This window comes from Sulfitobacter sp. 1A15258, from assembly GCF_043557045.1.
In the GTDB taxonomy this organism is placed as follows: domain Bacteria; phylum Pseudomonadota; class Alphaproteobacteria; order Rhodobacterales; family Rhodobacteraceae; genus Sulfitobacter; species Sulfitobacter faviae.
Map to the genome: position 1 here is coordinate 223748 of NZ_JBIFFK010000003.1, position 109990 is coordinate 333737.

112 protein-coding genes and 2 tRNA genes (2 of these 114 cut by a window edge) are annotated in these 109990 nt (G+C 62.9%); 63 read left to right on the forward strand and 51 right to left on the reverse strand.

Translation table 11 applies throughout. The annotated features are described in order from the left end of the window. The 5 genes in view from ACGYK9_RS08385 to ACGYK9_RS08405 are tightly spaced (at most 58 nt apart) and all read left to right on the forward strand, a layout consistent with a single transcriptional unit that may run on beyond the window. A protein-coding gene (locus ACGYK9_RS08385) for an SGNH/GDSL hydrolase family protein (protein ID WP_394409462.1) crosses the window boundary here: on the forward strand, positions 1 to 499 show its 3' portion. Its footprint begins 206 nt before the window's first position; the window shows 499 of its 705 coding nt (coding positions 207-705); the start codon falls outside the window, past its left edge; it ends in the stop codon at positions 497 to 499. 7 nt (positions 500 to 506) lie between these two features. Continuing rightward, positions 507 to 1235 carry a monofunctional biosynthetic peptidoglycan transglycosylase gene (mtgA, locus tag ACGYK9_RS08390; RefSeq protein ID WP_168612441.1) on the forward strand — a complete coding sequence of 243 codons (729 nt, stop codon included), beginning with the start codon at positions 507 to 509 and terminating at the stop codon, positions 1233 to 1235. 58 nt (positions 1236 to 1293) lie between these two features. After that, positions 1294 to 1962 (forward strand): glutathione S-transferase family protein, encoded by a 669-nt coding sequence (locus ACGYK9_RS08395; protein ID WP_067263858.1) that lies wholly within the window; start codon positions 1294 to 1296, stop codon positions 1960 to 1962. Continuing rightward, entirely contained in the window at positions 1962 to 3026 is a 1065-nt protein-coding gene (gene queG, locus ACGYK9_RS08400; RefSeq protein WP_394409465.1) for a tRNA epoxyqueuosine(34) reductase QueG, read from the forward strand. The genes ACGYK9_RS08395 and queG overlap by 1 nt, the downstream gene beginning before the upstream one ends. Before the next feature lie 11 nt (positions 3027 to 3037). Then, on the forward strand, positions 3038 to 5044 hold the full coding sequence (locus tag ACGYK9_RS08405; RefSeq protein ID WP_394409468.1) for a hydantoinase/oxoprolinase N-terminal domain-containing protein: 2007 nt from the start codon (positions 3038 to 3040) through the stop codon (positions 5042 to 5044). A gap of 28 nt (positions 5045 to 5072) precedes the next feature. Here ACGYK9_RS08405 and msrA read toward each other — a convergent pair whose 3' ends face one another. The 6 genes from msrA to ade form a co-directional block, all read right to left on the reverse strand. After that, positions 5073 to 5582 (reverse strand): peptide-methionine (S)-S-oxide reductase MsrA, encoded by a 510-nt coding sequence (gene msrA / locus ACGYK9_RS08410; protein WP_168612444.1) that lies wholly within the window; start codon positions 5580 to 5582, stop codon positions 5073 to 5075. Then, positions 5579 to 6028, reverse strand: a complete 450-nt coding sequence (gene msrB, locus ACGYK9_RS08415; protein ID WP_067263849.1) for a peptide-methionine (R)-S-oxide reductase MsrB — start codon at positions 6026 to 6028, stop codon at positions 5579 to 5581. The genes msrA and msrB overlap by 4 nt, the downstream gene beginning before the upstream one ends. 79 nt (positions 6029 to 6107) lie before the next feature. Then, positions 6108 to 6977 carry a DMT family transporter gene (locus ACGYK9_RS08420; RefSeq protein WP_394409471.1) on the reverse strand — a complete coding sequence of 290 codons (870 nt, stop codon included), beginning with the start codon at positions 6975 to 6977 and terminating at the stop codon, positions 6108 to 6110. 180 nt (positions 6978 to 7157) lie between these two features. Continuing rightward, positions 7158 to 7445, reverse strand: a complete 288-nt coding sequence (locus tag ACGYK9_RS08425) for an HU family DNA-binding protein (RefSeq protein ID WP_007118569.1) — start codon at positions 7443 to 7445, stop codon at positions 7158 to 7160. Positions 7446 to 7572: 127 nt separating this feature from the next. Then, entirely contained in the window at positions 7573 to 9036 is a 1464-nt protein-coding gene (locus tag ACGYK9_RS08430; RefSeq protein WP_394409474.1) for an AMP nucleosidase, read from the reverse strand. Continuing rightward, positions 9033 to 10835: an adenine deaminase gene (gene ade, locus ACGYK9_RS08435; protein WP_394409477.1), complete on the reverse strand. Its 1803-nt coding sequence runs from the start codon at positions 10833 to 10835 to the stop codon at positions 9033 to 9035. The genes ACGYK9_RS08430 and ade overlap by 4 nt, the downstream gene beginning before the upstream one ends. A gap of 123 nt (positions 10836 to 10958) precedes the next feature. Here ade and ACGYK9_RS08440 point away from each other — a divergent pair, with 123 nt between their 5' ends. Beyond that, the gene (locus ACGYK9_RS08440) at positions 10959 to 12203 is read left to right on the forward strand and encodes a glycosyltransferase family 4 protein (protein ID WP_394409480.1); all 1245 of its coding nucleotides are present in this window, start codon (positions 10959 to 10961) and stop codon (positions 12201 to 12203) included. 2 nt (positions 12204 to 12205) lie between these two features. On the opposite strand, the gene ACGYK9_RS08445 is transcribed toward ACGYK9_RS08440, so the two are convergent. Continuing rightward, entirely contained in the window at positions 12206 to 13324 is a 1119-nt protein-coding gene (locus ACGYK9_RS08445; protein WP_394409483.1) for a polysaccharide biosynthesis/export family protein, read from the reverse strand. Between the two features lie 141 nt (positions 13325 to 13465). On the opposite strand from ACGYK9_RS08445, the gene ACGYK9_RS08450 reads away from it, so the two are divergent. The 5 genes from ACGYK9_RS08450 to ACGYK9_RS08470 all read left to right on the forward strand — a co-directional run bounded on the left by ACGYK9_RS08450 (position 13466) and on the right by ACGYK9_RS08470 (position 18688). Then, complete coding sequence (locus ACGYK9_RS08450) at positions 13466 to 14359, forward strand: NAD-dependent epimerase/dehydratase family protein (RefSeq protein ID WP_394409486.1); 894 nt, start codon at positions 13466 to 13468, stop codon at positions 14357 to 14359. Positions 14360 to 14369: 10 nt separating this feature from the next. Next, positions 14370 to 14981, forward strand: coding sequence for a sugar transferase (locus ACGYK9_RS08455; protein ID WP_394409489.1), 612 nt, complete (start codon positions 14370 to 14372; stop codon positions 14979 to 14981). 242 nt (positions 14982 to 15223) lie between these two features. Further along, positions 15224 to 17107 (forward strand): polysaccharide biosynthesis protein, encoded by a 1884-nt coding sequence (locus tag ACGYK9_RS08460; RefSeq protein WP_394409492.1) that lies wholly within the window; start codon positions 15224 to 15226, stop codon positions 17105 to 17107. Between the two features lie 106 nt (positions 17108 to 17213). Continuing rightward, positions 17214 to 18068: an SDR family oxidoreductase gene (locus tag ACGYK9_RS08465; RefSeq protein WP_394409495.1), complete on the forward strand. Its 855-nt coding sequence runs from the start codon at positions 17214 to 17216 to the stop codon at positions 18066 to 18068. A gap of 26 nt (positions 18069 to 18094) precedes the next feature. Beyond that, positions 18095 to 18688, forward strand: a complete 594-nt coding sequence (locus ACGYK9_RS08470; RefSeq protein ID WP_067264997.1) for an exopolysaccharide biosynthesis protein — start codon at positions 18095 to 18097, stop codon at positions 18686 to 18688. On the opposite strand, the gene dxs is transcribed toward ACGYK9_RS08470, so the two are convergent. The 5 genes from dxs to ACGYK9_RS08495 all read right to left on the reverse strand — a co-directional run bounded on the left by dxs (position 18685) and on the right by ACGYK9_RS08495 (position 23107). Continuing rightward, entirely contained in the window at positions 18685 to 20613 is a 1929-nt protein-coding gene (dxs, locus tag ACGYK9_RS08475) for a 1-deoxy-D-xylulose-5-phosphate synthase (protein WP_394409498.1), read from the reverse strand. The two genes, ACGYK9_RS08470 and dxs, sit on opposite strands and share 4 nt — an antisense overlap. Positions 20614 to 20654: 41 nt before the next feature. Continuing rightward, complete coding sequence (locus ACGYK9_RS08480) at positions 20655 to 21536, reverse strand: polyprenyl synthetase family protein (protein WP_394409501.1); 882 nt, start codon at positions 21534 to 21536, stop codon at positions 20655 to 20657. Between the two features lie 8 nt (positions 21537 to 21544). Beyond that, positions 21545 to 21787 (reverse strand): exodeoxyribonuclease VII small subunit, encoded by a 243-nt coding sequence (locus ACGYK9_RS08485; RefSeq protein WP_067264990.1) that lies wholly within the window; start codon positions 21785 to 21787, stop codon positions 21545 to 21547. Positions 21788 to 21896: 109 nt separating this feature from the next. Then, the gene (locus ACGYK9_RS08490) at positions 21897 to 22598 is read right to left on the reverse strand and encodes a response regulator (RefSeq protein ID WP_394409504.1); all 702 of its coding nucleotides are present in this window, start codon (positions 22596 to 22598) and stop codon (positions 21897 to 21899) included. Beyond that, positions 22595 to 23107, reverse strand: coding sequence for a MarR family winged helix-turn-helix transcriptional regulator (locus tag ACGYK9_RS08495; protein WP_067264985.1), 513 nt, complete (start codon positions 23105 to 23107; stop codon positions 22595 to 22597). Before ACGYK9_RS08495 ends, ACGYK9_RS08490 begins: the two co-directional genes overlap by 4 nt. Before the next feature lie 171 nt (positions 23108 to 23278). Between ACGYK9_RS08495 and ACGYK9_RS08500 the strand changes: the two genes are divergently transcribed. Continuing rightward, positions 23279 to 24148, forward strand: a complete 870-nt coding sequence (locus tag ACGYK9_RS08500) for a branched-chain amino acid aminotransferase (RefSeq protein ID WP_271688753.1) — start codon at positions 23279 to 23281, stop codon at positions 24146 to 24148. Here ACGYK9_RS08500 and ACGYK9_RS08505 read toward each other — a convergent pair. The 8 genes from ACGYK9_RS08505 to ACGYK9_RS08540 all read right to left on the reverse strand — a co-directional run bounded on the left by ACGYK9_RS08505 (position 24145) and on the right by ACGYK9_RS08540 (position 31893). Next, positions 24145 to 24912 carry a LamB/YcsF family protein gene (locus ACGYK9_RS08505; RefSeq protein WP_394409507.1) on the reverse strand — a complete coding sequence of 256 codons (768 nt, stop codon included), beginning with the start codon at positions 24910 to 24912 and terminating at the stop codon, positions 24145 to 24147. The two genes, ACGYK9_RS08500 and ACGYK9_RS08505, sit on opposite strands and share 4 nt — an antisense overlap. Then, the gene (locus tag ACGYK9_RS08510; RefSeq protein WP_394409510.1) at positions 24909 to 25940 is read right to left on the reverse strand and encodes a biotin-dependent carboxyltransferase family protein; all 1032 of its coding nucleotides are present in this window, start codon (positions 25938 to 25940) and stop codon (positions 24909 to 24911) included. The genes ACGYK9_RS08505 and ACGYK9_RS08510 overlap by 4 nt, the downstream gene beginning before the upstream one ends. Next, on the reverse strand, positions 25937 to 26665 hold the full coding sequence (locus ACGYK9_RS08515; protein WP_394409513.1) for an allophanate hydrolase subunit 1: 729 nt from the start codon (positions 26663 to 26665) through the stop codon (positions 25937 to 25939). The genes ACGYK9_RS08510 and ACGYK9_RS08515 overlap by 4 nt, the downstream gene beginning before the upstream one ends. Then, positions 26658 to 27593 carry a hypothetical protein gene (locus ACGYK9_RS08520; protein ID WP_394409516.1) on the reverse strand — a complete coding sequence of 312 codons (936 nt, stop codon included), beginning with the start codon at positions 27591 to 27593 and terminating at the stop codon, positions 26658 to 26660. The genes ACGYK9_RS08515 and ACGYK9_RS08520 overlap by 8 nt, the downstream gene beginning before the upstream one ends. A 12-nt stretch (positions 27594 to 27605) precedes the next feature. After that, entirely contained in the window at positions 27606 to 28916 is a 1311-nt protein-coding gene (locus ACGYK9_RS08525) for a TRAP transporter large permease (protein WP_271688758.1), read from the reverse strand. Between the two features lie 4 nt (positions 28917 to 28920). Then, positions 28921 to 29445 carry a TRAP transporter small permease gene (locus tag ACGYK9_RS08530; RefSeq protein WP_394409519.1) on the reverse strand — a complete coding sequence of 175 codons (525 nt, stop codon included), beginning with the start codon at positions 29443 to 29445 and terminating at the stop codon, positions 28921 to 28923. Positions 29446 to 29521: 76 nt separating this feature from the next. Next, complete coding sequence (locus ACGYK9_RS08535) at positions 29522 to 30511, reverse strand: TRAP transporter substrate-binding protein (protein ID WP_394409522.1); 990 nt, start codon at positions 30509 to 30511, stop codon at positions 29522 to 29524. A 38-nt stretch (positions 30512 to 30549) separates the two neighbouring features. Further along, on the reverse strand, positions 30550 to 31893 hold the full coding sequence (locus tag ACGYK9_RS08540) for an NAD(P)/FAD-dependent oxidoreductase (RefSeq protein ID WP_394409525.1): 1344 nt from the start codon (positions 31891 to 31893) through the stop codon (positions 30550 to 30552). A gap of 62 nt (positions 31894 to 31955) precedes the next feature. On the opposite strand from ACGYK9_RS08540, the gene ACGYK9_RS08545 reads away from it, so the two are divergent. After that, entirely contained in the window at positions 31956 to 32651 is a 696-nt protein-coding gene (locus ACGYK9_RS08545) for an aspartate/glutamate racemase family protein (RefSeq protein ID WP_394409528.1), read from the forward strand. Here the strand turns inward: ACGYK9_RS08545 and ACGYK9_RS08550 are convergent. Both ACGYK9_RS08550 and ACGYK9_RS08555 read right to left on the reverse strand, forming a co-directional pair. Next, positions 32648 to 33862, reverse strand: coding sequence for a winged helix-turn-helix domain-containing protein (locus ACGYK9_RS08550; RefSeq protein WP_394409530.1), 1215 nt, complete (start codon positions 33860 to 33862; stop codon positions 32648 to 32650). The genes ACGYK9_RS08545 and ACGYK9_RS08550 overlap by 4 nt on opposite strands. Further along, complete coding sequence (locus ACGYK9_RS08555; RefSeq protein ID WP_120349930.1) at positions 33859 to 34896, reverse strand: LacI family DNA-binding transcriptional regulator; 1038 nt, start codon at positions 34894 to 34896, stop codon at positions 33859 to 33861. The genes ACGYK9_RS08550 and ACGYK9_RS08555 overlap by 4 nt, the downstream gene beginning before the upstream one ends. 147 nt (positions 34897 to 35043) lie before the next feature. Here ACGYK9_RS08555 and ACGYK9_RS08560 point away from each other — a divergent pair. The 4 genes from ACGYK9_RS08560 (at position 35044) to ACGYK9_RS08575 (ending at position 38159) form a co-directional block, all read left to right on the forward strand. Continuing rightward, positions 35044 to 35120, forward strand: a tRNA-Arg gene (locus tag ACGYK9_RS08560). A 155-nt stretch (positions 35121 to 35275) separates the two neighbouring features. Continuing rightward, complete coding sequence (locus tag ACGYK9_RS08565; RefSeq protein ID WP_394409533.1) at positions 35276 to 36133, forward strand: hypothetical protein; 858 nt, start codon at positions 35276 to 35278, stop codon at positions 36131 to 36133. Next, the gene (locus ACGYK9_RS08570; RefSeq protein ID WP_394409536.1) at positions 36130 to 36600 is read left to right on the forward strand and encodes a plasmid mobilization protein; all 471 of its coding nucleotides are present in this window, start codon (positions 36130 to 36132) and stop codon (positions 36598 to 36600) included. Before ACGYK9_RS08565 ends, ACGYK9_RS08570 begins: the two co-directional genes overlap by 4 nt. Continuing rightward, on the forward strand, positions 36597 to 38159 hold the full coding sequence (locus ACGYK9_RS08575; RefSeq protein WP_394409539.1) for a mobilization relaxase: 1563 nt from the start codon (positions 36597 to 36599) through the stop codon (positions 38157 to 38159). The genes ACGYK9_RS08570 and ACGYK9_RS08575 overlap by 4 nt, the downstream gene beginning before the upstream one ends. Positions 38160 to 38227: 68 nt before the next feature. On the opposite strand, the gene ACGYK9_RS08580 is transcribed toward ACGYK9_RS08575, so the two are convergent. The 4 genes from ACGYK9_RS08580 to ACGYK9_RS08595 all read right to left on the reverse strand — a co-directional run bounded on the left by ACGYK9_RS08580 (position 38228) and on the right by ACGYK9_RS08595 (position 43014). Then, positions 38228 to 39349, reverse strand: coding sequence for a DNA adenine methylase (locus tag ACGYK9_RS08580; RefSeq protein WP_394409996.1), 1122 nt, complete (start codon positions 39347 to 39349; stop codon positions 38228 to 38230). Positions 39350 to 39354: 5 nt separating this feature from the next. Continuing rightward, positions 39355 to 40359, reverse strand: a complete 1005-nt coding sequence (locus ACGYK9_RS08585; protein WP_394409542.1) for a hypothetical protein — start codon at positions 40357 to 40359, stop codon at positions 39355 to 39357. Between the two features lie 350 nt (positions 40360 to 40709). Beyond that, complete coding sequence (locus ACGYK9_RS08590) at positions 40710 to 42200, reverse strand: DGQHR domain-containing protein (protein ID WP_394409545.1); 1491 nt, start codon at positions 42198 to 42200, stop codon at positions 40710 to 40712. Positions 42201 to 42591: 391 nt separating this feature from the next. Continuing rightward, entirely contained in the window at positions 42592 to 43014 is a 423-nt protein-coding gene (locus ACGYK9_RS08595; RefSeq protein ID WP_394409548.1) for a helix-turn-helix domain-containing protein, read from the reverse strand. A 365-nt stretch (positions 43015 to 43379) separates the two neighbouring features. On the opposite strand from ACGYK9_RS08595, the gene ACGYK9_RS08600 reads away from it, so the two are divergent. Both ACGYK9_RS08600 and ACGYK9_RS08605 read left to right on the forward strand, forming a co-directional pair. Further along, positions 43380 to 44474 (forward strand): tyrosine-type recombinase/integrase, encoded by a 1095-nt coding sequence (locus tag ACGYK9_RS08600; RefSeq protein WP_394409551.1) that lies wholly within the window; start codon positions 43380 to 43382, stop codon positions 44472 to 44474. 167 nt (positions 44475 to 44641) lie between these two features. Next, on the forward strand, positions 44642 to 44914 hold the full coding sequence (locus tag ACGYK9_RS08605) for a hypothetical protein (RefSeq protein ID WP_067268532.1): 273 nt from the start codon (positions 44642 to 44644) through the stop codon (positions 44912 to 44914). Between the two features lie 45 nt (positions 44915 to 44959). On the opposite strand, the gene ACGYK9_RS08610 is transcribed toward ACGYK9_RS08605, so the two are convergent. From ACGYK9_RS08610 to queC, 5 genes are all read right to left on the reverse strand, one after another. Beyond that, positions 44960 to 45625 carry a L,D-transpeptidase gene (locus ACGYK9_RS08610; RefSeq protein ID WP_394409554.1) on the reverse strand — a complete coding sequence of 222 codons (666 nt, stop codon included), beginning with the start codon at positions 45623 to 45625 and terminating at the stop codon, positions 44960 to 44962. A gap of 209 nt (positions 45626 to 45834) precedes the next feature. Next, the gene (gene queF / locus ACGYK9_RS08615) at positions 45835 to 46299 is read right to left on the reverse strand and encodes a preQ(1) synthase (RefSeq protein ID WP_394409557.1); all 465 of its coding nucleotides are present in this window, start codon (positions 46297 to 46299) and stop codon (positions 45835 to 45837) included. Between the two features lie 15 nt (positions 46300 to 46314). Then, positions 46315 to 47022 carry a 7-carboxy-7-deazaguanine synthase QueE gene (gene queE / locus ACGYK9_RS08620; protein ID WP_209218547.1) on the reverse strand — a complete coding sequence of 236 codons (708 nt, stop codon included), beginning with the start codon at positions 47020 to 47022 and terminating at the stop codon, positions 46315 to 46317. Then, positions 47019 to 47372, reverse strand: a complete 354-nt coding sequence (gene queD, locus ACGYK9_RS08625; RefSeq protein ID WP_394409560.1) for a 6-carboxytetrahydropterin synthase QueD — start codon at positions 47370 to 47372, stop codon at positions 47019 to 47021. The genes queE and queD overlap by 4 nt, the downstream gene beginning before the upstream one ends. Beyond that, a complete protein-coding gene (gene queC, locus ACGYK9_RS08630; protein WP_394409563.1) occupies positions 47372 to 48073 on the reverse strand; it encodes a 7-cyano-7-deazaguanine synthase QueC in 702 nt (233 codons plus the stop codon). The genes queD and queC overlap by 1 nt, the downstream gene beginning before the upstream one ends. Before the next feature lie 217 nt (positions 48074 to 48290). On the opposite strand from queC, the gene ACGYK9_RS08635 reads away from it, so the two are divergent. Then, a complete protein-coding gene (locus ACGYK9_RS08635; protein WP_394409566.1) occupies positions 48291 to 49688 on the forward strand; it encodes a sensor histidine kinase in 1398 nt (465 codons plus the stop codon). Positions 49689 to 49816: 128 nt separating this feature from the next. Then, positions 49817 to 50575, forward strand: coding sequence for a MauE/DoxX family redox-associated membrane protein (locus ACGYK9_RS08640; protein ID WP_394409569.1), 759 nt, complete (start codon positions 49817 to 49819; stop codon positions 50573 to 50575). Between the two features lie 52 nt (positions 50576 to 50627). Here the strand turns inward: ACGYK9_RS08640 and ACGYK9_RS08645 are convergent. The 5 genes from ACGYK9_RS08645 to leuD form a co-directional block, all read right to left on the reverse strand. After that, positions 50628 to 50704, reverse strand: a tRNA-Pro gene (locus ACGYK9_RS08645). Positions 50705 to 50893: 189 nt separating this feature from the next. Further along, positions 50894 to 52000, reverse strand: coding sequence for a 3-isopropylmalate dehydrogenase (leuB, locus tag ACGYK9_RS08650; protein ID WP_394409572.1), 1107 nt, complete (start codon positions 51998 to 52000; stop codon positions 50894 to 50896). A 69-nt stretch (positions 52001 to 52069) separates the two neighbouring features. Further along, a complete protein-coding gene (locus ACGYK9_RS08655; RefSeq protein WP_394409575.1) occupies positions 52070 to 53176 on the reverse strand; it encodes an endonuclease/exonuclease/phosphatase family protein in 1107 nt (368 codons plus the stop codon). Then, positions 53059 to 53889, reverse strand: a complete 831-nt coding sequence (locus ACGYK9_RS08660; RefSeq protein WP_394409578.1) for a hypothetical protein — start codon at positions 53887 to 53889, stop codon at positions 53059 to 53061. Before ACGYK9_RS08660 ends, ACGYK9_RS08655 begins: the two co-directional genes overlap by 118 nt. 277 nt (positions 53890 to 54166) lie before the next feature. Further along, the gene (gene leuD / locus ACGYK9_RS08665; RefSeq protein ID WP_394409581.1) at positions 54167 to 54772 is read right to left on the reverse strand and encodes a 3-isopropylmalate dehydratase small subunit; all 606 of its coding nucleotides are present in this window, start codon (positions 54770 to 54772) and stop codon (positions 54167 to 54169) included. Positions 54773 to 54852: 80 nt separating this feature from the next. Here leuD and ACGYK9_RS08670 point away from each other — a divergent pair, with 80 nt between their 5' ends. Then, positions 54853 to 55068, forward strand: a complete 216-nt coding sequence (locus ACGYK9_RS08670; protein ID WP_394408426.1) for a DUF2945 domain-containing protein — start codon at positions 54853 to 54855, stop codon at positions 55066 to 55068. A 38-nt stretch (positions 55069 to 55106) separates the two neighbouring features. On the opposite strand, the gene leuC is transcribed toward ACGYK9_RS08670, so the two are convergent. Next, positions 55107 to 56513 (reverse strand): 3-isopropylmalate dehydratase large subunit, encoded by a 1407-nt coding sequence (leuC, locus tag ACGYK9_RS08675; RefSeq protein WP_067268511.1) that lies wholly within the window; start codon positions 56511 to 56513, stop codon positions 55107 to 55109. Positions 56514 to 56769: 256 nt separating this feature from the next. Between leuC and ACGYK9_RS08680 the strand changes: the two genes are divergently transcribed. The 3 genes from ACGYK9_RS08680 (at position 56770) to rlmH (ending at position 59175) form a co-directional block, all read left to right on the forward strand. After that, positions 56770 to 58125: a mechanosensitive ion channel family protein gene (locus ACGYK9_RS08680; RefSeq protein WP_394409585.1), complete on the forward strand. Its 1356-nt coding sequence runs from the start codon at positions 56770 to 56772 to the stop codon at positions 58123 to 58125. Positions 58126 to 58310: 185 nt separating this feature from the next. Beyond that, positions 58311 to 58682, forward strand: coding sequence for a ribosome silencing factor (rsfS, locus tag ACGYK9_RS08685; RefSeq protein WP_067268516.1), 372 nt, complete (start codon positions 58311 to 58313; stop codon positions 58680 to 58682). Between the two features lie 22 nt (positions 58683 to 58704). Further along, positions 58705 to 59175 (forward strand): 23S rRNA (pseudouridine(1915)-N(3))-methyltransferase RlmH, encoded by a 471-nt coding sequence (gene rlmH, locus ACGYK9_RS08690; RefSeq protein ID WP_394409588.1) that lies wholly within the window; start codon positions 58705 to 58707, stop codon positions 59173 to 59175. 11 nt (positions 59176 to 59186) lie between these two features. Here the strand turns inward: rlmH and ACGYK9_RS08695 are convergent, their stop codons facing one another. Continuing rightward, positions 59187 to 59543: a hypothetical protein gene (locus ACGYK9_RS08695; protein ID WP_394409591.1), complete on the reverse strand. Its 357-nt coding sequence runs from the start codon at positions 59541 to 59543 to the stop codon at positions 59187 to 59189. Between the two features lie 185 nt (positions 59544 to 59728). Between ACGYK9_RS08695 and ACGYK9_RS08700 the strand changes: the two genes are divergently transcribed. The 9 genes from ACGYK9_RS08700 to ACGYK9_RS08740 all read left to right on the forward strand — a co-directional run bounded on the left by ACGYK9_RS08700 (position 59729) and on the right by ACGYK9_RS08740 (position 67377). Continuing rightward, positions 59729 to 61180, forward strand: coding sequence for an FAD-linked oxidase C-terminal domain-containing protein (locus ACGYK9_RS08700; RefSeq protein ID WP_394409594.1), 1452 nt, complete (start codon positions 59729 to 59731; stop codon positions 61178 to 61180). Continuing rightward, positions 61177 to 62289 (forward strand): FAD-binding protein, encoded by a 1113-nt coding sequence (locus tag ACGYK9_RS08705; RefSeq protein ID WP_394409999.1) that lies wholly within the window; start codon positions 61177 to 61179, stop codon positions 62287 to 62289. Before ACGYK9_RS08700 ends, ACGYK9_RS08705 begins: the two co-directional genes overlap by 4 nt. Further along, positions 62286 to 62654, forward strand: coding sequence for a hypothetical protein (locus tag ACGYK9_RS08710; protein WP_394409597.1), 369 nt, complete (start codon positions 62286 to 62288; stop codon positions 62652 to 62654). Before ACGYK9_RS08705 ends, ACGYK9_RS08710 begins: the two co-directional genes overlap by 4 nt. Positions 62655 to 62667: 13 nt before the next feature. Next, the gene (gene glcF / locus ACGYK9_RS08715; RefSeq protein WP_394409600.1) at positions 62668 to 63996 is read left to right on the forward strand and encodes a glycolate oxidase subunit GlcF; all 1329 of its coding nucleotides are present in this window, start codon (positions 62668 to 62670) and stop codon (positions 63994 to 63996) included. 48 nt (positions 63997 to 64044) lie between these two features. Next, positions 64045 to 64875: a serine protease gene (locus ACGYK9_RS08720; protein WP_271692831.1), complete on the forward strand. Its 831-nt coding sequence runs from the start codon at positions 64045 to 64047 to the stop codon at positions 64873 to 64875. 149 nt (positions 64876 to 65024) lie between these two features. Then, the gene (locus ACGYK9_RS08725) at positions 65025 to 65495 is read left to right on the forward strand and encodes an Hsp20 family protein (protein WP_067268529.1); all 471 of its coding nucleotides are present in this window, start codon (positions 65025 to 65027) and stop codon (positions 65493 to 65495) included. Between the two features lie 246 nt (positions 65496 to 65741). Then, positions 65742 to 66248 (forward strand): hypothetical protein, encoded by a 507-nt coding sequence (locus ACGYK9_RS08730; protein WP_394409603.1) that lies wholly within the window; start codon positions 65742 to 65744, stop codon positions 66246 to 66248. A 182-nt stretch (positions 66249 to 66430) separates the two neighbouring features. Beyond that, positions 66431 to 67105 (forward strand): ZinT family metal-binding protein, encoded by a 675-nt coding sequence (locus ACGYK9_RS08735; RefSeq protein ID WP_394409605.1) that lies wholly within the window; start codon positions 66431 to 66433, stop codon positions 67103 to 67105. A gap of 14 nt (positions 67106 to 67119) precedes the next feature. Then, the gene (locus ACGYK9_RS08740) at positions 67120 to 67377 is read left to right on the forward strand and encodes a DUF6525 family protein (RefSeq protein ID WP_271688782.1); all 258 of its coding nucleotides are present in this window, start codon (positions 67120 to 67122) and stop codon (positions 67375 to 67377) included. Positions 67378 to 67435: 58 nt separating this feature from the next. On the opposite strand, the gene ACGYK9_RS08745 is transcribed toward ACGYK9_RS08740, so the two are convergent. Next, positions 67436 to 68911, reverse strand: a complete 1476-nt coding sequence (locus ACGYK9_RS08745) for an NAD-dependent succinate-semialdehyde dehydrogenase (RefSeq protein ID WP_067266799.1) — start codon at positions 68909 to 68911, stop codon at positions 67436 to 67438. Positions 68912 to 69002: 91 nt separating this feature from the next. On the opposite strand from ACGYK9_RS08745, the gene ACGYK9_RS08750 reads away from it, so the two are divergent. The 3 genes from ACGYK9_RS08750 to ACGYK9_RS08760 all read left to right on the forward strand — a co-directional run bounded on the left by ACGYK9_RS08750 (position 69003) and on the right by ACGYK9_RS08760 (position 73133). Next, positions 69003 to 69791: an alpha/beta hydrolase gene (locus ACGYK9_RS08750; RefSeq protein ID WP_394409608.1), complete on the forward strand. Its 789-nt coding sequence runs from the start codon at positions 69003 to 69005 to the stop codon at positions 69789 to 69791. Positions 69792 to 69919: 128 nt separating this feature from the next. Continuing rightward, positions 69920 to 70549, forward strand: coding sequence for a DUF1523 family protein (locus ACGYK9_RS08755; protein WP_394409611.1), 630 nt, complete (start codon positions 69920 to 69922; stop codon positions 70547 to 70549). A gap of 76 nt (positions 70550 to 70625) precedes the next feature. Further along, a complete protein-coding gene (locus ACGYK9_RS08760) occupies positions 70626 to 73133 on the forward strand; it encodes a cation:proton antiporter (RefSeq protein WP_394409614.1) in 2508 nt (835 codons plus the stop codon). A gap of 114 nt (positions 73134 to 73247) precedes the next feature. Here ACGYK9_RS08760 and ACGYK9_RS08765 read toward each other — a convergent pair whose 3' ends face one another. Together ACGYK9_RS08765 and ACGYK9_RS08770 are read right to left on the reverse strand one after the other, a co-directional pair. Next, positions 73248 to 73760, reverse strand: a complete 513-nt coding sequence (locus ACGYK9_RS08765) for a PepSY domain-containing protein (RefSeq protein ID WP_394409617.1) — start codon at positions 73758 to 73760, stop codon at positions 73248 to 73250. A gap of 99 nt (positions 73761 to 73859) precedes the next feature. Beyond that, positions 73860 to 75437 carry a DUF5928 domain-containing protein gene (locus ACGYK9_RS08770; RefSeq protein WP_394409620.1) on the reverse strand — a complete coding sequence of 526 codons (1578 nt, stop codon included), beginning with the start codon at positions 75435 to 75437 and terminating at the stop codon, positions 73860 to 73862. A gap of 170 nt (positions 75438 to 75607) precedes the next feature. On the opposite strand from ACGYK9_RS08770, the gene ACGYK9_RS08775 reads away from it, so the two are divergent. The 5 genes from ACGYK9_RS08775 to ACGYK9_RS08795 all read left to right on the forward strand — a co-directional run bounded on the left by ACGYK9_RS08775 (position 75608) and on the right by ACGYK9_RS08795 (position 81169). Next, complete coding sequence (locus ACGYK9_RS08775) at positions 75608 to 76426, forward strand: sulfotransferase family protein (RefSeq protein ID WP_394409623.1); 819 nt, start codon at positions 75608 to 75610, stop codon at positions 76424 to 76426. Positions 76427 to 76473: 47 nt separating this feature from the next. Beyond that, positions 76474 to 76962, forward strand: a complete 489-nt coding sequence (smpB, locus tag ACGYK9_RS08780; protein WP_067266812.1) for an SsrA-binding protein SmpB — start codon at positions 76474 to 76476, stop codon at positions 76960 to 76962. Between the two features lie 221 nt (positions 76963 to 77183). Beyond that, positions 77184 to 78038 carry a 3-mercaptopyruvate sulfurtransferase gene (sseA, locus tag ACGYK9_RS08785; RefSeq protein ID WP_394409626.1) on the forward strand — a complete coding sequence of 285 codons (855 nt, stop codon included), beginning with the start codon at positions 77184 to 77186 and terminating at the stop codon, positions 78036 to 78038. 33 nt (positions 78039 to 78071) lie between these two features. After that, positions 78072 to 79253: an aromatic amino acid transaminase gene (locus ACGYK9_RS08790; RefSeq protein ID WP_394409628.1), complete on the forward strand. Its 1182-nt coding sequence runs from the start codon at positions 78072 to 78074 to the stop codon at positions 79251 to 79253. Positions 79254 to 79468: 215 nt separating this feature from the next. Next, complete coding sequence (locus tag ACGYK9_RS08795) at positions 79469 to 81169, forward strand: histidine kinase N-terminal 7TM domain-containing protein (RefSeq protein ID WP_394422486.1); 1701 nt, start codon at positions 79469 to 79471, stop codon at positions 81167 to 81169. 59 nt (positions 81170 to 81228) lie between these two features. On the opposite strand, the gene ACGYK9_RS08800 is transcribed toward ACGYK9_RS08795, so the two are convergent. Beyond that, positions 81229 to 82536, reverse strand: coding sequence for an ammonium transporter (locus ACGYK9_RS08800; RefSeq protein ID WP_394409632.1), 1308 nt, complete (start codon positions 82534 to 82536; stop codon positions 81229 to 81231). A gap of 271 nt (positions 82537 to 82807) precedes the next feature. On the opposite strand from ACGYK9_RS08800, the gene ACGYK9_RS08805 reads away from it, so the two are divergent. The 8 genes from ACGYK9_RS08805 to ACGYK9_RS08840 all read left to right on the forward strand — a co-directional run bounded on the left by ACGYK9_RS08805 (position 82808) and on the right by ACGYK9_RS08840 (position 91914). After that, positions 82808 to 85057 (forward strand): transglycosylase domain-containing protein, encoded by a 2250-nt coding sequence (locus tag ACGYK9_RS08805; protein ID WP_394409634.1) that lies wholly within the window; start codon positions 82808 to 82810, stop codon positions 85055 to 85057. 112 nt (positions 85058 to 85169) lie between these two features. Then, a complete protein-coding gene (locus ACGYK9_RS08810) occupies positions 85170 to 86906 on the forward strand; it encodes a type I secretion system permease/ATPase (protein WP_394409637.1) in 1737 nt (578 codons plus the stop codon). Further along, positions 86903 to 88213 carry an HlyD family type I secretion periplasmic adaptor subunit gene (locus ACGYK9_RS08815; protein WP_394409640.1) on the forward strand — a complete coding sequence of 437 codons (1311 nt, stop codon included), beginning with the start codon at positions 86903 to 86905 and terminating at the stop codon, positions 88211 to 88213. Before ACGYK9_RS08810 ends, ACGYK9_RS08815 begins: the two co-directional genes overlap by 4 nt. 85 nt (positions 88214 to 88298) lie before the next feature. Continuing rightward, complete coding sequence (locus ACGYK9_RS08820; protein WP_209218518.1) at positions 88299 to 88757, forward strand: RidA family protein; 459 nt, start codon at positions 88299 to 88301, stop codon at positions 88755 to 88757. Continuing rightward, on the forward strand, positions 88754 to 89515 hold the full coding sequence (locus ACGYK9_RS08825; RefSeq protein ID WP_394409643.1) for a glycerophosphodiester phosphodiesterase family protein: 762 nt from the start codon (positions 88754 to 88756) through the stop codon (positions 89513 to 89515). The genes ACGYK9_RS08820 and ACGYK9_RS08825 overlap by 4 nt, the downstream gene beginning before the upstream one ends. A 48-nt stretch (positions 89516 to 89563) precedes the next feature. Beyond that, entirely contained in the window at positions 89564 to 90751 is a 1188-nt protein-coding gene (locus tag ACGYK9_RS08830) for a GNAT family N-acetyltransferase (RefSeq protein WP_394409646.1), read from the forward strand. Further along, on the forward strand, positions 90748 to 91056 hold the full coding sequence (locus ACGYK9_RS08835) for a 4a-hydroxytetrahydrobiopterin dehydratase (protein ID WP_271692850.1): 309 nt from the start codon (positions 90748 to 90750) through the stop codon (positions 91054 to 91056). The genes ACGYK9_RS08830 and ACGYK9_RS08835 overlap by 4 nt, the downstream gene beginning before the upstream one ends. Before the next feature lie 12 nt (positions 91057 to 91068). Continuing rightward, positions 91069 to 91914, forward strand: a complete 846-nt coding sequence (locus ACGYK9_RS08840; RefSeq protein ID WP_394409649.1) for a mechanosensitive ion channel family protein — start codon at positions 91069 to 91071, stop codon at positions 91912 to 91914. Between the two features lie 76 nt (positions 91915 to 91990). Here ACGYK9_RS08840 and ACGYK9_RS08845 read toward each other — a convergent pair whose 3' ends face one another. Beyond that, positions 91991 to 92479 (reverse strand): peroxiredoxin, encoded by a 489-nt coding sequence (locus ACGYK9_RS08845; RefSeq protein WP_209218513.1) that lies wholly within the window; start codon positions 92477 to 92479, stop codon positions 91991 to 91993. An 88-nt stretch (positions 92480 to 92567) separates the two neighbouring features. On the opposite strand from ACGYK9_RS08845, the gene ACGYK9_RS08850 reads away from it, so the two are divergent. The 8 genes from ACGYK9_RS08850 (at position 92568) to ACGYK9_RS08885 (ending at position 100169) form a co-directional block, all read left to right on the forward strand. Next, positions 92568 to 93773 (forward strand): NAD(P)/FAD-dependent oxidoreductase, encoded by a 1206-nt coding sequence (locus ACGYK9_RS08850; protein WP_394409652.1) that lies wholly within the window; start codon positions 92568 to 92570, stop codon positions 93771 to 93773. Next, a complete protein-coding gene (gene rsmD / locus ACGYK9_RS08855) occupies positions 93770 to 94327 on the forward strand; it encodes a 16S rRNA (guanine(966)-N(2))-methyltransferase RsmD (protein ID WP_394409655.1) in 558 nt (185 codons plus the stop codon). Before ACGYK9_RS08850 ends, rsmD begins: the two co-directional genes overlap by 4 nt. A 128-nt stretch (positions 94328 to 94455) precedes the next feature. Continuing rightward, complete coding sequence (locus tag ACGYK9_RS08860) at positions 94456 to 95718, forward strand: imelysin family protein (RefSeq protein WP_394409658.1); 1263 nt, start codon at positions 94456 to 94458, stop codon at positions 95716 to 95718. Positions 95719 to 95781: 63 nt separating this feature from the next. Then, positions 95782 to 96030: a bacterioferritin-associated ferredoxin gene (locus ACGYK9_RS08865; protein ID WP_271692854.1), complete on the forward strand. Its 249-nt coding sequence runs from the start codon at positions 95782 to 95784 to the stop codon at positions 96028 to 96030. Next, positions 96027 to 96512 (forward strand): bacterioferritin, encoded by a 486-nt coding sequence (bfr, locus tag ACGYK9_RS08870; protein ID WP_136720255.1) that lies wholly within the window; start codon positions 96027 to 96029, stop codon positions 96510 to 96512. Before ACGYK9_RS08865 ends, bfr begins: the two co-directional genes overlap by 4 nt. 70 nt (positions 96513 to 96582) lie before the next feature. Continuing rightward, on the forward strand, positions 96583 to 98106 hold the full coding sequence (locus tag ACGYK9_RS08875; RefSeq protein WP_394410002.1) for a di-heme oxidoredictase family protein: 1524 nt from the start codon (positions 96583 to 96585) through the stop codon (positions 98104 to 98106). A gap of 66 nt (positions 98107 to 98172) precedes the next feature. After that, positions 98173 to 99093 (forward strand): imelysin family protein, encoded by a 921-nt coding sequence (locus ACGYK9_RS08880; protein ID WP_394409662.1) that lies wholly within the window; start codon positions 98173 to 98175, stop codon positions 99091 to 99093. Continuing rightward, on the forward strand, positions 99093 to 100169 hold the full coding sequence (locus ACGYK9_RS08885; protein ID WP_394409665.1) for a DUF1513 domain-containing protein: 1077 nt from the start codon (positions 99093 to 99095) through the stop codon (positions 100167 to 100169). Before ACGYK9_RS08880 ends, ACGYK9_RS08885 begins: the two co-directional genes overlap by 1 nt. A 28-nt stretch (positions 100170 to 100197) precedes the next feature. On the opposite strand, the gene map is transcribed toward ACGYK9_RS08885, so the two are convergent. Both map and sfsA read right to left on the reverse strand, forming a co-directional pair. Beyond that, the gene (gene map, locus ACGYK9_RS08890) at positions 100198 to 101028 is read right to left on the reverse strand and encodes a type I methionyl aminopeptidase (RefSeq protein ID WP_271688803.1); all 831 of its coding nucleotides are present in this window, start codon (positions 101026 to 101028) and stop codon (positions 100198 to 100200) included. Between the two features lie 51 nt (positions 101029 to 101079). Then, positions 101080 to 101787 carry a DNA/RNA nuclease SfsA gene (sfsA, locus tag ACGYK9_RS08895; protein ID WP_394409668.1) on the reverse strand — a complete coding sequence of 236 codons (708 nt, stop codon included), beginning with the start codon at positions 101785 to 101787 and terminating at the stop codon, positions 101080 to 101082. 47 nt (positions 101788 to 101834) lie between these two features. Here sfsA and ACGYK9_RS08900 point away from each other — a divergent pair, with 47 nt between their 5' ends. Genes ACGYK9_RS08900 through ACGYK9_RS08915 form a run of 4 tightly spaced genes read left to right on the forward strand, consistent with a single transcriptional unit; the run spans position 101835 to position 104798 of the window. Next, positions 101835 to 102554, forward strand: a complete 720-nt coding sequence (locus ACGYK9_RS08900) for a competence/damage-inducible protein A (protein ID WP_394409671.1) — start codon at positions 101835 to 101837, stop codon at positions 102552 to 102554. Then, positions 102551 to 103267 carry a GNAT family N-acetyltransferase gene (locus tag ACGYK9_RS08905; protein ID WP_394409674.1) on the forward strand — a complete coding sequence of 239 codons (717 nt, stop codon included), beginning with the start codon at positions 102551 to 102553 and terminating at the stop codon, positions 103265 to 103267. The genes ACGYK9_RS08900 and ACGYK9_RS08905 overlap by 4 nt, the downstream gene beginning before the upstream one ends. 11 nt (positions 103268 to 103278) lie before the next feature. Continuing rightward, entirely contained in the window at positions 103279 to 103848 is a 570-nt protein-coding gene (locus ACGYK9_RS08910) for a peroxidase-related enzyme (protein ID WP_394409677.1), read from the forward strand. Then, positions 103845 to 104798, forward strand: a complete 954-nt coding sequence (locus ACGYK9_RS08915; RefSeq protein ID WP_394409680.1) for an OmpA family protein — start codon at positions 103845 to 103847, stop codon at positions 104796 to 104798. The genes ACGYK9_RS08910 and ACGYK9_RS08915 overlap by 4 nt, the downstream gene beginning before the upstream one ends. A gap of 1 nt (position 104799) precedes the next feature. Here ACGYK9_RS08915 and ACGYK9_RS08920 read toward each other — a convergent pair whose 3' ends face one another. Next, a complete protein-coding gene (locus tag ACGYK9_RS08920) occupies positions 104800 to 105231 on the reverse strand; it encodes an Lrp/AsnC family transcriptional regulator (RefSeq protein WP_067262523.1) in 432 nt (143 codons plus the stop codon). Between the two features lie 123 nt (positions 105232 to 105354). Here ACGYK9_RS08920 and ACGYK9_RS08925 point away from each other — a divergent pair, with 123 nt between their 5' ends. Then, positions 105355 to 106596 (forward strand): MFS transporter, encoded by a 1242-nt coding sequence (locus ACGYK9_RS08925; protein ID WP_394409683.1) that lies wholly within the window; start codon positions 105355 to 105357, stop codon positions 106594 to 106596. On the opposite strand, the gene ACGYK9_RS08930 is transcribed toward ACGYK9_RS08925, so the two are convergent. The 5 genes in view from ACGYK9_RS08930 to ACGYK9_RS08950 are tightly spaced (at most 32 nt apart) and all read right to left on the reverse strand, a layout consistent with a single transcriptional unit that may run on beyond the window. After that, positions 106593 to 107507, reverse strand: coding sequence for an ornithine cyclodeaminase family protein (locus ACGYK9_RS08930; protein ID WP_394409686.1), 915 nt, complete (start codon positions 107505 to 107507; stop codon positions 106593 to 106595). The genes ACGYK9_RS08925 and ACGYK9_RS08930 overlap by 4 nt on opposite strands. Continuing rightward, positions 107504 to 108124, reverse strand: coding sequence for an HAD family hydrolase (locus ACGYK9_RS08935; RefSeq protein ID WP_394409689.1), 621 nt, complete (start codon positions 108122 to 108124; stop codon positions 107504 to 107506). The genes ACGYK9_RS08930 and ACGYK9_RS08935 overlap by 4 nt, the downstream gene beginning before the upstream one ends. Positions 108125 to 108156: 32 nt before the next feature. Then, positions 108157 to 108609, reverse strand: a complete 453-nt coding sequence (locus ACGYK9_RS08940) for a YaiI/YqxD family protein (RefSeq protein WP_394409692.1) — start codon at positions 108607 to 108609, stop codon at positions 108157 to 108159. Between the two features lie 3 nt (positions 108610 to 108612). Next, positions 108613 to 109446 (reverse strand): S-formylglutathione hydrolase, encoded by an 834-nt coding sequence (gene fghA / locus ACGYK9_RS08945; RefSeq protein ID WP_394409695.1) that lies wholly within the window; start codon positions 109444 to 109446, stop codon positions 108613 to 108615. Between the two features lie 28 nt (positions 109447 to 109474). After that, on the reverse strand, positions 109475 to 109990 hold the 3' portion of the coding sequence (locus ACGYK9_RS08950) for an AEC family transporter (protein WP_243266482.1). Its footprint extends 414 nt past the window's final position; 516 of the gene's 930 nt are visible here — the last part of the coding sequence; its start codon lies off the right edge, out of view — the gene reads right to left on this strand; the stop codon is at positions 109475 to 109477.

Genomic DNA, 109990 nt, shown 5'->3' on the forward strand with positions numbered 1-109990 from the left:
CTCGACCGTAGCCTCTGCCGTCGGCTTTGACATCCAGCAACAGTTCCCCGGCGGGCGCTGGAACTGGGTGGTGGTCAATGGCGGCGCGAATGACCTGAACGCCGATTGCGGCTGTGGCGCCTGCGGAGCCGCTGTCGATGGGCTGATCGCGCCGGATGGTCAAAGCGGCAGCATCCCTGCCTTTCTGCAACGCCTGCGCGCCCAGACCGGCGCGCAGGTCATGTGGATGGGCTATTACGCAGGCTCCGGTTCGGGCGCCTTCGCGGGCTGCCGTGATGATCTGGTCGAAATCGAATCCCGCATCGCGCGCTTCGCCGCGAACCGCCCCGGGGTCCATTTCGTCGATTCCGAAGATGTGATCGACCGGGGGGATCGCGACCTCTTCGCTCGCGACAACGTGCACCCCTCGGCCCGAGGCTCTGCCCGGATCGGGGCCTACCTCGCCCAAGAGATCACCGCGCGTGAGAGCCGTTCACAAAATCCCGCAGACGGCCTATAGCTGATCCATGGCGACACGGAAAAAGACCGCCCCCAAGGGTAAAAAATCGAGCAAGAGCAGCCCCTCGCTCAAGAAACGCGCGCGCCGTTGGGCCTTGCGCGCCTTGGCGCTGGCCTTTCTCTTGGCGGTGCTGTTGGTGCTGCTGTTTCGCTTCGTCAATCCGCCCACGGGTTTCTACATGTTCTCGGAATCGCGCCGTTTGGGCGGGGTGCAGCGGGACTGGGTGCCGTTGGAACAGATCGCCCCCGTGATGGCCCGCGCCGCCGTGGCGGCGGAGGATGCGAATTTCTGCAATCATTGGGGCTTTGACATGCAGGCGATCCGGACCGCCATCGAAAACGGGTCGGCCCGCGGGGCGTCGACGATCAGCCAGCAGACGGTCAAGAACGTCTACCTCTGGCATGGCCGGTCGTGGCTGCGCAAAGCGCTTGAAGCCGGGATGACCCCGCTGGTCGAAACCCTCTGGCCCAAGCGGCGGATCATCGAGGTCTATCTGAATGTGGCCGAGTTTGACGAAGGTGTCTTTGGCGTTGGTGCGGCGGCGCCGCATTACTTTGGCGTCGCGGCGGCAGACCTAAGCGCCACCCAAGCCGCCCGCCTTGCCGCGATCCTGCCCGACCCAAAAGAGCGTTCCGCCTCGCGCCCCGGTGACTTTACCCGCAAGCGCACGGCGCAGATCATGGACGGGGCGGCGACCATCCGCGCGGACGGTCGCGCCGCCTGTTTCGAGAGTTGAAAATCCCTCCGCCAGCAGGCATGGAAGAGTGCAATCCTTTTAACCACACGGACTTTATATGACGGCTCGCTTGTTTCACGTTCCCTTGTCCCCCTTCTGCCGCAAGGTGCGGCTTAGCCTTGGGGAGAAGAAGATCGAGGTGGAACTGGTCGAGGAGCGCTATTGGGAACAAGACCCCGATTTCCTGCGCCGCAACCCGGCGGGGAAGGTGCCGGTGCTGCGGCTCGACGGGATCATGATGGCGGAAAGCGCCGCGATCTGTGAATATATCGAAGAGACCCGCCCCGAGGCGTCCTTGCTGCCCAGCGACCCGGTGCAGCGTTTGGAAGTGCGGCGTTTGGTCAGTTGGTTCGACGACAAGTTCCACGACGAGGTGACCTCGAAACTGCTGTATGAGCGGGTCAACAAGAAGGTCACCAAACAGGGCTACCCCGACAGCAAGAACGTCAAGGCCGGGGCCAAGGCGATCAAATATCACCTCGACTACATGGCGTGGCTGCTGGATCACCGCCGCTGGCTGGCGGGCGACGTGATGACGCTGGCCGATTTCGCCGCCGCCGCGCATCTGTCCTCGCTCGACTATATCTCGGACGTGGATTGGAACCGGTCGGACGTGGTCAAGGATTGGTACGCCAAGATCAAATCGCGCCCGGCCTTCCGGTCTATCCTCGCCGATCAACTGCCGGGCTTCCCGCCTCCGCTGCATTACAACAACCTCGACTTCTGATGCCTGCCGCCCCCCGCGCCGAGATCGGGCCGGAGGCTCTGAAGGCGCGGGTGGTGGCCCGGGCGCTTGAGGAAGGCTTTGTCGCCTGCCGCATTTGCCGCCCCCAAGACGTGCCCGAAGTGCCCGAACGGCTCGCCCGTTTTGTCGAGGCCGGGTTTCACGGGCAGATGGGCTGGATGGAAGAGCGGATGCATTGGCGCGGCAACCCTGCCGCCCTCTGGCCCGAGGCGCGGTCCGTCATCATGCTGGCCGAAAGCTACACCCCCGAACATGACCCCCGCGCGGTGTTGGCGCATCCCGACAAGGGCGGGATTTCGGTCTACGCACAGGGGCGCGATTACCACGATATCGTCAAGAAACGGCTGAAGCGGCTGGCGCGGTGGCTGATGGAGGAGGCGCGCGCGCTGGACCCAGAGGTGAAGGTCTTCGTCGATACCGCCCCGGTGCCCGAAAAGGCGCTCGCGCAGGCCGCGGGGCTCGGTTGGCAGGGCAAACACACCAACCTGCTTAGCCGGAAGTTCGGCAATTGGGCCTTTTTAGGCTCTGTTTTCACCACGCTCGATCTGCCGCCCGACGCCCGGGAGGTGGACCACTGCGGCTCTTGCCGCGCCTGTCTTGAGGCTTGCCCCACGGATGCTTTCCCCGCGCCCTATCAACTCGACGCACGGCGCTGCATCTCCTATCTGACGATCGAACATAAAGGGCCGGTCGATCTGGACCTGCGCGAGAAGATGGGCAATCGGATTTATGGCTGTGACGACTGCCTTGCCGCTTGCCCGTGGAACAAGTTCGCCGTGGCGGCCAGCGATATGCGCTATCACGGTCCGGCGGTGCAGCCCGCCGATCTGGCCGAGCTTGCGGGCCTTGACGATAGCGCTTTCCGCACACGCTATTCCGGATCTCCGATCAAACGGATCGGGCGGGATCGTTTCGTGCGCAACGTGCTTTATGCCATCGGCAATTCCGGGCTGGCGCGGCTGCGCCCCGTGGCGCAATCTCTGACCGAAGACGCTGACCCGACCGTGGCCGAGGCCGCGCGTTGGGCGGCAGCGCGTTTGGCATAGGAGGCACGCCCATGGCGGTGTTATTGGGCGTCGACACGGGCGGCACCTATACGGATGCGGTGCTGATCCGCGATGAGACCGAGGTGATCGCCACCGCCAAGGCGCTGACGACCCGTGCCGATCTGGCCGTGGGCGTGGGCAAGGCGGTCAGCGCGGTTTTGGCCCAATCCGGCGTGGCGGCGGAAGAGATCGCCATGGCCTCCCTCTCTACCACGCTGGCGACCAATGCGCTGGTCGAGGGGCAGGGCGGGCGCGTCGCCTTGATCTATGTCGGGTTTCGGGCGGCGGATCTTGAAGCGCATGGGCTATCGGAGGCGTTGCGGGGCGACCCTTGTCTGCTGCTCTCCGGCGGGCATGATCACGCGGGGGCAGAGGCGGCGCCGCTGGACGAACCGGCCCTGATCGCTTTTTTAGAGACGCAGAAGGCCGAGGTCAGCGGCTTTGCAGTGGCCAGCCAATTTGCCACGCGCAACCCCGCGCATGAGCAGCGGGTCGCAGAACTGGTGGCAGAGGTCACGGGGCGCCCCGTCTCGGCCTCTAACGGTCTCTCGGCCAAGCTGAACGGGCCGAAACGGGCGCTTACGGCGCTGTTGAACGCGCGACTGATCGGCATGATCGACCGGCTGATTGGCCGCGCAGAGGATCAATTGCGCCATCTGGGCATCCACGCGCCGTTGATGGTGGTGCGCGGCGATGGCGCCCTGATGTCGAGCGCACAGGCCCGCGAACGGCCGATCGAGACCATCCTCAGCGGCCCTGCGGCGTCGCTGGTGGGCGCGCGGTGGTTGACCGGGGCAGAGACGGCGCTGGTGTCGGATATCGGCGGCACGACGACCGATGTGGCCCTATTGCGCGACGGTCGCCCGGCGATTGACCTGGCAGGCGCGCAGGTCGGTCCCTATCGAACCATGGTCGAGGCGGTCGCGATGCGTACCCACGGGCTGGGCGGTGACAGCGAGGTGCATTTCACGTCTCAGGGTCTAACCGCGGGCGTGACTCTTGGGCCGAAGCGGCTGCTGCCGATCTCTCTCATCGCGGTCGACGCGCCGGAGGTGGTGCATAACGCCTTAGACGCGCAGCTGCGCCGCAGCGTGGTGGCAGAGCATGACGGCCGCTTTGTCCGTGCCGTAGAGGGGCAGGGGGCCGAAGGTCTGGCCCCGCGCGACAGGGCGCTGTTGGAGCGGATCGGCGGCGATGTCTGGCCGTTGGGGGATGTGCTGCGCAATCGGGTCGATCAAAGCGCTTTGGCGCGGTTGGTCGCACGCGGGTTGGTGCAACTGGCAGGGGTGACGCCCACGGATGCGAGCCATGTGGCGGGGCATCTTTGTGCATGGGATGCCGATGCCGCGCGCAAGGCGCTGACCCTGTTCGGGCGCAAGCGCGGCGGTTCGGGGCTGCGGTTCTGCCCCGATCCTGATGACCTCGCCCAGATCATCCTCGACCGTTTGACCGAACAGACGACTTTGGCCCTGTTAGAGACTGCATTCGCCGAGGAAACCCCCGGTTTCGACCTGCCGCCAGAGGTCTTGGCGCGCCATGTGCTGATGCAGCGCGGCCTGTCGGGACATCGTGGCGTGCTGCGGATCGATGCGGGGCTGAACTTACCTGTCGTGGGATTGGGCGCCTCGGCGGCGACCTACTACCCGCCAGTGGGCAAAAGGCTGGGCAGTGAGATGATCTTGCCCAAATACGCCCATGTCGCCAACGCCATCGGCGCGGTGGTGGGCCGGGTCACCATGCGCGAAAGCGCGACCATCACCGTTCCGCAAGAGGGGGTGTTTCGCCTCCACCTCGCTAATGGCCCGCAGGATTTCCCGACCGCTAAATGCGCTTTGTCCCAAGCGGAGCGCGCTTTGACCGAAGCCGCCCGCGCCCGCGCGCGAGCAGCTGGGGCGGCGGAGATTGAATGCCATGTCACGCGGGATATCCGGCTGGCGGATGTCGAGGGGCGGGAGGTTTTCGTCGAGGCCGCGCTGACCGTTGAAGCCTCGGGTCGCCCGCGGGTGGCGGTGGGCTAACCCCCGGCGCGGGGCCGGGGGCTGCGATTTATTCTGCGGCGTCGCGTTTGGGCAGGACCCAATCGGCGCGCGGGAAGTGGCAGGTGTAGCCGTTGGGCAGCCGCTCAAGATAGTCCTGATGCTCGGGCTCGGCCTCCCAGAAATCGCCCACCGGCTCAACCTCGGTCACAACTTTGCCGGGCCAGAGGCCCGAGGCTTCGACATCGGCGATGGTGTCTTCGGCCACGGCTTTCTGTTCGTCGTTCACATAGTAGATCGCCGAACGGTAGCTCATCCCGATGTCGTTACCCTGACGGTTCACCGTGGTCGGGTCGTGGATCTGAAAGAAGAATTCCAGCAGCTCGCGGTAAGAGGTCTTGGCGGGGTCGAATATGATCTCGATCCCTTCGGCATGGGTGCCGTGGTTGCGGTAGGTCGCGTTGGGCACGTCGCCGCCGGTATAGCCGACGCGGGTCGAGACCACGCCGGGGCGGCGGCGGATCAGGTCCTGCATGCCCCAGAAACAGCCCCCGGCCAATACTGCGCGTTCGGTTGTCATGTCACATTCTCCACTTGGTTGAGATATTCGCCATAGCCTTCGGCTTCCATGTCGTCACGGTGGATGAAGCGCAGGGAGGCGGAATTGATGCAATAGCGCAGCCCGCCCCGGTCGGGCGGGCCATCGGGGAAGACGTGGCCGAGGTGGCTGTCGCCGTGTTTGCTGCGCACTTCCGTGCGGACCATGCCGAGCGAGGCGTCTTCCAACTCTTCGACGTAGGCAGGCTCGATCGGTTTGGTGAAGCTCGGCCAGCCGCAGCCGCTTTCGTATTTGTCCGAAGAGGCAAAGAGCGGCTCGCCCGAAACGATGTCGACGTAGATGCCCGGTTCCTTATTGTCGAGGTATTTGCCGGTGCCGGGGCGTTCGGTGCCGCTGCGTTGGGTGACGTGGAATTCTTCGGGGCTCAGCGCGTCAATCGCGGCATTGGTTTTTTCGTATTGCGGCATGGCGTCCTCCATTCATGGGCTTGGCCTATTAGATGGGGTGTGGCGGTGAAATTCAAAGGGGGTGCGCCTCACACTGGCGTTATGCCCTGCGCTGGCGCGAGACTTGGACGGCGAGGATGCCGCCCGCGATGATCGCGACGCCAAGGATGTCGCGCGGCCCCAGCGTTTCGCCCAGCAGCAGCGCTGCGATGGCCACGCCGAAGAAGGGGTTGAGGAAGTGAAAGGTCGCCGCCCTTGTGGCGCCGATGCGGTTGACCAGCCAGAACCAGACCACAGTGGCGGCCAAGCCGGGCACGAGGCAGGTATAGGCGAAGGCAAGCGTCAGGCGCAGGCTGGGGTCGATCCGGGGCGTTTCGAACAGCGCGGTGGCGATGGAGAGGGCGACGCAGCCGACGAGCATTTGCAGGCCCACGACCATCAGGAAGTTGCCGCCCGAGGTCGCGCCGCGCACCAGCAAAGTGGCGGCGGTGAGGGCCACAACGCCGATGGCGCAAAGGATGAGGCCGTAGAGGTCTACTTGCCCGCCAAGGCGCGCGCCCATGATGATGGCGACGCCGATGACACCGGCGAACAGCCCCGCGATGCCCAGAGGGCGCAGTTTTTCACCCAAGAAGGCCCAAGCGGCGAAGCCGACGAGCAGCGGCATGGTCGAGGCGATGATCGCGGCGAGGGACGCCTCGATGGTCTGCATGGCGATGAAGTTAAGGCCGAGGTAGACCGCGTTTTGCAGCACGCCGAAGATGATCGTGGCCCGCCATTGCGCGGGGGTGAGGCGCCAGCTTTGCCCCAAGGCCAGCGCGGCGCCGACGCCGATCAGGCCCGAGATCAGGTAGCGCAGGGAAAGGGCCAGCAGGGGAGAGGCGTCCATCACGATGATGCGGGCTGAGGTGAAGGCCGAGGACCACATCACGGCAAAGGCCAGGCCCATGAGAATTGCGCGGATGTCCATGAAATGCCCCCTGTGCTGAACTTGCTAAGGAATGGCGGGTTTGTAGGGGGAGGGCAAGGTGGGTTTGGTGGGATATGCCACCCGGTCCGGAAACAGGCCGTAGGCGGTGGCCCTCCATCAATCCTACAACTAAAAAGGGCCGTCCGAAGACGACCCTTTCGTAAACGCTCAGCCCAAGGCTTACTCGTTCACGCTGTCCTTCAGCGCCTTCGCGATGGTCATCTTGACCACTTTGTCGGCGTCTTTCTTGAACTGTTCGCCAGTGGCGGGGTTGCGGACCATCCGCTCGGGGCGCTCACGGCAATAGATTTTGCCCACGCCCGGCAGGGTCACGGCACCGCCGGCGGACACTTCACGGGTGATCAGGTTGCAAACGGCGTCGAGCGCTGCGCCTGCGGATTTCTTGTCGGTGTCCATCTCTTCTGCCAGAGCAGCAACGAGCTGGGTCTTGGTCATCGGTTTTGCCATTTTATTCTCCTTAGACTGCCCGCTTTTTAGGGCCTCATGGCCGGAATGTAACGGTATGTTGTGGGATAACACAACGAATTGTGGCGCTATAAACGCGAAAACATGCGATTTTCCGCTGTTTCCAGCCCTATAGGAACGCTGTTTCGTCGAAGGATCGAAGTTTCCGGCTGTGGATCCGCTCCAGCGGCATGCGGCGCAGCAACTCCATGGCGCGGATGCCGATCATCAGATGGCGGGCGACTTGGGTTTTGTAGAAGTCTGACGCCATGCCGGGCAGTTTCAACTCCCCATGCAGCGGTTTGTCCGACACGCATAGCAGCGTGCCATAGGGCACCCGGAAGCGATAGCCATTGGCCGCGATGGTGGCGCTTTCCATATCCAACGCCACGGCGCGCGATTGGCTCAGCCGTTGCACCGGGCCGGATTGGTCGCGCAGCTCCCAGTTGCGGTTGTCGATGGTGGCGACGGTGCCGGTGCGCATGATGCGTTTCAGCTCATAGCCCTCAAGTTGGGTGACCTGCGCCACCGATTGCTCCAGCGCGATCTGGATCTCGGCCAGCGCCGGGATCGGCACCCAGACCGGCAGGTCGTCGTCGAGAACGTGATCCTCGCGCAGGTAGCCATGCGCCAGCACGAAATCACCCAAAGCCTGCGTGTTGCGCAGACCGGCGCAGTGGCCCACCATCAGCCATGCATGGGGGCGCAGCACGGCGATGTGGTCCGTCGCGGTCTTGGCGTTGGACGGCCCGACGCCGATGTTGACCAGCGTGATGCCCGAGCCGTCCGCCCGCTTGAGGTGATAGGTCGGCATCTGCGGCGTCTTCAGCGTGTCGGCCAAGGGCGCATCGGGGTCGGTGATCTCGGCATTGCCGGTCGAGACGAAGGCGGTATAGCCGCTTTCCGGGTCGCGCAGCATCTCGCGGGCGTATTGCTCAAACTCCGTCACATAGAACTGGTAGTTGGTGAACAGCACATGGGTTTGGAAATGCTCAGGATCCGTGGCCGTGTAATGCGCCAGCCGCGCGAGGGAGTAATCGACCCGCTGTGCGGTGAAGGGCGCCAGCGGGCGCACGTCATCCTCGGGCACATAGGTGCCGTTGACGATATCGTCATTGGTCGTCGACAGATCCGGCACGTCAAAGACATCGCGCAGGGTGAAGTCCGCCGCCCCCTCCTGCGGCACGTTCAGCGCGTTGTCGCCGGACATGGCGAAATGCACCGGGATCGGCGTGGTCGAAGGGCCGACAATCACCGGCTGGTCGTGGTTTTCGATCAACAGGCCGATTTGCTGGATCAGGTAGTTCCGAAACAGATCGGGCCGGGTGATCGTCGCGGCAAAGGTGCCGGGAGAGGAGACATGCCCGAAAGACAGCCGCGTATCCACATGCGCATAGGAGGAGGTGCGAAACCGCAGCTCAGGGTAAAAGGCGCGGACGCGGGCATCGGGCGCCGAGCTCTCCATCGCCTTGGCAAAAGACTCCCGCAGGAAGGTGGTGGCTTGCTGATAGAGTTCGGTCAGACGGTCCACGGCAGCGGTCGCATCGCGGAAGCTTTCCGGGTTCGGGGTGTCCGGGGTCAGGATCGTTGTCATGTTTGCGGCTCTAACAAAGGTATGATTTCAAATTTCTGCACATCGACCAGCCCAAGGTCCGAGATCCGCAGTTCGGGGATCACCACAAGGGCCAAGAGCGAATGCTGCATATAGGCGTTGTTCAGCTTGCAGCCACAGTCGATCATCGCTTGAACGAGGGCTTCGGCATCGGCGGCGACCTCAGCGGCGGGACGGTCGGACATCAGCCCGGCGATCGGCAGGGCGACCAGCGCCAGTTCTTCGCCTTCGCGGAAGATGGTGATGCCACCGCCCACCTCACGCAGGCGGTTGGCGGCGCGGGCCATCTCCTCGGCATCGGTGCCGACGACGATCATATGGTGGCTGTCATGCGCGACGGTCGAGGCCATCGCCATGCGCCCCTCGTAGCCGAAGCCCGAGACGAAGGCATTGGTCACCGTGCCGGTGGCGCGGTGGCGCTCAACCAGCGCGATCTGGCAGACCTCGCCGGTGCCCTGCACGCGGCCTTCGGTCACCGGCAGTTCGAACTTCAGCGCCCGGGTCGGGGCTTGGTTCTCGACCACGCCGATGACATTGGCGGTGACGGCATTGGCGCCTTCGGGGGCGGGGATGTCGAAATCATTGGCCTCAAGATCGCGGGCCATGTTCACCGTGTTGCGCGCGGTGTCTGGCCAATCGAAATGCGGGCAGTCGACAAGGCATTTGCCGTCTTCGGCCACCACTTCGCCGCGCGCGATCACTGTCTCGACCGGGAAACTCGCAAGGTCCGAGGTCAGGATCACATCCGCCCGACGGCCCGGCGTCAGCGAGCCGATTTCGCGCTCCAGCCCGAAATGCGTCGCGGTGTTGATCGTCGCCATTTGCAGAGCAATCAACGGGTCGCAGCCACAGTCGATGGCATGGCGTAGAACGCGGTTCATATGCCCTTCGTTGGTGATCGTGCCCGAGTGGCTGTCATCGGTGCAAAGGATCATATTGCGCGGATCGAGGCCTTTTTCGGTGATCGCGGTGATCTGCGTCTTCACGTCGTACCAGGCCGACCCCAGCCGGATCATCGACCGCATCCCCTGCCGCATCCGCGCCACGGCGTCGGCCTCGCAGGTGCCCTCGTGATCGTCCGCCGGACCGCCCGCCACATAGGCGGCAAAGGCGGGGCCAAGGTCGGGGGAGGCGTAATGCCCGCCCACCGTCTTGTTCGCGCGTTGCGTGGCGGCGATCTCGGCCAGCATCTGCGGATCGGCGTTGCTGACGCCCGGAAAGTTCATCATCTCGCCCAGACCCACGATGCCGGGCCATGTCATTGCCTCGGCCACGTCCTCGGCGGTGATCTCGTAGCCCGTGGTCTCCAGCCCGGGGGCGGAAGGCGCACAAGAGGGCATCTGCGTAAAGATGTTGATGGGCTGCATCAGCGCTTCGTCGTGCATCATCCGCACGCCGTCGAGACCCAGCACATTGGCGATCTCATGCGGGTCGGTGAAGGCCGAGGTGGTGCCATGCGGGATCACCGCGCGGGCGAACTCGGCGGGGGTGAGCATGGTGCTCTCGATATGCATATGCCCGTCGCAAAGGCCGGGCGCCATGTAGCGGCCCTTGGCTTCGATGATGCGGGTGCTCTCGCCCCGGCAATGGCCGGCGTCGGGGCCGACAAAGGCGATGCGCCCGGCGGCGATGGCGATGTCATGGTCGGGCAGGCATTCGCGGGTGTGCACATTGACCCAAATGCCGCCGGTGATGATCGTATCGGCCGCGCGCCGTCCGGCGGCGACCTCGACCAATTGCGCGGCCACATCGGGCCAAGAGGGGAACGTTTTATCTGTCATGTCCAAAGGTGACATAGGGCCGGGGGAGGTTCAAGCGATCACGCCATCGGAAAGGGCGCGCGATGTTGCCAGAGCGCGCCGCTTGCGGCTAACTGGCGCGCAAGGAATTTACGGAACGATTATATGAATTTTCTCTTTGTGCACCAGAACATGCCCGGCCAATACCGGGAATTGATACAATGGCTGGCGCAGACGGGCGGGCATCGCATTTATTTTTTGACCCAACGTCAAAATGCGCCGCAGCTGCCGGGGGTCGAAACCCGTGTCTACCGCCCCCATCACCGCCCCGACGAGAAGGCCTATGGTCTCTCGCGCATTTGGGAGGAAGCCTCAGGCAATGGGTTCGGCGCCGTCAACGCCGCCCAGCAGATCGAAACGAAGGAGGGCTTTCGCCCTGACATCATCATCGGCCACGTCGGTTGGGGGGAGTTGAGTTTCTTCAAGCAACTTTGGCCTGACGTGCCGATCATTGGTTATTTCGAGTATTACTATAACATGACCGGCGGGATGGTGGGCTTTGACCCTGCCGAGAAAATCTCGGCCCATGCGCCCTATCTCAACCACGCGCGCAACATCGTGCCGCTTGCCAATATCGAAACCGTCGATCTGGGCCATTGCCCGACCTATTGGCAACGCGACCGTTTCCCCGAGAGCTTTCACCGCAAGCTCTATGTCTGTCACGACGGCATCCGCACCGATCAGCTTTTGCCCGACCCGGATGTGAGCCTGCGTCTGGGGCGTTTGGCGCGGCCCGTCACGCGCGAGGATGAGATCATCACCTATGTCGCGCGCAATCTGGAAAAGACCCGCGGTTTTCACACGATGATGCGCGCCCTGCCGCGTATCTTGGCCGAGCGGCCCCATGCGCGGGTGGTAATCGTCGGCGGCAATGAGGTCTCCTACGGCAAGCAGAGCGATCACCCCGGCGGTCTGCGCGGAGAGATGGCGGCGGAGTTGCAGGATCGGGTCGATTGGGATCGCGTGCATTTCGTGGGCAAAGTGCCCTATCCCGACTTCAAGAAGCTGGTGCAGATCAGCCGCTGTCACATCTATCTCACGATGCCCTTCGTGCTGTCTTGGTCCCTGCTCGAAGCCATGTCGATGCAGGCCACGATCGTCGCCTCTGATGTAGCCCCGGTGCGCGAGGCCGTGACCCATGGTGAAACCGGCCTGCTGGTGGATTTCTTCGATCCCGATGCGCTGGCAGCGCAGGTGGTAGAGGTGCTCGCCCGTCCGCAGGATCACGCCCATCTCGGCCCGGCGGCGCGGGCCCATGTGGTCGAGAATTATGATTTCCTGACCCGCTGCTTGCCCGAACACCTTGCGCAGATCAACGCATTGGTGCCCGAGGGCAAGCGGATCGGTTAGGGTCAGTTGCTGAGGTTTCCGGCGGTATTCACCAGCCCGAAGACCGAACCGACAAGGCCCAGAATGGTGCGGGTGTCCGACAGCGGGCTTTCCGTCGCGAGCACCAGATCGCCGGATTGAATGTGGAAATTCCGCGCCGAGAACAGCCCGTCGGATGTGGTCAGATCCAGCGTGAACACCACCCGCGTGCGGCGCGGGCCGCGCACGCCCGCACTCACCGCGCTGGCGGGGTATTCGCGCAGGATCAGGATGCCTTCGGGATCGGCGCGGGATTCGTTCACCCCGCCGATGATTGCCAATGCATCCAGCGCCGAGACTTCGTCGCGGTTAAAGGGAAACTGTGCCTCCCGCCCGGCGGCACCCAGCGACAGGAAGTAGCGGCGGTCATCTTCGATGATCAGCTTATCGCCCCCGATCAGCCGGGTGTCGAGGCTTGGGTTCTCATAAAGCCGGTCGATCGAGGTGGTATAGATATTGGCGCCGCGCAGCAGTTTAACCTGCGGGTTTTCGATACTGGAGAGCACGCCGCCGCCAGCTGAGATTGCAGCGAGAACGGTGAAGTTGTTGTCTGGCATCAGGATGTTGCCGGGCTTGTTGACCCCTCCCACGAGGTCCACCGAATTGCCGCGCCCTTCGGTCATTGCCAGTTGTACCTGTGCGGAGGGCACGATCCCCTCAAGCTGCCGTTGAAGCAATTGACGGGCCGAATCCGGTGTGCGGCCAGAGACTTTGACCTTGCCGATATAGGGCATGAAAATGGTCCCGCTTTCCGAGACGCGAATGCCGGGCAGGGTGGCGACTTGTTGAGCCGGCGAGGTCAGCAAGGAGTTATCGCCGCTGTCCCAGACCAAAAGGTCCAGCCGATCGCCGGGGCGGATGACTTGGGCATTTGACCCCCGGCTGGCGCCGATCCAACTATGGCGCTTACTATCGGTACGGGGCCATTGGGCGACATGGGGCAGAAAGGCATGGGTCACCGGATAGACAGCGATATCCGCATCCGGCGTCTCCGCCGCCCGTGTCACCTCTTTCTGAATGGCGGCACCGCGCGGAAGGTTTGCGCAGGCGGCGAGAGAGGATGCCAGCAGGATCGAGAGGAACAGCTTGCTGAGGTGCTTCATAAGATGCGCATCGCTTCCGAATGTTTTACCGGCAAACCGGGGTATTTGATCAATGTCTAATGTAAAATAACGGGTCTCGCAGGATACTGCCTGCACGGCCTATGATTACAATTCTAATTCGGCAGGATAATGACTGAACCTATGGCGTCAATGATTTCAATGGGCAATGCGGCTTCGGGCAGGGGGTTGGCATCTGGCGATGTGCTTTTGCTTGGCGCGACGGGGCGGCTGGGCGGCATGCTGCGCCGTCATTGGCCAGAGCCGGAGGCGCTGCGCAGCCAGTCGAGAGAGCCGCGGCCCGGTTTTTATGATTTCGATTTGCCAGATGCAGAAGAGAGCCCAAGCGACGCGGCCCTCGCAGCCGCGCGTGGGGCAAGAGCGATCATCTCTTTGGCGGGTGTGACGCCAGCCCGGGCGGGGGCTGGGGGTGCCACCTTAAAAGATAACGCCACCCTGGCCATAGCTGCGCTGAAACTGGCAGAAACGGCGGGGGCCCCGCGGCTTCTCGTCGCCTCATCGGCGGCGGTCTACGGTGCAGAGGACGGCCCGCTGCAAGAGGACCTGTCCTGCGCTCCGCTGTCGGATTACGGCAGGCAGAAGCTTGCGATGGAAAAGGCGGTGCAAGAGGCGAGCGGAGAGACCGCAGTCACTGCGCTACGGATCGGCAACGTAGCGGGGGCGGATGCGATCCTCGGGGGCTGGCGGCCGGGTATGCAGATTGATCGCTTTCCCGATGGTCGCACACCAAGCCGCAGTTACATCGGGCCGGTGACCTTGGCGCGGGTGCTTCACGCGCTTTGCCAAGCAGATAATTTGCCGCCCATTCTGAACATCGCGGCCCCCGGCGCGGTGGAAATGGGCGCGTTGCTGGATGCGGCGGGGCTGGCGTGGGAGCCCAAACCCGCCCCTGCCGCTGCCATTCCCGAGGTGCGGCTGGATACGAATGAACTTGAACGCCACGTCGATTTCACGCCAGAAACTCAAACGCCCGCCGGTTTGGTGCAGGAATGGCAGCTGGATATGAATAAACGATGAAGACCCATCAATGACTTGGCGCAAGCGCATTTTCGATCTGTTCTTCGCCAGTCTGCTCGTCGTCATTGTGGGGCCGATCCTGCTGGGGTTGCTGGTCTGGCTGCTGGTCAAAGAGGGGCGGCCACTTTTCCATGTGGCCGAACGGATGAAAACGCCGGAAGAGAGTTTTAAGCTCTGGAAACTGCGCACGATGACCGTGGCAGAAGAGGATCAGGGCGTGTCGGGCGGCAACAAGGCCGCGCGGATCACCCCCACGGGCGCATGGCTCAGGGCGCGGCGCTTGGATGAGTTTCCTCAGCTGTGGAACATCCTGCGCGGTGATCTGAGCTTTGTCGGCCCCCGCCCGCCGCTGCGCGAATATGTTGAGCGTTTCCCCGAGGTCTATGCCGACGTCCTAAAATCCCGGCCCGGCGTGACCGGATTGGCCACGATCCGCTACCACAAACATGAAGAACGGCTGCTGTCGCACTGCGAGACCGCAGCAGAGACCGATCGTGTCTATTGTCGCACCTGCGTCCCGCGCAAGGCCCAGCTTGATCTGATCTATCAGCGCCATCAAAGCATCTGTTTTGACTTTGCCCTGATGCAGCAAACCGTCCAGAACTTCTTCAGCCGAGGTTGAGGTTTTCAGTAGTCGGGCGAGACGCCGCTGAGCACATGTGTTAAGAATTGGTTTTGTTAACCAAAGCGTGACATTGTTTGCCGCATATTTAAGCAATTGTAGATTCGGATGGCGATGTATTATGCGCGTTTGGCCGTTTTCCCCCTTAGTGTGGTGCATCGGCGCCAAGGACAGAAGATGGTAGTGCGCAGGTGGGGAACGCAGTGCATTCTCGAATACAGCCGTAAACAGGGGAGCGGCGCATGTTGAGCATTATCAAGTCGCTGACCAAGCGGCAAAAGCGCGTAATCATGCTGACGCTCGATTCCTGTTTGATCTTGCTGGCTGCCATCCTCGCGCTGGCGGTGCGCGGATTGCCTGAACCCTTCCTCGATGCCTTTTTCAGCTACGCCCTCACGCTACCCATTACCCTGATCGTCGGCGTAATCGTGTCGATCCGCTTGGGGGTTTGCACAACACAACTCAACGCCTACGAGACCGCAGCGGTCGGAAGCACCGCAATACTCGGGACTATCCTTGCGGCCGTATCTCTGCTGGGCGCGACCCTTCTGGGACTGGATTTCCCAATCGGCGTTCATGTGATGTTCGGGGCGATCTTTTTCTCTCTGGTGGTGCTGTCGCGGGTCATCTTGTTGCATATCGTGTTGCAAATCTACCGGACGGGCGACGCGCGGTGCCGCGTTTTGATCTACGGCGCAGGCACCACGGGGACGCAACTGGTTTCGGCCCTGCGCGGCCATGAAACGATCGAACCGATTGCTTTTGTTGATGACAATATCGCGCTTCAGGGGCTCAACGTCTCGAAGCTGCCGGTCTATTCTCCACGGGGCATCGCTGAACTTACCGTCGAAAAGCAGATCGACCGCGTGTTGCTTGCCGTGCCTTCGCTCAGCACCCCCAAACAGGCCCAGATCGCTCGGCGGTTGGAAAAGCTAGGTCTTGAGGTGCAGACCCTCCCCTCCTTCGCGCAGCTGATCGGCGAAGAGGCCTTGGTCGACAAGCTCTCCCCCGTCTCTCCGAGCCGCTTTTTGAACCGGGATGAGGTCACCCCTTTGATCAACGAAGGGGGCGAGAGCTATGCGGGTAAAGTGGTTTTCGTCTCGGGCGCAGGGGGCTCCATCGGGTCGGAACTGTGCCGCCAAGTGTTGCTTTGTCGGCCCACCAAACTGGTGCTTTTCGAGTTGAGCGAACTGGCCCTCTATAACGCCGACATGGAGATCCGCCAGTTGGCCGAGGGCAGCGATATCGAAATCGTTTCGGTCTTGGGGACGGTGACGGATACCCGGCAGCTGCGCAAAGTGCTGTCGCAACACGGGGTCAATGTGGTCCTTCATGCCGCGGCCTATAAACATGTGCCCTTGGTCGAGGCGAACCCGTTGTCGGGGCTGGTGAACAATGTCCTCGGGACCCATGCTCTGGCCGAACAGGCTGCCCGGGCGGGGGTGGAGCGTTTCATCCTCGTATCCACTGACAAGGCCGTGCGCCCGACCAATATCATGGGCGGGTCCAAGCGCCTTGCCGAACTCGTCATTCAGGATATGGCGCGCAAATATGGCGGCCCGGGCGGTGTCATCTTCTCCATGGTCCGCTTCGGCAATGTTCTGGGGTCCTCCGGGTCGGTCGTGCCACTGTTCCAAGAGCAGGTCAGCCGCGGAGGCCCGTTGACGGTGACGGACCGCGGGGTGGCGCGCTACTTCATGACGGTCGAAGAGGCCGTGCGCTTGGTCCTACAGGCCGGATCGCTGGCCCAAGGGGGCGAGGTCTTTGTTCTGGACATGGGCAAACCTGTGCCGATCCTCAAACTGGCCCGGCAGGTGATCGAGACCGCCGGATACACCGTGCGGGACGAAGACAACCCCGATGGCGATATCGAGATTGAGATCACCGGTCTGCGCCCCGGCGAAAAGATGACCGAAGAGCTCACGTTGAGCGGTCTGCTGATCAATACGGCCCATCCCAAAATCTATTCCGCGCGGGAAAACGGGCTGCACGAACTCGAAATCGCCTCTGCCCTGCGAGATCTGCGTGAAGCACTAGTGGCGAATGACGAAGCGCTGGCGCGTCAAGTGGTCTACCGTTGGGTTGAGGGGTTCGCCCCGCCTGAGGCGTTGCGAAAGTCCTCATAGCGAAGTGCATGGTAGGTTCTAATGATCGCAGCGGATCGACCTCCTGAAAGAGTAAATCCACCGCTTGCCGCTTGTGATTGCGGCCCATGCGGGCCACTTTGGCGGTATGGATAAAACGCTTCTTTCCCTCGGCCATGGCTATAGCGCGCGGGCCTTGGCGGCCCGGTTGCTCCCGCAAGGCTGGCGCATCATCGGCACGACCCGCAGCCGTGAAAAACTGGATGAGATCGCAGCGACGGGGGTGGAGCCGATGCTCTGGCCCGGCAGCGATCTGTCTTCGCTTTTGCAAGAGGTGCCCAACCTATTGGTCTCTGCCGGGCCGGGGCCGGAGGGGGATCCGGTTCTGCTGGATTTGCAGGATGAAATCACCGCAGCGGCCCCCCATTTGCGGTGGGTCGGCTATCTGTCGACCACCGGCGTCTACGGCGACCATGGGGGCGATTGGGTGGATGAGACGGCACCGCTCACCCCCTCCACCCGGCGTGGCGCGGCGCGGGTGCAGGCCGAGGCGGCATGGGGCGCGATCCCCGGCCTGCCGTTGCATATCTTCCGGCTCGCGGGCATCTACGGCCCCGGGCGGGGGCCATTCGCCAAGGTGCGCAAAGGCACGGCGCGGCGCATCATCAAGGCCGGGCAGGTCTTTTCGCGTATTCATGTGGAGGATATCGCCCAAGCCTTGGACCTGTCGCTGGCCAAGCCGCAGCCGGGGGCGATCTATAACCTTTGTGACGATGATCCGGCCCCGCCGCAGGATGTGATCGGCCATGCCGCTGCGCTTTTGGGCCTGCCCTTGCCCCCGGCGGTGGACTTCGACAAGGCCGAGATGACCCCCATGGCCCGCAGCTTTTACGCGGAGAGCAAGAAGGTCCGGAACGATCACGCCAAGGCGGCGTTGGGCTGGCAACCGATCTATCCCGATTACCGCTCTGGTCTGGCCGCGCTGCTGGAGGCGGAAGACTGAATCCGAGGCACCGCCAGAGGCACTGAATGCGTCAAGACGAACACACGTTGGCCCATTTGCTGGATAGCATGGAGCGCGCGGCAGAGAAGGAGGCGGTGTCGATCAACGACGTGCTGCATGAGATCGGGGACCGTTCGATCACCCCTCTGATCCTGATCGTCGCCTTGCTGCTGGTCTCACCCCTGTCGGGCATTCCCGGCGTCTCGACCCTTGCGGCGGTGACAATCATCCTGCTGGCCGTGCAGGCGGTGACCGGGCGGCGCAGGCTATGGATGCCGCAATTTCTGCTGCGCCGCGAGGTCGCAGGCCATCGGTTGAGCGGCTGCGTGCGCTTTCTGCGCCGTCCTTGCGCTTTCGTCGACGGGCGTTGCAAGCCGCGCCTTCAGTTTCTCACCACCGGGCCGATGCGGTTCATCACACTGGTGGTGGTCACGATCATCCCGCTCGGCTGGCCCTTTATGGAGGTGCTGCCAATGATGTCATCGCTGGGGGCGGGAACCGTTGCCCTCTTGGTGTTTGGGCTGTTCACCCGCGACGGGCTTTTCGTGCTTTTGGGCTATGTCTGTGTCGTGATCACCTTGGTCGCGGGCGGCCTGCTGGTGCTGACCGCCGCCAGTTAGGCGCGCTGCGCGTCCAAGTCACCGATCCCCAGCACTTCGAGCACCTTGGCAGCGATCTGTTCGGCGTTCATCCCCGCCACGGCATACATATCCGCCGGGCTGGCCTGATCGATGAAGGTATCGGGCAGCACCATGGAGCGGAACTTGAGCCCCTTGTCGAACACCGCCTCATCCGCCAGCAGCTGTGCGACATGGCTGCCGAAGCCGCCGACTGCCCCCTCTTCGATGGTGATCAGCGCCTCGTGGTCATGGGCGAGCTTGAGGATCATCTCGCGGTCCAGCGGCTTGGCGAAGCGGGCATCGGCGATGGTGGGGGTGATGCCCTTGGCTCGAAGCTGTTCGGCGGCCTTCTCGACCTCTTCCAAACGCGTGCCGAAGGATAAAAGCGCGACCTTGCTGCCCTCTTGGATCATCCGGCCCTTGCCGATTTCCAGCGGGGTGCCGCGCTCTGGCATCTCGACCCCGCGCCCTTCGCCGCGCGGATAGCGGAAGGCGATGGGGCCGTCGTCATGAGCGGCGGCTGTGGCGACCATATGGCGCAACTCGGCCTCATCGGCGGCGGCCATGACCACGAAACCGGGCAGGTTGGCAAGGAAGGCCACGTCGAAGGCGCCCGCATGGGTCGGCCCGTCGGCGCCCACGAGCCCCGCGCGGTCGATGGCGAAACGCACCGGCAGGCGCTGGATTGCCACATCATGCACGACTTGGTCGTAGCCGCGTTGCAAAAAGGTGGAATACATCGCGCAGAAGGGTTTCATTCCCGCCGCGGCGAGGCCCGCGCAGAAGGTCACGCCATGCTGCTCGGCGATGCCCACGTCGAAGCAGCGGCTGGGATAGCGTTCGGCGAAAAGGTCGAGGCCGGTGCCATCGGGCATGGCGGCGGTCACGGCGCAGATCTTGTCGTCCTCGGCGGCCTCGGCCAGCAGGCTGTCAGCGAAAACGCGGGTGTAGCTCGGCGCGTTGGAGGGGGCTTTCTTTTGCTCGCCCGTCACCACGTTGAACTTGGCCGTGGCATGGCCGCGATCCCGCGCGGCTTCGGCGGGGCCGTAGCCCTTGCCCTTTTGCGTCTGAATGTGGATCAGGATCGGCCCGGTTGCGCGTTGATGGACGGTGCGCAGCACGGGCAGAAGCTGGTCCATGTCATGCCCGTTGATCGGCCCGAGGTAGGAAAACCCGAGGTTCTCGAACAGGGTGCCGCCAACGGCCATGCCTTTAAGCATGTCCTTGGCGCGTTTCGCGCCTTCGCGGAAGGGTTCGGGCAGCAGGCTCACCGCGCCCTTGGCGGCGGCTTTGAAATCCTGAAACGGCGCTTCGGCGTAAAGGCGGCTGAGGTAGCTCGACATCGCGCCCACCGGCGGGGCGATGGACATCTCGTTGTCGTTGAGGATGACGATCAGGCGTTTCTTCAGATCGCCCGCGTTGTTCAGCGCCTCATAGGCCATGCCCGCGCTCATCGCGCCGTCGCCGATCACGGCAATCGCGTCGCCCAGCCCTTCGGGGATCACACCGCCCAGATCGCGGCCCACGGCAAAGCCGAGTGCTGCCGAGATCGAGGTCGAGCTATGCGCCGCGCCAAAGGGATCGTAGGGGGATTCGCTGCGTTTGGTGAAACCCGATAGCCCGTCCTTCATGCGCAGGCTGCGGATGCGGTCGCGGCGTTCGGTTAGGATCTTGTGCGGGTAGCACTGGTGGCTGACGTCCCAAATGATCTTGTCGCGCGGCGTGTCGAAAACCGCGTGCAGCGCTACGGTCAGTTCCACCACGCCAAGCCCCGCGCCGAGATGCCCGCCGGTTTCCGACACGGCCGAGATCGTCTCGGCCCGCAGTTCGCGCGCGACTTGGGTCAGTTCGGCATCGGACAGGTGTTTCAGGTCCGCAGGGCGGGTGACCTGATCAAGCAGGGGTGTGGCGGGTTTGTCACTCATCGGGGCCTCTCTGGTGCCGCATTGGCGCATGTGCCGCCCGGCTAGCTGTCGCGGGCAATAACGAAGGCGGCAGCGGCTCGCAAGCTCTGCGCCTCTGGTCCATATTCAGATAGGGCGTCGCAGGCCATGTCCACCAATTCGGCGGCGCGGATCTTGGCCCCGGCCAGCCCGAGGTGGGACACGAAAGTGGCCTTGCCCGCCGCGTCGTCCTTGCCGACCGCCTTGCCGACCGTTTCGGCGTCGCCTTCGACATCAAGAATGTCATCCGCGATCTGAAAGGCGAGGCCGAGGTGTTTGGCGTAGGCCCCAAGGGCGGTGGCATCGGCCCCGGCCATGCGTGGGCCAGCCATGGCGGACCATTCGATCAACGCACCGGTCTTGCCTGCCTGAAGCGCCGTGATCTCGGCCAGCGACAGCGGCGCGGGGGCGGTTTCGGCGGCGATGTCCAGCGCTTGCCCCCCGACCATGCCGCCGACGCCTGCCGCTTGGGCGAGGCTGGTCATCAATGTCAGCCGCGCCTCCGCCGGGCAGGGCGCTTGGCCGAGCAGTTCAAAGGCCAGCGTTTGCAGCGCGTCACCGGCCAGAACGGCGGTGGCCTCATCCCATTTGCGGTGCACCGTGGGCTGGCCCCGGCGCAGATCGTCGTCATCCATGCAGGGCAGGTCGTCATGCACCAGCGAATAGGCATGCAGCGCCTCGATAGCTGCCGCCGCAGGGGCGGCCATGCCGGGGGCGATGCCATGCAGCCGGGCGGATTCGATCACCAGAAAGCCGCGCAGCCCCTTGCCGCCGCCGCAGGCATAGCGCATCGCCTCGGTCACGGGGCCGTCATGCGCGCCGAGTGCTGCGTCGATCTGCGCTTGCGCCAGATCGCGGGCATGGGCAAGCGCCTCTGCCAAGGGACGGGGGGTGGTCTCTTGCATGTGGGCGGTCAAAGCCCTTCGACGGGTTTCAGCCCATTCGGGTTGCCATCGCCGTCAAGCGTGATCGCGGCGACCTTCTCTTCAGCTTCTTTCAGCTTGGTCTCGCAGCGCGCCTTAAGCTTGGCCCCGCGTTCGTAAAGCGCGATGCTTTCGTCCAATGCGACATTGCCGTTTTCAAGCTGGCCCAAGACTTTCTCAAGCTCGGCCATGGCGGTCTCAAAGTTCATCTCTTCTACGGGTGTGTCGGACATTGCGCGCCTCGTTTTCGGAATTTCGCGCGACAATAGAACTTCGCGCCGCGCATTGCCAGCGGGCTTGCGTGATGAATTTTACCGGCCCGTTTCGGCAGGCGGGGCGGGGTCAGTCCGGGGCCAGCATATAGCCCGCGCCGCGCACGGTTTGCAGGTATTGCGGCTGTTTCGGGTCGCTCTCGATCTTGCGGCGCAGGCGGGTGATTTGAACATCGACCGCGCGTTCCTGCGCCTGCCCCCGGTCGCGGCCCAATTCCTCGACCAATTTGGCACGGCTCAGCGCGACACCGGGCTGGGCGGCGAAGATCTTCATCAGCTGCACTTCGGTCGCGGTGAGGCGCACCAAATCGTCGCCCTGCCACATCTCCCCCCGCTCCATGTCATAGCGGATCACGCCGAGCGACAGCACTTTTGGCGCGGCATCGGCGGCAGAGGTGTCGGGCATTCGGCGCAGGATGGCGTTGATGCGCAGCAGCAGTTCTTTCGGCTCAAAGGGTTTGGGCAGGTAGTCATCCGCCCCGGCCTCCAACCCTTCGATGCGGTTGTCGGTCTCGCCCTTGGCGGTCAGCAACAGGATCGGCGTTTGCAGGGTTTCGCGCAAAGCACGGGTCAGCGCCATGCCGTCTTCGCCGGGCATCATCACGTCGAGCACGATGAGGTCGAATTCCAACCCCGCGAGCACCCGCCGCGCATGGGCCGCATCGCGGGCCGTGCTGACCAGAAAGCCGTTCCGCATCAGGAACTTCTTTAACAGGCTGCGGATCCGCTCATCGTCGTCGACGACCAGCAGGTGCGGGTCGAGATCGTTCATGGGGCGCTTTCGCGCAGCCGGTCAAAGCTCTGGCGCATTTCGGGGTCCATCATGGCCTCCAATACCGTTCTGAAACCGGCCACGGCTTCGGGTCCGGCGGTGCGAAAGGCCAACCGCATGCGCGCGCGCTGAGCGTCTGATAGCTCCTGTTCCAGCTTGCGACCCTCGTCGGTCAGGAACAGATGCCGCTCGCGCTTGTCATTGCGGCCAACCTTGCTCTGCACCAGACCATCGGCGATCAGCGTGCGCAAGACACGGTTGAGCGATTGTTTCGTGACCCCGAGGATATTGAGCAGGTTGTTCACCGTCGTGCCAGGGGCGCGGTTGATGAAGTGAATGGCGCGGTGATGCGCGCGGCCATAGGCCATATCGGCCAGGATCCGGTCGGGATCGGCAGTGAAACCGCGATAGGCAAAGAACATCGCCTCGATCCCCTGCCGCAGTTGTTCGTCCGTCAAAAACAGCAGGCTGTCGCCGCTGCTAGGGGCCATCATGCGCCCGTCAGCCATAGTATGTCTCATTCTCTCTCGGGCCTGTTGGGGATCAGTTTACGTCAGCGTTGTTGACATTCCAATAGTGAAAGGCTATCGAATCTCGTGTTTTGCGCAATTAAATGTCTGCATCTGCCGATTGTTGCGCAATTTTTGAAAAGATAGCGCGTCATTTGGAGGGGAAACACCATGGCAGGCGGATATGACAACCGGGATGGGCACATCTGGATGGATGGCGAAATGGTGGATTGGCGCGAGGCCAATGTCCACATCCTGACCCATGCGATGCACTATGCGTCTTCGGTGTTTGAGGGCGAGCGCGCCTACAACGGCAAAATCTTCAAAAGCCGGGAGCATTCCGAACGGCTCAAGCGCTCGGCTGAGATGATCGACTTTGAGATCCCCTACACCATTGATGAGATCGAAGCTGCCAAGGCCGAAGTCCTCGCCGCTTCCGGCCTGCAGGACGCCTATGTGCGTGCGGTCGCTTGGCGCGGTGTGGGCGAAGACATGGGTGTCGCCTCGGCCCGCAACCCGGTCCGCATGGCCATCGCGGCTTGGGAATGGGGGGCCTATTACGGTGACGCCAAGATGAAGGGCGCCAAGCTCGACATCTCCAAATGGAAGCGCCCCTCGCCCGAGACGATCCCGAGCCATGCCAAAGCGGCGGGTCTCTATATGATCTGCACCATGTCCAAACATGCGGCCGAGGCGAAGGGCTGCTCGGACGCGATGATGTATGACTACCGCGGCTATGTGGCCGAGGCGACAGGCGCGAATATCTTCTTCGTCAAGGATGGCGAAGTGCACACGCCGACGCCCGATTGCTTCCTCAACGGCATCACCCGGCAGACCGTCATCGACATGCTGCGCGAGAAGAACATCAAGGTTCACGAGCGCCACATCATGCCCGAAGAGTTGGAAGGTTTCGAGCAGTGCTGGCTCACTGGCACCGCCGCCGAAGTGACCCCGGTGGGGCAGATCGGCGACTGGAACTTTGAGGTCGGCGCGCTGACCCGTGAGATCGCCTTGGACTATGAAAAGCTGGTGCGCAGCTAAACGCTGCCGCTGAACTTCGCCAAAGTTACGCCGCCGTCCTGCAAACCCTTGCGGACGGCGGTTGCGATTTGAACGGCCTCTGCGGTGTCGCCATGCAGGCAGATCGTGTCGATCCGGGTGGGAATGTGCTTGCCGCTTTCGGTGATGATCGCGCCTGCCTTGACCATCTCCACCATCCGCGCCGCTGCCGCTTCCGCATCATGGATCACCGCACCGGGCTTGCTGCGGTCGACCAGCGTCGCGTCATCGTTATAAGCGCGGTCGGCAAAGATCTCCCCGGCCCATTTGCAGCCCAGCGAGCGCACCGCCGCCTCCTGCGCCGTGGCGGCCAGCACCATGACGATGAGGTCGGGCGCCACGCTCAACGCCGCCTCATAGAGGTCGCGGGCCAGTTCCTCATCCTCAGACGCCATATTCGCCAGCGCGCCGTGCAGTTTCAGGTGGCGTACCTCAGCGCTAACGCTGCGCGCCATGCCGACGCTCGCGGCGACCTGATAGCGGATCTGGTTCTGCAAGGTGCCACGCGGCACTGAGAGGCGGTTGCGGCCAAAACCGGCAAGATCCATGAACCCCGGATGCGCGCCGATGCCGACGCCGTTTTCATGCGCCACGCGCATCGTCGCCGCCATGACATCGGCGTCGCCCGCATGCCCGCCACAGGCGATATTGGCCGAGGTCACGACGCGCAGAAGCGCCGCGTCGTCGCCCATTTTCCAAGGGCCAAAGCTTTCGCCCATGTCGGCGTTGAGATCGACGGTGGTCATGTCTGCTCCTTCTCGAAGGGGTCGGCAGTGGCTGAAACCACGCCGGAGATCAGTTGATAGCCCAAAAGGTCACGGATGCGCGCCGGATCGCGCAACAGCGGCTGGCGGCGCTTGGGCAGGGCAGCGAGGTCGGCGCGGTGGCGCGTCTCGGCGGCCAGCGCTTCGTCGAGCTCGACGAACGCGAATTGCAGCGCAGCACCCGGCTGCGCCTGCGCGACGATCGGCAGGTCGCAGGGGATCACCGTGCCGATGCGGGGGTAGCCGCCGGTGGTCTGGCATTCGCACATCAGCACGAAGGGCGCGCCGTCGCCGGTGATCTGGATGTCGCCGGGGGTGATGACTTCGGACACGATGGTCAACTGCCCGCCGGTGGCGAAACCTTCGCCCTCGTGATCCATCCGCGCGCCCATCCGGTTGGCGCGGGGATCACGACGAAAGGTGGTTTCGGTGAACCGCTGGCGGGTTGCCTCGTCGAAGGCATCGGTCTGCATGGAGGCCACGATGCGCACCCGCTCGGCCCCGAACCGGCTGTCGCGCGGGAGAGTGAGGTTCGTCTCGCCGCCCTTATCGACCCCTAGCGGCAGAGTCTCACCACTTTGCAGCAGCGCGCCGATGCCAGCGGCCAGATGGCTGGCGCGCGCGTTCATCACCGGCGCCACGTCAAACCCGCCGCCGACATGGAGGTAGCCATAGGCCCCGTCCCGCGCGCCGCCGATGGTCAGCTTCGCCCCGGCGGGCAGGAGGTGGCTGGCGTTCCAGGCGACCGGCTCGCCGTCAATGCTCACCTGCATCTGCGCCCCGGTCAGGGCGATGCGGGTGTCCTGATCGACCTCGAAACTGCCGCCGCTGCCCGCCATCTCAAGCGCGGCGCTGTTCGGATCTTGCCCCAGCAGGGCGGCCCCTTCGTGCAGGGCAGTCGGGTCCGCCGCGCCGCCGTGGGTCAGGCCAAGGGCGCGATAGCCGGGGCGACCAAGATCTTGGATGGTCATGGCCGGACCGGCTTGAAGGATGGTCAGCGTGCCGCTCATGTCAGCGCCTCCCGCTCGGCACCGCCGGTGGGGTCGTCGGCGATGCGGTCGAACTCTTGCCGGGTGATCGACGGAAAGATCAGCTCATCGCCCGGCGACAGCGGAAAGGGCATATCGCTGCCCGGGCGGAAGGTGCGAAAAGCGGTCTGGCCGATGTGCCGCCAGCCGGTGGGGGAGGCATTGGTGAAGATGATCATCTGCCGAATGGCCACCACCAGCGACCCCGGCGGCACCGATTTCGTCAGCCCCTGCTGGCGCGGAATGTCCCAATGCGGGGGCAGTTCGCCCATGTAGGGCTGGCCGGGGGCGAAGCCGATGGTCAGCACCCGGACCCGCGCCTGCGACAGTTCCGCAATGGCCGCATCGGGGTTGAGGCCCGCGGCCTCGGCGGCCTCCTCCAACTGCGGGGCGAGGTCGGTGCCATAGATCGTCGGCACATGCCACAGGCTGCGCCCGGCGGGGAGGGCTTCGGCGAACCAATCGCGGGTTTGCAGCAGATCGTGCAGGCGGTCGGTCATGGTGGCGATGGCCTCTTGAGAGACTTCGAACTGCACGAAGGTCGACACCAGCGAGGTGCTCGTCTCACTCACCTCGGGCCAGTCCTGTTCCTCTACCGCCGCGCGAAAGGCGAGGGCGGCGCGGTTGGCGGGTTCGGACATCTTCTCGGCAAAGGTGACCAATAGGCCGGAGAGGCCGACACTGCGGATGCGGGGCCAGTCATTCATTGCGAAGCATCCTTTCGTAAAGGCGCGGCAGCAGCACCGGGGTCAGATACATCGGCAGTTGCCAGCAGCCGATAAAGATCATCAGCGGCGCGATGACATCCGCAGGCAGCGCCACGAGAAACAGCGCGATATTGCGGTTGCCCGCGCCGATTGCCAGTGGTCCGGCCACGGCGCGCAGCGGGCCGCGCCGGGTCAGCAGCAATGTGCCCGCCTGCAACAGATAGCTTAGGGCGAAGGCCAGCAGCGTCCAGCCCGCCACAGCCCATGGATCGCTGCGCAGCGCGGGGTTCAGCGCCGCCATCAGCCCCACCACGATGACCGAGAAGGCCAGCACCGACGCGCCATCCAGCGCCTCGGTCTGGCGCGGGGTGGGCTGGGGCAGGAAGACATGGCGCAGGGCAAAGCCCAGCCCAGTTGCGCCAAGGATCACGGCCAAGAGCCGCAGGGCGGCGAGGGCGATTTCCGAGGCCGGGCCGAGTTGCGGCAGGGCCGCCAGCACCGGCAGGACGGTCAGCGGAAAGGCGGCGGTGCCCAGCACCATGAGCTGCATCATCCGCCCCGCGTCGAGCCGCATCAACAGGGCGAGGTTCACGCTGCCCGTCAGCGCCGGGGCCGCCGCGGCGAGGGTCACGGCCAGTGCCGCAGGGGTCTGCCCCAGCCCGGCCAGCACGAAGCCCCCCAGCAGCAGCAGGGGCAACAGCGTCTGCAAGGCCAGCACCGAGGCCAGCCCCCAGATGAGATCGCGCACTGCACCAAGGGCCGCGCGGTGCCCGATCCTGAGCGCGGTGATCGTCAGCAATGCCGCCACCATTTGCGGCAACCACCGGGCCAGCGCCGCCGCAAGGCTGGGCAGGGCCAGCCCCGCCAGCAGCCCGGCGATCAGGCAGGCCCGCGCATGGCGCGAGGCCAGTCTCAGCATATAGCGCATGACCTTTCACCGCTAAACCGGTGCGCTGCGCAGGTTTTCGGGTAGCCATGTGGCCACTTCGGGGAACCAGATCAGCACGAAGACCATGAAGACCATGATCGCGAACATCGGCAGCGCGGCCTTGGTGATATAGCCCATCTCGTGGTTGGTCATGCCTTGCAGCACGAAGAGGTTGAAGCCAATCGGGGGGGTGATCTGCGCCATTTCAACGACCACGACCACGAAGATGCCGAACCAGATCAGATCGATGCCCGCGCTGCGAACCATCGGCTCCACCACGGCCATGGTCAGCACGACCGAGGAGATGCCGTCGAGGAACATGCCCAGCACGATGTAGAAGACCAAGAGCGCCATCAGCAGCTCGAAGCGCGAAAGCTCCATCGCCGCGATCCCGTCGGCCAGCGCGCGGGGCAGACCGGTGAAGCCCATCGACAGTTTCAGGAAGGCCGCGCCCGCAAGGATCAGTGCGATCATCGCAGAGGTACGCATCGCCCCCATCAGGCTCTCGCGGAAACTGTGCCAGTTCAGCGAGCCTTGGAACAGCGCCAGCGTGAGGGAGCCGATGACGCCGATGGCCGCCGCCTCGGTCGCCGTGGCAAAGCCGAGGTACATGGACCCGATCACGACCGTGATCAGCGCAAAGACCGGCAGCAAGAAACGCGAGTTGCGCAGTTTTTCGCCAAAGCTCATCCCGGTCTCCGCATCGGGGTTCCAGTCCTTCGACAACATGCTGGTGACGGCGACATAGCCCATGAACATCAGCGCCAGCAGCAGGCCGGGCAGGACGCCCGCGAAGAAGAGTTTGGTGATGCTTTCGTTCACCGTCACGCCGTAGACGATCAGCGCCAGCGACGGCGGGATCATCAGCCCCAGCGTGGCGGCCCCCGCCAGTGTGCCGATGATCATCTTTTCAGGATAGTTGCGCGCGCGCAGCTCGGGGATCGACATCTTGCCTACGGTGGTGAGCGTCGCGGCGGAAGAGCCCGAGACGGCGGCAAAGACCGTGCAGCCGACGATATTGGTATGCACCAGCCCGCCCGGCAGTTTCGCGAGCCAAGGCGACAGCCCGCGGAACATGTCCTGCGACAGCCGCGTGCGGTAAAGGATTTCGCCCATCCAGACAAAGAGCGGCAGAGCGGTCAGCGTCCAGCTTGAGGAACTGGCCCAGATCGTGGTGATCATGGCGTCGCCCACGGGTCGGGTGGTGAAAAGCTCCATCCCGACCCAGGCGACGCCCATCAGCGCAAGGCCAACCCAGACGCCGGTGCCGAGGAGGAAGAAGAGAACGATTAGAAACAGGGTAATGGCATAGATCTCGGTCATGGCGTCATTCCCCGAAGCTTTGATCGACTAGGTCACGGGTGACGCGGTGGTCGCCCTTGAAGATGAGGTGCAAAAGATTGTCTGTCAGCGCGATGGCAAGGATGCCACCGCCGATCACCATGACAGATTGCGGTATCCAAAGAGCGGTGGCGTCTTGGTCTTGGCTGACTTCGTTGAACTTCCACGACCAGTAGACGAACCAATAGGCGTAGTAAGTGAAATACCACGCCACCGCCGCCGCCACGGCGAAACACCAGATATCCAGCAGCCGCTTCCCGCCCGCGCTCAGCGCGTTAAGCAGGATCGACACGCGGATATGCGATCCGCGGTTGAGCGCATTGGCGAAGGCAAGGAAACTGGCCCCGGCCATTGCATAGCCCGCATAGCTGGCAGCGCCCGGAAAGACATTGCCGGTCCAACGGGCGACCATCTGGGCCACGATCAAGGTAAGGATGACCACCAGACAGAGCGCGGCAAGCGCCCCCGCCCCGGTATATAGCCCGTCCAATAGTCTGCGCAGCGCCTTCATGCGGCTCTCCCTCCGTCAAGTCATGCCCGGGCATGAGAACGGCGGCCCGGGTGACGGGCCGCCGCAGGTTTCGTGATTATTGCATCGCCTTGTAGTCGTCGACGATCGCCTGACCGTCTTCGCCCGCGGCTTCGAGCCATTCTTGCGTCATGGTCTCACCCACCTCGCGCAGGCCGGACATCAGCTCTTCGCTGGCCGGTTCCACGTTCATGCCGCCTTCGCGCAGCCCGTCATAGGTGAACTGGGTGTAGTCCTTGGAGGCTTGCAGGCCCCGCTCTTCGGCCTCGGTCGCGCAGGTGGTGATCGCCTCTTTGTTGGCGTCCGAGGTTTCGGCCCAGACATCGGCGTTGATCATCACATAGTTGCGCGGCAACCATGCGTCGACTTCGTAGAAATGCGTGAGGCTTTCCCAGACCTTCTGGTCATAGCCGGTGGCACCCGAAGAAATCATCGATTCCGCGACACCGGTGGCGAAGGCTTGGCTGACTTCGGCGGCCTCGATGGTGACGGGCGACATGCCGGTCAGTTCGGCCAGACGCGCGGTGGTGTTGTTGTAAGAGCGGAATTTCACGCCCTTCATGTCCTCGACCGAGTCGACTTCTTTTTTGAAGTAGAGCCCTTGGGGCGGCCATGGCACGTTATAAAGCAGGACGAGGTTCTGCTCTTCCAACACGGATTCAACCTTGGGCTTGGCGGCTTCCCAAAGCTGGGCGCTGGCCTCGAAAGAGGGCGCGAGGAAGGGGATGGAGTCAAAGCCGAAGACCGCGTTCTCGTTCTGGTGGCCGGAGAGCAGACGCTCGCCCAGCTGCACCTGCCCGGTCTGGATCGCGCGCTTGATGTCCGCGCCGGCAAAGAGCGCGCCGCCCGGGTGCACGGTGATCTCGATCTCGCCGCCGGTCTTCTCGCCCACGCATTCGGCGAATTGCACGCCGTTCTCGGAGTGGAAGTTCGAGGCCGAATAGGCCATCGGCATGTCCCATTTCTCGGCCGCGAAGGCGGGCATGGCGGTGCCCAGCGTCAGGGCGGTCATCGCCGCGCCGGCCATCAGTCTTGCTGTCAGTGTCATGTGGTTTCTCCCTTGTTGTTGCAGTCCCACGCTTGGCGTCATCCGTCGAAGCGTTGGGGGTGATACGGGGTCAGATCCGTGTTTGGCGTCTGCCCCGTGATCAATCCGGCGATCAGTCGGCCCGTTTTCGGACCGCCCGTCAACCCGATGTGATGGTGCCCGAAGGCAGTGTAGACCCGGCTCGTCCCGATCTGCCCGATCAGGGGCAGCGAGTCGCTGGGGGCGGGTCGGTGCCCCAGCCATTCGATCTCTTCCGTGGCGGTGAGATGTGGAAAGGCGGCCTTGGCCTGACGGTGCAGCAGCGCCAGTGGGGCTTTGGACGCGCCCGCTTCCAACCCGCCGAACTCGACGATCCCGGCACAGCGCAGCCCTTCGGCCATGGGCGTGGCGACAAATTTGCCCGCCGCCATCATGGTGGGGCGCGATGGGCCGCCCTCGGCATTCTTGAAGACGATGTGGTAGCCGCGTTCGGATTCCAGCGGCACGTTGATCCCCAGTTTGCGCATGAGCGGTTTCGACCAGACACCAGTCGCCAGCAGCACGTCATCGCAGGGCAGGGAGCCTTGATCGGTGAGGACCGAAGTGACCTCCTCGTCGACGATCGCCACGTCCTGCACCTCGGCCTGCCGGATGGTGCCGCCAATCCCCTCGAAAGCCTTGGCCAAAGCCCGAACATAGCCGCCGGGGTCGGCGATGAAGCCGTGGTCGGCCAGCCGTGCGATGCAGGTGATCTGCGGACCATAGGCCGGGTCGAATTCCCTGACCGCGCCGCCTTCGATGATGTCCGGCTCGAAACACGTCTCGCGGCGCAGCGCCCAAGTGTAGGCTTCAGCCTCGAAGGCCGCGCGGTTGGTATAGGCAAAGCAATAGTCGCTGTCGCGGACCCAATCCTCCAGCCCCAGATCGGTGCAGAGGGCTTTGTGCTGCGCCACGCTGTCGCTCACGATGGGCACCAACCCGGCAGAGATGCGGCGGGTATCGCGGTCATTGGCGTGGGCCATGTAGCGGCGCAGCCATGGCAGTAGGCGGGGCAGATAGGGCCAGCGCAGGAACAGCGGAAACTCGGGGTCGCGCAGCATCCCCGGCGATTTGCGCAGCAGGCCCGGCCCGGTCACCGGCGCGACGCCCGCCGCCGCCAGCACGCCACCGTTGCCATGCGAGGTGCCGCGCCCCGGCTCGGCCCGGTCCAGCAGCGTCACCTCCGCCCCGGCGCGGCGCAGCCAGATCGCGGCAGAGACGCCGACAATCCCGGCGCCGATAACAACGACATGTTGGCTCATGGATGACGGCTTTCGATTTCGCGTTGAGTCATAGCTTGTTTCCTTTGGGGCATCTTTTACACAAAAAATCACCACGTCAACAAAATGCTGATAAAATGTCATCGTTAGGGTTTCGCTTGTCTCGCCCCGCCCGCAAAGGCACCCTGCGCCCAAACGGAGGGCATATGACAAACGAGACGGGCGCGCGGCTGGGAATACTCATGCTGGACACGCGGTTTCCGCGCATTCTGGGGGATGTCGGCCATGCGGGCAGCTGGGATTTCCCGGTGCGCTACGCCGTGGTGCCGGGGGCCACGCCCGAAGCGATCGTGTGCGACGATATCGACCCCTTCGTGCAGGCTTTCATCGCCGTGGGGCGCGACTTGATCGCCGTAGGCTGCACGGGCATCGCCACCACCTGCGGGTTCTTGGCGCTGATCCGGCCTCGCCTCGCCGAAGCGCTGGGCGTGCCCGTTGCCGCCTCGGCGTTGGAGCAGGCGGGGCAGATCGCGGCCTGCCTGCCGCCGGGGCAAAGGGTGGGCATCTTGACGATCTCCGCCGCCACGCTTTCGCCCGCCCATCTGCACGCGGCGGGCGTGCCCGAGGGCAGCCCGGTGGTGGGGATGGAGGGCAGCGGCTTCGCCCGAACGATCCTCGGCAATCTGCCCGACCTCGACGTGGCGCAGGCGCGGGCCGAGATGGTGCAGGCAGCGCAGCAGTTGGTGGAGGCCCACGCGGATGTCGGCGCGATCCTTTTGGAATGCACGAATATGGTGCCATATGCTACGGATATCGCGGCGGCGACCGGGCGGCCCGTGCACTCGATCCACAGCTATCTCAACTGGTTTCACGCAGGGCTGCTGCCGCCCCGTTTCTGCTAATGCGACACGCGCAGCCAACCGTCGGTGAAGCTGACCCGGCGCACCCCAGCCAGCGGCAGGAGGCGGTGCAGCTCTGCCTCGAAGGCCGCTTGCCGCCCCTTGCCCCAGCGAACCCCGCGTTCGGGCCAGAGCGCGGTGACGCGCAAGACGTCCAGATCGCGATGCGCCTTCATATCGACCCGTCCCACCAGCCTGTCGCCCTGTAGCAGCGGAAAGACATAATAGCCGTATTCGCGCTGCGCCTCGGGCACGAAGACCTCGATCCGGTAGTCGAAACCGAAAAGCCGGGCGGCGCGTTTGCGGTCGCGCAGCGCGGGGTCGAAGGGGCTGAGCACCCGGAGCCGTTTGGGCGGTTCGCGGGTAAGGGCGGGGTCATCGGCCCAGCCGGGGCGGGCAAAGGCGGGGCGCAGGCTGCCGTCAGCGCCCTCAATGTCGATCTCCTCCAGCCGCCGCGCGGCTTGTTCTGCCGCGCACCAGCCGCGCGCCTCGGCGGGGGAGATATGGGCCCAGAAGGCGGCCAATTCCCCTGCCGTGGCAAAACCCAAGCGCGCCAGCGCTTGATCGCAGCACCAGTCGATCGTCTGCTCTATGTCGGGGGCATGCGCCGGGTCGCGCAGCGCGGCGGGGACCACCCGCTCGGTCAGGTCATAGCGCTTGCGAAACCCCTCGCGCCCGGTCACGGCCAGCGCGCCGCTGCGCCACAGATACTCCAGCGCGGTTTTCGACGGATGCCATTGCCACCAGCCCCCGCTGCTGCGCGGCTCGTCCCGGCCCACGTCGGATGAGGTGACGCTGCCCTCGGCCCGGACCTGCGCGAGCACGTTTTGCATCTGTGTTTCGAAGTCGTGCCGCTGCCAATCCTTCCAGCGGCCCAGCAGCTTGGCCGCATCTCGGGTTCGGCGCAGATGCCATTGCGGGTAGAATTCCATCGGGATGACGGCGGCGTCATGGGTCCAATGCTCAAAGAGCGCCCGGTCTTTTTCATAAAGCCGCTTGAGCGCAGCGGGGCGATAGCGCGGACGGCGGGCGAACAGGATCAGATCATGCGCCCGCGCCACCGTGTTGATGCTATCGAGCTGCACAAAGCCCAAGTCATGGATCAGCTTGAGCAGTGCCGCGCCCTTGGCCGGGCCCTGCGGCGGGTCCGACAGCAGGTGACGCGCCAGAAACAACCGCCGCGCGGCGGCATTGCCGAGCCTTGGGCGGCTCACCCCTGACGGCGGCGGCGCAGGGTATCGCCCAGCGACAGCGTTGGCGTCAGGGTGATCTGGGTTTGCATTTCCGGGTCCGGCTCGGGCTGGGTCTGGTTGAGGATGATCCGCGCCGCCGCCTGACCGATCTCGTTCCGGCAAGCGTCCATCGTTGCCAATTGCCGCGGCAAACCTTGCAGCAGTTCGACGTTGTTGAACCCGGCAAGGCCGATCTGCCCGGGAATGTCGATGCCTTGGTCGATCAGATGCAGCAGCCCGCCCGCGCCGATCATGTCATTGGAGTAATAGAGAAAATCAAGGTCGGGCGAGCGTTCGAGCATCTCTTGCGTCATCTCGCGCCCCTTGGCCAGCGCGGAGCCGCCGGAGTAAAAGGCCCGGTCTTCGATCTCGACCCCCGCTTTGGCGAGCCCTTCGGTAAAGCCCTCGAACCGTTTGCGCGCGCGGTGGTCGAGGGGCATTTTCGTGCCCATGAAGCCAATGCGCTCATAGCCCTCGCGCAGGATCGCCTGCGCCATCTCGCGCCCGGCGCGGCGGTGGGAGATCCCCACCATCGCATCGACGGGTTTGCCATCGGTGTCCATGATCTCGACCACCGGAATGCCCGCATTGCGCAGCATGGCGCGGGTGGCGTCGGAATGCTCCAACCCCGCGATGATCACCCCCGAGGGCCGCCATGAGAGCATCTCATAAAGCACCCGCTCTTCCTTCTCGGGCAGGTAGTCCGTCACCCCCACGACCGGCTGCAGCGGTGTGTCTTCGAGCACTTGGTTGATGCCGTTCAGGACTTCGGGGAACACCATATTGCCCAGTGAAGGGATCACGACCGCCACAAGGTTCACGCGCTGGCTGGCCAGCGATCCGGCGATCTGGTTGGGCACATAGCCAAGCGCCTTGGCGGCGGCGAGAACGCGGTTGCGGGTGGCCTCCGACACGTCGCCGCGTTTGCGCAGGACGCGGCTGACCGTCATCTCGGAAACGCCGCAAGCATCGGACACATCACGCAGGGTCAACGGGCGTTTGGGGGGTGTGGTCAATTTGGTTTTCCTGTTTGCCTCACCCATAGGTAGCGCGAAGCAGGAGGCGCGATCAAGCATTGCCGCAGCCCTGCTGCGAGGCGCAGTCATTCGGTTGCCAATCTGCCAATGACATCGCCAGACGCTTGCGTTAAACCCAAGCCTGTCGGCCCCGTGGCTCAACTGGATAGAGCAGCCCCCTCCTAAGGGGCAGGTTGCAGGTTCGAATCCTGCCGGGGTCGCCAAAACTGCCTGAAAAATATGGCTTATTTACAGGACGTTGTGCGGAAGCGTGCAAAAAGTCACGTGGGCTTTCGCGGCGAAATCAGCTGAAACGGCTGATTTCTCGTACAAAACCTGTACAAAATCCGCACGTTTGTGCGTATTTCGGGGGTCAATCATGAGCCGCCATAGCTTTGATCCTGAAGTCGCCGGACGTGTCGGTCTCAATGCAGCGGTGATTTTCCAGAACATCACCTTCTGGATTGAGAAGAACCAAGCCAACCGCCGCAATCTTCGAGACGGGCGGTATTGGACCTACAATTCGATCTCGGCTTTTGGTGAACTGTTCCCCTATCTTAGCGAAAAGCAGATCCGAACAGCGCTCGAAAAGTTGGTCAGCGCAGAACTGATCATCAAGGGCAATTTCAGCGATGATCGCTATGACCGGACCTGTTGGTATGCCCTGGGCAACTCCATTTGCCCAAATGGGCAAATCGATCCGACCGAAAGGGAAAATGATGCATTTGCCCGTGAGGGCAAGCCATCTGCCCCAGAGGGCAAATCCTATAAGAACAGATATAAACCATATCAAAAACCAAATCCTTCGCACGCGAAGGCGGCGGTGAAGGATGAGATTTCAGAAAAGATTTTGTCCGCCTATCCGGAGGATCGCATTCGCGGCAAAGCGGTTTGTCTTTCGCAAATCCGCCAAGCTCTGTCCGACGGAGTGGACGCCAAAGACCTCGAGGACGCTGTGCGGGCCTATGCGGACGAGAGCGAAGGTTTCACCCGCTCCAAGGTGTGCTTCTCCGACAACTGGTTCACCTCTGACCGTTGGTTGAAGTACCTTCACGACATCGAGGAAGCGCGAGAAGCGGGCAAAGCCAAAGAGGCTGAACTGCTGAAAGGTTTGGCCGACTGGGTCACGGACAAGCACCCCCTTTGCCGCCACATAACACCCGGCCAAGTGACCGCGATGCTGGCCGCAAAGCTGGTCAGTCCTGCCGAAGTCAAAGCGGCTGGGCTCAGAGCATGAGTGCGACCGACCCCTACAAAGAGCAGAGAGCAAGGTTACCCACCGATTACATCGGCGGGACTTGTGAGGGGCGGCAAGCCTCCCCTTCAAACCCCAACCAGACGCGGGCAAGCGGCGTCAAAGAGGGCCTTTCCGAAAGCGTGATCTTTCGATGCACACCGTTAGAAAAGGCAGCGCTTGTGGCCAAGGCGCGCGCCGCTGGCTTGCCCAATGCCACGCTGATGCGCGAGGCCTTGGGGTTGACCGAGGCACGTCGACGCAAGCCCGTCCCTCGCGTTGACCCGAAGCTGACCTTTGCGATTGCCCGCGTCGGCGGCAACCTCAATCAGCTGTCACGTTGGATCAACGGCGCGGTCAAATCCGGCCGAGCGAACCAAATCGATGCGCTCCAGGTCGCGACGCAGTTGGTGATCATCGAACGGCAGTTGGCGCAGATCGTGGCGGCACACACTGGCGGTGGAGAATGATCATCTCGTTCTTCTCCACCGGCACCGGTGGCGGTGCGGCCCCCATTGACTATCTGACCGCCCGCGAAGTTCTGGCTTATGACGAGAACCGCAACCTCATCCGAGACGTCACCGGTGAACCGCAAACCAAGATTCGCGACCCGCCGCCCGAGGTGCTGCACGGCAATCCCGATCAGACCCGCGACCTGATCGATGCGAGCCCCAACAAGTGGAGCTACACCGCAGGCGTTATCAGCTTTGCCGATAGCGATGATCCCAGCCCCGATGCCCAGCAAGAGGCCATTGAGCTATTTGAGGCTCTGGCCTTTGCTGGGCTGGACAGGGATCAATACGATTGTCTCTGGGTGCGCCACTCGCATGAAGGCAACGTCGAGCTGCACTTCTGCACGCCACGCCTTGAGCTCAGTACCGGCAAAGCGCTGAACATCGCTCCGCCGGGACATGAGAATGCCTTTTCCAGCCTACGCGACCTGTTGAACAAGACGCACGGTTGGGCAGACCCTTTGGAGCCAGAACGCGCACGGGAGGTAAGGGCGACGATTGAGGCCCCAACCCGCGCGCAGGGTCGCGAAGCGCTGCACGATTGGATCCTCGATCAGATTAGCGTCGGCACCATTACTGACCGCGCCAGCATGATCGACACACTCACTGACGCGGGATTCGAGATCCCCCGTGCCAGCAAGAATTACATCACCGCCCAAGACCCCGACACCGGCGAGCGCTGGCGATTGAAAGGAGAGATTTTCCATGACGACTGGCAAGCCGAACCGCCTCGCCGAGAAATTGAACGCGGACCTAGAGACAGTACGCAGCGACCACGCCGCCTTGATGGCATCTCAACTGGAGAGCTTCAGGAGCGATTTCAGCAGCATTGCGACCAGCGCGCTGCATACAATCGAGACCGATATCAGGTTCTTTCTGAGCGACAGCAGGAGCGAGTTGGAGAGGCGGAGCGAGACGATCAGGCGCTGGTTGACGATCTCACCCTGGGTGATCGTGGCGATGGTCTCATCCTGGATCGCGACAGTGCTGATCGCGAGTTGGTTTTGGACGGCTTTGATGGCGCATTCGGAGATGACGAGGCTTGGCTTGACCCGGATCGAACAGGCTGGGCAGACATGGGTGACGCTGGACCCGAACCGGACCGAATTGAAGACCTGCACGATGGCGCAAAAGCCCATCATCTGCATCGAGATCAAGGAGCCTTAGATGACCAAAACACCGACGACACCCCTGACAGCATTGGAGCGCGAATTGCTCGCATCCGTCGAACGGTTGGTGACGGCCTGCGAGAGCTCAGCCAAGGAATTGCACGCATTGGAGAAACGCTCGACCAGCAGGATCGAAAGCAAGGTGAATGGCTTGGCGCACTGCGTGGCGCTATTGATGAAATCACATCTCACGTCCGTCACCACATTGGCCGACTTGCTGCGCGAGGAACAGAACTACGACACGCTTCAGGCGGGATTAGAGACCAGCTGGAAACTAGCGAAAGAGGCCGAGAAGCGGCTGAACGAGAGCTAGGCGTGCGGGATCACGACCGAAGGCTGACGCATTGAGTGAGGCTCTGAGCAAGAAGTTTGCCACCAATGTCTTGCTTTGTGCTCTAAAGGTTTGGGGCCGTGTTCTATTTAGGTGAAAGTCTCAAAATTAGTTCGGTCGTGTTCTGCCGTGCTTCCCGGTGCTTTTTATCGCCTCCCAAGGTTGAGAAACGGGAAGAGACTTTGACTTCTTCAATCGCAAAGTAACGCTCGGACAAATCCGCTACGTCTTCGCCACTCAATCCGTTGCTCGCGGCACCTGCCGGAAAAGTTACGATTGCAGATGCCCCTTTTTGTGAAATCACCTTGAGCAAACCATCAAGAACCGGCTTGGACCTCGTCCGTAAACTATATTGTGAACGGGGGCGCTCCTCTGGAGGAGGGTACCGGCCGTTACCTGATATCTCGCCCACTTCCCCGAGGGCGACAGTTTCCAGAACGTGATAAAACCGACTGTAATGTACGCCGGAATAAGGTGGGTCCAAGAAAACTAGGTCCCCTTCAATAACTTGGTTAGCCAGTTCGTTCGCATCAACGACAATTGCCCTACCTGCCTTTTTGGCATGTTTTTCAGACAAGGAGACGGCTGCTCGTTTGACCAAGAATTGGATATCCCTCATCCAAGCTTCTTTCAGGAAGCGCCCGGCTGTTTCATTCGGTTTGAACGGCTGTGCCGTGTGACCTGGGGCGGCGGCTGATTGGCTCGCTGCGATGATTAGGGCTGCAAGGCCAATCCTGCGCTGATTGGCATTCTTTGGAAGAGCAATGCGTAGCGTGTCAAGCCAAAGCGATTGGAGCGGCGAGTAGTAGTAGCCTCCGTAAGCAAAACAGACAGGCAAGTTAAAGTCTGCACAGAGTTCCCGTGCCTCAATCGCAGACCCCGCGATTTGCTCAACCTCCAGTTTCTCTTGAAGGTTTGTGGCCTTCTGAAAGAAGCGACTTGGCTGCATCTCTTTCGCATGGTCAAACCAGCTGTCTAGCCAACGATGATCAGCTAGAGGCTCGGTTCTTTCAATTACCCCGGCGGCTAGTGCGACTGCATAAGATTGGAGATCGGAAGCAATTACTTCACGGTCGTATTTCTGAGCGACGTGCCACGCAACGGCTCCAGACCCTGTGAACATGTCAAATACACGATTGCATTCCGCTATCGATTGGCTCAGCGCGTCCCCAAGCCCGTTGGTCAACATGGACCGTTTTGAGCCCATATACTTCACGGACAGATACCCCACATCGCAGCGCGCTCAAGCTGCGTGACGTCGGGAGTCCCGTTGAGGTTGGCGGTAAAAAAGGCGTGCGGTTCATACGAGCAGTCATTCAACGATGCTTGGAAGTCTTCGACTGCGAACTTGGTGCTATCCCACAGGTCCGCCATTCTGTCTGGCAACGCATCTGCATCGACAATGCCACGATGAACCAGCAAGGGATCAATCCATGGTCTAATCTCTGTCCCGTCTTGAGAGAATCCAGCCTCATTTAGAGTTAGAACATTCAGTGCCGTAGCAGCTCTAAGCAGCAGAACTGCTCGCGAAATCATTGCTCGAGGAGTGGATCCGTCCGTAGACGCCAATTGAAATATCTGAGGTTCGCTTGCTCCGGCCTCGTCCAAAAGAAACGATTGCGGAACAGCCTGCTGAAGTGTGGGCTCGAGCTCGCTGTATCTAGTCACCACTGAGCTATTAGCCAACGGCACTCTGTCTGCCAGGTCCAATACAGAATTGTCTTGCTGGTGGACCATCTGAAACATGCGCCGTAACATATGGTTATCGAGCTGAGTAAACCCACTTGGCGTCGAGGGTTCCAAGGCATTCCACGTCTCCGACAAGAAGTCCATTTCATCTTGGAATGAACAGGGTATCTCGTTGAGATCATGTGGTGTGTAGCTTGAGATATTCCTCTGTTCGTGATGCCGGGTGGCAATATTCAAGTCAAACGCCCAAGCATCTATCAGCGGGACGACGATCGATACAGGTTGTCTGTTCGGCCAGATCGAGTCTAAGGCGTCTTTCAAGTTCGACCCATGCAGTCTTATTGCAGACAGGAATCTGGCAGCATTGGTGTCAATTCTTAGCCAAGCGTCCAGTGCAGGCCAAACTATACTATGTGTATTCTGACCGCCCCTATTCTCACGGTGGTCCTCCAATTTGTGCACCGCACCATTTGCGTCGACGCAGATGTTTAAGCCGTTAAAAATTCCCACTCCGGAGATCGCAAGCATACTCATCGCTGCCCGTAGTTGAGCGTAGTATGCCATGTGCTTCGCGGAATGACCGTCCCTAGCAACAAGTGCGCTAACGCTTCGAGACAAGTAACCCCAGCCATCTAGGCAGTGATTGGGACCACAAGCAGCAACCAAAGAGATCATCTGATCGTCAGTTAGTTGCAGACGTGCTTGGTCGAGTCGTCTAATCCCCCTGTTGGTTGCAGGATCCACAATTTGGCAGCTGCGAGCCGGATGCCCCAAGGGTAGCCATTCTCTTACTGGCTTGCTGCCAAAGGTCGTAATTTCGGACACAATTGATATGGGGTTCGCCAGCCCAATCTGACTGTTTACAAGTGGGGCCGCCATTATTCACCGCCGGTGGAAATGGTTTGGGCCATTTTTGCGACGCTCTCTGATTGAGATGTATTTAGCTCTCGTATGATGTCATTTGTCAGGAGGGTGTAACCTCCGCTCCCGCGGTACGCACGACGTGTAAGCTCTAAATCTCGATTGTCCCGAACTCCCGGCCCATCCAAGGACCGCCAATCAAAACGCGTTAGCGCGAGCGCCAACTCTTTGAAGGGCACGTAGAAGGCCTGATCTCGTAAAGTTACCAGAGCTCTTGAGACATCTTCTTCGGTCGTATCGGTCTCGTCAAACTCCTCTGCAACCCAATCGGCAAGTTGCCATTGGTCAACGGAACGATACAGGAAGTCGTTCACGACGGCATGGGCCGCACGGACACCCATATCCTGATTCAACATGGAGCTTCGGTCGTCGAAAGGATCTCTATCGGGCTCCGCGCCCGTAAAGGCGTCCGCCCAATCTCCAGCTTCGCCGTCATCGATGGCTTCTTTGACCAACCGCCAAAACTCGAGCACAAGAGCAACCTGTTGCGACCTTGTCCACGACAAGGGCTCTTCTTGCCCGGGGGTGGCCGCTTGAAACAAGCCGTAACGGCCCGCTTTGCCACGACCGGTTCCGAAGAATGCAGCAGTCAACGATCGCACGAATGCTGCCTGGCTCACCCGACCAGCGCCACTTTCTCCAAGCATATTGATCCTGTTTTTCCATACGGAATCCGGGTGCTTATATAGCCACTCTGTGATTTCCTGCGCCCTAGCTTCACGATAGACGGTCAGATCACCTGTTTGCTCAAGCCAAGCTTGGTTCCTAAGCAAAGGATAAAGGTCGAAAGCGTGGCTAGGGTTGATCCGTTTGGGAGAGACATTGATCGACCAGAAAAGATAGGCTTGCCAAGCAATGTCGAGTCCATGAAATGCGACGACTGGCAGCTCATAATCGCCATCCAGCTGCTCTTCAAAGGCCCACAGCCGGTGCTGGCCATCTATGACTTCGAAGGGTCTCACATCATCTTGAGAGAACTGGCCTAGGTCAGGCAGTTGGATCTGATATTGCCCTGAATTTTCCTGAACTTGTGCCGTCAGACCTTGCGAGGCTTGTTTGCCCCGCCGCACGTCACCGGGTTCGAGGATGTTTACTACGATAGCGGTTGGCAGCCAGCCTGGTTTCCTAAGGGCTACCTTGTCCAAGGTACGTTGGTTCTCCTTCAAGTCGCCGTACGGATAACCGTACTGGACAAACTCTTGGATCCGTTCCGTCCGCTTCTCGTCTCTTTTTCTTTGAATGCCCTCAGCGTCAACACTGTTTCGTTCACGCTTATAAACGTCGCTATAGCTGCGCAGTGTCGAAGCGTTCATGGAGAAAATGAACATTGAAGGTTTCGGTTTCCTGTCAGGTGGGTTTGTCGAATATTCAAACCCGTCCCAGATATCGAGCCACTGGGTAAACTTCAGAGCGTTTATCGTGGGTGCCTGACCGCTATTTTTGTTCATACTCTTTCAGCCTTGTGTGAATTTGGGTAATTCGGCGAGAGATCGCCATTAAATTTTGTTCTACTACTAATTTATTTGCGTAGAGTTGCCATAATCATTCAGCAGCTTTCTCAATTTTTGATTGGCAAAATGCAAAGTGAGAACTGAAGCGGTAAGGATTGGTACCAACACCCCGGATGCAGCAACCACAAGTAGCATGGTAAGTGTAATCGTGGTTGGCTCTGGCGGAATGTCAGAGGAAAAAAGGTATGCAAAACCAATCAAATAGATCGCACACGCGCCTAGGTGCACACCGTAAAGCGGTTTCAGGGGCTCAATGGCAGCATCGCATGCTCTTTCAAGAGTGGCATGCCGAACTTTGAGCCAACTTTTGCTAGGTGGTCGCATTTGCTTAATCCCTTACCAACTCGATCCATGTGTGTACATCGTCGTTACTGACTTCACGGCCTTCGACGAGTGACTGATACCAGCGCGCAACGATTGCTCCGCGTTTCTCGCTCTTAATCTTTATGTTTTCCTCAGTGAGGTGTTGATCGAGCGAAATCTCGATCCTCTTTAGCGCCTCGAAGTCATGCGCCGCTCTGACAGACTTTGTGCCCAATAGGATCCATGCAGCGTCTACATCGAACTTGTCGGCAATCGCGACCAAGGCTTCAACGGGAAGGCCACGCTGGCCTTTTTCGTAGCTGTGATAGGCGCGGTGTGAGACGCCGATCGCATCCGCCATGGCGGTTTGCGTCAAGCCGACTTCGTTGCGTGCAATCGCAAGTCTCGCACCCATTGCCGAGAAGACAGCTTTCAAATCCCGCGCCATGCAAGGTTCCCATTGACGTGACTGTCAAATTGCGCGAAACTGCACAAAATGACATAAAATTCCAGTTAATTCCATCTGACCACGTCAGAAGGTGCAGAACAAGCGATTCCATGCGTGTCGCCGATTCAACTTAAGCGGACAAGGACGACTGAAATGGCAGAGACCAATTATTCAGACAGCTCTCAGATCCTGGGGCTTGGAAAAACGCCCGCGCAGTGGGTCGAAGTAATGGCCGGGATGGGGATCGATATTTCAGAGCGCACTTTGCGCGAGCGAGCAAATGAGACCGGCGCTTTTTATCGCCTTGGGCGGACCATGCTCATCACGCCCGCGCAGATTGATACGATTTTTGAAGGAGGCCAGACATGCCGCTCCAAATTTACAAGAGGGGTCGTGTCTACTGGGCCAAGGGGTGGATTGAATACAACGGCAGGCCAATCGCCGGCCCATACCGGCGAAGCACTAAGGCATCTTCAGAAGAGGGCGCACGGGACTGGATAAACCATGAGACCGAACGTCAGATTCGTCGCTATGTCGTTGGGGACGAGCCGAGCAAGACGTTTTCTGACGCGATTATGCTCTATAACGCTTCTCCGAAGGCAGCGAAGCAGCTGATCCCGATTGTCGAAGCAATCGGCGACCTTTCGTTAGGTGCTATTTCTGGCGCGCTGCTAAAAAGCCTTGGGCCGAAGCTGAAACCCAAAGCGTCGACCGATACATGGTGGCGTGAAATTGTGACGCCCGCGAGTGCAGTGATCAACAACGCGCACGAGTTGGAAGGCACGCCGCTGATCCGGGTAAAACCCTACGATAAGTTCGAGCGGATCGCACAGGACAAGTGGCGCGGGAAGCTGAGCCGCGTCGAGCGCACGCCAGCTGATAAGGAATGGATTGAGGCATTTTGCCGTGTGGCCGACGCATACAACGCAGCGCTGGTCCGATTCATGTTCGAAACAGCTGCACGGATTGATCAGGCCGTATCATTGGAGCCCGATGACCTACGGCCGCATGAAAACAAAGTCCGAGTAAAAGCACAGAAGGGCCATCCAGAGAGTTGGATCACCGTTTCGCCTCAGATGATGGACGAGCTTCTGGCATTGCCGCCGAAGCGACCAAAGAACCGCAAGACTGGCAAACTGATGAAGGCGCGTGTTTTTGGCTATGGTAGTTCAACCGGATACAACACGCGCTGGAAGACAATTTGCAAGCGCGCGGGCATCCCGTATCTTTCTGCCCACCCAGCAGGACGGCACGGCTTCTTCACCGAGCTTGTTGTCCGTCAGGGCGTCGATCCCGTGACAGCGGCTAAAGCTGGGCGATGGTCAGACCCCAATTTGCCCATGCGCATCTATGCCCACGCCGAAACCGATGAGGCCGACATCAGGGCCCGTTTTCGTACAAACCATGTACAGGATGACGCTGTACAAACACCCAACAGTAAGAAATCGCAAAAGGAATAGCGCTATGAACGCATCCCTCCTAAGGGGCAGGTTGCAGGTTCGAATCCTGCCGGGGTCGCCATTCGGCGCGTAGGGCGCTGCCGACCATCCTCACCCCCTTGTGCCTTGAAATCCCCATCCGGTCTGTCAGATTGCCCCGGATATAATCAGGAATGGCAGAGGCTTTGATGAAAACAGGAACTTTTGTGATCGGGGCGGCCTTGCTGGCCGTTGCCGGGTGTACGGTACCGGCGAGCGGGCCGCAGGGCGGCTCGGCCCGTGTGGGCAATCTGCCGGAGGCGGTGGTGAGCCTTGCCGCGCCGAACCAAGATCTGTCGACGGCGCGGTTGCTGCCGGAGGATGGCTGCTATTGGTATCAGCACAACGGCCCGGTCGAGACGACGCTGGTGCCGCTGCGCGCGGTGGGTGGCAATCCGATCTGCACCAAACGCCAAGCCTGACATAGAAACGGGGGCTGCCAAGCGGCCCCCGTTTTTCGTTCCAGCTTAGCTGCTGGCAACAACGCTTTCTTCCGCCGAATAGAGATAGGCCGTCGAGCCGGTCTGCACATTCGGGTAGAGCTGGTTGATATGCGCCATGATCATCCGCACACAGCCTGAGCTTGCCCGGCCCCCGATGCTCTGCGGCTGCGGGGTGCCGTGGATGCGCAGATAGGTGTCGCGGTTCCCTTCAAAGAGGTAAAGCGCGCGCGAGCCGAGGGGGTTTTCGGGGCCGGGCGGTACACCGTCTTCAAGGCCCGCGTAAAGCTCAGGATCGCGCTTGATCATGTTCTGCGTGGGGGTCCAATGCGGCCATTGTACCTTGCGTTTGATGGTATAGGTGCCCGGCTCGTAAAGATTGCCGCGCGCGATCGCCACGCCGTAGCGCATTGCGGTGCCGCCCTCTTCGATATGATAGATATAGCGCGCCACGGCATCGACGTGGATGTCGCCGACGCGCAGGTTGTCATTCGCCACGACCCGCTGGGGCAAGAAGCGCGGGTGCACGCCCCAAGGGTTGCTCGTCGCCGGGTCAAAGCCCGCTGGGGTGACCTGCGCATCCCATGCGGCCTTCTCTGCCGCGCTTGGGCGGGTGCGGGCCATCAGGGGGGTGGCAATCGCGCTGGAAAATAGCGCCGTGGTGGTCTGAATGAAATGACGTCTTGTCAGCATGTGGTCGCTCCGTGGTTGACCTCTCTGCGCGGGGCAGGGTCGTATGCGTGTATGAAAGACTAACGGCCTTTCTACGCTGGAGGTTCAAGGAAGAAGGCGGTTGCTGAAGATATTGTGATCTAAAACACACGGTTTTCACGGAAGTACGGGGCGCGGGCGGGTGGGCGCGCGCCCCGAATGCTGCGGGGTAGGAGATAGGGAGGGCCCGGTCAGCCGCGCCCGCGGTAGGGCGGCACCCCTTGATCGGGGATCCAGGCGCCCTCGGGCAGGGGGCCGGTTTGCCAGAAGACGTCGATGGGAATGCCGCCGCGCGGATACCAATAGCCGCCGATCCGCAGCCATTGCGGGGCAAGGAACTCGGCCAACCGTCGGGCGATGGAGATGGTGCAATCCTCATGAAAGGCGCCGTGATTGCGGAAGGAGGTCAGAAACAGCTTGAGCGATTTCGATTCCACCAGCCACGGGCCGGGCACATAGTCGATCACCAGATGGGCAAAGTCGGGCTGGCCGGTCATCGGGCAAAGCGAGGTGAACTCCGGCGCGGTGAAGCGCACGTTATAGGCCACATCGGCCTGCGGGTTCGGCACACGCTCAAGCTCGGCCTCTTCGGGGCTGGCGGGGATGCGGGTTTCCCCGCCGAGCTGTTTAAGATTGCTGTAGATGTCGTCGGACATGGGGGTCTCCATCGGTCAGACGCCGCGCTTGTTGCCCCAGATCAGGACATGAAGCTGCGGCAGGATACGGGGGGCGAACCAGTGATCGGTCATGGCAAGCTCGGTTAGCCAGCCCAAACGGTCGGCCAGCGCCTGCGGGTCCACCGGCGTGGCGGGGTCGACCTCGGGGTTGCCGGGTTGAAGGTAGAGCGGGATATCGAGGTGATGGGCATGCACTTCGCGCGCCCAATGGTAGTCGATCTCGTCGAAGATCACGATCTTCATCACCTGCTGCCGCGCCTGCGCGCCGAGGGTCCGGCAGGCGTCGAATGCGTCCCAGTCGACACGCTCACCGCTTGATGGCGGTTTGGGGGAGAGCACGAGCGTATCGAGATCGGCAAACCATGGCCGCGCGATAGAGCCTTGGGTCTCGCAGGCGAAACGATAGCCCGCGGCTTTGCCCATGCGGATCAGGGGGCCGAAATCTTGTATCGCCGGATTGCCGCCCGAGAGGGAGACGGTCAGCGGTTGGTCCTTGGAAAGCTTGCGGATCTGGCGCCAGATGTCCTCGGTCGACATGGGGGTCCAGCTATGGCGGTACTGGCTGTCGACGGCATGCAGGCTGTCGCACCAGCTGCACCGATAGTCACAGCCGCCCGCGCGGACGAATACCGTCGGCTCTCCGATCAGCGCGCCTTCGCCCTGAATGGTGGGGCCGAAAATCTCGGCAATGCGCAGGGTCATGGCCGGTATTCCGCCCATGTTTTCGGGGTCTCGCTGACCAGCACGGCAGAGGTCTCGGGCCAGCGGGCGGCGCACCAGTCGTGGAAATGTTTCGCCATGTTCTCGGCGGTGGAGGGGCCGTCCAGCACATCGTTCAGATGCCGGTGGTCGAAGTGATCGTCGATATAGGTCTTGAGCGGTTTCAAGTCGTGGTAATCGCGCACGAAACCATCGGTATTGAGTGTCTCGGCGGCCAGTTCGATCACGACGATGTAGTTGTGCCCATGCAGCCGCGCGCATTGATGATCGTCGGGCAGGTGGCTCAACTGGTGGCTGGCGGAGAAGTGGAATTCCTTGCGAATACGGAACATCAGCCTTCCCCCTGCGCGGCAAGGGCCGTAGTCCAATAGTCGGGATCGGCGTAGACCGTGGGGTCGGTAATCTCGGCCAGATGAAAGGCTTCGCGCCGTTCGACACAGGTGCCGCAGCGCCCGCAATGGACCGCGCCGCCCTTGTAGCAGGACCACGTCTCAGCGAAGGGCGTGCCGTGCTGCGCGCCTTGGCGGACGATCTCGGCCTTGCTGTGCTCGACAAAGGGCGTGTGCAGCCGCACATTGGCATAGCCTTCGAGCGCGGCCTGCTGCATCGCATCGAAGGCGCGGGTGAAACCGGGGCGGCAGTCGGGATAGATGAAATGATCGCCGCCATGCACGGCAGTGGCCACGGCCTCGTCCCCCTGCGCGGCCGCAATGCCAAAGCCGATCGACAGCATGATCGCATTGCGGTTCGGCACGACGGTGATCTTCATCGTGTCTTCGGCGTAATGCCCATCGGGCACGTCGATATTGTCGGTCAGGGCGGAGCCCGAAAGCGCCGCACCGATGCCGCGCATGTCGATCAGGTGAAACGGCACGCCCAATCGTTCGGCCGCCGCCCGGGCGAAATCGACCTCTTTGCGGTGACGCTGGCCATAGTCGAAGGAGACGAGCCGGGTGAGGTGGTGCACCTCGGCTGTGATATGCGCAAGCGACACGGAATCGAGTCCGCCTGAGCAGATGACAAGTGTTTTCATTTTGGGGCCCTTGTTTTGATGTCCGGGTAGGCTGCGACCGGATGGCGGGGCTTATTTCAGAATTTGCGCGGATTGCAAGCCTGACGCGTGGGCGGGCGGGCAGTCGCCGCAGAGGCAGGAGGGTTTCCGCCAAAACCCGATAAAATAAGGACTTTGGCCTTAACGATTAAACCTAAGTTAACTTTAGACAATGCTGAATTCGCGCTATGGTGGGGCTATGTTGAAAAGCACCCAAAGCGTCACGCTCGACGCCAGCCATTATGAATTGATCGAGGCGATGACCGATGAGGTGGTCATTCTTGACGCCACCGGCAAGATTGTCGCGGTCAATATGGCGTGGAAACTGTTTTGCGAAGAGAATGGCGGCGATACCGGAACGCATTACGTCGGGGCCAATTACTTTGACATCTGCGAAGCGGCGGCCATCGGTGCCGTGGTGCAGGCGGAAACGGTTCTGGAGGGGCTGCGCCAAGCGCTGAAAACCGGGACTTCCTTTGAGGGGGAATACCCCTGCGATGGGCCGGGGGTGCGGCGCTGGTTTCAACTCAACGCCAACCGCCTGACGATCCAAGGCGCGCCCTGCCTGCTGTTGCAGCACCGCAATGTCACGACGCGCCGTATGGCGCATGACGATATCGAACGGGCCCATGTGCAGGCGGAAACCTTTGCCGCCCTCGTGGCCACCACGGCCGAAGCGATCCTGACCTATGACATGGAAGGCCGCATCATCAGTTGGAACCCGGCAGCTGAGCGGCTCTACGGCTATACGGAAGAGGAAGCTTTGGGCCAGTCGGTCGAGCTGTTGTATCCGCCGGATTGGCCGACGCGGGTGCTTGAGTATCGCGATCAGATCATGGCCGGCAAGCTGCGCCAGTTCAATGCGGTGCGCGTGGCCAAGGATGGCACCGAGCGCCATGTCACCATCGCCTGCACGCCCATTCGGACACTTTCGGGGGATATCGTCTCGATCTCGAACATCCACCATGATGTGACCGCCACGCGCAAGGCCGAAGAGGTGCGCGATCTCGTCTCGCGTGAGGTCATCCACCGGGCCAAGAACATGCTTTCTCTGGTCACGGCGATGCAACGTCAAACGGCGAGTTCGGCGGCCTCTCTCGCGGAGTTCAACAAGTCCTTCGGGGCCCGTATTCAGGCGCTGGCCCGCTCCACCGATTTGCTGGTCGATGGCGGCTGGTCTTCGGTGGATTTGGCCGAGTTGGTGCGCGCACAGTTGGACCCGTTTTTGCATTTGCAGGCCAAGGCGGTGGATGTGGATGGCCCCTCTGTCGCTTTGGGACCGCAGGCGTTGCAACTGATTGGCATGGCGCTGCATGAACTGGCGACGAATTCCACGAAATACGGGGTGATGAGCGACGGCTGCGGCGATATCCAATGCCACTGGTCCCATACCGAAAAGGGCGGGCTGCGTTTCCAGTGGATCGAGACCGGCATCACCATTGACCCTTCTGCCAAGAAAGCCACCGGTTTCGGGAGCAAGGTTCTTTCCGTATTGGCCCCCGCCATGGTCAATGGCGCGGCGGAAACCGTGACCAGCGAAAACGCCCTGACTTGGACAGTCACGATCCCTGCCGCGCATCTGGGAAAACTGGCCTGAGCGGCATCGCGCCTGTGGTGCTGCGCCGGGTTGCCGGTTGACCTAAATCACCCCTTTGCGGAACTCTCCTGCGCTGGAAACTTGTTCCTCCTTTGAGACGTCGTTCGAAAAGGCAGAAGGAGGCTAGGATGGCCGAAGGACAGGGCAAGACCGCGAAACTCTACCGGATGGTGATGGAGCAACACCTCTGTCCCTTCGGGTTGAAATCGAAAGACCTGCTGGAGCGGCAGGGCTACCACGTCGAAGATCACCACATTACGACCCGCGAAGAGACCGATGCCTTCATGGCGAAAGAGGGTGTGGAGACCACGCCGCAGACTTTCATCGACGGGGAGCGGATCGGCGGCTACGACGGTCTGCGCGTGCATTTCGGTTTGGACAAGCCCAAGGAAGAGCAATCGGACACCAGCTATCAGCCCGTTATCGCTATTTTCGGTGTGGCCTTCCTGATGGCACTGGGGCTCTCTTGGTATGCATTCGGCAACATCTTCACACTTCGGGCTTTCGAGTGGTTCATCTCGATCTCCATGTGTTTCCTCGCCGTTCAGAAGTTGCAGGATATCGAAAGCTTTTCGACGATGTTTCTGAACTACGACCTGCTGGCCCAGCGGTGGGTGCCCTATGGCAAGATCTATCCATTCGGGGAGGCGCTGGCGGGCATTCTGATGACCGCCGGGGCGCTGACCTGGCTCTCGGCCCCCGTGGCGATCGGGATCGGCGCGATTGGCGCGGTTTCGGTGATCAAGGCGGTCTATGTCGACAAACGTGAGTTAAAATGCGCCTGCGTCGGCGGGTCGAGCAATGTGCCGCTTGGGGTCGTCTCGCTCACCGAGAACGTCATGATGCTGGGCATGGGGGTCTGGATGCTGCTCAAGGTCTACGGCTGAGTGGAGCAGAGCGATCCGAGTTCTTGGGCCTAGGGAGCTGTGGGGGGGTATCTGGTCGGGCTGAGAGGATTCGAACCTCCGACCCCCTGCTCCCGAAGCAGGTGCGCTACCAGGCTGCGCTACAGCCCGACCGATGTGCAGCGCAATAGCGCAGCTTGGCGGCTTTGGCAATTGGTCAGTTGCAGGGATTTTGCGTGTCGTTTGCGGAAAGCGGGGGTAATTGGGGGCGCTGCCCCCGCAGCCTGCGGCTGCTCCCCCGAGGGTATTTGAGAAAGGATGAAGGGAAGGGGGCGGGGCGTGAAACCCCGCCTTGGTTTCTTATAGGCTGGCGTCGAGGGCTTTGAGAATGGCGTCGCCCATTTCCTCGGTCGTGATGGGGGTGCCGCCTTCGGGGCCCATCAGGTCGGGGGTGCGGGCGCCATCGGCCAGCGCGCGTTCGACGGCTTTTTCCAGGCGGGCGGCTTCTTCGCCTTGGTCGAAGGAATAGCGCAGCGCCATGGCGAAACTGAGGATACAGGCGATCGGGTTGGCTTTGCCTTGGCCCGCGATGTCGGGGGCGGAGCCGTGGACGGGCTCGTAGAGGGCCTTGGGGCGGCCATCGGCATTGGGTGCGCCAAGGCTGGCGGAGGGCAGCATGCCCAGGCTGCCGGTCAGCATGGCGGCGCAGTCACTGAGGATGTCGCCAAAGAGGTTGTCGGTGACGATCACGTCGAACTGTTTCGGCGCGCGCACGAGCTGCATGGCGCCGTTGTCGGCATACATGTGCCTGAGTTCGACATCCGGGTATTCGGCGTCGCGCACCCGTTGGGTGACTTCGCGCCACAGGATGCCGCTTTCCATGACGTTGGCTTTCTCCATGGAGCAGACTTTGTTGCCGCGGCGGCGGGCGAGTTCAAAAGCGGAGCGGGCGACGCGCTCGATTTCGCTTTCGGTGTAGCGCTGCGTGTTGATGCCGACGCGTTCGTTGCCTTCCTCGAAGATGCCGCGCGGTTCGCCGAAATAGACGCCGGAGGTGAGTTCGCGCACGATCATGATGTCGAGGCCCGCGACCACGTCTTTTTTCAGCGAGGAGAAATCGGCAAGCGCGTCAAAGCATTGTGCCGGGCGCAGGTTGGAGAAGAGGTCCATTTCCTTGCGCAGGCGCAAAAGGCCACGCTCGGGTTTCACGGCGAAGTCGAGGTCGTCGTATTTCGGGCCGCCCACGGCGCCCAAGAGCACGGCGTCGACTTCGAGGGCGCGGGCCATCGTGTCATCATGCAGCGGGGTGCCGTGTTTGTCATAGGCCGCGCCGCCGACCAGATCATGCTCTACGTCGAAGGCCAGATCGCGCTTTTCGCCGAACCAGTCGATGATGCGCGTGACCTGCGCCATGACCTCGGGGCCGATGCCGTCGCCGGGGAGGATGAGCAAGGATGGGTTGGCCATGGGAAACTCCTGAAAATACGGTTGGAGATTGGGTAGCCTGCGGGTTCCGGAGGGTCAAGATAGGGGGCGTCAGCGGGTGAGGTCGACCCAGACGAGGGCATGGCGGCTGGCGCTTTCGCCCTTGGGCCAGATGAGGCCAGCGTCACTGACTTCCCAGCCGCGGGAGGGTAGGATGTAGTCGACGCGCATCGGGCCGGTTTGGGGCCAGTTGACCGTGGGGCGGTGCGGCAGGGGGTCTTGTAGCGCAGGATGGGAGAGGAGGGCGGCAATGGCTTCTCCGCGCCCGTCGCCGCGTTGCGGGTCGAGATTGGCGTCGCCCAGCAGGACGAAGGGGGGTGTCGGGGGCGTCCCGAGCTTTCCGGCGAGGTGGTGGCGCCAGAAGATGGTTTCGTCATGGTTGCGGCGGCCATTGCGGTCTTCGGGGCCGTCGAAGACCGGCGGGGTGGCGTGGTAGGTCAGCAGCGTGACGGGGCCCTCCGGGGTTTGGATTGGCAGGGACCAGTGGCCGTTGGAGGAGAGGCGCTGCGCGGCCTGGGCCTCCACCCCCGCGAAGGGGGCGCCGTCGATCATCGGGTAGAGTGTATCGGGGAGGTCGCGCCAGAGGAGGGTGCTGAAATCTTGGAACTCGGCCTCTCGGATCGGGTGGCGTGAGAGGATCGCCATGGCGCCTTGGCCGAAGAAACGGCCATAGCCTTGGGCGTCACGGGGGGTGCCGAGCTTGCCGTCACCGTCGAGGTCGACGCCGCTTTGGCGGCCTGCATTGGGCGGGGCGGCGAAGCGGTGGGGATAAGGCGCGCCCGCGGCGGTGAGCGCATCAGCGAGGGCGTTGAGGGCGGCGCGTTCGAAATCGTAGTCGATGCCTTGTAGCGCGATGATATCGGGATCGGCGCTGGTGATGGTTTCGATCACGGAGGCGACGGCGGGGTCGTCCCCGCGTAGGATGTCGCGCAGGAGCAGGCCCGGCCCTTTGCGCGACAATTCGGTGTTGAAGGTGGCGATGCGCAGCGGTTCGGCCTGCGCGGTGCCGGTCAGCAGGAGCAGCGCCAGCAGAAAGCGGATCAGGCGGCCTGCATATGCGCTTCGGCGTAGGCGCGGCGGCGTTTGTCGTGAATCATCTCGGCCACCCGCCCCATGGTGATGCCGCGCATGATCATACTGGCCGGAAGGAATGCCCATGCGCTTATTGTCCAGATCATGGTTTGATGATTGCTCAGTGAGATCGGATCTAGCAGATCGGCGGTGGCCTTGACCACTGCAGGGATGAAGAAGGGCAGAAGGAAGCCAAGCGCGATGTTGATCCGCGCGTCCCGTTGCAGCCGGTAGAGCACATCGCCCCCAGCGGTTGGATCGAAAAGTGGCAGGTTCACCCAGACGTTAAAAGCGCCTTGGCGTGCGGGCCAGCCCATGACACGCACCAGCACCACGAAGGTCGCCAATGCGATGAGCGAGACCAGATAGGCCAGTCCCGCCGCCGTGCGGATCAGGTTGACCGCCTCGAGAGGGGCGTCGGCGGGCATCATCAGCACCACGAGGCGCACCGGGGAATAGGGAAAATCAAGCGCATTGCCCAGTATCGTGCCAAGCGCGGTGAGCGCGCCGGTCAGTAGGGTCGGGGCCGTTTGACCCCGTGCGATAAGCGACAGGACGAGGATCGTGAAGAGCAGGCTGATGAAGCGCAGCCGATTGAATGGCGGCGCGTCGCGGAATTCGACGATGCCGGGCTGGCGGGCGTTGTATTCCATGAAGGTCAGGATCGCCGCGACACAGGCCAGCAGCACGGTGATCTGGCTGGATTCCGCATCGGCTCCCGGTAAAAGAAGTGCCGGGATGGCAATCAATAGCGCCACCAATAGGCCACGCGTCGCCGCGCCTGTCATTCGTCCGATCACTGCTCTGCCCTTTCAAACTGGCCAGCCGCGATACGATGCCGCGTGCTTGTTCCAACTTGATGCCCCCGGTTGATGGGGTGTGCCTCATTCTGGTCCAATTTTTGCCTTCTTTCCGCACATGCCTCAAGGCTCCGCGGAGAGAAGAGCAGGATACTGGGGTATTTTGAGGGAGCGGGTGGTGCCTTCTTGCATCAATTCCGTGGCGGTTTGATGGCAGGCGGCAACATCTTGTGGGCGCGCGGTTTGCGCCCACAAGGTTGATCATGCAGGCCGGGCGTTAGACCCAAGGGCGGCTTTGGCCCAGCGAATCCTCATAGCTGTCAATCGCGGCACCTTTTTCGAGCGTGAGGCCGATGTCGTCCAGCCCGTTGAGAAGGCAGTGCTTTTTAAAGGCGTCCACTTCGAAGGGGAATGTCTCACCATCTGAGGTGGTCACGCTCTGGCCTTCCAGATCGATGGTCATCCGCGCGTTCGATCCCTTTTCGGCGTCTTTCATCAGCACGTCGACCTGCTCTTGCGGCAGGGCGATGGGCAGGATGCCGTTCTTGAAGCAGTTGTTGTAAAAGATGTCGGCAAAGCTGGGTGCGATGACGCAGCGGATGCCGAAATCGAGGATCGCCCAAGGCGCGTGTTCGCGCGAGGAGCCGCAGCCGAAGTTGTCGCCCGCCACGAGGATCTGCGCGTCGCGATATTGCGGTTGGTTCAGCACGAAATCGGGGATTTCGTTGCCTTCGCGGTCATAGCGCATTTCGTCGAACAGGTTCACGCCAAGGCCGGAGCGTTTGATCGTCTTGAGAAAGACCTTGGGGATGATCATGTCGGTGTCGATGTTCACCAGCGGCATGGGAGCCGCGGTGCCGGTGATTTCTGTAAACTTATCCATCGGGGTATCCTTCGGAGAGTGCGGGAACCGCGCCGCCTGACGGCGCGTTCTAGGCAAATGGTGTATCAGGAGGGCATGGCATGTCGTACCAAACCGGCACGAAGGTGGAATGGGACTGGGGCAATGGCACCGGGACCGGCAAGATCGTCAAGAAATACACGCAGAAGATCACGCTGAAGCTGCAGGGCAGCGAGGTGACCCGCAAGGCGAGCGATGACGAACCGGCCTATAAGATCGAACAGAACGACGGCAGCGAAGTGCTGAAGTCCGGCAGCGAGCTGCGCAAGGCCGACTGAGCCCTGCGCAACGCGCCCGGTATCCATACCCCGGTCGCTCACGCCAGTTCGCGCAGGTCGGTCAGGTGACCGGTGAGTGCGGCGGCGGCGGCCATGCCAGGGGACACGAGATGCGTGCGGCCCTTATAGCCCTGACGCCCCTCGAAGTTGCGGTTCGACGTGGCCGCGCAGCGCTCACCGGGGGCGAGCTGGTCGGGGTTCATCGCCAGACACATGGAGCAGCCCGCGAGACGCCATTCGAAACCGGCCTCGCGGAAGATGTCCGCCAGCCCTTCCTCTTCGGCCTGCGCCCGGACGAGGCCGGAGCCCGGCACGACCATGGCACGCAGACCGTCCTTGATCTTCTTGCCCTTCAGCACTTCAGCAGCGGCGCGCAGGTCTTCGATGCGGCCGTTGGTGCAGGAGCCGATGAAGACGGTGTCGATCTCGATATCGGTGAGCTTTTGACCCGGTTTCAGGTCCATATACTCCAGCGCACGTTTCACCGCGTCGACCTTGCCGCCCTTGAAGTCTTCGGGCGAGGGGACCGTCGCGTCGATCGGCAGCACGTCTTCGGGCGAGGTGCCCCATGTGACGACCGGTGCGATGTCTTCGCCCTTGAGTGTCACGACCTTGTCCCAATGGGCGTCCTCGTCAGAGAAGAGGGTTTTCCACCAGTCCATCGCCGCTTCCCACTGTGCGCCTTTCGGAGCGTGGGGGCGGCCCTTGCAATACTCGAAGGTCTTCTCGTCCGGCGCGATGAGGCCAGCGCGTGCGCCGCCCTCAATCGCCATGTTGCAGACGGTCATACGGCCTTCCATCGACAGGTCGCGGATCGCCTCGCCACAGTATTCGATGACATAGCCGGTGCCGCCCGCGGTGCCGGTGGCGCCGATGACCGACAGGGTGATGTCCTTGGCCGTGACGCCGGGGCGCAGCTTGCCGGTGATCTCGACCTTCATGTTCTTGCCCTTGCGCTGGATCAGCGTCTGGGTGGCAAGGACATGTTCGACCTCAGACGTGCCGATGCCGTGGGCCAGCGCGCCGAAGGCACCGTGGGTCGCGGTGTGGCTGTCGCCGCAGACGACGGTCATGCCGGGCAGGGTCCAGCCCTGCTCGGGCCCGACGATATGTACGATGCCTTGGCGCACGTCCGAGACAGGGTAGTAATGCACGCCGAACTCGCGCGCGTTTTTGTCGAGGGCGGAGACCTGAATGCGGCTGTCCTCGGTCATCGCTTCGGGGTCTTCGCGGCCCTCGGTGGTTGGCACGTTGTGATCCGGCACGGCGATGGTCTTGTCCGGTGCGCGCACCGTGCGGCCCGACATGCGCAGCCCTTCAAAGGCTTGCGGGCTGGTCACTTCATGCACCAGATGGCGGTCGATATAGAGCAAGCAGGTGCCGTCATCGGCTTCGTGGACGACATGGGCGTCCCAGATTTTATCGTAAAGCGTCTTGGGGGACATGATGGTCCTCTCCCGTGGTTTGGAATGGCTAAGGGTGTGGCTGAGAGGGGCGGCTTATAGTCGCGCCAGAACGCTATGCGTCGCGCCGAAAAAGCGTTCGCGCAGACGCGCACGGTCGCAAAGATCAAACACCAGTATCATGGGGCAAGGGATATAGCGCCTTGGCGAGTCTCGCAAGGTGGCATCGCCGCGTGACAAGCTTGCCCTATACTAGTGCCTGTGCAACCGTGATCTTCCCTAGCCACAAAGGCCGTCCATGATCCCCGAATCCCACCCGTTTTCGAACTTCCTGCTGTCGCTTCAGGCTCTGTTCGACGGGGTGCTCGGCTTTGGGGAAAGCATTCTGAGCCCCGGTTGGCGGCAAAACCAAATCCTGATCCTGCTGGCCTTGGTGGCGTTGGCGTGGGTGTTGCACCGGGTCACCGGCGTGATGTTGCAAAACTGGGTCCGCTCCCGCGAAGGCTGGTCCAAGTGGCAATTGCGCGTGGTGGTGCAGGTCAAGCGACGATTGGGGTTGATCTGGTTCGCTTTGCTGGCGGGGCTGCTTTATCAGGTGATGCAAAACGTGACTTGGCCGTCACGGTCCTATCTCATCGGTTTGGCGGCGACGCTGGCGGCGATCTATGTGGGCATCGCTTTCGCCGCGCGTCTGGTGCGCAACCGTCCCTTGCGGCGCATGGTGACATGGGGGCTGTGGATCTATGCCACGCTCTACATGCTAAACGTCGCCGATGATGTGGCCCTGTTTCTGGACGGGGTCGCGCTGACTGTGGGCGAATTCCGCCTCTCGGTGCTGACCATTCTGACCGCGCTGGTGGTTGTCGGTGCGCTTTTGACCATGGCGCGGCTGGTCAGCACGACCACCGCCGCGACGATCCGCAAGAACGAAGACATCAGCCCCTCCATGCAGGTGCTGGCCGTGAAGGGGGTGCAAATCCTGCTCTACGGGCTCGCGTTCTTTATCGGGGTGCGGGCGGTGGGGATTGACTTGACCGGGCTTGCGGTACTCTCGGGCGCAATCGGTGTGGGCCTTGGTTTCGGTCTGCAAAAGGTGGTGTCAAACCTCGTCTCTGGCGTGATCATCCTGCTCGACAAGTCGATCAAACCCGGCGATGTGATCAGTCTGGGAGAGACCTTTGGCTGGATCCAAACGCTCGGCGCGCGCTATGCGTCTGTGGTGACGCGGGATGGCAAGGAATACCTGATCCCGAACGAAGATCTGATCACCGGGCAGGTGGTGAACTGGTCCCACTCCAATGACTTTGTGCGGCTCGATATCTATTTCGGCACGGCCTATTCCGACGATCCGCATATGGTGCGCAAACTGGCGGTGGAGGCGGCCAAGGGCGTCGACCGGGTGCTGAGCTACAAGGCCCCGGTTTGCCATATCGTGGGCTTTGGCGATTCGTCGGTGGATTACATCCTGCGCTTCTGGATCAAGGATCCGACCGGCGGGCTGACCAACATTCGCGGCAATGTCTATCTGGCGCTTTGGGATGCGTTCAAGGAACACGGCATCTCCATCCCCTTCCCGCAGCGCGAGGTAAAAGTCATCGAAGACAGTCAACTGGCCCTGTCGCGCGCCGCGGCATCGCGGGATATGCCTGAGTGAGCGGGATTTGCGCCGTGGTTAACGCTATGGCTACGCGATCCATTGAAAAATAAACCCCGTGTCGCTAAATTGGGGCTGCTCGGCACCGGGGCAAGCGTTCAGCATTGATGGTGCTATTTACGAAGGAGGACAATGTCCTGTCTCTTAACGTTGACGCAGCGCAGGCTGCTGACCATGGGGCTGCAATGACTGCCGCCTCGCAAATCGCAACCAGCGACGACCTGCTGGCGCTTATCCTTTCCTCGCTGAATGACGACAAGGCCGAAGATATCGTGCAGATCGATCTGCGCGGCAAGACGGCCATCGGCGACTATATGGTGATCTGCTCGGGCCGCTCCACGCGGCAGGTTTCGGCGATCTCGGAAAAGCTGGCGCAGGCCGTCAAAGACGCCACCGGACGCACGTCCAAGATGGAAGGCCGCGAAACCGGCGACTGGGTCTTGATCGACACAGGCGACGTTGTCGTGCATGTCTTCCGGCCCGAAGTGCGTGAATTCTACCAGCTTGAAAAGATGTGGCTGGGCGGCGACGACGCGGCCACAGCGGCACCGCACTGATCCCGCTTTGCGGGCCTAGGTCATGCGGGTTCACATCTGTGCCATGGGCCGGCTTCGCGCCGGTCCGGAAAAATCCCTTGTCGATGATTATCTGACCCGGTTCGACCGGACCGGGCGCGGTCTGGGCCTTGGCCCCGCGCGCGTGGTCGAGATGGAAGACAAGAAGAACGGCGGCATGGCCGCCGAAGCCGTGCTGCTACGGCGCGCGATCCCCCAAGGGGCGGTGATCTGCGTCTTGGATGAACGCGGCAAGGTCGAATCCTCCCCCGCATTCGCCGAACGGCTTGGCAATTGGCGTGACGCCGGGCGGGGGGATTTGGCTTTTGTCATCGGCGGGGCCGATGGCATCGACCCCAGCCTGCGGGCAGAGGCGGATCATGCCCTCTCTTTTGGCAAGATGGTCTGGCCGCATATGCTGGTGCGGGTCATGCTGGCCGAACAGCTTTACCGGGCCGCCGCGATCCTCTCGGGCGGGCCTTACCACCGGGTCTGAAAGGGCGCAGGTCAGGGCAGCGGGATCGTCACCAATTCCGAAGACCAGCCGCTGACACTGTCGCGCGCTTGAATGCTGACCTCCGTCATCCCTTCGGGGATGCGCACGCCAGAAAGCGAGCGGGTGAAGGGCTGCTCTTTCACATGCGGATGTGCCAGATTGCGGGTGCCCAAGGGTTTCCCATCGGGGGCCAGAATGCGCCAAGCGTCGGCATAGTGGTCCCAGCCGCTGTCGTTGTGCCGGATGGTGACGTCAAACTTCCACAAATCGCCCTGTCGATCGACCGTGACATTCAGAATGGCGGGCGGATCGGCGAAACCCGGCGCGGCAAAGGCCAAGAAGGCGAGAATGAGGCTACGTTTGAACATGGGACACCAATAAAACAACGAACTGAATATAGCGCATTTCGGAAAGGTTCCAAGGTAGGCGGAAGTTGGGCCCGGTGCAATTCACCCTGAAGCCGCAATTTAGTGGTGCAATTGCACCAAGCGCGCGGCAAACTGGTCAAACCCGCGCCATAGGCTCTATGCTGCGGGCCAGAGGAGGGACCGCAATGCAGATGCCAACACCCGATGCCGGGATCATTGCGCGCAAGGCGCGGGTCGTGGCGCGGCTGCGTGCGGCGCTGCCCCGCGATGCCGTGATCGACGATGCGCATGAGACCCGCGCCTATGAATGTGACGCGCTGACGGCCTATAAATGCCCCCCTCTGGCCGTAACCCTGCCTGCCAGCACCGAAGAAGTCTCGTCAATTCTGGCGATCTGCCACGAGGAGGGCGTGCCGGTGGTGCCGCGCGGCTCGGGCACCTCGCTTGCCGGTGGGGCCTTGCCCACCGCTGATAGCGTGGTGCTGGGGGTGGCGCGCATGGCCGACGTGCTTGAGGTCGATTACGACAACCGGCTTATGCGCGTGCAGACCGGGCGCACAAACCTCAGCGTCACCGGCGCGGTGGAGGAAGACGGCTTCTTCTACGCGCCTGACCCTTCCAGCCAGTTGGCCTGTGCCATCGCAGGCAATATCGCGATGAACTCGGGCGGGGCGCATTGTCTGAAATACGGGGTCACCACCAACAACCTCTTGGGCGTCACCATGGTGATGATGGACGGCGAAGTGGTCGAGATCGGCGGCGGCTATATGGACGCGGGCGGGCTGGACCTTTTGGGCGTGATCTGCGGCTCCGAGGGGCAGTTGGGCGTGGTGACCGAAGCCACGCTGCGCATCCTGCCCAAACCCGAAGGCGCGCGGCCCGTGCTCATGGGCTTCGACGACAACGCCGTGGCCGGGGCCTGCGTCAGCGACATCATCAAGGCCGGTGTCTTGCCCGTGGCGATCGAATTCATGGACCGCCCCTGCATCGAGGCGACGGAGGCTTTTGCCAATGCGGGCTATCCGATGTGCGAGGCGCTGCTGATTGTTGAGGTCGAAGGCTCGGATGCCGAGATTGACCACCAGCTTGCCTTGATCACCGAGATTGCCCGCCGCCATAACCCGGTTGAGCTGCGCGAAAGCACCAGTGCGGAGGAAAGCGCCGCCATCTGGCTGGGGCGCAAATCCGCCTTTGGCGCGATGGGGCAGATCAACGACTACATGTGCCTCGATGGCACCATCCCGGTGAATGAGCTGCCCATGGTGCTGCGCCGCATCGGTGAGATGTCCGATGACTATGGCCTCAAGGTCGGCAATGTTTTTCACGCGGGCGACGGCAATATGCATCCGTTGATCCTGTTTGACGCCAACAAACCCGGCGATCTGGAGAAATGCGAGGCCTTTGGCGCCGACATCCTGCGGCTCTGCGTCGAAGCGGGCGGTTGCCTGACCGGGGAGCATGGGGTTGGGATCGAGAAGCGCGATCTGATGCATGAGCAATACGGCCCCGCCGATCTAGAAGCGCAATTGGCCGTGAAGGATGTCTTCGACCCGGCATGGCTGTTGAACCCGGCCAAGGTCTTCCCCCTCGACGTGACGAAAGGGCGGCGCGGCAGCGGCGCGTCGGTGGCGGCGTGACGGTGACTTCCGAGGCGGAACTGGCCGAGGCGATCCGTGGCGCAGAGACGCCCCTTTCCCTGCGGGGCGGCGATACGCGCGGCATGGCAGGGCCGGGCGCGGCGCTGTCGCTTGCCGGTCTGCGGGGGATCACCCTTTACGAGCCGGGCGCGCTGACGCTGGTCGCGCAGGCGGGCACGCCGGTCTCCGAGATCGAGGCCGCTTTGGCCGCCGAGGGGCAGCGGCTGGCCTTTGAGCCGATGGACCACCGCGCGCTCATGGGCCGCAGCGGCACGCCGACCATCGGCGGGGTCTTTGCCGCCAATGTCAGTGGCCCGCGGCGGCTTGCTGTTGGGGCGGCGCGGGATTTTCTCTTGGGGGTGCGGTTCGTCGATGGGCAGGGGGCCATCATCAAGAATGGGGGCCGGGTGATGAAGAACGTCACCGGCTATGATCTGGTCAAGCTGATGGCCGGGTCGCAGGGCACCTTGGGCGCGCTGACCGAAGTCTCGCTGAAGGTGCTCCCGAAACCTGAAACCAGCGCGACGCTCGTGCTGTCCGGACTGGACGACGCCGCCGCCATCGCCGCGATGGCGCAGGCCATGCGCAGCCCCTTCGAAGTCACCGGCGCGGCCCATGACCCGACGCAGGGCCGAACGGTCCTGCGGTTGGAGGGGTTCGAGACCTCGGTCACCTACCGGATCGGGCGGTTGAAGGATTTGCTCGCCGCCACGGGGGGCGAGATTGAAGTGCTTGCAGAAGGTAGCTCAGAGACCCTCTGGCAGGGTTTGCGAGATGTGGCGCCCTTCCAAGGGGCGGCGGGCGATGTCTGGCGCCTGCACTGCCGCCCGACCGAGGCCCCGGCGCTTGCGGCAAAAGCCGGAGCGGAGGCGCGGCTTTATGATTGGGCCGGGGGGCTGCTATGGCTGCGCATGGCCCCCGGCACGGACCTGCGCGCCCGCTTGGGGCGGTATGACGGCCACGCGACCTTGTTGCGGGCCGAGGCGTCGGGGGCGCTGCCCCGACAGGAACCCGAAGCGCCGGGGGTGGCGCGGTTGACAGCGGGGCTCAGGGCCAAGTTCGACCCCCGTGGCCTGTTCAACGCCGAAGCCTTGGCCCGCAGCACATGACTTTGGTGCTGGTCTTCCTCTTTGTCTTTCTGATCGGCCCCTTTCTGTTCAAGGCGCTGATCGCCGTGCCGCCTTCGCTTCGGGCCATCCGCGCGTTGGCGGCGATGGTGCTGGTGACCTTTCTCATCGCGCTTGCCCTGCGCTATGGTCTGCTGCGCTATTGGGGCGACAGCGCTTGGCTGTTGGGGGCCATCGCCTTGGCGCTCTGGGCCGCTTGGATCGGGGTGATTGCGCTGGTGGTCCAAGCGCTGCGCCGGGCCGATCCGCGCCCGGCAATGCGCCGGTGGAGCGGGGTGCTGGGGGCCGTGGGCACGACGGTGCCGTGGTTCGGCCTCGTCCTCGCCAATCTGATGCGCAGCACATAGGAACGGAGCCGCCATGCAAACCACCTTCACCCCTGAGCAGTTGCAGGATCCTGACACGCAGCGCAGCAATGAGATTCTGCGCGCCTGTGTGCACTGCGGCTTCTGCACGGCGACCTGCCCGACCTATCAGGTCTTGGGCGATGAGTTGGACAGCCCGCGCGGTCGCATCTACCTGATCAAGGACATGCTGGAGAACGACCGCGACCCGGATCCAAAGACGGTTCAGCATATCGACCGCTGCCTGTCTTGCCTCGCTTGTATGACGACCTGCCCCTCGGGGGTGCATTACATGCATCTGGTCGATCACGCCCGTGCTTATATCGAGGAACGCTACAAGCGCCCCATGGGCGAACGCGCCCTGCGCTGGATGCTGGCGCGGATTCTGCCCTATCCCACACGCTTTCGGCTTGCGCTGCTCGGGGCCAAGATCGGGCGGCCTTTTGCCCGGCTGATGCCCGACGCGCGGCTGCGGGCCATGCTGGAGATGGCGCCCAAGACGGTCCCCCCGGTCAGCCGCAACGACGACCCGCAGAGCTTTCCCGCCCATGGCAAGCCAATGCGCCGGGTGGCCCTGATGACCGGCTGCGCCCAAAAGGCGCTGAACACCGATATCAACGACGCCACGATCCGGCTGCTGACCCGCGCGGGCTGCGAGGTGGTGGTGGCCCAAGGGGCGGGCTGTTGCGGCGCGCTGACCCATCACATGGGCAAGACCGATGAGAGCCACGCCCACGCCGCCCGCAACATCCGCGCTTGGCGGGCCGAGATGGACGGCGAGGGGCTGGATGCCATTGTGATCAACACCTCGGGCTGCGGCACCACGGTCAAGGATTACGGCCATATGTTCCGCAATGACCCGTTGGCAGAGGATGCGGCGCGGGTCTCGGCCCTTGCAAAGGATGTGACGGAACTGCTGGCGGAGCTCGACTTGCCCTTAGCCGAACCGGCAGAGCCGGGCATGGTCGTCGCCTATCACGCGGCCTGCTCGCTGCAGCATGGGCAACAGATAAAGGCCACGCCGAAGACCCTGCTGAAACAGGCGGGATACACGGTGGTGGAACCGGCGGACAGTCACCTCTGCTGCGGCTCAGCGGGGACCTATAATCTGATGCAGCCCGAGATTTCGGCCAAGCTGAAAGAGCGCAAGATCAAGACCTTGGAGGCCAAATCACCGGATGTGATCGCGGCGGGCAATATCGGCTGCATGATGCAGATCGGATCGGGCACCGGGGTGCCGGTGGTGCATAGCGTCGAACTGCTCGATTGGGCCTGCGGTGGGCCGAAACCACCCGCGCTCAGCCGCGATCCCGACGCGCCTGCGCAGGTGCCGCGTTTGCGTTAAGCCTGCGCCGTATTTTCGCCGCAACTCCCCTATATCCGCCAAGTAAACATGGTTTTGAGGTGCATTTTGCGACAATTGTTGGCGGCTATCTTCGGCGTCTTTACCCTTGCCACGGCGGCGCTGGCCCAAGACAGCGCGCTCAAAGCGCTCGACAACGGTGTGGATGCCGCCGCGTGGGAGGCGGTGGGCCGTCTCGACATCGGTGGGACCGGCTTTTGCACCGGCACGCTGATCGCCCCGCGTCTGGTGCTGACCGCCGCGCATTGCCTGTTTGACCGCGAAACCAAGGCCCGGATCGACCATGGTGAGGTGCAGTTCCTCGCCGGTTGGCGCAATGGCCGCGCCGGGGCCTACCGCGACATTCGCCGCGCCGTGGTGCATCCCGATTACGTCTATGACGGTGAGGTCTCCTCGGGCCGGGTGCGCAATGATCTGGCGCTTCTAGAACTCTCCCGCCCGATCCGCAACACCACCATCCGCCCCTTCGGCACCGCCGCGCGTCCGCGCCCCGGCGACCGTGTGGGCGTGGTCAGCTATGCCCGCGACCGGGCCGAGGCACCATCATTGCAAGAGGTCTGCAAGGTGCTGGCCCAGCAAGAGGGGGTCTTGGTAACCTCCTGCGCGGTCGATTTCGGCTCTAGCGGCGCGCCGATCTTTAGCTTCGTCGCAGGCGAGGCGCATATCGTCTCTGTCGTTTCGGCCAAGGCCGAGGTCGAGGGCGCGCAGGTCTCGCTCGGCACAGCGCTTGGCGCGCCTTTGGCGCTGCTGCAAGCGGAGCTGGTGGCGGGCAAGGGCGTGTTTCTGGATTCCAACCCCGCAGGCAAGCGCATCCGCGTCGGCGAAGAGCGCGGCACCGGGGCGAAATTCATCCGCCCGTAATTCTGCGCGGCAGGACTTGAAAGCGCGCAAACCCTTTCCCACATGAGCTTTGCCGAGGTGCCTCAATAGGGCTTCGGCGCTTGAAAAACCGGGTCTGTCCAATGGTGGAAGGCCCGATATGTCAATCGCTCACTGATGAGGATGAACACATGCGTAGCTTTGATTTCGCACCCCTTTACCGCTCCAGCGTTGGTTTCGACCAGATCGCCAACATGATGGACCGGGTTCTGACAAATGATGGGGCCACCCCCAGCTATCCCCCCTACAACATCGAAAAGCTCGACAACGATGCCTATCGCATCTCGATCGCCGTCGCCGGTTTCTCGGATAGCGATCTGAGCGTCGAAGTGCGTGAGAAGGCGCTGATCGTTTCGGCCCGCAAGGCGGATGAGGATGAGGCCAAGACCTATCTGCACCGTGGCATCGCCACCCGCGCCTTTGAGCGTCGCTTCCATCTGGCGGACCACGTTCAGGTCATCGGCGCGGCCCATGCCAATGGCATGCTGCATATCGAGCTTGAGCGTCAGGTGCCCGAGGCCCTCAAACCGCGTCAGATCACCATCTCCTCCGAGGTGAAGGCGATCGACAAGGACGTGGTTGACGCCAAATCCGTGAACTAAGCGTACCCGTTCCAGCGCTATGCGAAGGCCCGCTTTTGGCGGGCCTTTTTTGTGGGCGGTCGCCTCCCAAGCTCGCCCCTTTCGTGGGTGAATATCTGCCGAGGCCTAGGGGCGAAAACGGCGGCTTTCTGCTGCGCGGGGGGCGGGGTGAAACCAAGCAAAAGCTGTCGGGTTGAGTGGGGGACCGGGCAGGCGTGCCCGGACAACAGCGTGCAGAGTACCGCACGCGCGATGAAAGGAAGAACCATGACGACCTATGCAAATTCCCTACGCAAGCTTTCCCTGACCACGGCTGTCGCCGCTCTTATGGCGGCCCCAGTCGCCGCACAGACGCTGGACGCCGGTGTCGGCACCGATGCGACCGCCGATCTGGCGGGCACGGAACTGGACACCACAGCCGGGGCCGAGGCGAATGGCACCCTGACCACCGAAGAGGCGATCGACCAAACCGCGACCTCGGACATTGATACGGATGCCGATATCGCGCTGGATGGCAGCACCGTGGCCGTCGCCTCAGATGATACGGTCATCGGCACCATCTCAAACGCAGAGCCGCAAGCGGACGGTTCCATGCGCTATTCCATCGATCTGGCCGAGGAATTCGCCGCCGATAGCGACCGTGCAGTCGTGCAGATCGACCAAGATGTCGACGCCGATGGCCAGCTGCTCATCGGCATGACAGGCGACGAATTCGCCGCGGCCCTGTCCCAGCAAGTGAATGCGGACGGCGCGGCGCAGACCCGGACCAACTAAGGCGGGTCACCCCAGGGCGTATCTCTCCCCCGCCCGAAGGCCGGCAGCATGAAAGTGCTGTCGGCTTTTTCGTGTTCGGGCTGGCGGCCATCGGGTTGCAAACTCTCCGGGACAGGGCTACCCCGACGTAGTTATGATATAACATATCGAATCATGACGCAGGCCAACCTACGGAGAACGACATGCCCCAAACATCCGCATCCCCGCTATTCTTCCTGACGCTGAGCGCGGGCCTTGCCCTTTCGGCCCCGGTCGTGGCCGAAACGAAGGAGGCATCGCATGACCACGATCATTCCCATGCGCATGACCACGCCCACGACCAGAACGACATCTACAATGGCTACTTTGACGACGCGCAGATCAAGGATCGGCCCTTGTCGGATTGGGCGGGCGACTGGCAATCGGTCTACCCGCTGTTGCAGCAGGGCGCGCTGGACGCGGTGATGCAGGATAAGGCCGAACACGGCGACAAGACGGCGGCGGAGTACAAGGCCTATTACGAGGTTGGCTATGCCACCGATGTGGACCGCATCACCATCGACGGTAACGCCGTGACCTTCTTCCGGGACGGTGATCCGGTGCAAGGGCGCTATGCCAGCGATGGTTATGAGGTGCTGACCTACAAGAAGGGCAACCGCGGCGTGCGCTATGTCTTTGCCAAAGAGGGCGGCGATGCCGAAGCGCCGGAATATATCCAATTCAGTGACCATATCATCGCGCCGCAAAAGGCCGATCACTATCACCTCTACTGGGGCGACGACCGCGCCGAGGTGTTGGAAGAGTTGACCAACTGGCCGACCTATTTCCCCGCCGAGCTAAGCGCGTCTGAGATCGCGGCGGATATGCAGGCGCATTAAGGGCGGCCCGCGGCATGACTGGCAAAAAGCGAAACCTGCGCAGCGGGCTGAAACAGCGGCGCCGTCAGGGGAACCCGATGGCGGCCTTTGACCAACTGCCGCCGCCCCTGCGGGCATGGCTGGCGCAGGCGGCGCTGCCGTGGTCGCCCCGTTCGGCGCATCGGCTGTGGTGCCGGGCGTTGCAGCGTTGCGAAGGTGATGTCGCGCAAGCGGTCTCGCATCTTTCGCGGGCGGAGCGCCGGATGCTGGCACAGGACCGGCTGACGCAATAGCCCGATGCAAAACGGGGCGCGCCATGGCACGCCCCGTTTCTTTAACTTCCGCCGGTGCTTAGACCGACAGGCAGACGTATTTCATCTCAAGATAGTCTTCGATCCCGTGGTGCGATCCTTCGCGCCCAAGGCCGGATTGCTTGACCCCGCCAAAGGGCGCAAGCTCGGTCGAGATGATGCCGGTGTTGACGCCGACGATGCCATATTCCAGCGCCTCGGCCACCTTGTAGACGCGGCTGAGGTCCTTGGCGTAGAAATAGGAGGCAAGGCCGAAGATCGTGTCGTTCGCCATGGCGATCACGTCGTCCACATCCTCGAACTTGAAGAGCGGCGCGAGGGGGCCGAAGGTCTCTTCCTTGGCCACTTTCATGTCCTGCGTCACGCCGGTCACGATGGTGGGCCCGAAGAAGTTGCCGCCCATGTCGTCCTTGGCGTTGCCCAGAATGATTTCCGCGCCGTTGTCGACCGCATCCTTGATATGCTCTTGCACCTTGTCCGAGGCTTCGGGGTTGATGAGCGGGCCAAGATCGGTGCCTTCTTCCAGCCCGTCGCCGACCTTCATCTGGCTCACGCGGTCCTTCAGCTTGGCCGCGAAGGCGTCATAGACGCCCGCCTGCACATAGATCCGGTTCGCGCAGACGCAGGTCTGGCCGTTGTTGCGGAACTTGCACATGATCGCGCCCTCGACCGCCGCGTCGAGATCGGCGTCGTCGAAAACGATGAAGGGCGCATTGCCGCCCAATTCCATGGAGCATTTCATCACTTGGTCTGCGGCCTGTTTCAGCAGGATGCGTCCAACTTCGGTGGAGCCGGTGAAGGTCAGCTTGCGCACAGCAGGGTTCTCGCAGAACTCCTTGCCCACGGCGGAGGAGGAGGAGGATGGCACCACGTTGAACACGCCCGCCGGGATTCCTGCGCGTTCCGCGAGCACACCCATGACGATGGCCGAGAGCGGCGTCTCCGCCGCGGGACGCGCCACAAAGGAACAGCCCGCCGCCAGCGCCGGGGCCGCCTTGCGGGTGATCATCGCATTGGGGAAGTTCCACGGCGTGATCGAGGCCGCGACGCCGATGGGCTGCTTCATCACCATGATGCGCTTGTCGCGCTGGTGGCCGGGGATCATCTCTCCGTAGACGCGCTTGGCCTCTTCGCCGAAGAACTCGATGAAGGACGCGCCATAGGCGATCTCGCCCTTGGCTTCGGCCAGCGGCTTGCCCTGTTCGGCGGTGAGGATGGTGCCCAGATCGTCCTGGTTCTCCATCATCAGGTCGAACCATTTGCGCAACACGGCGGCGCGTTCCTTGCCGGTCCAAGCGGCCCAGTCCTTCTGCGCCTTCTCGGCTTGGGCAATCGCGCCCGCGACCTGCGCGCGGCTGAGGTCGGCGACCTGTGCGATGACATCGCCCCGCGCGGGATTGGTCACGTCAAATGTACCGTCGTCGCCTTCGACCCATTGGCCGCCGATATAGGCGCGGGTTTCAAGCAGGCTGGGGTCTTTCAGCAGTGATTTCAGATCCGTCTTAGCATCAGTCATGTCATCTCTCCGCTATTCTCTATAGCCTCCAAAGCAACAACGAGTATGATTGTCCAGTTGAGTTTGATCAAATCCGGGGTGGGAGACCCAAATGATGCTAGATGACGCCTATGCAAACGCTGCCTATATCGACGGGGCCGACGGCTTTCCGCCCCGCTGGGAAAAGGAGGCAGAGGCATTCCGCGCGTCATTGGGGGCGCGGGCGCAGCTTAACGTGCGCTATGGCTCTTCGGACCGTCAAAAGTTCGATTTCTTCCAGCCCGAGGGCGTGTCGCGCGGCACGGCGGTCTTCGTGCATGGCGGCTATTGGAAGGCTTTCGACAAGAGCTATTGGTCGCATCTGGCCGCTGGTCCTTTGGCGCGGGGCTATGCCGTGGCGGTGCCGTCCTATGACCTCTGCCCCGAGGTGCGCATTTCCGAGATTTCCACCCAGATCGCCGCGGCGCTGACCGAAGTGGCGAACCGCACGCAGGGCACCATCGTGTTGTCGGGCCATTCGGCGGGCGGGCATTTGGTGGCCCGCATGACCGACCCGCTGCTGCTGGGGGCCGAGGTGCGCGACCGGATCACGCGGATCGTGCCGATCTCGCCCGTGGCCGATCTGGCGCCCTTACTGCGAACCGAGATGAACGACACCCTGCGGCTGGATGAGGCCGAAGCCGCCGCTGAAAGCCCGATCAAGATGACCCCGCCCCATGGTGTGGATGTGACCGTTTGGGTCGGCGCGGCGGAGCGGCCCGTCTTCCTCGAACAGGCCGAGAATTTCGCCCGCAGTTGGGGCGCGAAACATGTGGTGGCCGAGGGCAAGCACCATTTCGACGTGATCGATCCGCTGTCAGAGCCGGACAGCGACCTGACCAAAGCGCTGTTGGGCAGCTAAGGTCCGCATTTTGCGGCAAATGCCTCGCCTTATTGCGCGTAAGGCATTTGCCGCAGTGCCGCGGAAACACTATGTCAGAAGGGCAAAGGCCCCTGTCCGGCCGCGCGACCTAATGGAAAGGGCCGAAGATGAGAATCGTTAAATGGGTGTTCTGGGTGACCGTCTGGGTGCTGGTGGGGGCATTCTTCCACTATACCCTGCCGCAGACCGATATCGTCCGCGTCACGGACACCTATGAAAAGCGGATCGACTTCGGCAACAATTCGATCTTCTGGTCCGGCTCATCGACTGATAGCGCGGGGCAGGCGGTCAACCGCGATGTCTTTTTCATCCAGACCCGTCGTGCCAAGGGCGATGTCATGGTTTACCGCAACGAAGACACCGGCTGGGGCTGGCCGCCCTATTTCAAGTTCGACACCGCCAACCTTCAGGCCGAGGCGGCGGATGCCCGCAGCACCACCGGCGCGCCGCAGTATTACGCGCTGAAACACTATGGCTGGCGCAGTGAGCTGTTGTCGATCTATCCCAATGCCATCTCGCTCCGCCCGGTCGAGGGGCCGGAGGCGAGCAAGGGCATCCCTTTCGTGACCATCATCGTGCTGACCTTCGCCGCGGCGCTGTTCTATGCGATATGGGTGCGCTGGCGGCGGTTCCGCCGGGCGCGGCTGGACCCCAAGATCGAGGCGATCGAGGATGACATCGCCGCGCGACGGGGCCGTTTTGCCCGTTGGCGCGCAGAGCGGCGCGCGCGCAAGTAACCTCACCACGAACTGTCAGCGCTGAGCGGGGCAAGAAGCGCCCCGCATTCAGGTAAATTCTGGTATTCCATCCTATATGGACATCATCCTCGTCACCACGGTCATCGCGTCGCTCTTTGTCGTCATCGGCTTGGCCGAGCCCTTGGCCGCGCGATTGCGACTGCCGTTCAGCGTGATCTTGGCGGTTGTTGGCATCCTCATCGGGGCTTCGGCGATCTTTTTCCTGCGCACCGATTTGACGGATGCGTTGAACCCGGTGGCGGCGGCCATTCTGGGGCTGCCGATCCGGTCGAACGTCTTTCTTTATGTCTTCCTGCCGACGCTTCTGTTTCAGGCGACATTGGGCATGAACTTGCGGCGCATGGTCGACGACTGGGTGCCCATTCTGGTGTTGGCGGTCGTGGCCGTAGTGGTGGCGACAGTCAGCATTGGCTACGCGCTGTTCTGGGTCAGTGCGATCCCGCTGGCGGCCTGTCTGTTGATCGGGGCCATCGTCTCGACCACAGACCCATCGGCGGTGGTCTCGATCTTCCGCTCGATCTCGGCCCCGCGGCGGCTTGCGCGGATCATCGAAGGCGAAAGCCTGCTGAACGATGCCGCCGCCATCGCGCTTTTCGGCCTGTTCATGGGCTATGTCATGCTGGGCATTCCCGACCCGGAACTGGGCAGTGCGCTTGCGCAATTCCCGATGCTGATCGCAGGCGGGGCGCTGGTGGGCTGGCTGGGCGCACGGATCGCGGTTTGGGTCATGGCGCTGTTTGCGCGGCATGAACTGGCGCAGCAGTCGATCTCGGTGGCGCTGCCCTATCTGGCCTATATCGTGGCCGAGCAAAGCGTCGGCGCTTCGGGGGTGATCGCTGTGGTGGCCGCGGGGCTGACGCTGAACCTCACCGCGCCGGGGCGGCTGCCGCCACAGGCGCTAACCAACCTGCGCGAGCTTTGGGACGTGCTGGCCCATTGGGCCGGGGCGCTGATCTTTATCCTCGCCGCTCTGCTGATCCCGCGGCTGCTTGAGGAAGTCCGGCTGGAGGATTTCTTTCTCATCGCCGTGGTCGTGGTGGCCGCCATTCTCGCCCGCGCGGTGATCCTTTTCGGCCTGCTGCCCCTATTGACGGCGGCGAAGCTTTCGCCCGCGGTCGAGCGGCCCTACCGGGTGGCGATCCTCTGGGGCGGCTTACGCGGAGCGGTCACATTGGCGCTGGCGCTGGCGGTGACGGAAAGCGTGCGGGTGCCAAATGACATTCAGCGGATCGTGGGTATCTTGGCCACCGGCTTCACGCTCTTCACCCTGCTGGCCCAGGGTACGACGCTGCGTTGGATCATCGGACGGTTGGGGCTCGATCAACTCTCGCCCATTGACCACGCGCTGTCGCGGCAGGTCATCGCCGTGGCCTTGCAAACCGTGCGCGAGGACGTGGCCCAAACGACCGAGAATTACGATCTGAACCGCGACATCGTGCGCTCCGAGGCGAAACGGTTTGGCGAGCGGCTTGAGACAGCGGTCAAGACCGCGGAGGAGGCGACCGATATCCTCGACCGCGACCGCATCGCGCTTGGGCTGATCGCGCTGGCGGGGCATGAGCGTGACACGATCCTTGCGCGGGTGCGCGAGCGGACGATCTCGGCGCGGATGGCCGATCTGGTGCTCTCGGATGCGGACCGGCTGATCGAAGGGGCACGAACCCAAGGGCGCAGCGGCTATCAACGCGCGGCCCGGCGCAGCGTGGCCTATGGGCGCACATTTCGCGCAGCGGCGGTGCTGCACGGGCGCTACGGCGTGTCTGGGCCGCTGGCGCGGATGACGGCGGACCGCTTTGAAATGCTGCTGTCGCAACGGCTGATCCTGCGGGATCTGGGCACTTTCATCGATGGCCGCATTCGCCGGATCCACGGGCGGCGGGTGGCGGAGTTGCTGCACGACCTGTTGGCGCGCCGCATCGAAGGGATTGAGACCGCGCTAGAGGGGCTGCGCTTACAGTATCCCGGCTATGCCGAGGAGTTGGAACGGCGTTTCATCCGCCGCACGGCACTACGTTTGGAAGAGCGTGAATATACATTGATGCGCGAAGACGGTCTTTTTGGGGCCGAGGTCTATACCGCCCTGATGCAGGAACTGGCGACCCGGCGCACCGCGGCGGAGGGGCGGCCGGGCCTTGACCTCGCCGTGCGGCGCGGCGCTTTCATCGAGCAGTTTCCGCTGTTTGCGGATCTGGAGGAGGGCGCGCTCAAACGGCTGAGCCGGGCGCTCAAGACCCGCTATGTCGATATCGGCGACGTGGTTTTGCGCAAGGAAAGCCCCGCGCGCAGCGTGTTTTTCATCGCCTCAGGTGCTGTCGAATTGGAAAGCGCGGGTCAGACTTGGCGATTGGGGCGGGGGGAGATGTTCGGCCAGATGGCCATCTTGACGAACCGCGTCCGCCGGGTGGATGTGCGCGCCATCGCGCCGACCACGCTTTTGGTTCTGGACGAGGACCGGTTCCGCCGCCTGCTGGAACGAAGCGCGGCCCTGCGCGAGGCGGTGCGTGCCAGTGCGGAGAAGCGCGGGATCGATCCGGTGGATCTGATCTCGGGCGGGCGGGGGTAGCTCGGCGCGTCAAACGCTGGTGGGGCGTTTGGGGCCGGTGTGGTGCAGGGTATTTGAGAAAGGATGAAGATGGGGGGGTGCGGCCGGTAGATGCGGCCGCACCTTTGGCTGGGGTCAGTCGTCGGGGGTGATTTCGCCGGTGGTGGCGTCGATCAGCAGTTCGCGTTCGCCGGTGGCGTCGGTCAGTTCGACTTCATAGACCATGCGGTCATCTTCATCGTCGAGCGAGACTTCCTCGATCCGTGTGCCGTCTTGGCTTTCCAGCTCGGTCAGCGCGGTCATCAGCACTTCGCGGGCCGTGCCAGCGGCGCGCAACTCGTCCTCTTGGAAGAGGCCGCTGAGGAAGCTGGTGAGTTGCTCTTCGGACTGCTTCAGCACATCGCCGGTGGCGGCATTGACGGTGACTTCATACACGGATTCACCGCGGATGAGGTCGATCTCATAGACCAGCGCGTCGCCTTCGGTTTCGATTTCGGCTTCCAGCACGCCGCCATCGATGCTGCTTTGCGCGGATTTAATGGCTTGGGACATGCTGATGCGCTCGGCCTCGGGGGCGGTCTCTTGCGCGAAGAGGGCTGCGGGGGCGAGCAGGAGCGATGTGGCGAGGGCGGTGAACTTATGTGTCATGAAGAACCTCTTGCGTTGTGGTTTGCCGGACCGCGGGGCGGCGTGCTTGGCTCAACGCTTGGCGCGGGGGGCTGTTCCAGACGGTAGGGGCGGGCGGCGCTAATCTGCGAAGAGGCCTGCCGGCTGGACGATCGCGCGGGCCTCGTCTTCGGTCACCTTGAGGAAGTGGGCGAGGGCCGCGGCGTTGGTTTCGGGGTTGGCGTATTCGGAGAGGCGGCTGTAGTTTGCGAATTGGGCGTCGCGGATTTGGTCGACCTCATGCAGCATGTTCCCGCGGATCGTAGGGAGCAGGCGGGACAGGTTTTCTTGCGATGTTTGCGCGCCGCTCAGGCCGATGCGCCGGGCGTGGCCGCTGAGATAGGCGTCGGTCAGTTTGCATTCGACTTCGAGCATGCGCACCTGCGCGCGGTCCGAGGCAAAATCGCGGAGCAGGTCGAGGTTCGACGTGTCGATGCAGACGATCAGCCGCGTGCTGTCGTAGTAGTCGTAGAGCATCCGCATCAGGGCGCGGCGGTGGCGGGTGCGTTTTTCCAGCGTGGTTTGAATGCCGCCGAGATCGGGCAGGGGGGTGTCTTCTTCGTTGAAGAGGAAATCCACCGCTGGGAGGCCGGTTTGCTGGCGTATCCGCCCCACGAGCCGTTTTGCCACATGCCATTTCTTGGCGATGATGATCAGCAGTTCACGTTCGCGGCCAAGGCTGGATTCCCTCTCCCAAAAGCGGGGGGCGAAACGGCGGCCAATGCGGCCGCGCGCGGTGAGGAATTCGAACAGGTTGCGGCCTTCGTCGCTGATCTGGAAGGGCACGCCTTGGGCGGCGTAGAGCAGGCCGAGGCGGCGTTTGAGGTCCAGTGCCTCGGGGCTGATTTTGCGGGCGAAGAGGTGGTTCTGGCCGAGCAGCAGGTCATAGTGGTCATTGTAGAAGGTGACCGGCATGCCGTAGTCGGAAAACAGCAGGAAGGTCAGGCTGCGATTGGCGATTTCACCTTCGGGGACGAGGTGGCGCACGAGGGTTTGAAAGAAGGTCTCATCCGGGATCCAAGTGCTGCGGAAAAAGCGGATGACATCGGGGCGCTCGTGGCTGAATGCCATCAGCGCCTCCACGGTGCGGCGGCGCAGGCACCACCATTGGCTGCCGATCTGCACCTGAAGGTCGGCAGGGATCTTGCGGGTCAGGCCGAGACGCTTTTGCGCCTCGAACATCGCATAAAAGCGTTTGCGCTGCGTGCGTTCGTTGAACCAATGGCGATAGATCAGCCGCTCTTCTTTCCAGCCGGTCTTGATCCAATCGCTTTCGAAGTAATCCACGCTTTCGATGAAATCCGCGTCATTTTCATCAAGGAACCGATGCGCGTATTCGGCGGATTTGATCGCCATGCAGTCGCCGGAGAGCAGGTAGAAATGCGTGGCGCGCGGGAAGGCTTCCATCGCGGCGGTGAGCGTGTCGAGCGTGGCTTGCACCAGTGACCATTCGCCCCAGCCGCAGCGGATGCGTTTGCGCGGGAAGGTGACGTTGGGGTTGTCGCGCAGGGCCGCGGTGATTTGGGCGTAGTCTTCGGCGCTGGCGGAGGCGTCGAAATGGATCGCCATGTAATCGCCCACCGCGGTCAGCCGCTCGGCTTGCCGGATGATGGCCTCCGGATCCTTGTGGCACAGCAGGATATAGGCAATTTTCGCCATGCAGGATACCGAATGTCCTTGTCGCGGCCCGCTTGCATCGGCCTTTTGTCGTGGATCATCTTCCTAGTTAATCCTGAAGACCGATTGAATAAACAGCATTTCTTTGCTTTTTTGCACCGAGGTCTGACTGTTGCTTAAAACAGCCAGCGCCAGCAGGAGGCAGGACGCGCATGGGTTTTCCCGGAACATGGATGACGGAAAGTGAGAGCATGGTGTACCGCGTGGTGCCGAAATGCGCCTGTTCGACCATCGGCCAGATCATGTATTATTCCGATCATGGAGAGTTCTTTGACGGCGACATCCATGATGCCAAATCAGGCATTCATAAATGGGCCTTGGATGGATCGCAGGGGCCGATCACCGAGAATGTGACGGCGCGCAAGTCCTATGCCTTTACCTGTGTGCGCAACCCTTACACGCGAATCCTGTCGTCTTTCTTTGACAAGATTTGCGGCATTCAGCGCAACGGGCGGCGCTATCGCGGCAATCTGGTGCCGCTGCTGGTGCAGAAATATGGGATCGACGTAGGCGGTGAGGACGGCAAGGAGGAGTTCGACCAGATCGCGAGCTTCCGGCGGTTCCTGCTGTTCGCCCGCGATACTATTCGTTGGCGGCGGCCAATGGACCCGGACATTCATTGGTCGGCGGTCTCGGGCCATGTCAGCACCTTTATCGTCAATGGCGGCACCTACGACCAGATCTTCTGGACCGAGCGGTTCAACGATGGGATGCAGCAGGTGCTTGATGCCGTGGACACGCCGCACCCTGTCGATCTGGCGGCGATCCCGCGCTTTAACGAGAGCGAGGGCCATGGGCCCAAGCGGGCGCATCCGGTCGAGGATTACTTTGACGATCTGTCGATGCATCTGATGCGCGAGATCTACAAGCGCGACTTCGATCTGTTCAAATATGACTTCGACAACCCCGGCAATAAGCAACCCTTGGGTGAGATCGATCTTGATGAGGTGCACGCCAAACTGGGTGACTGAGCGGCAGCATCTTGCACCGGGGCGGGTCGCGCTCTACATGCTTTGGCATGTCACAGGTCAAATCCAGCTCCAAATCCGATCCGAACTACAAGGTGATCGCCGAAAACCGCCGCGCGCGGTTTGATTACGCCATCGAAGAAGACATCGAATGCGGCATCATCCTTGAAGGGTCCGAGGTGAAATCTTTGCGCGAAGGCGGGGCGAACATCGCCGAGAGCTATGCCGCGGTGGAGGATGGCGAACTGTGGTTGGTGAACTCCTATGTAGCGCCCTATAAGCAGGCCAAGACCTTTCAACATGAAGAACGGCGCCGGCGCAAACTGCTGGTCAGCCGCAAGCAATTGGCCGATCTGTGGAACGCGACGCAGCGCAAGGGCATGACGCTGGTGCCCTTGGTGATGTATTTCAACCATCGCGGCATGGCGAAGATCAAGATCGGCGTGGCCAAGGGTAAGAAGCTGCACGACAAGCGCGAGACGGCGGCCAAGCGCGATTGGTCGCGGCAGAAGCAGCGGTTGTTGAAAGATCACGGGTAGGTTTCGCTTCGACCGAGATTACCACCGGCCCGGAATCAAGCCGCAGGCGCCGGGCCATCGTCTGCCCGCCCGTCACGCCAAAGGCGTGCCAGAATATACTAGGCGCACCTTTGGTGCGACCGGCTAGGCGCTGGCCCTCAGCACGACTCATCCCCCTTCCACTTGCCAGCATCTCCCGCCGGTTATAGGCATGGGCAACGCCCGCGACGAAGGAGGCCCCCATGGCCGACGATCCCAAGACATTGGTTTCAACCGATTGGTTGGCTCAGCATCTGAAAGACCCGGACCTGCGCATCCTTGATGCCTCGTGGTATCTGCCCGACGCCGGGCGCGATCCGAAGGCGGAGTATGACGCCGCCCATATCCCCGGCGCGCGTTTCTTTGACATTGATGACATCTCGGACGCGCGTTCGGACCTGCCGCATATGGCCCCGCCGATCGAGAAATTCATGTCGCGGCTGCGCGCCATGGGTGTGGGTGACGGGCATCAGGTGGTGGTCTATGACGGCGCGGGGCTGATGTCCGCCGCGCGGGTCTGGTGGCTGTTCCGCCTGATGGGGCAAGAGAATGTCGCCGTGCTGGATGGCGGGTTGCCGAAATGGCAGGCCGAGGGGCGCGAGACCGAAGATATGCCCCCCGTGCCGCGCGACCGCCATATGACCGTGCGCTTCCAGAACCAATTGGTGCGCGATGTGACACAGGTGGCCCATGCCTCCAAACTCGGCGATCCGCAGATCGTCGACGCTCGCGCCGCAGCACGTTTCCGCGGCGATGCGCCTGAACCGCGTGCGGGGCTGCGCGCAGGCCATATTCCCGGCGCGCGCAACGTGCCCTTCACCGAATTGCTCAACGACGACAAAACGATGAAAACCCCCGAAGAGACCCGCGCCATTTTCGAGGCGGCGGGCGTGGACCTGTCGAAACCCGTCATCACCTCTTGCGGGTCGGGCATCACCGCCGCCGTGCTGGCGCTGGCGCTGGAGCGGCTGGGCCACCGCAAATGGTCGCTCTACGATGGCTCATGGGCGGAATGGGGCATGTTCCCCACCGTGCCCGTGGCCACCGGCGCGGCTTAATCCTTTACCGTTACCTTCCAACCGGAGAACCCCATGTTCGAGACGCTCAAGGCGCAACCCGCCGATAAGATCCTCGCCCTTGTACAGGCCTACCGCGAAGACCCACGCGACACGAAGATCGACCTCGGCGTCGGTGTCTACAAAGACGCCAGCGGCAACACCCCGGTGATGCGCGCCGTCAAAGCCGCCGAGCAGCGCATCTGGGAAAACCAAGACACCAAGGTCTACACCGGTCTTGCGGGTGATCCGACCTATACCAATGCGATGGCCGCGCTGGTTCTGGACGATGCCGTGCCGCGCGGCGCGATTGCGGCTGCCGCCACCCCCGGTGGCACCGGTGCCGTGCGTCAGGCCTTTGAACTGGTGCGTATGGCCAACCCCGAAGCGCGCGTTTTCGTCTCTGATCCGACATGGCCAAACCACCTGTCGATCCTGTCCTATCTGGGCATGGAAGTGGTGAACTACCGCTATTTCGACAGCGCGACCGGCGGCGTGAACTTCGATGGCATGATCGAAGACCTCAAGACCGCCAAGAAAGGCGATGTGGTCCTGCTGCACGGCTGCTGCCACAACCCCACGGGCGCGAACCTCAACAGCGCGGAGTGGGACGCGGTGATCGAAGTGCTGCAAAGCACCGGTGCCGTGCCGATGATCGACATCGCCTATCAGGGCTTTGGCGACGGGTTGGAAGCGGATGCCGCTGCGACGCGCAAAGTGGCCGCCTCGGTGCCGGAATGCCTGATCGCGGCAAGCTGCTCCAAGAACTTCGGCATCTACCGCGAACGGACCGGCATTCTGATGCTGGTAGCTGCCGAGGCGGCGCAGGGGCTGAACCAAGCCACTTTGGCCTTCCTCAACCGCCAGAACTACAGCTTCCCGCCCGATCACGGCGCGCGGATCGTGTCGACCATCCTGACCGATGACGAGCTCAAGGCCGATTGGATGGCTGAGCTTGAGGATGTTCGCAACGCCATGCTGGGTCTGCGTGAGCAGCTTGCGGGTGAGTTGCAGAAACTCTCTGGCTCGGACCGCTTTGGCTTCCTTGCCCAGCACCGGGGCATGTTCTCACGCCTTGGCACCACGCCAGATAAGGTCGATGCGCTGCGCGAAAAACATGGCATCTATATGGTTGGCGACAGCCGTATGAACATTGCCGGGCTGAACCAAAACAGCGTGCCGATCCTTGCTCGTGCGATCATCGACGTCGGTATCTAATCGCGCTCCGGGCCGTGCATGTCGCGGCCCGGTCAGCCTTCGATTGTTGCGGAACAATCGCCCTATGCCTCTATTCTGGCCTCTTTTAATCAAAACTTGGTCGAAATGGCATGTTTGGATAGCTTGAGTGAAAACTCAGGGTCGGGCCAATTTTAGAATCATTATTACAGTGCATCCGCTTGGATGTGAGCTTGCCAGCGGTAGAGCTGGTGATCGTGACAGCCACGCTTGTCACTGTGTTGGGCTATTGGGTGCGTGGGCACAGCAGCCTACCCGGTAAACATTGGTTTTTGCTGGCCATTCTGGCCATGGATTTCTGGCTTTTGTCGGTCGGGGTCGAACTTTCCGCCACCTCTGCCGCCTGCGCCTTTGGGGTCAGCCGTTGGGCGTGGATCGGCTTTGTGCTGCTGCCGACCTTCTGGGCTTTCTTCCTCTATGAATATGCGCTCGGGGCCAAGGTGCCGCGATGGCTGGTGCCGCTCTGCGCGGGGCTTGCGCCTGCGCTGATCACCCTCGCCGCGGTGACGAGCGGCTGGCATGAGACATTCTATGGCCCCGAAACCAAGTGGTTGCTGAGCGCAGAGGGGGCCTATGTCCAATCCGACCACGGCCCGCTGTTCTTCATCGCGATCACCTATCTTTACATGGTCATCATGGCGGCGGCGGTCGTGGCGGGGCGGGCGGTGCGTTCGGCCAACCCGGCGGTGCGCAGCTTTTTCCTCAAGCTTTTTGCCGCGACTCTGATCCCCATGGTGGCCAATCTGGCCTATATCTTGGGCGGCATCACCCTGTTCAATACCGATCCGACGCCTTTCTCATTCGCGCTTTCGCTGACGCTGGTGGTCTGGCTGGTGGCCGATAACCGCTGGATCGACGTGAACGCAATCGCGCGCGAGCTGTTGTTCTACAACAGCACCGATCCGGTTTTCGTGGTTGACCCGAGCGGCGCTGCGATCGAGACCAATCCAGCCGCCGCCGACCTCTTGCGTCGGGAGGCCGATCCCGAGGCCCCGCTGAGCGCCTTTGGAGAGTTGGGGCCGATCATCCGCTATCTCGCGGCCCATCGCGGCCTGCCCGATGTGACCGATATCCAACTGGGCCACCGTCATTTCGCCGTGCGCGCCCATGCGATTTCTCTGGGTGCGGGGCAGAAACAGGTGGGCTGGGCCGTGGCGCTTTTGGATGTGACCGTGCAAAAGATCGCCGCCGAAAAGGCCATCGCCGCCGAGCAGATGCAGGCGCAGTTCCTCGCCACGGTCAGCCATGAGCTGCGCACCCCGCTGACGGTCATCAACGGCGCGCTTGGCCTGTTGTTGCAAGGCGGGGCCAAGGTGAGCGATGCGCAAAAGGCGCGTTTGCTGGCAAAGGCCGCGGGCAGTTCCGAGACGCTGACGACCCTGGTCAATGATCTGATCGACACCCAAAGCCTCAGCAGTGCCGAGTTCAGCATCGACCTGCACCCTGCCGCTCTCGCCCCGCTGGTGCAAAAGGCCGTGGCCCGGGCCGAGAGCCTGCAACCGGAGAAGCATATCCGCTTCCGCTGCGAGATGCCCGAGACGGTGCTGACGGTCCAAGCCGATGCAGAGCGGTTGGGGCAGGTCTTTGGAAATGTGCTGTCGAACGCAGTGAAATTCTCTGCCCCGGGCGGGCAGGTGGAGGTCAGCCTTCAGCAGTCCGAAGGCATGGCGCATGTGCAGGTCAGCGACAGCGGCTGTGGCATCCCGCCGGGCGCGGAGGAGCAGGTCTTTGCGCCTTTTTCGCAGGTCGATGGCTCCGACACCAAGGTCGCCTATGGCAGCGGTCTGGGAATGCATATCACCCGGCAGATTCTGGACCGGCACGGGGGCAGCATCCGTTATGTGAGCGCCCCGGGTGTCGGCACGACCTTTACGATTTCTTTACCTCTAGTGGCCTAACGCAAACCGCCCGGCCATTGCTGGCCGGGCGGTCGATTGTTTGGCGATGTCGCCGGGGCTTAGCCCTTGGCGAACTCGGGGTAGGCTTCCATGCCCAGTTCCGACATGTCCAGACCGGTGATCTCGGCCTCTTCGCTGACCCGGATGCCACCGGCGGCTTTCAGGATCAGCCAGACGACGAAGCTGACGATGAAGACAAAGAGGCCAACCGCGGCGAAGCCGATGATCTGTGTGACGAAGGATGTGCCTTCGGTATAGACCGGCACGACCAGCGTGCCCCAGAAACCGGCGATCAGGTGAACCGGGATCGCGCCGACCACATCGTCGATCTTGAACTTGTCGAGCATCGGCACGGTCAGCACCACGATGACACCGCCCACGGCACCGATCCAAAGCGCACCAAACAGCGTCGGGTCAAGCGGCCCTGCAGTGATCGAGACGAGACCGGCCAGCGCGCCGTTCAGCACCATGGTCAGGTCGACTTTCTTGTACATCACCTGCGTCAGGATCAGCGCGGCGACGGCACCGGCAGCAGCGGCCATGTTGGTGTTGGCAAAGATCTGCGCCACGGCGTCAACGTCTTCGATGGTGCCCATGGCAAGCTGCGACGCACCGTTAAAGCCGAACCAGCCCATCCACAGGATGAACGTGCCCAAAGTGGCGAGGGCAAGGTTGGAACCCGGCATCGGCACGACGCGGCCATCCTTGCCGTATTTACCCAAACGCGGCCCCAGAACGATGGCCCCGGCAAGGGCAGCGAAACCACCAGCGGCGTGCACGAGGGTCGAGCCGGCGAAGTCGCTGAAGCCCATGGCGGAAAGGAAACCGCCGCCCCACTGCCAGGACGCTTCGATCGGGTAGATGAAGCCGGTCAGCACGACCACGAAGATCAGGAAGGGCCAAAGCTTGATCCGCTCGGCCAGCGCACCCGACACGATGGAGGCGGTGGTGGCGCAGAACATCAACTGAAAGAAGAAGTCGGACGCGTTGGAGTAGCCGCCCGCGTCGATCTCGGATTTGATGTCCTTGGTCGCGAAGGTGCCAAAGACGCCTTCCATGATCCAATTGCCGTCGCCGGGATACATGATGTTATAGCCCACGAGCCAATACATGACCGCGGCAAGCGCAAAGAGGCCCATGTTCTTGGTCAGCTGCGTGGTGACGTTCTTGGAACGCACCAGCCCCGCTTCCAGCATGGCGAAACCCGCCGCCATCCAGAAGACGAGGAAGCCGCCGATCAGGAAAAGCAGGGTGTTGAAGATGAAGGTCGTATCCGCCAGCGTCGCGTATTCCGCGTCCTGTGCCAGCGCCAGCCCGGGCAGGGCGCTGACCGCCGCTGCGAGGGGAAGTATTAAGATGGGTTTCATATGGTCGTTTCCTGTCTGCGGGTCCGAATGCGTGCTTACCGAAGCGGGCGGCTGCCCGTGCAGCATGAGAAAACCGGATATCAGGCGCTCTTGGACAGGTTTGCCTGCCATATTTGCGCCATTGCGTGGCAGTGCCGCCTAAAAAGCGGGCGCAGGCTGGAATCTGCCTATAAATTAATCAGACATTTGACGCCGATTGGACCTTGCAGCGCTAAACAAACCGCTGCAGTCAGGCTAAAGTGGCGAAAAATAGGGCCGAGCAGGCGATATTATGACCGACAAGAACAAGCGCAAACGCCCTTTGGTGGCCGACAAGCGGTATCCCGGTAAGGCCAAACCCAAGGCCAAGACCGCAGCGCGGGGCAAACCGGCCACGCGCAAGGCCGCGCCTGCCCGTCGCAAAGCCGCCCGTCCCAAACGCCCCCGGCGCGGCGGTATCCTCGGCTTTTTTGCGGGGGTGGCCCGTTGGATTTGGCGGCTGATCTGGACCATCACATGGCGGGTGAGCCTTGTGATCTTCCTCGTGCTCGCCTTGGCGGTTGGCTATATCTACACCACGATCCCGCCGCTCGAAACGCTGCTGGATGGCCGCGCGCGCGGCTCTGTCACTATGCTCGACCGTGAGGGAGAGGTCTTTGCATGGCGCGGCGACCAGTTTGGCGGCGTGGTCTCGGCGGAATCGGTTTCCAAACATCTGAGAAACGCGGTCATCGCCACCGAGGATAAGCGATTCTATCGCCATCTGGGCGTCAGCCCGCGGGGCATCGCCTCGGCTGTGCGCATCAACCTGAGCGAGGGGCGCGGGCCGCTTTCCGGCCACGGCGGCTCGACCATCACCCAGCAGACAGCCAAACTGCTCTGTCTAGGGGAGCCCTATGACCCCAGCAGCGGCATGACGGAAAAGGAATATGAGGCGGAATGCCGTCGTTCGTCCTTGGGCCGTAAGGCCAAGGAAGCGCTCTTTGCCATCGCGATGGAGCTGAAATACACCAAAAACGACATCCTCTCGATCTACCTTAACCGCGCCTATATGGGCGGCGGTGCCTTTGGGGCGGAGGCCGCGGCGCAGCGGTTCTTCGGCAAACCCGCAGCGGCCCTCTCGCCTGCCGAAGGCGCGATGCTGGCCGGTCTTTTGACCGCGCCCACGACGCTTTCGCCCACCAACAATCTGGACCGGTCGCAAAGCCGCGCCGCCACGGTGATCCGCCTGATGGAAGAGCAGGGCTATCTCTCTGCCGCCGAGGCTGATGAGGCCATCGCCAACCCCGCGCAACTGTCCGAGGCGGCAGAGGCCGAGGCGGGCGGTTACTTTGCCGATTGGGTCATGTCCTCGGGGCCGGAATTCTTTACCCGCAACACCACCGAAGACGTGATCATCAAGACCACCCTCGATCAGCGCATCCAGCGCGCAGCCGAGGAAGGCTTGAAATGGGTGTTTGAGAATAAGGTCCGCGAAGGCTCCAAGGCGCAGGCGGCGATCGTGGTGATGTCTTCTGATGGCGCGGTGCGTGCGCTGGTGGGCGGGCGCAAGACCAAGGTCGCGGGCGCCTTCAATCGCGCCACGCAGGCGATGCGTCAGACTGGCTCGGCCTTTAAACCCTTCATATATGCCGCGGCGCTCGATCTGGGCTATTCGCCCAATGACATCATCGTGGATGAGCCCTATTGCCTGAATATCCCCGGTTCGGGACAGTGGTGTCCCAAGAACTACACCAAGAGTTTCAAGGGGCCGGTGACCCTGACCGAGGCGCTGAAAAGCTCGCTGAACATTCCGGCGGTAAAAGTCTCGGAAAGCGTGGGCCGCGAAACGGTGAGTTCGGTCGCCACGCAGTTCGGCATCAAAAGCGATCTGGCCGCTGGTCCGGCGCTGGCGCTTGGCGCATCGGAGAGCACCCTGCTTGAAATGACCGGCGCCTATGCCGGTATCCTCAACGGCGGCTCATCGGTGACGCCCTATGGGTTGGTCGACCTGCGCCTTCTGGGCGAGACGGAGCCGCTGATGGGCACCGGGGGCGGCATCAACGAACGTGTGATCCAAGAAGATGCCGCACGCCAGTTGGTCTATATGATGGAAAAGGTGATCTCTGAAGGGACCGGCCAGCGCGCCAAGTTTGGCGGGCGGCAATTGGCGGGCAAGACCGGCACCACCTCGGCCAACAAGGATGCTTGGTTCGTCGGCTTCTCGGCGGATTATGTTGCCGGGGTCTGGATGGGCTATGACGACAACACGCCGCTTACCGGGGTCACGGGCGGTGGCCTGCCCGCAGAGATTTGGCGCGAAACCATGAGCCGCGTGCATGAGGGGATGCCCCTCAAGGAGTTGCCGATGCAGGCGCCCGCCCCGCCCAGCAATCTGAGCGAGGCACAGCCCGAACCTCAGCCACAGCTGCAACCCCAAGGCGGTGGCAACCAAGGCGGCGGCGCGGACAATGTGATCGACCGGGTTCTGCGCGATATCTTTGGCGGCGGCAGCAGCGGCAGCGGGGCCAGCGCGCCCGCGCCGAACTTCCTTGACCGCTGAGGCGGTCGGAGGCGGGCCGAAAAATCAATAGCATTGGGTTGTTAAACTCAGTATCAATTCCCCAAAGGCGGGAAGGTGCTGCGCGCGTGGCGGGCAGCGTTGAAGGGGTTTGATGCAAAGCGATGTGGTGAACAGGGGGCTGTCCGAGCTGCGTCGCGTGCGCAGGCGCAGCCGTGGGCTTTATTGGGCGGTGGCCCTGTTCAGCCTTTTTGCCAATATGCTCATGCTCACCGGCCCGCTCTATATGTTGCAGGTCTATGACCGCGTGCTCGGCTCGGGGTCAGAGGAAACGCTGATCGCCCTCTCGGTTCTCGTCGTCTTTCTCTATGCGGTGATGGGGCTTTTGGATTACACGCGCGGTCGGATCATGGCGCGGGTGGGGGCGCGGTTTCAATCCGATCTCGACCGGCGGGTGTTCGACGCGGTGGTGCGCAAATCTGCCGTGGCCCCGGATGTGAAAACCAACGCGGGCCTTGCCGATCTCGAAGCCGTGCAGCGCCTCATGACCTCCCCGGTGCTGATGGCCGCCTTTGACGCGCCATGGACGCCGATCTTCTTTGCCGCGATCTTCTTGTTCCACCCGATGTTGGGCTGGCTGGCCTTGGGCGGTGCCGCCGTGCTGGTGGCAATCGCGGTGGCCAATCAAATGCTGTCGCGCGAAAGCCAAGCCCGGGCTGGCATCTCGGGGCAGGCGGCGGATGCCATGTCGGGCCAGATCAGGGTCGAGGCCGAGATGGTGCAGGCCATGGGGATGCGCGATGCCGCCTTTACCCGCTGGCAGCAGGCCCGGGGGCAGGCGCTGGCGCAGCAGGTGAAATCGATCGACGTGGGCGGCACCTTTACCGCGATGACCAAGACGCTGCGGCTGTTTCTGCAATCCGCCATGCTGGGCCTCGGCGCTTGGCTGGTCTTGAAAAACCAGATGACGCCGGGCGCGATGATCGCAGGCTCGATCCTCTTGGGCCGGGCGCTGGCACCGGTGGAACTGGCGTTGAACCAATGGCCGGTGGTGCAGCGGGGCCGGGCCGGTTGGGCCAATTTGGCACAGCTTCTGGGTGCGGTGGGGGAGGAGCCCGCGCGCACCGCCCTACCACAGCCAAAGGCAAAACTCGCCGCAAAGGCGCTGACCGTCGTGGCGCCGGGTGAGAAACAGGCGGCGCTCAAGTCGATCAACTTCACCGTTGAGCCGGGGCAGGCGGTTGGCGTGATCGGCCCCTCGGGGGCGGGGAAATCGACCTTGGCCCGCACGCTCACCGGGGTCTGGCCGCCCGCGGGCGGGTCTATCCGCCTCGACGGGGCCGCGCTGGAGCATTACGGGAGCGAGACCTTGGGGCGGCATATCGGATATCTGCCGCAGCGCGTTCAGCTGTTCGACGGCACCATTGCCGAAAATATCGCCCGCCTCTCCCCCAATCCTGACGACGCCAAAGTGGTCAAGGCGGCCAAGATGGCGGCGGCCCATGAGATGATCCTCGAATTCCCGCAAGGCTATGACACGCCCATCCGCGCGGGGCAGGTGCGGCTTTCGGGCGGGCAGATGCAGCGGATCGGGCTCGCGCGGGCGCTGTATGATGACCCGGTGATCGTCGTGCTGGATGAGCCGAACTCGAACCTCGACAATACCGGCTCTCAGGCGCTGAACCACGCGATCCGGCAGATGAAGGCCAGCGGGCGGTCCGTGCTGATCATGGCGCATCGCCCGGCGGCCATTCAGGAATGCGACACGCTGCTGGTGCTGGATAACGGCATGCGCAAAGCCTTTGGCCCCAAGGATGAGGTGCTGGCCGGGATGGTGCAAAACCACCGCGAGATCCAGAAAGCGCCCGCGCGCTCGGGGGGCGTGGTATGAACGCTCGCGCTGACAAAGACTGGTCGGCGAGGCGACCCCTGATCCTTGGGTTCATCGGGCTGCTCCTGCTCTTCGGCGGTTTTGGCACTTGGGCGGTGACCAGCCAAATCGCCGGGGCGGTCGTGGCCTCGGGCCGGATCGAAGTCGACCGCAACCGGCAGATCGTCCAGCATGAGACCGGCGGTGTCGTGGCCGACATCCTTGTGGATGAGGGCGACAGCGTCGCCGCCGGGGATGTGCTGCTGCGGCTGGATGCGGAGCAGTTGACCTCGCAATTGGCCATCGTCGAGGGGCAGCTTTACGAGCTTATGGCCCGCCGCGGACGGCTGGAAGCGCAGCGCGACGAGGTCGAGACGGTCACATTTGACGAAGAGTTGCTGACCGCCGGGGCGACGAACCCTGACGTGCAGGAACTCGTGGACGGGCAGCGCAACCTCTTTGACGCGCGCCGCGTCAGCGTGGCGCAGGAGCTTGAGCAATTGGGCAAACGCCGGGCGCAGATCAACGCGCAAATCCGCGGGGTCGACGCGCAGGAGGCCGCGCTTTCGCGGCAGTTGGAGCTGATCGAAGAGGAATTGGCCAATCAGCAATCGCTGCTGGACCGGGGTCTGACGCAGGCTTCTGCCGTGCTGACCCTCATGCGCGAACAGGCCCGCCTGCGCGGCCAGATCGGAGAGCTTTCGGCGCAAAAGGCCCAGTCACAAGAGCGGGTGACCGAGATCGACATCGAACGGCTCAAACTGCGCTCCGCCGGGCGGGAAGAGGCGATCACCCAGCTGCGCGATCTGCGCTACCGTGAGTTGGAGATGGCCGAGCAGCGCCGCGCGCTCAGGGCCGAGATTGACCGCCTTGATATCCGCGCCCCGGTCTCCGGCGTGATCTATGGCATGCAGGTGCAGACGCCCCGTTCGGTCGTGCGCGCGGCGGAGCCGCTGATGTATCTCGTTCCGCAGGACCGTCCGCTGATCATCGCCTCGCAGGTGCAGACCATTCACATCGATCAGGTCGCCGTGGGCCAAGAGGTGAACCTGCGTCTTTCGGCGCTGAACCAGCGCACCACGCCGGAACTGGTGGGCAAGGTCCTTCAGGTCTCAGCCGATTCCATCGAGGATGACGCCACCGGTCAGAGCTATTACCGGGCCGAGATCGCGCTGAACCCCGGTGAGACGGATAAGCTGGAGGAAGGCACCATCCTCCTCCCCGGCATGCCGGTCGAGGCTTTCATCCGCACCGGTGAGCGCTCCCCCATGGCCTATTTGCTGAAACCGATGGCCGACTATTTCGCCCGCGCCTTCCGCGAAAGCTGAGGCGGGGCAGGTGGCAAAGGGGCTTTCCCTTGGCGCGGCGGGCGGTTAGCGTCCGCCCCAGAACCGCAACCAAAGGAAGCCCGTCATGTCCCTGACCGCCCGCCTTGCCGATCTCGGCATCACCCTGCCCGATGCGCCCGCACCCGCCGCGAACTACGTGCCCTTCGTGGTCACCGGCAATACCGTCTATGTCTCGGGGCAAATCTCCAACGGGCCGGATGGGTTGATCACCGGGCGTTTGGGCGCTGATATGGATGTCGACGCCGGTGCTGCCGCCGCGCGCAGCTGTGCGCTGAGCCTTCTGGCGCAGGTCCGCGCCGCTTGTGATGGCGATCTGGACCGGCTCAAGCGTGTGGTGAAATTGACCGGCTTCGTGAACTCCACCGCCGATTTCACCGACCAGCCCAAGGTGATCAACGGCGCCTCCGATTTCATGGTCGAGGCGTTGGGCGATGCGGGCCGTCACGCCCGTTCGGCGGTTTCTGCCGCATCGCTGCCGCTGGGTGTCGCCGTCGAAATCGAAGGCATCTTTGAGATCGAATGACCCTTCCTGCCGCCTTTTTGAACATTCCGCTGGCGCATCGCGCGCTGCATGACCTCGCCGCTGGACGGCCCGAGAACAGCCGCGCCGCCGTGCGCGCGGCTGTCGATGCGGGGCTGGGTATCGAGATTGACCTGCAACTCAGCGCCGATGGCAAGCCGATGGTGTTCCACGATTACGGGTTGGAACGGCTGACGGCAGAGCAGGGCGCGGTTCGGCTGCGCGATGCGAGCGCCCTCGCCGCGGTCCCGCTGATGGGCGGTGATGAGGGGATTCCGACGCTTGAGGACATCCTCGACCTCGTCGCCGGGCGCGTGCCGCTCTTGGTGGAGTTCAAGGATCAGGACGGTGCCATGGGGCCCGATGTTGGTGCGCTTGAGGCCGCCGCGGCGGAACTGCTTGGCCGCTACCGCGGTGATCTGGCGGTCATGTCCTTCAACCCGCATTCGGTGCGCGCGCTGGCCCGGCTTTTGCCCGAGGTGCCGCGCGGTCTGACCACCAGCGCCTATCGCCCCGATGAATGGCCGCTGCCCGCCGCGACCTGCGACCGGCTGCGCGAGATTCCCGATTACGCCGACAGCGGGTCTAGTTTCATCAGCCATGAGGCCGACGATCTGAGCCGCCCGCGTGTGGCTGAACTCAAGGCCGAAGGGGCGGCGGTGCTCTGCTGGACGATCCGCAGCCTAGCGGAGGAAGAAATCGCGCGTCAGGTGGCGCAGAACGTGACCTTTGAGGACTATCTGCCGCGCCCGGGCCCTTGATCCGCGAGGCCGAGGCCACACATAGGACGCAAGGCAGGCAAGGCTCAGATGAACGCGCAGGAAATCGAGATTACCGTGGTGCCGGAATTGGCGCAGATCGGCCAAGAGGATTGGGACGCCTGCGCCTGTCCCGAGGCCGCGGATGGGGGCCGTCCGCGCGATCCTTTCACCACCTATCGCTTCCTCTCGGCGCTTGAGCGCAGCGGCTCGGTCGGCCCCGGCACCGGTTGGCAGCCGCAGTATCTGGTGGCGCGGATCGCAGGCCAAGTGATCGCCGTCGCGCCGATGTATGCCAAATCCCACAGCCAAGGCGAATATATCTTCGATCACAACTGGGCCCATGCCTATGAGCGCGCGGGCGGGCGCTATTACCCGAAACTTCAGATCGCGGTGCCGCATACGCCCGCCACGGGGCGGCGTTTTCTGGTGCGGCCCGGGTTCGAAGAGGCGGGCACCGCCGCGCTGGTTCAAGGCGTGGTGCAGCTGACCGACAACAACGCGCTGTCGTCGCTGCATGTGACCTTTTGCACCGAGGGCGAAGTCGCGCGGGCCGAAGAGCTCGGCCTGATGAGCCGCAAGAGCCAGCAGTTCCATTGGCACAACCGCGACTATGCCGATTTCGACGGGTTCCTCGCCAGCCTGTCCTCGCGCAAGCGCAAGAACATCCGCAAGGAACGCGCGCAGGCGCAGGATTTCGGCGGCAGGATCCATACCTTCACCGGCGACCAGATCGAGCCGGAACATTGGGATGCCTTTTGGCAGTTCTACCAAGACACCGGCGCGCGGAAGTGGGGCTCGCCCTATCTTACGCGGGACTTCTTTGACCATGCGCAGGAAAATCTGCGCGACGATATTGCATTGGTGCTGGCCGAACGTGACGGGCACTGGGTGGCCGGGGCACTCAACTTCATCGGGCGCGAGACGCTCTTTGGCCGCTACTGGGGCTGTACCGAACACCACCCCTTTTTGCATTTCGAACTGTGCTACTATCGCGCCATGGATTTCGCCATTGCCCACCACCTTGCCCGTGTCGAGGCGGGCGCGCAGGGCGAACACAAGCTCGCGCGGGGCTATCTGCCTTCGCCCACATGGTCGCTGCATTGGATGCGCGACCCGGGCTTTGCCGCCGCAGTGGGGGAGTATTTGCAGGCCGAACGGGACGCCGTGGACGAAGAGATCAGCGTGCTGACCGACTACGGCCCTTTCAAAAAGACGACGATCGAGGAACAAGAATGACCGAGAGATTAAGCATCGAGACCCGCAAGACGCTGCTGCAACCGCTGTTCAACACGGGCTGGGAAATGGTCGAAGGCCGGGATGCGATCCACAAGACGTTCAAGTTCAGTGATTTCGTGGATGCCCTTGGCTGGATGACAAGGGTGGCTATTTGGGCGGAAAAGTGGAATCACCACCCGGAATGGAGCAACGTTTACAACCGGGTGGAGGTAACGTTGATCACCCATGACGTGGATGGCCTCAGCTCGCTCGATGCGAAGCTGGCGCGTAAGATGGATGGTCTCTTTGGGGCCGGCAAAGACTGACGGAGAGACCGGATGCAAGATTTGTTTGAAACCGAATTGTGGCAGGGCAAGACAGTTGCCGATCTGCTGACGCTGGAGTTCTTGGCCAGCGCGGCGGGGTCGGTGATCGCCGCGATTGCCATTTTGCTGCTGGGGTGGATCATCTCCAGTTGGCTGCAGCACCGGGTTGAGAACCTTGGCAAGCGGCACAAACACCTTGATGAGATGCTGTTCGAATTTCTGGCTTCCATCGTGCGCTATGTGGTGCTGGGCTTCACTGTTCTGTTCGTGCTCAACACTTTCGGGGTCAAAACGACCTCGGTCGTGGCAGTCATCGGTGCGGCGGGTCTGGCGATTGGTCTGGCCCTGCAAGGCACCCTGTCGAACGTGGCCGCGGGCGTCATGCTGATCCTGTTCCGCCCGATTAAAATCGGCGATTTCGTTGTGATCGCGGGCGAGATGGGGACGATCAAACAGATCAACCTGAACTACACGGTTCTCGCCGATCTCAGCAACGTGCAGGTCATCGTGCCGAACTCTGAGGTTTGGGGCAATGTCATCACCAACTATTCCGTCAACCCGACGCGCCGGGCGGAGTGGACCTTTGGCGTGGGCTATGGCGCGAACCTCAAGACCGCCGAGGATATCATCCGCAGCACGATCATGTCGGATGAGCGCGCGCATGCGGATCCCGAGCCCTTCATTCAGGTGAACAACCTCAACGATAGTTCGGTAGATTTCCTTGTGCGGGTCTGGTGCAGCGCGGACGATTACTTTGCCTTCAAGGCCGATATGACCCGTAAGGTCAAAGAGGCGCTGGATGAGGGCGGGGTGGATATTCCGTTCCCCACACGCACCATCGTGCAGGCGGCGGAATAGACCTTCGCATCTGCGGTCCTTCGCGGAGCACCTCGATCAGCAAAACGCCCGGCCAATCTGGCCGGGCGTTCGCATTCTACATATTGTCCAGCAACGCTTCGCCGCCGGAAATCTCGCAGGTGCCTGCGCTTTCTTCGGGCTGCCAGAGGGTGACCTTACCGTCCTCGACCAGCATCGCATAGCGTTTTGACCGGCCCACCAGCCCGGCGCCCTCGGCGTCAAACTCCATGCCGATGGCGCGGGTGAACGCGCTGCTCGCGTCGGCGAGCATGGTGATCCCGGCCTCAGTCGCGCCGGTCGCCTCGCCCCAAGCCTTCATCACGAAAGGATCATTGCAGGAGATGCAGATCACCTCATCCACGCCCTTGGCGTCGAACTGATCCTTGGTGCGCACGAAGCTGGGCACATGGGCAGAGTGGCAAGTCGGCGTGAAGGCGCCCGGCACGGCAAAGATCACCACTTTGCGGCCTTTGACCTTGTCGGCCATCTGCACCGGTTCGGGCCCGTCGGCGCCCATCTGAACCAGTTTCGCGTCCGGCAGTGTCGAACCTTGAGAAATCGTCATGGGATAGCCTCTCCTGTCATTGCGGTTGTCTTGGGGCCAGATATAGGCTTTGACCGCGACTGAGACCAGATCAATCGGGGGATGGCAGATGCAGCATGTGGTGGTGATCGGAGCCGGGCAGGCGGGAGCGTCATGCGTGGCAAAACTGCGAAGCGGCGGGTTCGAGGGGAAAATCACCCTCATCGGCGCCGAGCCGTGCCCCCCTTACCAACGCCCGCCCCTGTCCAAAGGCTACCTGCTGGGGGAGATGAGCCAAGAGCGTCTCTTGCTCCGGCCCGAGGCATTCTACGCCGATCAAGGGATCACGCTGAAAACCGACTGCCGCGTCACGGCGATTGATCCTGAGGCGCGGGTGCTGAGCACCTCCGACGGCGCTGTCGCCTATGACGAACTGGTGCTCGCCACCGGCTCGATCCCGCGCCGCTTGCCCGCCGCGATTGGCGGGGCGCTGGAGGGTGTCTTTACCGTGCGCGATCTGGCGGATGTCGATGCCATGGCCCCGCGTTTCGTCAAGGGTGCGAAGGTGCTGATCGTCGGCGGCGGTTATATTGGGCTGGAGGCGGCGGCGGTCGCGGCCAAGCTTGGGCTTGAGGTCACGCTGGTGGAAATGGCCGACCGGATCCTGCGACGGGTCGCGGCGCCGGAGACCAGCGATTATTTCCGCGCCCTGCACGAAAGCTACGGCGTACGCCTGCGCGAAGGGGTGGGGCTGGAGGGGCTTTTGGGCGAGGGCCATGTCACCGGCGCACGGCTGAGCGACGGGACAGAGATCGCCGCCGATTTCGTCATCACCGGCGTCGGCATCGAGCCCGACATCGCGCTGGCCGCCAGCGCGGGGGTCGAGATCGACAACGGCATCAAGGTCGACGCGCAGGGCCGCACGAACCTGCCCGGCATCTGGGCGGCAGGGGACTGCACCTCATTCCCCTATCGCGGCGGGCGCATCCGTCTGGAAAGCGTGCCGAACGCCATCGATCAGGCCGAGGTTGTGGCCGAAAACATCCTCGGCGCGGGCAAGGAATATGTCGCCAAGCCTTGGTTCTGGTCTGACCAATATGACGTGAAACTGCAAATCGCCGGGCTGAACACAGGCTATGACCGCGTCGTCACCCGCCGGGGCGAGGGCAGTGCGTCCTTCTGGTATTACCGCGGTGAGACTTTGCTGGCCGTCGATGCCGCAAATGATCCACGGGGCTATATGGTCGGCAAACGGTTGATTGAGGCGGGCAAATCGCCCGACCCCGCCTTGGTCGCGGACCCCGAGACGGACCTCAAGGCGCTGCTGCGGGCATGAGGATCATCGCTGGGAAATACCGGGGCCGGCCGCTGGCCGCACTTGGCAAGGGCGACGCCGGGGCACATCTGCGCCCGACCTCGGACCGGGTGCGCGAAAGCCTTTTTTCGATGCTGACCCATCACGACGTGATCGAAGGCGCGCGGGTGTTGGACCTCTTTGCTGGCACCGGCGCGCTTGGGTTCGAGGCGCTGTCGCGCGGGGCCGCGTCGGTTTGTTTCGTCGAGAATGGCCGCAGCGGGCAGCGGCTGATCGGGGAGAATATGCGCAAGCTGGATACGGCGGCAGACACGCAACTGCTGCGCCACGATGCCACGCGGCTGGGGCCGTGGACGCAGGCGGCTTTCGATCTGGTCTTTCTCGACCCGCCCTATGGCAAGTCCATGGGGCAAAAGGCGCTTGTCGCGGCGGCCGAAGGCGGCTGGCTCGCCCCCGGCGCGATGGTCGTCTGGGAGGAAAGCGCCCCCATGCAGGCGCCTGAGGGATTCGCCCGGATCGACACGCGCAAATATGGCGATACCCATGTGACCCTGTTGGAAAGGGCCACCAACTAACCGGGTTCCCTAGGTTCAGCCCGCGTGAGGTTGTACCTTGTATTTTCCGACAAAATAAGTCACCTATTGCCCGAAGGCCCGATACGCCCTGTGTCGGGACCATGGTGATTTTCAAGGAAGGACATCCGATGCGCCTCAAAGCGTCCACGGCCATTGCGCTGATCACATTCGCCGCCGCCCCGGCATTCGCCCAAGGCAAGGCCGAGGTGCTGGACACCTATGCCGACATCGCGCAGGCCGGATACGAAGACAGCCTGACCACCGCGCAGACCCTGCAAGCCGCCGTCGAGACGCTGATCGCCTCCCCCTCTGCTGAGGCGCTTCAGGCGGCGAAAACCGCATGGCTGGCCGCCCGCGTACCCTACCAGCAGACCGAGGTGTTCCGCTTTGGCAATGCCATCGTCGATGATTGGGAAGGCAAGGTAAACGCATGGCCGCTGGACGAAGGTCTGATCGACTATGTCGACGCCTCCTATGGCGGTGAGACGGATGAGAACCAGCTGGCGGTTCTGAACGTCATCGCCAACCCGACATTCACGCTTGGCGGGGAAGAGGTGGACGCAACCGAGATTACGCCAGAACTGCTCGAAGGGCAGTTGCATGAGGCGGGCGCGGTCGAGGCCAATGTCGCCACCGGCTACCATGCCATCGAATTCCTGCTCTGGGGCCAAGACCTGAACGGCACCGACCACGGCGCGGGCGACCGTCCCTGGACCGATTACGCAGCGGGTGACGACTGCACCGGCGGCAATTGCGACCGCCGTGGGCAATACCTCAAGGCCGCCACCGATCTCTTGGTCAGCGATCTGGAATGGATGGCCGGTCAATGGGCCGAAGGCGGTGAGGCGCGCGCCACCGTGCTGGCCGACGAAGACGCCGGGATCGACGCGATCCTGACCGGCATGGGCTCGCTCTCCTATGGCGAACAGGCCGGGGAGCGGATGAAGCTGGGCGTCATGTTGAACGACCCCGAGGAAGAACATGATTGCTTCTCGGACAACACCCACAACAGCCACTACTATGACGGGCTGGGCGTGCGGAACGTCTATCTGGGCGAATACCTGCGCGTCGATGGGCGTGTGGTCTCGGGCGCGTCGCTGTCCGATCTGGTGACCAGTGCCGATGCCAGCGTCGACGAAGACCTGCGCGCCAAGCTGAACGCCTCCATGGTGGAGCTGGGCCAGATCAAGACCGCCGCCGAAGCGGGTTTCAGCTATGACATGATGCTTGAGCGCGGCAATGCCGAAGGCGAGGCGCTGATCATGGGCGCGGTCGACGCGCTGGTGAACCAGACCCGCGCCATCGAACGCGCGGTGACGGCTCTGGGCGGTGACGAGATCGCCTTTGAAGGCTCCGACAGCCTCGACGCGCCGGAGGCCGTCTTCCAGTAATCCTAAACTTTCCCCCGGGCCGCGCTGTCGCGGCCCGGGGCCAGCCAAGGAATACGCAAAACCATGATTGTTTGTCACTGTCAGAACATCACCGATCGCGACATCAACAATGCCATCGACTGGATGCGCGCCTCGGACGCGCGAACGGTTATTACTGCCGGCAAAGTATACCGCGCTTTGGGCAAAGCAGCCGATTGCGGGGGGTGCATGCCTCTCTTCTTGTCTACCATGCGCGGAAATGGCAACTTTTCCGTGCCTGTGCTGAAAACCACTCTACGTCAGGCGAAACCAAACAAGGAGACAGGTTCATGAAGGGCGACGACAAGGTCATCGAATATCTCAACGCTGCATTGCGCAGCGAATTGACGGCGGTCAGCCAGTACTGGCTGCATTACCGGCTGCAAGAAGACTGGGGCTATGGTCGGCTTGCCGATAAATCGCGCGAGGAAAGCATCGAAGAGATGAACCACGCCGACAAGCTGATCGAGCGGATCATCTTCCTCGAAGGGCACCCCAACCTGCAAAAGCTGGACGCGCTGCGCATTGGTGAAACGGTCAAGGAATGCCTTGAGGCCGATCTCGCCGCCGAGCATGAGGCCCGCACCCTCTATATCGAAGCGCGCAATCACTGCGATCAGGTGGGCGACTATGTCTCGAAGAACCTGTTCGAAGAATTGATCGCCGATGAGGAAGGGCATATCGACTTCCTCGAAACCCAACTGGCGCTTCAGGCGGAACTGGGCGAGGCCGTCTATGGTCAGCTTCAGGCCAAGCCGACAGACGACAGCAAGTAACCACGACAGGCAGGCCCGGTTTCGGGCCTGCCGCTTATCCAAGGCATTTCCCATGCGATTCCTCATTCCGATGCTCACGGTGGCCGCCGCGAGCATGGCCGCCGCCGCCCCGCAAGCTTTGGAGGAACCGCATCTCAAGGTGATCCCCCGCACCGCGGAAGAGGCCGCCCGGATCGCCAAGGTCACCGCCCCTGCGACCGAATTCGACAAGCCCGAACCCTTTGAGACGAACCCCGCAGGGGCCGCCACGGTCAGCCCGCGCGGCAATGCCGATGCGTTTTCGCTGCCTTCGGGCAATATCCCTTTCGAGCGGGAGTTGGATTTCAAGGTCGGCAACGGGCTGTTCAAGAAACTCTGGGTCTCTTCGCCCTCGTCGACGCTGGCCTCTGACGGGCTGGGGCCGCTCTTCAACGCGCGTTCCTGCCAGCGCTGCCACCTGAAAGACGGGCGCGGCCATCCGCCCGAGGGGCCTCAGGATGACGCGGTGTCGATGTTCCTGCGCATCTCGGTCCCCACGCCCCCCGAAGAGGCGATGAGCGAGATCGAGGCCTTCCTGCTCTCGGTCGGCGACAAGACCCCGCGCACGCGGCCCGATCCTGTCTATGGTGGGCAATTGCAGGATTTCGGGGTGGCGGGCCATCCGGCGGAGTACCGTCTCGGCGTGCGTTATGAAAAGGTGGAAGTCGCCCTGTCTGAGGGGGAGACCGCCAGCCTGCGCCGCCCGACCTACAGTGCCGAAGACCTCGGCTATGGCCCCTTGGCCGAGGGCGCGATGCTCAGCCCCCGCGTCGCCCCGCCGATGATCGGGCTTGGCCTGCTAGAGGCGATCCCGGCGGCAGATATCTTGGCGCTGGCCGACCCGGAGGACGCCGATGGTGATGGCATCTCGGGCCGGGCGCAGATCGTTTGGTCCTTTGAACACGCGCGCCCGATGCTGGGCCGTTTCGGCTGGAAAGCCGGCGCACCGACGATCCGCGAGCAATCCGCCAGCGCCTTTGCGGGGGATATCGGCATTTCCTCCCCCATTTTCGACGCGGCATGGGGCGATTGCACGACCGAGCAGACCGCCTGCCGCGCGGCACCCCATGGGGATGGTGACGACCGTGGCGCCGAGATCGACGCCGAAGGGCTGGATCTGGTGACTTTCTACAGCCGCAACCTGGCCGTGCCCGCCCGCCGCGATGTCGGCGCGCCTGAGGTGCTGCGCGGCAAGGCGGTGTTTCATGAGGTGGGCTGCACCTCGTGCCACCAGCCGAAATTCGTGACCGAACGGTTGGAGGACCAGCCCGAGCAGAGCTTTCAGCTGATCTGGCCGATGACCGATCTTTTGCTGCATGACATGGGCGAAGGGCTGGCCGACAACCGCCCCGAGGGCCGCGCGAACGGGCGCGAGTGGCGCACCGCGCCGCTCTGGGGCATCGGCTTGACCGAACAGGTCAACGGCCATACCCAATTCCTGCACGATGGGCGGGCGCGGTCGCTGCTCGAAGCGGTGCTCTGGCACGGCGGCGAAGCCCAGCCCGCCCGTGATGCCGTGGTCGACATGCCCAAAGCCGACCGTGACGCCCTGATCCGCTATCTGGAGAGCCTCTGATGCGCAGCCTGCTGACCGCCACCTTCCTTCTGACCGCCGCCCCCGCCCTTGCCGGGGTTGGAGGAGGTGATCCAAGACCACGCGCTGCCCGGCGCCGCCCGTTTCGCCTCGGCTACGGCGGCGCTTGATACGGCGGCGCAGGCCGATTGCACCGATGCCGCCCTGCGCCCGGCCTATCAGGAGGCTTTCGACGCATGGCTCGGCATCGCGCATTTGACCCTCGGCCCGCTCGAGGAAGACGGGCGCGGGCTGGCCATCGCCTTTTGGCCCGACACGCGCGGCATGGTGGGGCGCAGCGTGGCGCGGATGGTGGCCGAAGAAGACCCGATCGCGACAAGCGGGGATTACGCCGAAGTCTCCATCGCCGCGCGCGGGCTCTTTGCGCTGGAACGGCTGCTTTATGACGATGACTTCGCGGGCTACGAGGCTGACAGCTATAGCTGCGCACTGGCCCGCGCGATGGCGGCCGATCTGGCGGAACTGGGGCGGGAGGTCGACACCGCATGGCGTGAAGATTTCGCCGCCACGCTCCGCAGCGCAGGGGAGGCGGGCAATGACCGTTTCCTCAGCCCGCGCGAGGCGTCTCAGGCGCTTTACACCGCCCTTGCCACCGGGTTGGAGTTCGTGGCGGACCAACGTCTGGGCCGCCCAATGGGCCGTTTCGACGCCCCCAAACCGCAGGTGGCCGAGGCGCGCCGTTCGGGCCGCAGCCTGCGCAATGTGGTCCTGTCGCTCGAAGCATTGCACGGACTGGCCGACACGCTGTCGGACGCGCCCACCCCCAAGACCGATGCCGCATTCGACCGCGCCTTGAGCGCCGCGCGCGCGTTGGAAGACCCGGTCTTTGCCGGGGTGGCCGATCCGATCAGCCGTATCCGGGTCGAGGCGCTGCAAAACGATGTGCGCGCCATTTCCGAGGCGGTGGGGGCAGAGATCGCCCCGGCGCTTGGCGTCTCGGTTGGGTTCAATTCGGCGGATGGGGATTGATGCCCTCACGCCGCCATTTCCTCGCCGGTCTCGCCGCCGCGTCGAGCTTGCCCGCAATGGGCTGGGCCGCCGCGGGAAGCCCCGTCTACCTTGCCGCCGCGCGTGACCCTTCGGGGGCCTATGCGCTTTTCGGGCTGGACGGGTCCGGCCACGACATTTTCCGCATTCCGCTGCCCGACCGGGGCCATGCCGCCGCCGCCCATCCCACCGCGCCCGAGGCGGTCGCCTTTGCCCGCCGTCCGGGACGTTTCGCGCTGGTGATCGACTGCGAGCAGGGCCGTGTTGCCCATCGCCTCGACGCGCCGGAGGGGCGGCATTTCTACGGGCATGGGGCGTTTTTGCAAGGCGGGGCCATCCTCGCCACCAGCGAAAATGACATCGACAGCGGCGAAGGGCGCATCGGCCTGTGGTCCCGCGCCAAGGGCTATGCCCGGATCGGAGAGATCGCCTCGGGCGGGGTTGGGCCCCATGAAATCCGCCGTTGGTCCGAGGATGTGCTGGTGGTGGCCAATGGCGGCATCCGCACTCATCCCGACAGCGGGCGGGAGAAGTTGAACATCGATGTGATGCGGCCCAATCTGTCTTATGTCAGCCTCTCGGGCGAAGTGCTGGAGCAGGTTTCGCTGCCTGATGACCTGCATAAGAATTCGATCCGGCATCTGGCCTTGGCGCCGGACGGGCAGGTGGCCTTTGCGATGCAATGGCAGGGGGAGCCGGGCGACGGCGTGCCGCTGCTGGGCCTGCACCGGCGCGGGGAAAAGCCGATCTTGGCCGAGGCCGATTTGGCCGAGCAAATAGCAATGCAGGGCTACGCGGGCAGCGTGGCATTTGCGGCGGATGGCGGGGCGGTCGGGATCACGTCACCGCGCGGCGGGCGGCTGCATGTCTTTGACAACCGTGGTTCTTTCCTCGCCAGCCATCGCCGCGCCGATGTCTGCGGGCTGGCACCGGGCCGGGGCGGCTTTGTGGCCACGGATGGGCTGGGCGGTATCCTGTCGCTGCAAGAGGCCACGCTGTCGCGGCTGACCACGGCCAAGCGGGCGTGGGACAACCATTTGGTTGCCATCGACGCATAGGCGGGCGGGGGCCGTGCCCCCGCTGCATTTAGTCGGTCTTGTAGGTCGGGTGGAACAAACCACCGGGCGAGAGGGTGAAGATCTCCACCCCGTCTTCGGTCACACCCACCGAATGTTCGAACTGTGCCGAGAGGGATTTGTCGCGGGTGACAGCGGTCCAATCGTCGGCGAGGGTCTTGGTCTCGGCCCGGCCAAGGTTCACCATCGGCTCAATGGTAAAGAACATGCCCGGCTCAAGCACAGCGCCGGTGCCCGGGCGGCCATAGTGCAGCACGTTGGGCGGTGCGTGAAAGACCTGCCCCAGTCCATGGCCGCAGAAGTCGGTCACGACCGACATGCGGTGGCCTTCGACAAATGTCTGGATCGCATGGCCGATGTCACCAAAGGTATTGCCCGGCTTCACCGCTTCGATCCCGCGCATCAGGCTGTCGTGGGTCACGTTGATCAGCCGCTCGGCCTTGCGCGAAAGTTTGCCCGCCACATACATGCGGCTGGTATCGCCGAACCAGCCATCGACGATGACGGTCACGTCGATGTTCAGGATGTCGCCGTCTTTCAGCTTCTTGTCGCTGGGGATCCCGTGGCAGACCACATGGTTCACCGAGATGCAGCTGGCGTGTTTGTAGCCCTTGTAGCCAATGGTGGCGGATTTCGCCCCGGCGGCGTTGACCTTCTCTTCGATCAGGCGGTCCAACTCTCCGGTGGTTTGACCGGGGAAGACATGCTCTGCGATCTCGTCGAGTATGGTGGCGGCGAGACGGCCCGCTGCCTGCATCCCGGCATGATCGGAAGGCTCGTAAATGCGAATGCCGTCGCGCGTCTGGCGGCCTCGGTGTGCGTTGTTCACCGCTCTCTCCATGCTTGTGTTCGCTCCTACTTAACGTGGCTTTCGGGCGAGGGCCAGAGCGGCTCAGCCCGCGAAGGGGATCGGTTGCGCCAGTGTGACGGCTTGGGGCGTGATATGGGTGCCGATGGCGTAGATTTCCAGCCCCGCCGCCCGCGCGGCATGGGAGGCGGCGGCATAGGTCGGGTCGATATCGGCAGCGAGGCGCATCTGCGAGCAATCGGTGCGCTGCACCAGATAGAGCAGCACGGCGCGGTGCCCGGCCTGCGCCATCCGCGCCAACTCGCCCAGATGTTTCGCCCCGCGGGCGGTCACGCTGTCGGGGAATTCGGCCAGCCCCGTTTCGCGTGAGAGGGTGACGGATTTCACCTCGACATAGGCATCGGGCAGGCCATCGCCGCTGAGCAGGAAGTCGATGCGGGAGTTTTCGCCGTATTTCACCTCGGGCCGCACCTCGGTATAGGCGGCGAGCGGGGCGACCTCACCCGCGATCAGCGCCGCCTTCATCGCGCGGTTGGGCAGGGCGGTGTCGACGCCGGTGAAATGGCCGTTTTCATGGTCCACCAACCGCCAGCCGTAGTTCAGCTTTTTCTTCGGATCGTCGTTCGGCTCCAGCCAGATGCGGCTGCCCGGTTCCGCCAGTCCCATCATCGAGCCGGGGTTGGCGCAATGGGCCACCACCTCTTCGCCCGTCTCCTCAAGCCTGCAATCGGCCAGAAAGCGTTTGTAGCGGCGGATCAGCCGGGCGGGGACAAGTTGGGTTTGAAAGCGCATGGGGCGCGGCCTATACCGAAGGGACGCCATCCTCAAGGAGCCGCCCCATGTCAAACCCCACCGCCGCGATGATCGTCATCGGCGACGAAATCCTCTCGGGCCGGACCCGTGACAGCAATATGCATCACCTTGCGGGGGAGTTGACGAAAGTGGGGATCGACCTGCGCGAAGTGCGCGTGGTCTCGGACGATCATGGGGCGATCATCGCCGCCGTGCAGGCGCTGTCTTCGGCCTATACCCATGTCTTCACCTCGGGCGGGATCGGGCCGACGCATGACGACATCACCGCCGATTGCATCGCCGCCGCCTTTAACCGCGACATCGACGAGCGCGACGATGCGCGCGAGATTTTGGCGGAACATTACGCCCGCGCCGGGACCGAGATGAACGCGGCGCGCCTGCGCATGGCGCGCATCCCTGAAGGCGCCGCGCTGATTGAGAACCCGGTCTCTGCGGCGCCGGGTTTCATCGTCGAAAACGTGCATGTGATGGCCGGGGTGCCTGCGGTTTTTCAGGCGATGGTTGCCAGCGTTCTGCCGGGGCTGACCGGGGGGCAGCCGCTGATCAGTGAGACCCTGCGCATCGACCGGGGCGAAGGCGATATCGCCGGGCCGCTGGGGGCGCTGGCCGAGGAATATCCGCATTTGTCGATGGGCAGCTACCCGTTTCAAAAGGACGGTGTCTTTGGCGCGCATGTGGTGATCCGGGGCAGCGATCCGGGGATGGTCGAAGCCGCGATGGCCAAGCTCAAGGCCGCCTTCGCATGAGCGAGGCGCAGGCGTTTTTCGACGCGGGCGACGCGACATGGCCCGCTGCGCGGCGCGTCGAGCACGGCCCATGGACCCTGCGCGAAGGGCAGGGCGGCGGCAAGCGGGTCTCGGCGGCGACAGCGCGTGGGGCGATCTCCGATGCCGACATTCCGACCGCCGAAGCGGCGATGCGCGAGATGGACCAGCGCCCGCTGTTCATGGTCCGCGAGGGGGAGGATGACCTCGACGCGCTGCTGGCCGCGCGGGGGTACGACGTGGTCGATCCGGTCACGGTGCTGAGCCTGCCGATCACCCGCCTCACCGATATACCGATGCCCCCGGTCACCGCCTTTTGCATTTGGGAGCCGCTGGCGATCATGGCCGAGGTCTGGGCCACCGGCGGGGTCGGCCCCGCGCGCCTTGCCGTGATGGACCGCGCCGCAACCAAGACCGGCATCCTTGCCCGCTGGAACGAGAAACCCGCAGGCGTGGCCTTTGCCGGGGTGCACAATGATATCTGTATGGTCCACGCGGTTGAGGTGCTGCCCCATCAACAACGCCAAGGCGTGGCGACTTGGCTGATGCGGGCCGCCGCCCATTGGGGGCAGGCGCAGGGGGCCACGCGGTTGTCGGTGCTCTGCGTCGATACCAATACCCGTGCGCAGGCGCTCTATGCCAAGCTGGGCTTTGCCCCGGTCGGGCACTATCATTATCGTCAAAGCACCGAGTGAAGGATAAGCCCATGGCCAACGACATGCCCACCGCCCTTGATCTACCGATGGTCGATCCTCTGCCCGAGGCGACGCAGAAGTATTTCGATGTCTGTCAGGAAAAGCTCGGGATGGTGCCCAATGTGCTGCGCGCCTATGCCTTTGACATCGACAAGCTGAACGCCTTTACCGGCATGTATAACGATCTGATGCTGGGCGACAGCGCGCTCAGCAAGCTTGAGCGTGAGATGATCGCGGTGGCGGTGTCTTCGGTCAACAAATGCTACTATTGCCTCGTGGCCCATGGGGCGGCGGTGCGCGAGATGTCGGGCGATCCGCAATTGGGCGAAGCGCTGGTGATGAACTACCGCGTGGCCAAGATCAGCGCCAAACAGCGCGCCATGCTGGATTTCGCGGTCAAGCTGACCGAGGCGAGCGCCAAGGTCGAGGAAGCCGACCGTCAGGCGCTGCGCGATGCAGGCTTCACCGACCGTGACATTTTCGACATCGCCAGCGTGGCGGGTTTCTTTAACATGACCAACCGGGTGGCCAGCGCCACCGACATGCGCCCCAACGACGATTACCACGCGCAGGCGCGATGAGCCGGGCGCGCGTCGTTGCGGCTCTGGTCGGGGTGCTGCTGGCGGCCCCGGCGGCGGCGCTTGAACTGGCGCTGCCCAGCACCGCGCGCCTGACGGCTGAACGCAATACCGCACCGGATCGCTATGCGGCACCGGTCGGGGTCTATGCCGAAGGGCAGGTGGCGCGGGTCAATGTGGATGGCGACCTGCGCCGCGCCGCATGGCGGATGGACACGCCGGGGCTGACCGCCTTGCAAGTGATGCGCCCGCTGCGGCGGCAGCTTGAAGAGGCGGGTTTCGACATTGTGCTCGACTGCGCGGCGCGGGAGTGCGGCGGCTTTGATTTCCGCTTTGCGATAGAGGTGCTGCCGGGGCCGAATATGTATGTGAACCTGCGGGCCTTCCACTTCATCACCGCCCTGCGACGGGGCGAGGACGGAACGCCGACCGAGGCGATCAGCATCCTTGCCAGCACGGCGGCGACCTCGGCCTATGTGCAGATCATCCAAGCCCGCAGCGGCGACGCGGCGGAGGGTGACAGCCCCCCTGTCACGCCTGCGGCTACGGGGGAGGTGCCGCTTGCCAGCGCCACGGGGGATTTTGCAGCGACGCTAAAGACCGAGGGGCATCTGGTGCTGAACCGGTTGGAGTTCGAGACCGGCACCTCCGCGCTTGGCCCCGGCCCCTTTGCGACCCTCGCGCGGCTTGCCGAATTGCTCAAGGCCGAGCCGGGTCTGCGGGTGGCGCTGGTGGGGCATACCGATGCGGTGGGTAGTTTGGACGCCAATACCGCCCTGTCGCGCAGGCGGGCAGAGGCAGTGCGGGACCGATTGGTTGAGCGCTATGACGTGGCCCCCAACCGGCTGGAGGCGCAGGGCGCGGGCTATCTCGCGCCGCGTGACAGCAACTTGACCGAAGCGGGGCGCGAGCAGAACCGGCGGGTCGAGGTGGTCGTCCTCTCGGTGCAATAGCCTAGGTGGTGACTGTCATCTGAGTGGCCAGCAGCAGGTTGGTCTCGCTTGAACTCACCCCCTGAATCCGGCGGATTTGGCCCAACACACTGTCGAGTTCTTCGACGGTCTCCGTCCCCGTCTCGACGATCAAATCCCATTTGCCATTGGTCGCATGGATCGCCTGCACCGCGGGCATGCCCGCAAGGATGCGTTTGATCCGGTCGGTGCCCGCCCCTTCGATGGCCAAAAGCGTATGGCCCCGGATCGGGCTGTGACGCATGTCTTCTTTCAGGATCAGCGTGAAGCCCAAAATCGCGCCCGAGCTGACCAGACGTTCCACCCGCGCCCGCACCGTGACCCGCGACAGGCCGGTGGTGGCGGCCAGCGCGGAATAGGACATCCGCGCGTCGCGGCGCAGTTCCGCGATGATCTTATTGTCGATCTCGTCCATCAGCTTCCCGTCTTTTGCATGGGGCCATGTTTACGGCAGCGCGGGCGGGCTGGCCAGTCTTTGGAGATGTGCGATTGACGACGCCGGGGAAACCCATAATCTGCCGCGGAAAGGAACACTTCCATGCAAAGCCGCGCGCCCCTGTTCACCCCGGTCCTGATGGTCGGATGTATCATCATCATGGTCAGCTTCGCCGTGCGCGCCTCCTTCGGCGTGTTCCAGATCCCGATTGCCGAGGAATTTGCCTGGGCGCGCAGCGAGTTCTCCTTGGCCATCGCGATCCAGAACCTCGCCTGGGGCATCGGGCAGCCGGTTTTCGGCGCGCTGGCCGAGAAGATTGGCGACCGCAAGGCGATTATCATCGGGGCGGTGGTCTATGCGGTCGGGCTGCTCTTATCGGCCAATTCCGCGACGCCGATCGAACACCAGACCTATGCCTGGCTCGTGGGCTTCGGCATCGCGGGGACAGGTTTCGGCGTGATCCTTGCCGTGGTCGGGCGCGCGGCCTCGGACGAGAACCGCTCGATGGCGCTGGCGATTGCCACGGCGGCGGGCAGTGCGGGCCAAGTCTTTGGCGCGCCGGTGGCGGAATGGATGCTGGGCTTCATGTCATGGCAGATGACCTTCGTGAGTTTCGCGGGCGTGATCCTGTTGATGCTGCTCACGCTGCCGATGATGCGCGCGCCGGCGATGGCGAGCCGGGCTGAGCTTGAGGAGTCGATGGGCCAGATCCTCGGCAAAGCCTTCCGCGACCCCTCCTATACGCTGATCTTCCTCGGGTTCTTCTCCTGCGGCTACCAGTTGGCCTTCATCACCGCGCATTTCCCCGCCTTCGTGACCGAGATGTGCGGCCCGATCCTCGCGGGCGGCGTGCTGCACAACATCGGCATCACCACCACCTCGGCGCTCGGTGCGGTGGCGATCTCGCTCATTGGTCTGGCCAATATCGCGGGCACGCTGCTGGCGGGCTGGGCGGGCAAGCGCTATTCCAAGAAATACCTGCTGGCGGGGATCTATGTCGGGCGCACGGTGATCGCCGCCGCCTTCATCATGTTCCCGATCACGCCGATGACGGTGATCCTGTTCTCGGTGGGGATGGGTGCGCTCTGGCTGGCCACCGTGCCGCTGACCTCCGGCCTCGTCGCGCATATCTACGGGCTGCGCTACATGGGCACGCTCTACGGCATCGTGTTCTTCAGCCACCAGTTGGGCAGTTTCCTCGGCGTTTGGCTGGGCGGGCGGATGTATGACATCTACGGCAGCTACACCGGGGTCTGGTGGGTCGGCGTGGCCGTGGGGGCGTTCAGCGCCGTGGTACACCTGCCGATCCGCGAGAAAAGGCTCGAGGGGCTGGTGACCGCTTAACGCGCGCGCCAGCGTTCGAGGATGTGGTTGGCGGTCATCAGGTCCAGATGCGCGCCGCCGCCGTTCTTGAAGAGGGTGATTTCGTCATCGCTTTGCCGGGTGAAGGCGGCGAGGTCGTAGTAATCCGCCACGAGGTGATCGCGTGAGATCGCGCCGCTTTCCAGCGGGAACTTGATCTCGCCGATATGGCCGACGGTGGTGTCGAAACTGTCGACGAAAACGCGGGCGCGCTGGAGCGCCTTGTCGTCGACCTCGCGCATGTCGGGGCGGTAGGCGCCAATGAGATCGACGTGCTGGCCGGGTTGCAACCAATCGCCCTTGATCAGCGGGTCGGTCGACATGGTGGCGGAGGTGACGATATCGGCGGCGCGCACCGCCTGCTCCAGATCGGTCGCCACGTTGATCTTGCATTCCGCGGCCATCGCCTCGGCGTTCTTCGCGGTGCGGTTCCAAACCGTGAAGCGTGCCTGCGGGAAGGCGGCGGAATAGGCGGCGTGCAGCGCCCGGCCTTGGGTGCCCGCGCCGACGATCAGGATGTTCTCACTGTCCGGACGGGCGAGGCGGCGCGCGGCCAAGAGGCTGTCGCCCGCGGTTTTCCACTTGGTGACGAGGTGGAAGTCCACGATGGCGGAGAGCGTGCCTGTCACATCATCGAAAAGCGAGACGCCGCCGTTGACCATCGGCACTTCGCGGTCGGGGTTGCCGGGGAAAATCGTGGCGGATTTCACCGCGATGCCCAGCCCGTCGATCCATGCCGACCGGCTCAAGAGCGTGTCCTTGCCGCGGTAGAGGAAAGTGTCCCCGATCTCGGCCTTCGGGAGGTTATGCCCCGCGGCCAGCGCGTCGGTGAGCGCGATCCAGTCCAGAAGCGCCTCGCCCGCATCGAAGGAGATGTTCGGGATATCGGTCATGCGGCCTCCTCCCGGGTCAGCAGCCCTGCGGCGACGAGACGGTCGGCCCAGCCCTGCGGCCCGGTGAAATGATGGGTTTGCCAGCCTCGCGCGGCGGCGGCGGCGATATTGTCGGCGCGGTCATCGGTGAAGAGTAGCGCCTCCGGTTGCAGGCCGCTGCCCTGCTCCACGGCCTCGTAGATCGAGGGCGCGGGTTTGATCATGCCGAGGTGGCCGGAAATGAAATCACGGTCGAATTCGCGCAGGAAAGGATAATGGGTCGCGGCCAGATCATAGCTTTGAATGCCGAAGTTGGTGAGCGAGAAGACCGGCACGCCGCGCGCCTGAAGCGCCTTCATCAGCCGCAGCGAATGGTCGATCACCGGGGCCGCCATCTCGATCCAGCGATCGTGCCAGAGGCGGATTTCATCGCCCCATTCGGGTGTCGCCTCGGCCATGGCATAGATCGTGTCGCGGAAGTTTTCGCCGCTGTCGACGCGGTCGTTCATGCCGTGCAGGTCCACGGCGTCGAACATGGCGCGGCGTCGATCTTGGCCGATGACGCTGTCGTAAAACCGCTCCGGTTGCCATTCGATCAATACGTTGCCGATGTCGAAAACGACCGCCTGTGGTGTCATATCACTTGCCCTACCAATTGCTTAACACGGGCCTACCCCCGCGCCGCCGCGCGCAGTTCCCGCTCCAATGCTTCGAGGAAACGGGAGCGGTCGGCCTTTGTAAACCCCTTGCCGCCGCCTTGGCGGAAGGGGTCGGCGGCGCGCAGGTCGGCCATCAGGTCGCGGGTGGCCAGCACGTTGCCGATGTTGCGCGCGGTCAGCGCCTCGCCGTTGTGTTTCAGCACCCTCGCCCCCGCCTCGACGCATTTCGCGGCCAACGGGATGTCCCCGGTCACCACCACGTCGCCCGGCCCGCAGCGCTCGGCGATCCACATGTCGGCCACGTCCGGCCCGTCGGGTACGATCACGACCTCGACCAGCGGGTTCTGCGACAGGCGCAGCCCCCCGTTGGAGACGAGGAACATTTTGATCCTGTGCCGGGTCGCCACCCGCTCGGCCTCGGCCTTCACGGGGCAGGCGTCGGCGTCGATGTAGAGCGCGGTCACGGCTCAGCCCGCGTAGAGCGCGTCGGCATGGAAGGCGACGTGATCCTCCATGAAGCTCGCCACGAAGAAATAGCTGTGGTCGTAGCCCGGCTGCATGCGGAAGCTGCCCTGTTGGCGTTTCGCGGCCATGGCTTCGGCCAGCGCTTCGGGCATCAAGAGGTCGAGGAACTGGTCGCTGCCGCCTTGGTCGATCAGCACAGGCCCGTCGAAGCCTTTCTCGCGCATCAGGAGCGTGCTGTCGTGCTTTGCCCATGCGCTCTCGTCAGGCCCGAGGTAGGCGCCGAGTTGCTTTTTTCCCCAATCGCTCGCCGTCGGATGGGTGATCGGCGCGAAGGCCGAGACCGAAAGGAAACGCCCCGGCAGGTTCATCGCCAACGTCAGCGCGCCGTGCCCGCCCATGGAATGGCCGGTGATGCCTTGGCGCTCCATATCGAGGGCGAAATTCTCGGCCAGCAGGGGGGGCAGCTCCTCGGCCAGATAATCCCACATCTGGTAGTGCGCCGCCCAAGGGTCTTGGGTCGCGTTCACATAGAACCCCGCCCCTTTGCCAAGGTCGTAAGCATCGTCATCGGCCGCATCTTCACCACGCGGGGAGGTGTCGGGGAAGACCAATGCGATCCCGTGTTCGGCAGCCCAAGCCTGCGCGCCCGCCTTGGTCATGGCGTTCTCATGGGTGCAGGTCAGGCCCGAAAGGTACCACAGCACTGGAACGGGGCCGTCCTGCGCCTCGGCGGGGAGAAACAGGCCGAATGTCATGTCGCAGCCGCAGGTGTCGGAGGCGTGGGAGTAGACCCCCTGCGTGCCACCGAAACAGGCGTTTTCCGAGATGGTTTTCATGGCAGCGTTCCTTTCGAACTTGAGTGTGTCACAGGGCCGAGACCCAGCCTACGACAAGGCTGACGGTCACGATACTGACCGTGGTTGAAACGAGAATGGCGGCAGAGACCCGCTGAGGGGCGACGCCGTAGTGTTGGGCAAGCATATAGACATTGCCCGCGACCGGGAGAGAGGCGGTGGCGATGATAACCCCGGCTTTGTATGGGTCGACGCCGAAGAGAAACAGTGCACCAAAGGCCACGAAGAGCGGGTGCAGCACCAGTTTGCAGAAAGTCAGCCAGCCCGCAATCTCGATCCGTTCGGCGGATTTTGAAGCCAGCGAGGCGCCGATGGCGAACAGCGCACCGGGGGTGGCAGCGCCGCCAAGGATGGCCAGAAATTCGTTCAGCGGCACCGGGATCGGGATGCCGAAGCCGGACCAGAGGAACCCCAGCGTGATGGCGACGATCATCGGGTTTTTCAGCAGGCCGATCCCGACGATCTTAAGCGTCGCCAGCCGCAATTGCCCTTCGCGGGAGCCGGTGATCAGGATCACGATGAGGCT

Bases quoted from the DNA above. Each gene is read 5' to 3' on its own strand.
- leuB (WP_394409572.1), bottom strand. From the start codon at position 52,000: ATGGCCAACCCATCCTTGCTCATCCTCCCCGGCGACGGCATCGGCCCC.
- ACGYK9_RS08520 (WP_394409516.1), bottom strand. From the start codon at position 27,593: ATGCGCTATATGCTGAGACTGGCCTCGCGCCATGCGCGGGCCTGCCTG.
- ACGYK9_RS08740 (WP_271688782.1), top strand. From the start codon at position 67,120: ATGACTGGCAAAAAGCGAAACCTGCGCAGCGGGCTGAAACAGCGGCGC.
- ACGYK9_RS08655 (WP_394409575.1), bottom strand. From the start codon at position 53,176: ATGGGCATTCCTTCCGGCCAGTATGATCATGCGCGGCATCACCATGGG.
- queG (WP_394409465.1), top strand. From the start codon at position 1,962: ATGCCTGCCGCCCCCCGCGCCGAGATCGGGCCGGAGGCTCTGAAGGCG.
- ACGYK9_RS08515 (WP_394409513.1), bottom strand. From the start codon at position 26,665: ATGAATGACTGGCCCCGCATCCGCAGTGTCGGCCTCTCCGGCCTATTG.
- ACGYK9_RS08510 (WP_394409510.1), bottom strand. From the start codon at position 25,940: ATGAGCGGCACGCTGACCATCCTTCAAGCCGGTCCGGCCATGACCATC.
- queD (WP_394409560.1), bottom strand. From the start codon at position 47,372: ATGTTCCGTATTCGCAAGGAATTCCACTTCTCCGCCAGCCACCAGTTG.
- ACGYK9_RS08575 (WP_394409539.1), top strand. From the start codon at position 36,597: ATGATCATCTCGTTCTTCTCCACCGGCACCGGTGGCGGTGCGGCCCCC.
- ACGYK9_RS08725 (WP_067268529.1), top strand. From the start codon at position 65,025: ATGCGTAGCTTTGATTTCGCACCCCTTTACCGCTCCAGCGTTGGTTTC.
- leuD (WP_394409581.1), bottom strand. From the start codon at position 54,772: ATGGATAAGTTTACAGAAATCACCGGCACCGCGGCTCCCATGCCGCTG.
- queE (WP_209218547.1), bottom strand. From the start codon at position 47,022: ATGACCCTGCGCATTGCCGAGATTTTCGGCCCCACCATTCAGGGCGAA.
- ACGYK9_RS08875 (WP_394410002.1), top strand. From the start codon at position 96,583: ATGCTCACGGTGGCCGCCGCGAGCATGGCCGCCGCCGCCCCGCAAGCT.
- ACGYK9_RS08500 (WP_271688753.1), top strand. From the start codon at position 23,279: ATGGCAGGCGGATATGACAACCGGGATGGGCACATCTGGATGGATGGC.
- bfr (WP_136720255.1), top strand. From the start codon at position 96,027: ATGAAGGGCGACGACAAGGTCATCGAATATCTCAACGCTGCATTGCGC.
- fghA (WP_394409695.1), bottom strand. From the start codon at position 109,446: ATGAAAACCATCTCGGAAAACGCCTGTTTCGGTGGCACGCAGGGGGTC.
- ACGYK9_RS08470 (WP_067264997.1), top strand. From the start codon at position 18,095: ATGCGTCAAGACGAACACACGTTGGCCCATTTGCTGGATAGCATGGAG.
- ACGYK9_RS08450 (WP_394409486.1), top strand. From the start codon at position 13,466: ATGGCGTCAATGATTTCAATGGGCAATGCGGCTTCGGGCAGGGGGTTG.
- ACGYK9_RS08440 (WP_394409480.1), top strand. From the start codon at position 10,959: ATGAATTTTCTCTTTGTGCACCAGAACATGCCCGGCCAATACCGGGAA.
- ACGYK9_RS08585 (WP_394409542.1), bottom strand. From the start codon at position 40,359: ATGCTTGCGATCTCCGGAGTGGGAATTTTTAACGGCTTAAACATCTGC.
- ACGYK9_RS08770 (WP_394409620.1), bottom strand. From the start codon at position 75,437: ATGGCGAAAATTGCCTATATCCTGCTGTGCCACAAGGATCCGGAGGCC.
- ACGYK9_RS08865 (WP_271692854.1), top strand. From the start codon at position 95,782: ATGATTGTTTGTCACTGTCAGAACATCACCGATCGCGACATCAACAAT.
- ACGYK9_RS08430 (WP_394409474.1), bottom strand. From the start codon at position 9,036: ATGACAACGATCCTGACCCCGGACACCCCGAACCCGGAAAGCTTCCGC.
- ACGYK9_RS08540 (WP_394409525.1), bottom strand. From the start codon at position 31,893: ATGACATTTTATCAGCATTTTGTTGACGTGGTGATTTTTTGTGTAAAA.
- ACGYK9_RS08860 (WP_394409658.1), top strand. From the start codon at position 94,456: ATGCGCCTCAAAGCGTCCACGGCCATTGCGCTGATCACATTCGCCGCC.
- ACGYK9_RS08480 (WP_394409501.1), bottom strand. From the start codon at position 21,536: ATGCAAGAGACCACCCCCCGTCCCTTGGCAGAGGCGCTTGCCCATGCC.
- queC (WP_394409563.1), bottom strand. From the start codon at position 48,073: ATGAAAACACTTGTCATCTGCTCAGGCGGACTCGATTCCGTGTCGCTT.
- ACGYK9_RS08815 (WP_394409640.1), top strand. From the start codon at position 86,903: ATGAACGCTCGCGCTGACAAAGACTGGTCGGCGAGGCGACCCCTGATC.
- ACGYK9_RS08530 (WP_394409519.1), bottom strand. From the start codon at position 29,445: ATGAAGGCGCTGCGCAGACTATTGGACGGGCTATATACCGGGGCGGGG.
- map (WP_271688803.1), bottom strand. From the start codon at position 101,028: ATGGAGAGAGCGGTGAACAACGCACACCGAGGCCGCCAGACGCGCGAC.
- ACGYK9_RS08600 (WP_394409551.1), top strand. From the start codon at position 43,380: ATGCCGCTCCAAATTTACAAGAGGGGTCGTGTCTACTGGGCCAAGGGG.
- ACGYK9_RS08935 (WP_394409689.1), bottom strand. From the start codon at position 108,124: ATGACACCACAGGCGGTCGTTTTCGACATCGGCAACGTATTGATCGAA.
- glcF (WP_394409600.1), top strand. From the start codon at position 62,668: ATGCAAACCACCTTCACCCCTGAGCAGTTGCAGGATCCTGACACGCAG.
- ACGYK9_RS08910 (WP_394409677.1), top strand. From the start codon at position 103,279: ATGGCCAACGACATGCCCACCGCCCTTGATCTACCGATGGTCGATCCT.
- ACGYK9_RS08495 (WP_067264985.1), bottom strand. From the start codon at position 23,107: ATGGCTGACGGGCGCATGATGGCCCCTAGCAGCGGCGACAGCCTGCTG.
- ACGYK9_RS08605 (WP_067268532.1), top strand. From the start codon at position 44,642: ATGAAAACAGGAACTTTTGTGATCGGGGCGGCCTTGCTGGCCGTTGCC.
- ACGYK9_RS08745 (WP_067266799.1), bottom strand. From the start codon at position 68,911: ATGACTGATGCTAAGACGGATCTGAAATCACTGCTGAAAGACCCCAGC.
- ACGYK9_RS08395 (WP_067263858.1), top strand. From the start codon at position 1,294: ATGACGGCTCGCTTGTTTCACGTTCCCTTGTCCCCCTTCTGCCGCAAG.
- smpB (WP_067266812.1), top strand. From the start codon at position 76,474: ATGTCACAGGTCAAATCCAGCTCCAAATCCGATCCGAACTACAAGGTG.
- ACGYK9_RS08525 (WP_271688758.1), bottom strand. From the start codon at position 28,916: ATGACCGAGATCTATGCCATTACCCTGTTTCTAATCGTTCTCTTCTTC.
- dxs (WP_394409498.1), bottom strand. From the start codon at position 20,613: ATGAGTGACAAACCCGCCACACCCCTGCTTGATCAGGTCACCCGCCCT.
- ACGYK9_RS08760 (WP_394409614.1), top strand. From the start codon at position 70,626: ATGGACATCATCCTCGTCACCACGGTCATCGCGTCGCTCTTTGTCGTC.
- ACGYK9_RS08905 (WP_394409674.1), top strand. From the start codon at position 102,551: ATGAGCGAGGCGCAGGCGTTTTTCGACGCGGGCGACGCGACATGGCCC.
- ade (WP_394409477.1), bottom strand. From the start codon at position 10,835: ATGACAGATAAAACGTTCCCCTCTTGGCCCGATGTGGCCGCGCAATTG.
- sseA (WP_394409626.1), top strand. From the start codon at position 77,184: ATGGCCGACGATCCCAAGACATTGGTTTCAACCGATTGGTTGGCTCAG.
- ACGYK9_RS08595 (WP_394409548.1), bottom strand. From the start codon at position 43,014: ATGGCGCGGGATTTGAAAGCTGTCTTCTCGGCAATGGGTGCGAGACTT.
- ACGYK9_RS08805 (WP_394409634.1), top strand. From the start codon at position 82,808: ATGACCGACAAGAACAAGCGCAAACGCCCTTTGGTGGCCGACAAGCGG.
- ACGYK9_RS08535 (WP_394409522.1), bottom strand. From the start codon at position 30,511: ATGACACTGACAGCAAGACTGATGGCCGGCGCGGCGATGACCGCCCTG.
- ACGYK9_RS08840 (WP_394409649.1), top strand. From the start codon at position 91,069: ATGCAAGATTTGTTTGAAACCGAATTGTGGCAGGGCAAGACAGTTGCC.
- ACGYK9_RS08765 (WP_394409617.1), bottom strand. From the start codon at position 73,760: ATGACACATAAGTTCACCGCCCTCGCCACATCGCTCCTGCTCGCCCCC.
- ACGYK9_RS08845 (WP_209218513.1), bottom strand. From the start codon at position 92,479: ATGACGATTTCTCAAGGTTCGACACTGCCGGACGCGAAACTGGTTCAG.
- ACGYK9_RS08720 (WP_271692831.1), top strand. From the start codon at position 64,045: ATGGTTTTGAGGTGCATTTTGCGACAATTGTTGGCGGCTATCTTCGGC.
- ACGYK9_RS08565 (WP_394409533.1), top strand. From the start codon at position 35,276: ATGAGCCGCCATAGCTTTGATCCTGAAGTCGCCGGACGTGTCGGTCTC.
- ACGYK9_RS08545 (WP_394409528.1), top strand. From the start codon at position 31,956: ATGACAAACGAGACGGGCGCGCGGCTGGGAATACTCATGCTGGACACG.
- ACGYK9_RS08835 (WP_271692850.1), top strand. From the start codon at position 90,748: ATGACCGAGAGATTAAGCATCGAGACCCGCAAGACGCTGCTGCAACCG.
- sfsA (WP_394409668.1), bottom strand. From the start codon at position 101,787: ATGCGCTTTCAAACCCAACTTGTCCCCGCCCGGCTGATCCGCCGCTAC.
- ACGYK9_RS08505 (WP_394409507.1), bottom strand. From the start codon at position 24,912: ATGACCACCGTCGATCTCAACGCCGACATGGGCGAAAGCTTTGGCCCT.
- ACGYK9_RS08420 (WP_394409471.1), bottom strand. From the start codon at position 6,977: ATGGACATCCGCGCAATTCTCATGGGCCTGGCCTTTGCCGTGATGTGG.
- queF (WP_394409557.1), bottom strand. From the start codon at position 46,299: ATGTCCGACGACATCTACAGCAATCTTAAACAGCTCGGCGGGGAAACC.
- ACGYK9_RS08405 (WP_394409468.1), top strand. From the start codon at position 3,038: ATGGCGGTGTTATTGGGCGTCGACACGGGCGGCACCTATACGGATGCG.
- ACGYK9_RS08460 (WP_394409492.1), top strand. From the start codon at position 15,224: ATGTTGAGCATTATCAAGTCGCTGACCAAGCGGCAAAAGCGCGTAATC.
- ACGYK9_RS08490 (WP_394409504.1), bottom strand. From the start codon at position 22,598: ATGAACGATCTCGACCCGCACCTGCTGGTCGTCGACGACGATGAGCGG.
- ACGYK9_RS08775 (WP_394409623.1), top strand. From the start codon at position 75,608: ATGGGTTTTCCCGGAACATGGATGACGGAAAGTGAGAGCATGGTGTAC.
- ACGYK9_RS08640 (WP_394409569.1), top strand. From the start codon at position 49,817: ATGGCCGAAGGACAGGGCAAGACCGCGAAACTCTACCGGATGGTGATG.
- ACGYK9_RS08445 (WP_394409483.1), bottom strand. From the start codon at position 13,324: ATGAAGCACCTCAGCAAGCTGTTCCTCTCGATCCTGCTGGCATCCTCT.
- ACGYK9_RS08800 (WP_394409632.1), bottom strand. From the start codon at position 82,536: ATGAAACCCATCTTAATACTTCCCCTCGCAGCGGCGGTCAGCGCCCTG.
- ACGYK9_RS08610 (WP_394409554.1), bottom strand. From the start codon at position 45,625: ATGCTGACAAGACGTCATTTCATTCAGACCACCACGGCGCTATTTTCC.
- ACGYK9_RS08920 (WP_067262523.1), bottom strand. From the start codon at position 105,231: ATGGACGAGATCGACAATAAGATCATCGCGGAACTGCGCCGCGACGCG.
- mtgA (WP_168612441.1), top strand. From the start codon at position 507: ATGGCGACACGGAAAAAGACCGCCCCCAAGGGTAAAAAATCGAGCAAG.
- msrA (WP_168612444.1), bottom strand. From the start codon at position 5,582: ATGACAACCGAACGCGCAGTATTGGCCGGGGGCTGTTTCTGGGGCATG.
- ACGYK9_RS08900 (WP_394409671.1), top strand. From the start codon at position 101,835: ATGTCAAACCCCACCGCCGCGATGATCGTCATCGGCGACGAAATCCTC.
- ACGYK9_RS08680 (WP_394409585.1), top strand. From the start codon at position 56,770: ATGATCCCCGAATCCCACCCGTTTTCGAACTTCCTGCTGTCGCTTCAG.
- rsfS (WP_067268516.1), top strand. From the start codon at position 58,311: ATGACTGCCGCCTCGCAAATCGCAACCAGCGACGACCTGCTGGCGCTT.
- ACGYK9_RS08425 (WP_007118569.1), bottom strand. From the start codon at position 7,445: ATGGCAAAACCGATGACCAAGACCCAGCTCGTTGCTGCTCTGGCAGAA.
- rsmD (WP_394409655.1), top strand. From the start codon at position 93,770: ATGAGGATCATCGCTGGGAAATACCGGGGCCGGCCGCTGGCCGCACTT.
- rlmH (WP_394409588.1), top strand. From the start codon at position 58,705: ATGCGGGTTCACATCTGTGCCATGGGCCGGCTTCGCGCCGGTCCGGAA.
- ACGYK9_RS08915 (WP_394409680.1), top strand. From the start codon at position 103,845: ATGAGCCGGGCGCGCGTCGTTGCGGCTCTGGTCGGGGTGCTGCTGGCG.
- msrB (WP_067263849.1), bottom strand. From the start codon at position 6,028: ATGCCGCAATACGAAAAAACCAATGCCGCGATTGACGCGCTGAGCCCC.
- ACGYK9_RS08580 (WP_394409996.1), bottom strand. From the start codon at position 39,349: ATGGGCTCAAAACGGTCCATGTTGACCAACGGGCTTGGGGACGCGCTG.
- leuC (WP_067268511.1), bottom strand. From the start codon at position 56,513: ATGTCCCCCAAGACGCTTTACGATAAAATCTGGGACGCCCATGTCGTC.
- ACGYK9_RS08790 (WP_394409628.1), top strand. From the start codon at position 78,072: ATGTTCGAGACGCTCAAGGCGCAACCCGCCGATAAGATCCTCGCCCTT.
- ACGYK9_RS08670 (WP_394408426.1), top strand. From the start codon at position 54,853: ATGTCGTACCAAACCGGCACGAAGGTGGAATGGGACTGGGGCAATGGC.
- ACGYK9_RS08850 (WP_394409652.1), top strand. From the start codon at position 92,568: ATGCAGCATGTGGTGGTGATCGGAGCCGGGCAGGCGGGAGCGTCATGC.
- ACGYK9_RS08750 (WP_394409608.1), top strand. From the start codon at position 69,003: ATGATGCTAGATGACGCCTATGCAAACGCTGCCTATATCGACGGGGCC.
- ACGYK9_RS08455 (WP_394409489.1), top strand. From the start codon at position 14,370: ATGACTTGGCGCAAGCGCATTTTCGATCTGTTCTTCGCCAGTCTGCTC.
- ACGYK9_RS08635 (WP_394409566.1), top strand. From the start codon at position 48,291: ATGTTGAAAAGCACCCAAAGCGTCACGCTCGACGCCAGCCATTATGAA.
- ACGYK9_RS08465 (WP_394409495.1), top strand. From the start codon at position 17,214: ATGGATAAAACGCTTCTTTCCCTCGGCCATGGCTATAGCGCGCGGGCC.
- ACGYK9_RS08755 (WP_394409611.1), top strand. From the start codon at position 69,920: ATGAGAATCGTTAAATGGGTGTTCTGGGTGACCGTCTGGGTGCTGGTG.
- ACGYK9_RS08695 (WP_394409591.1), bottom strand. From the start codon at position 59,543: ATGTTCAAACGTAGCCTCATTCTCGCCTTCTTGGCCTTTGCCGCGCCG.
- ACGYK9_RS08810 (WP_394409637.1), top strand. From the start codon at position 85,170: ATGCAAAGCGATGTGGTGAACAGGGGGCTGTCCGAGCTGCGTCGCGTG.
- ACGYK9_RS08485 (WP_067264990.1), bottom strand. From the start codon at position 21,787: ATGTCCGACACACCCGTAGAAGAGATGAACTTTGAGACCGCCATGGCC.
- ACGYK9_RS08590 (WP_394409545.1), bottom strand. From the start codon at position 42,200: ATGAACAAAAATAGCGGTCAGGCACCCACGATAAACGCTCTGAAGTTT.
- ACGYK9_RS08830 (WP_394409646.1), top strand. From the start codon at position 89,564: ATGAACGCGCAGGAAATCGAGATTACCGTGGTGCCGGAATTGGCGCAG.
- ACGYK9_RS08735 (WP_394409605.1), top strand. From the start codon at position 66,431: ATGCCCCAAACATCCGCATCCCCGCTATTCTTCCTGACGCTGAGCGCG.
- ACGYK9_RS08885 (WP_394409665.1), top strand. From the start codon at position 99,093: ATGCCCTCACGCCGCCATTTCCTCGCCGGTCTCGCCGCCGCGTCGAGC.
- ACGYK9_RS08930 (WP_394409686.1), bottom strand. From the start codon at position 107,507: ATGACCGATATCCCGAACATCTCCTTCGATGCGGGCGAGGCGCTTCTG.
- ACGYK9_RS08570 (WP_394409536.1), top strand. From the start codon at position 36,130: ATGAGTGCGACCGACCCCTACAAAGAGCAGAGAGCAAGGTTACCCACC.
- ACGYK9_RS08925 (WP_394409683.1), top strand. From the start codon at position 105,355: ATGCAAAGCCGCGCGCCCCTGTTCACCCCGGTCCTGATGGTCGGATGT.
- ACGYK9_RS08730 (WP_394409603.1), top strand. From the start codon at position 65,742: ATGACGACCTATGCAAATTCCCTACGCAAGCTTTCCCTGACCACGGCT.
- ACGYK9_RS08820 (WP_209218518.1), top strand. From the start codon at position 88,299: ATGTCCCTGACCGCCCGCCTTGCCGATCTCGGCATCACCCTGCCCGAT.
- ACGYK9_RS08710 (WP_394409597.1), top strand. From the start codon at position 62,286: ATGACTTTGGTGCTGGTCTTCCTCTTTGTCTTTCTGATCGGCCCCTTT.
- ACGYK9_RS08700 (WP_394409594.1), top strand. From the start codon at position 59,729: ATGCAGATGCCAACACCCGATGCCGGGATCATTGCGCGCAAGGCGCGG.
- ACGYK9_RS08825 (WP_394409643.1), top strand. From the start codon at position 88,754: ATGACCCTTCCTGCCGCCTTTTTGAACATTCCGCTGGCGCATCGCGCG.